Consider the following 115343-nt stretch of genomic DNA (forward strand, 5'->3'; position numbering starts at 1 on the left):
CCGACGCCGCTCAGGTCCTGATAACACTTCAACCATCTTATTATTCTGACTGGTGCTAAACATAGGTCTAAGACTACCTCTTATTTTAAGAGAGGCGAAGTGTCTGGTGATCTATGGGGCCAGTCTAGATTTGACCTATGCATGGCATTCATTAATACAGATGAGGTTGTTCTGTTAAAGATGAGGGTAAGAAAGGATAAAGGCTGCGATATCAGCTTTTATGAACGCATCAGGACAGGACTGGCTCTACGGAACCAACATGGCATATGAACCTAATTAATGGTTCCGGACATAGCCCCTTCAGGTCGACACTATAAATTCTGAGTAATGTTGTAGTCTGCATAACAGACTACAACATTCAGATGAGATCAAACTAATGATACCACCTTAATGGTGGCACCTGATCTGTAATACGTAACCAACAGCCATCGTCTGTATCCGTTTAAAGGATCCAGATGATGGTTTACTGATTAAATCTTTCTTTAATGTGATTATCGCTTTTAACAAAAAAGTAGCACATCCCCATTACAACAAATATGAAACCGGAGCCGACGACCCAGTAACCGGGACCAAAGGCCTGGGGGTTCAGTATCATGTATATCAGGGATCCAATAGAGCAAAGCAAGACGCCTGTGCGTAAAACCCATTGGATAAGTTTTGTCTGTTCATCCTTCAGTAAATGCTGGGCAAACAACATAACAACCATAATAGCCGGAAATAATATCAAACTGACATCAAGATGCAGCATGCGGAATGCAAAACCATACTCCCCTAGTGGCACAGGGTTAGCTGAGTTATAAAGATCGGCTCGATACTCTTCCAGGAACCCCATACCTGCTACGGTAATCACTATGCTACACCATGTAAGGAAGATCCCCATAAGAGTGTACTTGCTGGATTCGTTTAGTTTGACGCCATTTTTCCCTTTTCCGAAAAGTATTGAGCCAATCAGAAGTAAACCGCCACATAAAATAAAGGTACCGATTGTAAAATCACCTAAATCAATACCAGCCACACTATGGCCTCTGGGTTCAAAGAATCCTTTTTCTGTAAATATATGAGGGATCTGTAAATGAGAACCACCGAAACCTGATACCACTAAAATAATAACAACAGCAACCAGCCCAAAAATAACCAGCCATTCACCAGTTGCTTTTATCTTTGCAGCATATCCGGATAAATATCTCCCGTATCTCCAGGTCACTGCCGACAGTATAAGACCAATGACAGCCACTACCATCATGTCAGAGTGAGAGCGTAGTAAATTGTCCTGCCATTCCGGTAGGGTATAACCAATCTTACCAGCATACCAACCTAATATTCCCAGCCAATCGCCAAAATCAAGAATGAACCCGGCTAAATCGCCAATCAGTGCGGCAATGACAGCTGTGCAGGATGCGGCTATAACCAGATAATATGTTCGTGATGACTTTAATTCTTTATTTTTTGACAGAATAAGTCCTGATAACATTGTTATCAGTATCACATCAAGCGATAAAAAAGAAAGAATTTGGTACCACAATGCAAGCTTGCTGTATTCCATAGAACGATTGATCGCACCACCACTTACACCAATTAAAATTGTGGCGATTGTGCAATAGAAAATAATTTTTTTGAATTTTCCGTCAAGACCATAAATCTGACTAACCAGTAGAGCAGTCAGACCAGCAAGACCTACAGACAAGCCATGAAAATACATTATTCTTGAGTAATCTACGGGAGTTACTCTGTCCACAAAAATAGAAAAAGGATTTGAAATAAAAACACTGCATACTGCATAAATGACCAGAATGATGAGTAGCCATTTGATTACCTGTGGCCAGCTATGTTTCCCCAGACCTGGTTCAGGTTCATAGTCCGTTGGTTTTATCATGTATGTTATCTCTGTTATGGCTTTTGCTGAGATTTTTGAACACGTGCCAGTGAGTCAAACTGACAGAGCAGTAAGACCAGTGGCTGCGTTTTCTTCTTCAAATTGCCTTATTAGTCCAAATATCTTTGTATAAAGTACCTTGATCCTGGGGTTCAGCCAGTGTGATCGTCAGGATCTACCGGTCATGTTATTGGCATAATAAGGTCAACATATTGACCAAGATCTATAAATCTTTTGAAAGGTGAACCCAAAAAACGCAGATTATGTATGTATGACTCAGCAAGTCAGATACGTTAATGACAGAATAGGTATAACAATGAAAACCCATAAAATCATATGGTTATATTCATCATCACAGCTTTAAGGGAGGTACTGTTGTCTGAGGATAGTCAAAACAATGCAGGTCAGTGATTGAACAGCATCGCTATGCGATGCAAATGCCCGGGAGGCCGGTATCCTTCACCAGCCTTCAGTTTCCGGAGATGACAAAGCACGGGATCTGACAGACAGGTATATCGGGAACAAAGCCAGCCCGTAGTTATCTCTGAGAAATAGATCTTGAGCGTATGTCCGGACGATTTTTATCCCTACACATCTCATTCTTACGAGTTACTCAGGATGCTTTCTCATTCACTGTCATGATAAATATCAGTGGGCTCTCACCCCGGTTTTCATAGAAATGAGGGACATCCGTTCTGGCCGTTGCAGAACAACCGGAATTAACCAGATACAGATGCTCTTGTACGCCAAGCGTGAGCGTCCCCGTTTGTACATAAAACAATTCAAGTGTTCCCGTAGAGTGACCGGGAGAAGCAAACTTTTCTCCTGGCTGCATTTCCCACATCCAGAGCTCTGTCATATCCGGCCCCCCGGAACCAGCAAGAAGCCTTGCTCTTCCTCCTTTGTCGCCTTTCCAGAGTTCAGGGATCTCACATTCAGCAATAAGATGGACGGTTGGTTTTGTCCCTACATCGACAAAATCAGCCACCGATACCCCCATTGCTGCAGCCAGACGGCATAACAGCGCAATACTGGGATTGGCCTTACATCCTTCAATCTCGACCAGCGCTCCCTTACTGACATTTGCCTGCCTGGACAGCTCATCAAGCGACATTTTTTTTTGTTTACGGTACTGCTTAATTCGCTGCGAAACAGCTTCATTGACGGTGCTGACATCTGCACCCGCATCGGTCATTAAGTTGACTTTTTTGGTCATTGGTCGATATCATAAAATAAATTGGTCATTACAGGATTATCCCGTGTTAACACATTCTCCGTCAATTGCCCCGGAAGTTTATCGTACTGCTCCCGGTTTTCGAGCGCTTAGTATCTACGTAAAAGCCGCGCCGGTACAGAATCCTGACGTTGGCAGGGCCGCCTTGCTGGAAGCTTGTGAGGCGGTTCTGGCAGGCAGACCGGAATGGGCGGAGTCTCATCTGGCCGCATGGGCTGGCGTTTTTCAATCATTTGGCGCCAAACCAAAGCGCACGCCTTGTTCAGCTGATGCGCTACGTAAGCGCGTGCTTCGTGATGGGATGATGCCAGCACTGGATCCTGTTGTTGATCTTTATAACGCCATCAGCCTTCTCTATGCCGTTCCGGTTGGTGGCGAGAATATTTCCGCTTACCAGGGTATTCCGCGTCTGACCATTGCGGAAGGTACCGAGCCCTTTGACACGATGAAAGAAGGCGCACCTGTTATCGAGTATCCCTCCCCCGGAGAGGTTATCTGGCGTGACAATGCTGGCGTCACCTGCCGTCGCTGGAACTGGAGGCAAGGGATAAGGACACGTTTAAGTGTTGAAGCGCAGCAAATGTGGTTTATTCTGGAAAGTCTGCCACAGATGCCGCTGGAAAAGCTTCATGAAGCAGGAAGAATGCTGACTGACGGTCTGGAAAAAATGATGCCAGGTCTGTGGTTTGAAATTACTCTCATCGAAGATCAGCACCAGTAATCTTATTCAGGACAAACACCTATGTTTACTGGCTTGTCTGCGTTTCCCTTAACTCCAGTCACCACCAGCGGCGTGGATGAAAAGGGCTTCAGTCATATTCTTTCTCGCCTAACAGAAGCCCGGGTTGATTCTATGGGTATCCTGGGGTCAACCGGAAGCTACGCTTATCTGACCCGGGAGCAACGCAAGCGCATCGCGACTCTGGCAACACAGCACGCCGGAGAGATCCCTGTCATGGTGTGTGTGGGAGCTGTCAGCACGGAAGCCATCCTGCATCTGTCAGACGATGCGCAAGCCGCGGGCGCAAGTGCCCTGCTGCTCCCGGCTGTCAGCTACCAGCCGCTCCGTGACGAAGAAGTCTTCGCACTATTTGAGACCGTTACCCGACACGCGTCTGTGCCGGTGTGCATCTATGATAACCCGGGCACCACACATTTTACCTTTACGGATGAACTGCACGGGCGTCTATCCTCACTGGAGGGGGTTCGCTCGGTCAAGCTCCCTGGTGTCCCGGATAGCCCGACTGCAGCGAGAGAGCGGGTAGAGGGATTGCGTCAACACCTGCGCCCTGACGTAACCATCGGTATCAGTGGGGATGCTTATGCCGGGCTGGGATTAAACGCCGGCTGCGAAGTGTGGTACTCCGTTAGCGGTGGTTTGTTTCCGGTGATGGCGAAACAAATTACTGACGCAGCGGCGGCGAACGATCATGAACGCGTTACTGCCCTGACAACGCGCCTTGAGACATTGTGGGCGCTGTTCCGTAAACATGGCGGAAGCATCCGCGTTATTGCTGCTGCCGCAGGCGTGCTTGGACTTACCGATACGGACTGCCTCCCTCGCCCCCTGCAGCCTTTGTCAGCAGGTGATATCGCGGATATTGCCCGTGTGATAACCACACTGGAGCTGAAATAACCGCCCTTGAGGACCGGATGTCTGCCGGTCCTTCTGAAACCTGACCGGGCATTACTGCGACAGGCGGATTCTGACGATCTCGGCAAAATATTCCGCGCCGGTTAGTAAAATTTCATCGTTAAAGTCATAACAGGCATTGTGCAGCGGCGTATTGCCCTGCGGGTCTGACGCATCGCCGTTACCTAAAAAGACAAAGCAGCCTGGAATTTTCTGCAGGAAAGCGCCGAAGTCTTCCGAGATCATCATCTGCGCGACATTGCCATCGACGTTCTTCTCCCCCACAACGTTCTCTGCCGCGTTCACCGCCACGTCCACGCAATGTTGCCAATTCACCGTTGGCGCGAACTCGTGCGTATAAATAAACTCGCACTGCGCCCCATGCATCGCGCAAATGGCTTCGCTGATGGTTCGCATCCGTTCTTCCAGCAAGGTCTGCACCTCAGGGGAGTAGCTGCGGGTATCGCCCTTAATTTCAACATGGGTGGGAATGGCATTGCGGATGCCATCGGTGTGCAGTTCCGTACATGAAATAACCGCCGGCACGTTAGGATCGACGTTGCGCGAAACGATGGTTTGCAGCGCCAGAATAATCTCCGCCGCAATCACCAACGGATCTTTACTCATATGCGGACGTGCGGCATGTGCCCCCTGACCGGTAATGCGAATAATAAAGTTATCTTCACTGGCCATGATCCCCCCCACCCGCGTAGCGATGGTTCCAGCCTTCATGCCTGGCATATTGTGCAGACCATAAATCTCTTCAATGGCAAAACGCTCGATAACGCCGTCCGCCATCATCGCATTCGCACCGTAACCCGGCTCTTCAGCTGGCTGAAAAACAAAACAGACGGTGCCATTGAAGTTCTGACGCTGCAACAGCAACTGCGCAGCACCCAGCGCAATGCAGGTATGGCCGTCATGTCCACAACCGTGCATACGTTCAGCGGTGCCCGATCGATAAGACCGCTCGCCCTGTTCTGTCAACTGGATAGCGTCAATATCGGCGCGAATAGCGATAACGCCCTTTCCGTCACCGCATTTCAGCACACCCACCAGCCCGGTTTTACCAATGTTACGATGCACTTCGATCCCCATCGCCTCGAGTTTTTCGGCGATGAATTGCGCAGTTTTTACCTCTTCAAAGGCACTTTCCGGGTTGGCATGCAGATGACGACGCCATGCAATAAGCTGCTGCTTTAACTGTTCCTGATTCATATTATTCTCCTGTAAAACGCTATTCCGCGCGCTGGGCGCGTTGTAATACCACCTGCAGCAGCACGTTGGCACCGGCAATCAGGTCTTTGGCTTCGCTATGCTCTTTGACGTTGTGACTAATGCCATCAACGCAGGGGACGAAGATCATCCCGGCCGGGCAAACCGAGGCCATAAACTGCGCATCATGACCTGCACCGCTCGGCAGACGCCTACAACTCAGCGCCTGACGCTTTGCCTCGTCTTCTACGGCATTGACAATTTCATCGGCAAAAATAACCGGGTTAAAGCGCACCAGCGAACGACTGGTTATTTCAACGCCCTCTTCTTGTGCCGTTCTGGCGACAAACTCGGCAAGCCGTTGTTCCGCCAGTTTTAAGGTCTCATTATCGGTATTGCGCAAATCCACCGTCATCACGACATGGTTGGGAATCACGTTAATCAGGTTCGGTTTAAAGACCATATGTCCGACAGTAGACACCTGATCGCCACCAAGAGTAAGCGCCAGTTCACGGGCGTATACGGCGATCTTCGCCGCCGCCAGTCCGGCATCGTGGCGCATATTCATCGGCGTGGTGCCCGCATGGTTGGAGACACCGGTCAACGTAAATTCCTGCCACGAAATGCCCTGCACGCCGGTTACCACTCCGATATCAATTCTCTCTTTGTCGAGGATCGGTCCCTGTTCGATATGCAGTTCAACGTAGCTATCCACCGACAGGTCGCCCGGTCGACAAGCGCCTTTGTAACCAATCTCGCATAACGCCTCATCAAGAGTTACCCCATCAAGATCCTTCGCTGCCAACGCTGCATCAAGAGGATATTCACCAGCAAACACCACGCTGCCCATCATATCGGGCTGAAAACGTACGCCTTCTTCGTTGGTAAAGAAGGTGACCGCCAGCGGACGACGGGGACGAATGCCCGCCTCTAAAAGAGTGGCAATCACCTCCAGACCCGCCATCACGCCGTAATTGCCGTCGTACAAACCGCCAGTGCCGACGGTGTCAATATGCGAGCCCATCATGACCATCGGTAACGCCTCTTCACCGGCATAGACGCCAGTAACATTGCCAATAGCATCGATATAGATTGCCAGACCCAGCGCTTTCATTCTTGCAACGACAAAGTCCCTGCCCGCTTTATCCTCCGCGGTCGCCGCGAGGCGACAGACGCCCCCGCCCTCCAGCGCGCCACATTCGCCGAGCGCGAACAAAGAATCGATAAGCCGCTGGCCGTTAATCTGCAGATAATGACTCATAAAAACATCTCGCTATTCATCGTGGTTACTGGAACATGCCGTAAAAAATGGCAGATACGGTAATCAACCCAATCAGGGTGACAAAAATGTTGCTGGCTTTGCCGCGATACGGTGCCAGCACCGGTAATTTATGGATGGCATACATCGGTAACAGCAGTAGGATGGCCGCCCCAGTAGGGCCGCTGATGCACTCAATAATGCCGAGAATACTGGGGTTTTTATAGGCAGCGAACCAGCAGGTCAGAACCATAAAAACCAGGATAACAGCGTCAACCGCGCGAATACCTGGCTTTTTCCCCCGAGAGGCGGCAGCCTCAAGAATCAGGTCTCGCAGTGATTCATACGCGCCGATATAGTGGCCCAGAAATGATTTGGTAATGGCGACAAATGCGATAATCGGCGACAGCCAGGCAATAATTGGCGTGTCAAACTGGTTCGCAAGATACGAAAGTATTGAGAGGTTTTGCGCCTTCGCTTCCGCCAGTTGCTGTGGCGACAGACTTAACACGCAACTGAGGACGAAAAACAGCACGACCACTATCATCAACAGGATGCCATAGCGCTGAATCTGTGCGCATTTGCGCTCGGCAAGTTCCAGGCCGTAGCGCTGTTTCTGGCGCACGACCATCGGCGAAATAATCGGATAGTGGTTAAACGACATCACCAATACCGGAAACGTCATCCACAGCGTCAAGAAAATGCTGCGCCCATCCCCCATCGCGCTAATGCTTACGGTGTGAAAAATCGCGCCGTTCCAGTGCGGAATCAGAAACAGCGACATAAATATCAGCGAGATAATAAAGGGATAAACCAGGGTGCTCATCACTCGCATGATCAGCCGCTGCCCCAGGCGGACAATAAGCATCAGCCCGAGAATCAACACGATAGCCACCAGCGCCCGTGGCGGCTCCGCCAAGCCGAGCTGGTGGCGGATAAAACTCTGCGCAGTATTGGTGATCGCCACTGCATACATAATCAAAATGGTATAGACGGCGAAAAAATAGATAACGGTAAACACCTTCCCCGCCAGCGCGCCGAAATGTTCGCCGATAACATCGGTAATGGTGCTTTCCGGCGTATTCGAAGAGTAAATGAAGCGCGCCAGTCCGCGATGCGCCAGATAGGTAATCGGAAAAGCAAGAACGAAAACAATCAATAGCGGCCAAAAGCCGCCGATCCCGGCATTTATTGGTAGAAACAGCACCCCAGCGCCAATCGCCGTTCCGAACAGGCCAAGCACCCAAACGGTATCTTCGCCATGCCATTTTGTGGAATTACAATATCCTCTTTCTTCTGTAACAGCAGTTTCAGTATTCATCGGTCATGTTCTCTCAGCATTACGCGAAATCGCATATGTTTTATTTATTGTCAGAACGCATGTCATACCAAGGGCATGTAGGGTAGGTAAGATGGCCCTCTTATTATTGCCGTTGGCGGTTAGCCATTGCGGCCAAACCAGACGATGTCTTCATAGACATCCGGGGAAGTGTCCCCTTCGGTACTGATTAACAGGACGTGCGCATCGGCATTGAGCCGCAGCGATTCGGCGAGATGGCGAAACTCCGGCTGGGTCATCAGCGCATACAGCACCCCCGCGCCGATAGCGCCGGATTCGCCGGAAATAAAGGGTTCATCGGTGCCGGGGCGCGGCGCAGCCAGCAAACGCATACCGTTGGCGGCAAGATGATCGTCAGCGGAGATAAAGCAGCGGGCATGGTCGCGCAGCATCGGCCAACTGGTGATGTTCGGCTCGCCGCAGGCAAGTCCGGCCATCAGGGTCGCCATATCGCCGCCGACGCTGTGCGGCTGACCATCATTAATGGTCGCCGAGCGGTATAGACAATTTGCTTTATGCGGTTCGACAATGACGATTGTCGGCGCTTGCTGCTGCATTTTTTCGACGAAATAGCCCATGATGCTGCCCGCGAAGGAGCCAACCCCAGCCTGCAAAAAGAGATGTGTCGGCAGCGGCGCCCCGCTTTGCATCAGTTGATCCCAGGCTTCAACGGCGAGCGTCATATAACCTTGCATGATCCAGGTTGGAATCTGTTCGTAACCTTGCCAGGCAGTATCCTGCAACAGCACCCATCCCCGCTCTTTAGCGGTTTTATCAGCCAGCCTCACGGTATCGTCGTAGTTAAGATCGGTGATGGTGCATTCAGCGCCATGTCGACGAATATTTTGCGCCCGCACCAGCGATGAACCTTTCGGCATGTAGACCACCGCCCGTAACCCAAGCTGCTCCGCCGCCCACGCCACGCCGCGCCCGTGATTGCCGTCGGTGGCCGTCACAAACACAATATCTTTAATGCGGGCTTTAATTTCCGGCGAATTAAGATCGGCGAAGCTCAGGGTATTAATGTCACGCCCGAGTCGTTCGGCGAGATATTTCCCCATAGCATAAGATCCACCCAGCCCTTTAAACGCATTAAGACCAAATCGCTGCGCCTCATCTTTAATATGCAGCGACCCCAGCCCCAGACGCTGGCTTAAATAGCCCAGCTTGCGTAGCGGCGTTACCCGGTAGTCAGGAAATTTCTGGTGAAAAGCCAGCACGTCTGCGCCGACACGGTCATTGAGCAGGCTGAGATCGACGCCCTGACCATAAACTTTTTGGCGAGAATTGAATTGGTATTTCATTATGTCCGTCATAAATACACCTTTTTTATTCATACCGTCATGCCGCGATGAATTAATTCCCCCCACTAAACAACAGGCGTAGAGCTCCACGCGGCCAAATTAAGCGCAGGCCGAATAACGGAATGAACGGGTTGTGAAATAATGTGGGTTGTGTCGTTATCGGCTAAAAAACACGATTTATCGTCTTCCCACTGATTGAGATGGTACACTGCCCCCAACGGTAAAATGGCGCAAAATTGCCCTAAGAGGCGCAATTTTCAATCTGATTTACCTATCTGGCGCAACAAAGTTGCATTAGTGAGGCGTATCACACTTTTATAAGGCCGTTGAAACGATGAAACTGGACACTTGGGATAAAAAAATACTCACACTGTTGCAGCGCAATAATCGCCTGTCGCAGCGAGAGATCGCCGATCTCGTCAGCCTTTCCCCCTCGGCAGTCAATCGGCGGATCGCTGCACTGGAAGAAGCCGGTATTATTAGAGGCAGCGTCAGCCTGATCGACGCCACTAAAGTTGGTCGCCCTATCACTATCATGGCGCAGGTCACCATTGAAAATGAGCGTCTCGATCTGCTGGAAGAAGACAAGCAGCGGTTCGTGAGTTGTCCGCAGGTGCAACAGGTTTATTACGTTACCGGCGATTTTGATTTCCTGCTGGTAATGAACGTCCGCGATATGGCGGAGTACGAGGCCCTGACCCGCGATCTCTTTTTCGCATCAGGGAATATCAAATCCTTCCGCACCCTCGTTTCGATGCAAAATGCCAAGCAGGAAATGACAGTGGTTATCGAGTAAAACGCCCGGCGGATGATGGCGGCAGGTCAGAAATTGGCCCATGTCTAATTTATTTCCGAAATCCGCCCTTCCATATGCGAATTCTACTTGTCTGCCAGAAGATGACAGATAACATGACTATCCCCCCGAGTAACGGGGAAAACGATTTTTTATTGGGCTACAAACAGAGAGACTACAGAAAGGACACCGAATCCGCTGGCGTAACCAGAACATACAGGCCATCACGGTCTGCAATCTTGCAGTTTTTCTCTCTGGCTTTCAGATGCTAAAGAGAAACTAGCGCGGTAAACTGCGCCAGCTCTGGGTTTATCCGTGGTTACCTTGCGTTAACATGAGGCCAGTACTGATTAGTGCCTCACAATATACATTGTGCGGCTGTATGCGACATCTTCAGGGTTAGTAATCGGGTACCCTTTCAGCCACGGTTTAATTAACCGCCCGTTGGTATACTGATAAATTGGTGCAATAGGTGCCTGTTCCATCAGAATTTTCTCTGCCGTATTATAATCCGCATTCCGCGCCTTCTCGGTATTTTCCAACGTAGCCTGAGTTAATACTTTATCGTATGCCGGATTATTAAAGCGGGAGATATTGCCCGTATGGGTCGATGTTAATAACGACAGGAACGTAGAAGGCTCATTGTAGTCCCCCACCCAGGAAGCGCGGATCACATCAAAATTGCCGGTATTACGGCTGTCGATATAGGTTTTCCACTCCTGATTCTGCAGTTTTACGTCGACACCGAGGCTTTTCTTCCACATAGAAGCCACTGCGATAGCAATCTTTTGGTGGTTTTCAGAGGTATTGTACAGCAGCGTCAGTTTAAGCGGTTTCTGTGGACCATAGCCAGCTGCACGCAGCAGGGTTTTCGCCTGAGCATTCAACTCTTCCTGACTCATTTGCTCAAACGGCGAAGGTTCAGGTACAAATCCTGCCGTAACATCCGGCGTGAAATGCCAGGCGGGCTTCTCGCCGGTACCTAATACTTTCTCCGCCATCAAACGACGATCGATCGTCATACTCAGCGCCAGGCGCACGCGGGAATCGGCAGTCGGTCCCTTCTGGGTATTAAAGGCATAATAGTAAGTGCCAAGCTGAGGCGGGGTATAAACCTGGCCCGGAATATCCTTCAACAGTTTCTGATACATGTTTTTCGGGAAGGATTCCGTGATATCAATATCACCCGCAAGGTAGCGCTTAGTGGCTGCCGATTCCTGATTAATGGGCAGGAAGGTGACTTTTTGCAGAACCGTTTTGCCGTTGTCCCAGTAATGCGTATTCGGTACAACGACCAGTTTTTCATTTACGACGCGATCTTTGAGCACGTAGGCGCCGTTACCAATCAGATTACCCGGTTTGGTCCACTCTTTGCCGCTCTCAACATTGGCTTTTTGTACCGGATAAAATGCAAAACTTGCCGTCAGATTGGCAAACCAGGGGAGCGGTTTATCCAGTTGAACTTTTAATGTACGCGCATCGACCGCGCTAACGCCAAGCTTATCAGGCGCTGCTTTGCCATCGATGATCGCCTGAGCATTGCTAATACCCGCCAGCGCAGCAAACCACGCAAACGGTGATAGTGTTTTGGGATCAACCAGACGCTGCCAGCTGTAGACAAAATCCTGCGCCGTTACCGGTGTACCATCGGACCATTGCGCATTGTCGCGTAGCGTAAACGTCCAGATGCGGTTATCGTTACTTTTCCACTGGGTGGCGACGCCAGGAACAATTTCTCCCTTCTCATTCTGATTGACCAGCCCTTCAAATAAATCACGAATAACCTGAATTTCAGGAAGCCCGACGGCCTTTGCCGGATCAAGCGACGCCGGTTCATCTTTTATATGCCGCACCAGTTCTTGTTTCTCTGCCAGTACCGTTCCGCTGGGAACATCAGCAGCCCATGATAAGGAAATGCTACTAACCAACAGCGCACAACAGGTTACTGAAACAGAATGCTGCATAAAATACCCTCAATTCCGGCTACTAAGTGAATGTGTAATTATTTGTATCGCCAGCAGGAAATGCAATTAACTTCCGACAAGAAAGTGATATTACACCTGAAAAGATAAGTGTGTGAAAACGATTTGATTATCCATACATTTTGCACAACACTGCGAGTAACTATTCGAGCATTTAGAGATGACTATGACCGCTACCCGTCCCCGTGCCGAGCGCGGCGCATTTCCGCCAGGAACCGAACATTACGGACGTTCATCGTTAGGCGCACCGCTAATCTGGTTTCCTGCGCTGGCAGCCGATCATGAAAGCGGCCTGATACTGGCAGGTACGCACGGCGACGAAAACTCATCTGTCGTCACCCTTTCCTGCGCATTGCGTACGCTTAACCCTTCCCTGCGTCGTCACCATGTGGTGCTGGCGGTGAACCCCGACGGTTGCCAGCTTGGGCTGCGCGCAAATGCGAACGGCGTAGATCTTAACCGTAATTTTCCTGCCGCAAACTGGAAAGCGGGTGAAACGGTATATCGCTGGAACAGTAGTGCCGAAGAACGCGACGTGGTTTTGCTGACCGGCGAGCATCCGGGGTCAGAACCAGAAACCCAGGCGCTGTGTCATCTTATTCACCGGATTCATCCCGCCTGGGTGGTTTCTTTTCACGATCCGCTGGCCTGTATTGAAGATCCCAGACGCAGCGAGTTAGGCGCATGGCTGGCGCAGTCATTTGAATTGCCGCTTGTCACCAGCGTAGGTTACGAAACGCCTGGCTCTTTTGGTAGCTGGTGCGCCGACCTGAACTTGCACTGTATCACCGCCGAATTTCCGCCCATTTCATCCGATGAAGCGAGCGAGAAATACCTGCTGGCCATGTCCAATCTCCTGCGTTGGCACCCTAGAGATGAAGCTGTCCGGTCGTAAAATGCAGGGATGGCTCCGCGTCGCTGGCAAGCCAGGTAGGTCCATCGAGATCGGCAAAACTGACCTGCGGCGTGAGGGGTAACGCCGCGCTAATCGCCCGGGATGTACACAGCATGCAGCCCAGCATCAGCGCAAATCCCTGCTCGCGCGCATCGACGGCCAGCGCCAGCGCTTCGGTCAGGCCCCCTGTTTTATCCAGTTTGATATTGACCATTTCATAGCGCCCGTGCAGCGCTTTCAGGCTGCTGCGGGTGTGGCAACTTTCATCTGCGCAGATCGGTAGCGGATGCACAAAATTCTCCAGCGCGGCATCATCCTGCGCCGGGAGCGGTTGTTCCAGCATCGCAACCCCTAAATCAGCCAGAAGCTGACAGCGCGCGGCCAGGCCCTCTGCCCGCCAGGATTCGTTAGCGTCGACGATGATCGTGGCCTCAGGAACAGCCGCACGAATGGCAACCATCCGTTCGCTGATTAAACGGGCATCCAGTTTGACTTTCAGCAGTCTCGCCCCATTCTCCCACAGTGCCGCCGCGCTCGCCGCCATCTGTTCGGGCGTTCCAATCACCACCGTTTGCGCTGTCGTCACCACCTCAGCCAGTTCGCAACCCACCAGCTCAGCCAGAGACAACTGCTGTTGTCGCGCATTCAGATCCCACAACGCACAGTCCACCGCGTTACGCGCCGCTCCCGCTGGCAGCAGCTTTTGCAGTTCTTCACGCGTCAGTCCATTTTCCAGTTGTGGCGCAATGCTCATAATTTGCGCCAGCACTGAGGCATCGCTTTCACCGTAGCGCGGATAAGGCGTACACTCTCCGACGCCTGTGACACCATTTTCTTCCACTTCGACCACCACCACATGCGCTTCGGTTCTGCTCCCACGGGCAATAACAAAGGGAGTGTGCAGCGGCCAGGCTTCCTCATATACCTTTACTGTTCTCATTCGTTTTCCTTAGTGCAGTCCCTGAAGCGGATATCCGCAAATAGCGTTTGCCGTGTTAACTGCTGATGGCATAAACTAGCCTCGACGTTAACTATATGTAAACAGGAAGATAACCATGTCACAAACCGTTCATTTCCAGGGCAACCCGGTTGCAGTCGCTGGCTCCATTCCTCAGGCAGGAAGCAAAGCTCAGGCTTTTACCCTTGTGGCTAAAGATCTGTCTGACGTTACGCTGGGCCAGTTCGCCGGCAAGCGCAAAGTGCTGAATATTTTCCCAAGCATCGATACCGGCGTTTGCGCGGCATCGGTACGTAAGTTTAACCAACTGGCGACAGAAATCGACAATACCGTCGTACTGTGCGTTTCGGCCGACCTGCCCTTTGCACATTCTCGTTTTTGCGGTGCGGAAGGTCTGAGCAACGTTATCACGCTGTCCACCCTGCGCAATGCAGAATTCCTGAAAAACTACGGTGTTGAAATCACTGAAGGCCCATTAAAAGGGCTGGCCGCGCGCGCCGTGGTGGTTATCGACGAGAATGACAACGTTATTTTCAGCCAACTGGTCAATGAAATTACCAACGAGCCGGATTACACTGCCGCTCTGGACGTGCTGAAAGCGTAATAAACACTTAGCCTTCTATACAACACATTCTCAACCTCGCTACGGCGGGGTTTTTTATTGTGCACAGCCCCTCCAGCCAGGCTGGGGGTTTTCCATAGACAACAAGTAAGCCGTAACATTGCTGTTACGGCTTTGAAGGTGAGGACTTTTTTAACTTACCTGGACGCTTTTAACATCTCATCCGTTAAGGTAATCGAATCCAGCACGGTAAATATTTTTGCACTTTCACTACTGCCGTCGGCGGTAGCCGCATAAACTTTATCACCCGCTTTCAGTTTATTCACAGAGATAGTCTCAGAAGGCGACCAGTAACCCCGCTGCGAATTCAACACCGTGGAACAACCTTTACCGGACTTCTTGACCCCCCCATGGAACCATGAGCCACAAAAATTGGTGGTCGTTTTTCCTTTCGCGTCGGTTGAATCGTAATAAAAGTTAACGTACTGATACGTAATCATCATCGACGTACTTGCATTAATCGTATACGTCAACGAACCATTTTTAACCGACGTCTCTGACGATGCAATTTGCGAAGGGCTGCCCGTACTCACATCTTCAAGTGTGTACTGATAAGTTAACACAACGTTACCTTTCGCATCGGTAACTGTAACGTTATGCCCTTCGGTAATGAATCCAGACATTATGGATAACTTAACCGTGGAATAACCATTACCTGAATCGGTTATCGTTACCTGGTCGTTCCCTTTGTTGCCGTATTTACCGAAATAGTACGGCTCACCAACGGCATCAATATTCCAGCCATCGTGTTGCAATGTGACGGTATACTCCCCACTCTCAATACTGGCAGTATTTTGCGTCCATTTTAATTCCGGGTTAGATTTCGATTTGTCAACATTGATGTCTTTGATTTCCGTCTCTGCCGGTGTCTCATCGCTATGGGTAAACGGTGCAAACACTTCGCTGAAGGCGTATTGCGGTGCCTGAGATTCCGTTAACCCACTGTGTTCCGGCGAGACCTGACCGGCAACACCCGGCTGATCACGCATCATCGACCACATACCAATCATGCCCATATCGCGATCTTTGGCATCGTCCATCACCAGGTTAGCATCCGACAGATAGAACACTTCGCCCTGCACGTCGTTGTAGCCGTTCATCGGCGTAACGCCCATCATGGCGTTGATCTCGTCATCGCTCTTATCGGTGAATATCTGTTTTAACTGGCTTGACAGGTTTTCTATGGCTGAGGTTGCACATTTGCCATGAATATTCTGCCCTTCCGTACCGTCGGACTGACAGATACTGCTGCCGTAGTCCATCGCCATCACGTTTACGCCCGCCAGATATACACCTTTGGCCTTCGCATCGTTCAGTACATACAGACCGTCATCGGTCAGACCGGTAGGCAGAATAGGCAACGTGTACCAGATCCCTACGCTACGACCTTCAGCTTTCCATTGATCCTGCGCAGCCTTAACGGCTTCGTTACGGCGGTTAATGGAGTCATGGTCGGCAACCCAGGTCCCTTCGATATCGAAGTCCAGCACGTTCAGGTTGAGGTTTTCAACGATGTCATAATAGTGTTGCTGCAGTTGTGATACGTCGGTACAGGCTGCCGCCAACGGCGAGTTGTTGGCGCCACCGATGGAGACCATGATATCTCCGCCTGCTTCACGCAGCGCTTTAATTTTACTGTACTGCGTGTAGTCATTAATGTTGTAGGCCGTGCCCCAGGTTGGCAGACAGGTATCAGCATCCTTCGCCACCACAAAGGCCATGGTGAAGTGGGTCACATTCTGGTTTTTGGCAAGACTGGCAAGGTCTGGCAGCGAGTTCAGGGTATAGTCGACATACGGCGCGTAGACATGAGCAGGCCATGCAGATGAAGGTGTCCCGACCATTGCTTTAGTGCCGGACCAGTCAATATAAATTTTCCACGGATTGGTATCGGCTGGCGTGACTTTCTGGACTTTAGCCTGGGAAACATAGTTTTCGCCGTTATATCGAATGAGTGTCCCGCTTTCATACAGCGTTGAAGAATTAAATTCAGGCGCATTATTGAGTTGATCCGTCGTATAAGTTACGACAGCACCCAGCGGTTTCCACGGGCGACCATTGGTGCCAGACGGGTTCTGGTTTGCCTCCAGGGAAGGATCATCGCCAATGGTATAAAAGAGCGCCTCATATTCCTGGCCATCTTTCTGAACTTTATCGCCTTTATTGTACGTCGTGGTTGCCGACCACTGCGCGACTTCCGCATACACTTCCCATGGATTGGCTGCGCCCGGCGTGAAACCGTATGCGCTCTGTGCGGTAGAAGTCTGCCAGGTCGCACCGTTGTAGGTAACAATATCATTGGCACTGTAGGCATTTGCGCTACTGTAGTCCGGATAGGTTACCGTACCGCCGCCAGTGTCGCAGGTTGTCGGGTTACCGTATTCTGCGATTTCTGCAGCGGTTGCATCACGTTCAAAACGCCAGGGATTATTAGCTTCGTCATCTGAGGCATTTCCCGGACAATCTGAAGCGCCAACCCACCAGGCATTGGTATAGACGCCGCTGTCATAAATAACTTCGTAAGGGCCGGTTCCTTCTTGTCCACTCCAGGCTTCAAGAGCCAATACGGGTGCTGCGACGCATAATGCGCCCATTCCAATTATTGTTTTGGTAAATATATTAAGTTTCATAATCATCCCTTATTAATAATCGCATTATTCAAAATGCGGTTAATTGTAAGAGGAATGCGGAATGAGTGAAATGAATAGCAACTACAGGGATAATTAATTAAGAATGAGGGATACTGGTCACATGAGTATTAATATTCAATATAAATACATTAAAATAAATTAATAATATGAACAAATAAAAAATGCCAACCCCATAATCAGGATTGGCAATAATACTTTATTCTTCACTTTTCTTTTGATTCAAACCATACTCGCGTAACTTGTTAGCGATCGCAGTATGTGAAACACCAAGCCGTTTGGCCAGTTTACGCGTGCTGGGGTAATTCATATACAACTGCGTCAGCACAGAGCGTTCAAAGCGGCTGGTAATTTCATCCAGCGAGCCTTCCATCACCTCTTCTCCGACCGCAACCGTTGCCGCATCGTAATCTGGCAATAATATATCCTGTGGTCGCAACTCATATCCCTCTAACTGGGTCAACGCCCGATAGATGGCATTTTTAAGCTGGCGCACGTTACCTGGCCAACCGTAGCGGGTTAATACCGTACTGAGATCGGCAGACAGTTTCGGACGCGGTACGCCCTGTTCGTCGGCAAAACGCGCCACAAACAGTTCGGTGAGCGGCATGATATCTTGCGGACAATCGCGCAGCGGCGGCAGGTTGAGGGTCAGCACGTTCAGACGATAATACAGATCTTCGCGGAACAAACCTTTCTGCACCAGCTCCACCAGGTTCTTTTGCGTGGCGCAAATCACACGTACATCGACATGGACTTCATGATCTTCGCCAACCCGGCGGAAGGTCCCGTCATTGAGGAAACGCAACAATTTGGTCTGCATGCTCGGCGACATTTCGCCAATCTCATCCAGCAGCACCGAGCCGCCGTTAGCCTGCTCGAAGAACCCTTTTTTACCTTCCCCTGCGTGACCGAACAACTCGCTTTCGACCGCGTCTTCAGGGATCGACGCACAGTTCAGCGCCAGATACGGCTTCGCCGCACGCGGGCTCGCCAGATGACAGGCATGGGCAAAGAGATCCTTACCCGTACCGGTATTACCGGTGATCAGCAACGGTGCGCTCAGCGTCGCCAGCTTACGGGCCTGTTCTACGACATGCTTCATTTTGGCGCTGACGGCAATAATCTGGCTAAACGCACTCAGATCCTGCGTGGTCATATTTTGCAACTGACGCCCCATCCGGATGGTGGAACGCAGCATGACGACGGCTCCCGTCAGCATTTGCTCCTGATTTTCACCCTGCAAATGAACGGGCGTAATTTCCATCAGGAAATTCTGTCCGTTAATCACGACATGCTCGCTATGTGAATCCTGCGGATTGCTTTCGAGCCAGCGCTGGAAGTTAAAACCATTGATTAACTGGGCGGCAGTATGATTACGCATCCGCTCCTGAGAGTGAGCAAAAAGCTGACAGCTCGCAGGGTTCGCCATCTCAATTTTGCTTTTCATATCCAGAGAAAGAACGGGTTCAGGCAATGCCTCGAGCAGCGCACTCAGCGCCAGATGTTCCCGTTCGGAAGGCATCCAGGGGACGGTACGTACATCCGTAACTCCTGAAATACGGCGGATTTCAGCCATCAGACTACTGAAGTTGGTGAACTCCAGTTCCGCAAAATTAAGGTAAATTCGCCCGATGGGGTCAATCTCGATACCGCGTAAATCAATGCTTCTTAGCACCAGTAAATCGAGCAATTCGCGGGTCAGACCAAGTCGGTCTTCACAAAAGACTTCCAAACGCATAGGAACCTTCACCTGGACAAGAGATTATGTGTTAAATGATAAGACAGTATTTGGTTTGCAGGAAGAACTCTGTCAACAAATATTGACAGCACGCTGGAAAATTGGGCGCCGCGGCGTAAAGTTATACCATCGACACCCTGTTCCAGTTAACTTTCACGCGGAGATTTGTTCTTTTGTAAGGTCTCTTTGACCTGACCAATCAACTGGCGGCGAAAATCCCCAAGTCGTGGTTTATCGTCATCGATCCACGGGAGCGGACGGCAGAGTTCCATCGCTTTAATACCCAGACGCGCCGTTAACAGCCCGGCACCAATACCCTGCGCAGCACGTGTGGATAAGCGCGCGGCCAGATCTTGCGACATCCAGTCCATACCAACCTCGCGGACCAATTCGCTGGCGCCGGCAAAGGCGATATTCAGCAGCACCAGCCGGAACAGACGCAGACGACTGTAATACCCGAGCTCAATGCCATACAACGAGGCAATACGATTAATCAGCCGCAGATTGCGCCAGGCGATAAATGCCATATCCACCAGCGCCAGTGGGCTGACGGCAATCATCAGTGTGGACTCCGCCGCAGAACGACTGATCTCACGTCGCGCCTGCGCGTCCAGCACCGGTTGCACAAGATGGGCATACAGGCTGACGATTTCACGATCGTTTTGCGTTTCGTGGATAGAGGCATACCAGCGCTGTAACGCCGGATGGGACTGATCAATACCCGCCTGCTGCGCCAGCTTTTCACAAAATGCGCGACCTTTTCCTGTTCCGTGGCTATGAAGCAGGTCTCGCGCTTCATCACGTTCATGCGCTCGCTGGCGCAAACGCCACAACCTGCGCCACTCGGTCGCCACTGAACCCACGCCTGCGCCGACGATCAGCGCGCCCGCGGCGCACCCTCCCAGCGCGACCCAGTCCTGAGTCTGCCAGGCATTCATGGTCCACTGTACGCCCTGTGCGACAACACTCACACCAAACAGCGCCAGCCCGCCCATCACCATTTTGCGCCACAAACTGCGTTTAGGACGCAAGGCAGCATCAATCACCGCTTCTGCCTGACCTTCGTCTTCCAGAGGCTCATCCAGTGTCGCCGGAGCAAAGGTCTGCGCTTCCGTTTCATTGAACATTTGCTGCGCTTTAAACGCCGTGTTTTGTTCCACGTCCAGCGGACCTGAGAAATCGATACGCGGTTTTAACGGCTCGCTCATCGCAATTTATCTCCTATTAAAAACTCCAGCGCGGCATCAAGACGGATATGCGGTAAGGGGTTATCAACATCCATCACCTGCGGGCGAAATGCTTCAAACTGAAATCCCTGGCTGTCCCAGAATGCCTGTCCTGGCAGTCGTGCGGGCACTTCACCAGGATAGACGGTCAGCGGTTCGCCATCGCTCAGGCGATTGCCACGCAGCGCTGGGATCTTTTCGCCTTTCACATCAATCAGGCCGCTGGTGGTTGCCTGTACCGATGCCAGGCCCAGACAATCCATGCTAATACCTTCGAACGCGGCGTTTTGCCAGGCATCCTGAATCAGTTGCTGGAGCAACGACACCATATTGGCATGCTGATCGACCGTGACATGGTCAGCTTTGGTGGCGGCAAATAACAGTTTGTCGATCACCGGAGAGAACAGCCGACGAAACAGCGTACGCTGCCCGTAATGGAAGCTTTGCATCAATTGGGTCAGCGCCAGACGCATATCATTGAACGCCTGTGGCCCGCTGTTGAGCGGTTGCAGACAATCCACCAGTACAATCTGGCGATCAAAACGCAGGAAGTGATTCTTATAAAAGCCCTTCACAACCTTTTCGCAATAGTAATTAAACCGCTCGCGCAACATGCCTGCGTTGGTGTGTTTGTCCGCCTGCGCCAGCTTAGATTCGCCGTATTCTTCCACATCCGGCCACGGGAAGAATTGCAGCGCGGGCGCACCCGCCATATCTCCCGGCAGGACAAAGCGTCCTGGTTGAATAAAATGCAGTCCCTGCTGTTTGCACTGATGCAAATACTCCGTCCACGCCGCGGCAATTTCCGCCAGACGGTTTTCATCAGCAGGGGCCAGCGGATCCAGCCCCTGGCATAGCTGTCGCCATCTGGCCGACCATTCGCCCCGCTGACCTTGCAATAATCCGGTCATCTGCCGCGACCAGCTCAGGTAATCCTGCGCCAGCATCGGTAGATCGAGCAGCCACTCGCCCGGATAATCGACGATTTCCAGGTATAGCGTGGAGGTGTCTTTGAAGTGGCGCAGCAAAGAGTCATTGGACTTGTAGCGCAGCGCCAGGCGAATTTCGCTCACCCCGCGCGTCGGTGTCGGCCAGGCTGGCGGAGAACCATACAGTTGAGCCAGTCCCTCATCATAGGTAAAACGCGGAATGCCAAAATCACGTTGAGGAACCCGTTTAACGCCGAGCAGACGTTCTTCGCGCACGCAGTTGAGCAACGGCAGACGCGCACCGGCATGAATATTGAGTAACTGGTTTACCATCGCGGTGATGAACGCAGTCTTACCGCTACGGCTAAGCCCGGTGACAGCCAGGCGCAAATGCCGATCTACGCCGCGATTAACCAGCGAATTGAGTTCATTTTTAAGTCGCTTCATCGCCATCCCGTTATGCTGAAGGAACCGAAGAAATTATAACAAACAGGAAGTAAAGATAGGGGTCAATTCTTATTTATCAACTACCTGAGCGGTGTCAGACGGCATTATTCCTGCCGCCTGTTACAGAAGATATACGGATGGTTTAGTTATTCTCTACTTTTGGCAGCGCGATCTGGTTGATTCCACCTTCATTCGTCACCTGCGTGTAGCCCATTTCAACGAGCATATCCTTCGCCTGCCCCGACTGACGCCCGGAGTTGCAATACAACTTCACGGTGTCGGTCTTATCAGGCACTTCTGTTGCGATACGCGCCTTCATCTCTTTTAACGGAATATTGACGGCCCCCTGAATATGCTGCTGTTGGTATTGCTCAGGAACACGAACATCAATCCAGTGTTCGGCAGCATAAACCGGCATGCCAATGACCAGAGCCAACGCTAATACGCCTTTTTTAAACATAATATCTTCCTGATCGATAGTTGGATTTCACTACAACACTATACGCCAGTTCTTAAGAAAATATTGCGACTGCATTATCATCGTACACACCAGCAGATCGCATTGTTCTTCAGGTAACACATTGTGCGGTGTGTCTTTTGATTTTTCTGTCAGCATTCTGTGATTGTTGTCATTCGGCATTGAACTCCATAATATGTCCGCCATTGACTCTCGGACGGAGCTTGGGATCTATGTCTCCTACCATTTATGATATTGCACGAGCCGCTGGCGTATCAAAATCCACGGTATCGCGCGTGCTGAATAAGCAAACCAACATCTCGCCGGAAGCGCTGGAAAAAGTGCTGCGCGCTATTGATGAGTTACAGTATCAGCCCAATAAACTGGCTCGGGCGCTCACCTCTTCCGGCTTTGACGCAATAATGGTGATATCAACCCGTTCTGCCAAAACAACCGCCGGTAATCCCTTTTTCTCTGAAGTGCTGCATGCTATTACGGCCAAAGCCGAAGAAGTCGGTTTTGATGTCATATTACAGACGTCGCGAAGCACCGAAGATGATTTACAAAAATGTGAGAGTAAAATTAAGCAAAAATTGATCAAAGGCATCATTATGCTGAGTTCTCCCGCCGATGAATCTTTTTTTGCAAGACTGGATAAATATAACGTCCCGGTCGTGGTTATTGGTAAAGTGGAAGGAGAGTATGCCAATGTGTATTCTGTAGACACTGATAACTATCGTGACAGCATCACACTGACAAATGCGCTTATTGAGAGCGGCCACAGTAATATTGCCTGTTTACATGCCCCGCTTGACGTTCATGTTTCCATCGATCGCGTCAACGGGTATAAAGCCAGTCTTCAGGCACATAATATTCAAATACGCGATGAGTGGATTATTGATGGGGGTTATACTCATGAGACCGCCCTGCTCGCTTCGCGGAAATTACTGAGTCAACAACCGTTACCCGACGCAGTATTTGCCACCGACAGTTTAAAGTTAATGAGTTTATATCGCGTGGCGGCTGAGAAAAATATCGCCATTCCGCAACAGCTTGCCGTTGTAGGCTACAGTAATGAACTGCTGTCATTTATGCTGACACCCGTGCCGGGAGGCATTGATGTCCCAACCCAGCAACTCGGCGAACAAAGCTGTAATTTATTATTTAATCTGATTGCCGGTGAGAAAGGATTGCAGAACATCACCGTGGGTACGCAAATATCGTTGGCCGACTCACTGGTGTAAAAACAGGGGCATAACAATGCCCCTGCACATTTTAGAATGCGTAATTCACACCAATCCCCGCATAATGGAATCTGTCACTTTCACCTTCGTCGTGATCTTCCCATTCATAGGCATATTCCAGTGACATTGATAAACCATTTTGGAAATCATAAGCATACAGTAAACCAAGGCGATTGAAATCATGCCCTTCACGTTCCGGATCATCCTGCCAGTCCCAGTTTGACCAACGATCAAGGCCAATACGGGTGTACGGCGTCAGGGTGGTATTGCCTAAAGACAACGGTAAGTAAGCACGGATTTCCTGGGTCGAGAACTCGCCATTATTACGCGAATCCGCCAGATTAAAACCGCGTTCGAGATAATAGTTGACCGTTAAGCCCACCGTTTCGTTGAAGGTATAATTCAGACCGGTTTCGCTTTCAACGCGGCTATCGGAGTAACCTGTGGTACTCAAGTCATTGACGAATTGATACATTGCCAGCCAGCCGCTAAAACGCAAATCGTCGCTAAGTTTAATATCCCAGTCCGGCTGAACTTTCCAGCGCTGCATATTGGCAGTGTCTTTTCCTGGTTCATTAACATAGTGATAGCCGTAATTACGGAAACCACCGGTCAGGCCGAAATTAACATCCTCGCTTTCGAGGAATTGATAGCGAACTTCCAGTTCCGGGCGATCAAACCAGGTACCGCGTTTCCCCTCGCTGTAATCAACCGGACCTTCCTGATAATAGGCCACAGATATTTTCCATGGTCCATTGGACGCATTAAAATAGACTGACGGCTCAGCCAGTCCATCCATATCTTCGCCCTGACCTTCAACGTTTTCTATTTCGTACATGGCACCGATATTAAAGCGCCAGTCATTTTTTTCAGCGGCCTGCGCACAGGCCACTCCTGCGCTCATAATCAGCGCAGTAGCGGACAGTAGGGTTTTCATTATTATTCCTTGTTAAAATACTCTAAAAAAAACACCAAGATTCGGGGGGTTATCCCCCCGAAATTTTATTGAATAGCCACTTCAGTTTCAGCATCAAAGAAATGGCATTTCGCCATATCAAAATGAATAGTGATATTTTCTCCTGCGTGATAATCATTCACTGCCCCAGCACGGACCACTAACTCATGCCCCCCAACGATGGTATAAAGCATAAACTCAGCGCCTGTTAATTCTGCGACGCTAATTTTTGCTGATACATTATTTTCATTATTAGGCTGCGGATGTATGTCTTCAGGACGAATACCCAGCGTAACGGCCTGATGCTCATAACCCTGCGCTTTTAGCTGTGCTAATTTATTTTCGGGAATGGTTAACTTCAGCGTTTCGGTAACGAATTTATTACCATCAATCGCGCCACGAATAAAATTCATGGCTGGCGAGCCAATAAATCCAGCGACGAACATATTTGCCGGGTGGTTATACACCGTTTTCGGTGCGCCAACCTGTTGAACAATGCCATCCTTCATAATCACAATACGCGTCGCCATCGTCATGGCTTCGGTTTGATCATGGGTAACATATATCATGGTGGTATTCAGTTTCTGATGCAGTTTGCTAATTTCTGCCCGCATCTGCACGCGAAGTTTGGCATCGAGATTCGATAAAGGCTCATCCATCAGGAAGACCCCCGCCTCACGAACAATCGCACGTCCCAGCGCCACGCGCTGGCGCTGACCGCCGGATAACGCGCCAGGTTTACGCTGCAGATAATCGCGCAGGCCAAGGATTTGCGCCGCCCAGTTAACGCGCTCCTCGATCACCGCCGGAGCAATTTTCTGCATCTTCAGGCCAAACGCCATATTGTCATAGACGGTCATGTGCGGGTACAACGCATAGTTCTGAAAAACCATCGCAATATTGCGCGATTTCGCCGGCACATCATTCATCCGTTTACCGTCAATCAGCAGATCGCCGCCGCTGATCTCTTCCAGGCCGGCGATCATGCGCAACGTCGTAGACTTCCCGCAACCGGAAGGCCCAACAAAAACAATAAACTCTTTGTCTTCGATTTCCAGATTGAAGTCTTTAACGACGTGCACCTGGTTGTCGTAAATTTTTTGAATATGTTGCAACGAAAGCTGTGCCATGTTGAATCCTTTACTTGTCGTGTTGCCAGAAAGCCGATAAGCACGGCCACGTCAGAAATTCGGTTGAAGGGAGCTGCAAGTTTGCCCCGTTCAGCCCCGTACCGATGCCAACAGAGCGCATGCCGCAGGCGTTGATCGCATCCACGCCTGCTTGAGCATCTTCTATGCCAATGCACTGCTGCGGGTCAACGCCAAGACCCGCACAGGCAGCCAGAAAAATCTCCGGATCCGGTTTCGAACGGGTAATCAGCGCCGCATCCGCACAAAAGTCAAAACAAGCGCTAAGATCAAGCGCCTGTAAAATAGTGGGCGCATTGAGCGACACGGAGGCCAGCCCCACCGGAATCCGCTCTTCCCGTAACGTCATTAACAGCTCGCGAATCCCCGGCAATACCGAGTTAACCGTTAACTGGCGCAAAGAATGGACGTACAGACGATTTTTTCTCTCAGCCAATTGTGCGCAAGTCTCGGGAGTAAACTCCCCCGCCTTTCCGCCGTGGTGCAAAATACGCTGCAGTGACTCGCCACGACTAATCCCTTTCAGGCTGTCATTAAATGCTTCGTCAATCGCAATCCCTATTTCGTCGGCTACCTGCCGCCACGCCAGGAAATGCAGATGCGCGGTATCGGTAATCACGCCATCCAAATCAAAAATGATGGCCTGTGGTTTGAGTATCATTCATCGTCCCTTTTTTGTGGTAGCGGTCCCATAAATAGACGTAATAATACCGTCATAGGTAATCGCTGACGCCCCCTGGACGGCGATCTTTTCGCCATTAACCCACAAGGTAATACGCTCAGTACTGCTAATGCGGATCTCTGCTTTATTGATAGTCACGTGCATATCAACGCCCTGCCAACGCAGTGGGAAAGAGAGAGTTTGCCAATGGTCAGGCAATGCAGGGGCAAGATGTAACTCCCCGTGGCGAACATTCACGCCAGCAAATCCCTGAATTGCGCCCAGCCAGATGGCCCCCGTCGCCGCTGCGTGAATACCGTCATCACAGCTATGTGGATCGTCTCCGAGATCGATAAGCGATCCTTCACGCCAGAAGCGATACCCCTGCTCTGAATCACCACAACGCGCAGCCACAATCCCATGGATAGCCTTACTCAAAGACGAGTCATGAATGGTGCGCGGCTCGTAAAAGCGCAAGTTCGCCAGACAGGTTTGCGGGTTGAATTGCTCCGGCAGCATATAGGTCAGCATCACCACATCGGCCTGTTTGAGAATTTGCATCTCATTGACCTCTGCGCGGGAGTAATCGAGCAAAATCGTCTGCTTGCCCGCTTTCGCTTTGTAACTGGACAGATCGATAACCGGTTTGCTCAGGAAGGTGTCGTCCTGAGGTAACACGCCATCAGACAACGCTTCCGGTCGCCACAGATGGCGTAAAAAATGCTCAGCACGGTGAATAAAGGTCTCATCGCTACAGCCCAGGCGACGCGCAAAACCGAGCGCCTGCTCCACGTTGTACCAGGCCATGTAGTTGGTGAACGCATTGTTGTTCACATGCTCTGTGTATTCATCCGGGCCAATTACATTGTGGATCTCTAAACGGTCATTAACCATAACGGCTCTGCTGATCCAGAACTTCGCTGTTTCCAGAAGCAGCGTTATACCTTCACGGGACATAAAGTTCATATCCCCGGTGGCATGCCAGTAATTAATCACCGCCCAGGCTATATCCGCCACAAGATGATGCTCAGCCTGTGCGGAGGCCACTTTCTGCCGCAGCCCGGTACGGATGTTGATCGCCGCGAATTCAGGCGTCTCCTCCTCACCGCTGCGCGCGCTCTCCCAGGGAAACAGCGCCCCCTGCCAACCATTGTGGCGGGCTTTCTCACGTGCGCCCGACAAATTATGCCAGCGGTAACGTAATAAACTTCTTGCGGTTTTCGGCTCGGTGAAGAGATGGAACGGTAACAGAAAGACCTCGGTATCCCAGAAAACGTGGCCTTTATATCCTTCGCCTGTCAGACCTTTCGCCGCAATACTGCTGCGCTCATCGTGATCTGGCGTCATTACACGCAAATGATAGAGCGCATAATCCAGCGCTCGCTGATCGCTCATATCATTACTGGTGACCTGAACGCGACGGCTTTGCCACCAGGCATGCCAGTTAGCGGTCGACTCTGCCAGCAGCGCATCGTATCCCTGCTGGGCGCACGTTTCCAGATTACGTAGCGACTGGCGTGCCCAGGTTTCCAGCGACAGGCTGCGCTCGCTCGCCCAGTCTATCCAGCTAATTTTCGTCAGCGTAACGCGTTGTCCGGTTTTCGCCTGCACGCTATTGTGTTGTAACAACCGACGTTCTTTGGCGGTGAAGCAGCGCTGCGCCGCACCGTCTACGTCGCAAAACGTCGCGATCGCGATATCGTTGCGATTGTCCTGGGTGGTGTAAATGCCTTGCAGCAGATGCTGACCAAATACCCGGACCTGCGTTTCATCCAGATGCTGACGTCCATGATTGGTGATCGTGGCATCAATCCCGGTTGAGATGCCAATGCTCGCATCACCATCCAGCGGGGTAACGGCAACTTCCATAGCAAACAGCGGCAGTTTTTGCGCCGAGACAAACCGCCGGCTCTCAATAGCGAAACGTGCGCCGCCGGGCGCTCGCCAGACCAGGGTACGGCGTAATTCTCCGCTGGCAAAATTCAGTTCACGGTGCCAGCACTCAATCACACCGCTGGTTAGCGAGAAAATCTCACCATTAAGCGCGATCTCCACGCCCACCACATCAGGCAGATTAACCAGTTCATTAATCTCACCTTTCCCCGCCCGGTGATACAGTCCCGCCAGATACATGCCGCGAGTTTGTAAGGTGTAGGCTTCTTCGTGGCTGGCGCGAATCCCCATATAGCCGTTGCCAAGCGTCATCAGCGACGCATATTTGTTGAGGCTGTGTGGGCAAAAAGCCGGTTCGGTTAGCATTACTGGCTTCGTCATAAGTCTACATATGTTCCTGTTTCAGCCGATTCATACAGTGCGGCAACCAGTTGTTGAATAACGACGCCCTGCTCTGCGTCCGCAATAGCGACAGGCTCGCCCTGAACGTGATTCACGAAGGCCTCCATGCTGCGAAAATGACGATTGTCATCGGCTATTTCGCGCTGGAACAGCACGTCCAGCGTCCCGTCACGATCGGTATAGACCTGCGCCGGAAATAAGGTCGCCCCGGCAAGATCGCCGCAGAAATTGACGTTCATAATCGATTGTTCAGGAATATTCAGCGCGAAAGAGGTCTCAAGACGCAGGATCCCACCGTTATGAAATTCGATCGTGCCGAACAGAGAATCCTCAACGGTGTACGTCTCGGGATCCCATGCCCCGAACTGGCCGCTGCTCTTACGTGTGCCAATACGCTGATAGCTGTGCGCGTTAACACGCTTTACCGCCGGGAAGCCCAACACATACATCGCGGCATCAAGCATATGGATACCGATATCAATCAGCGGCCCACCGCCCTGCAGTTCCTTGTTGGTAAAAACACCCCAGCCGGGTACGCCGCAGCGACGCAAAGCGCGGACATTAGTGACATAGATTTCGCCCAGCGCGCCTGCCATCACCTGTTCGCGAAGCAACTGGGTATCCAGTGCGAAACGATGGTGAAAATCATATGCCAGTACTTTTCCCATCCGCCGCGCCGTTTTACACATCTCCAGCGCCTCGTCTGGCGTCATGGCGGGGGGCTTTTCGCACATCACATGGCAGCCAGCGTTCAGCGCCAACATGGTGTGTTCATAATGAAAACGATTGGGCGAACAGATGCTGACGATATCTGGCTTTGCTTCGCGTAACATCGTCTGCGGATCGTCCCAAACCTGCGGATTACCGTATTTCTCTGCCAGCACCTGCGCCTGTGACAGGCGGCTGTCACAGACAGCCACCAGTTCCAGATCGTTGCGGGTGCAGTAGTACGAAGCATGAACTTTATCCGCTACCTGCCCGGCGCCGATAATGGCGACACGTAGCGGAGCGCTTGTCAGTGCACTTTTCACGGATATCCTCTTAGCAGGTACGCAGCCAGGCCAGCGACTGACGGTATGCTTCCGGCAGGTTCTCCGCCCGTACCCGTCCTTCATACACTACGTAACCCTGATAATTATCTTCACGCAGTTGGTCAAACAGCGCAGAGAAATCCAGCGTACCGCTCCCCGGCTGATAACGATGGTTATCCGCAATATGCACGTGACCCAGCAGATCGCGATTATCGTGCAGCGCCTGCGCCATATCGTCTTCTTCGATATTCATGTGGTAAAAATCACCAATGATTTGCACATGCTTCAGGTTGTTTTCCACGATATAGCGGCGAGCATCCGCCAGGGTGTTGATCATATGATCCTGATAGCGATTGAGCGGCTCGAGATACACCACCGTGCCCGTACGTTCAGCGACTTTATCGAGATAAATCAATGAATCACTGACGGCTTTACGATCACCTTCCAGGCTACGCGGAGAGGTCATCGGCGGTAGGCGGAAGGTAAACATGCCCCAGGCGGCAGGGACAATAATCCCTTGCCCGCCGACTTCGGCCAGCGCTTCAAGAATGCGGGTGATCTGCTGTAAACCATTCAAACGACGTTCTTCGATAAAATCACCGATCCAACCGTCATAGCCCCCGCAGGCGGTGGTCACGGGCAGACCTGTTTCTTTGATCGCCGCTTTCACTTCCTCAAGATTGTTGACCAGCAATTTGCCGTCAATTTCAAAACCATCAAAACCCATCTCTTTGATATAACGGAATTTCTCGAGAATATTTTCCGGGAAAAAAGCCTGATTCTGTGTTCCGATTTTCATTTTCTGCATTCCTTAATTAAAACGTCACGCCCATTTTGATGCTTTGTTCCGGATGGCGATCGACATACTGCATATAGCTTTCCGGGCTGCTGGCGAAGGTAACTACCGGGTCGATAAGTTCTTCACAGTTCAGATAACCGTTCATCAACAGTTCCCAGCAGGTCTCCTCAATGCGCTTGCGATTCCAGCGCGGATAATCTGGATTTGGTTCACTGCAGGCGCGGGAGAAGACAATTTTGGCGTTGTTGAAATGCGCCTCACGGCCCAGGTTAAATCCTTCGGCAAAAGGCTTAGCGAAGGCGACATAGGAGATGGTGCCGCCATAGGCCAGCCCGCGTAACGCTGATTGCAGCGCATCCGCATAGCCGCTGGTTTCGATGATCACATCTGCGCCCTGTTTGCCGGTCAGCTTTTTAATTTCCATGCCCACGTCAGTGCCAATCGGGTCCAGACAGAAATCAGCCCCATGGCGACGCGCGATATCACAACGATGGGCAATCGGATCCACGCCAATCACCACTGACGCTCCCGCTTTCTTAGCCAGTTGCACGGCGATCTGGCCAATTGCCCCTAACCCGACGATGACCACAAAGTCGCCGACGCGCACATTGGCATCACGCACACCGCTCATAGCGAACTGTGCAGGGTCATAGCACACGGCATTTTTCCACGAACTCCCTTCTGGCATTTTGCGCAGTTTGTAGTTGTTCACGGCATTAAAGATGACCGTTTCTGCCAGTGGACCATATCCGCAGACAGAGTCGCCGACAGCGTAATCGGTCACATCGCTACCACACTCAATGACATCGCCCACCACCATGTTGCCAAGCTGGAACTTACCGAACTCGATTCCGCGCGGCGCCCCTTCCGGACGCGGCATAAACATTTGCCATTCGCCGTTAAAATCTTCATCAATAAACGGACTGGCAGCGCGGAAATCGACTACTTCAGTGCCATGTTTGGGTGCGCCAAAACGTACGCGGACTTTCACTTCATTGGCGGATACCGCTCTGTCTTCATATTCCACCAGCGCTGCAACACGCGGTTCGGTGGCAACTAACTTCTTCATTTACAACTCCTTAATTAAACTGGCCGCTTAGCCTTTCACGCCGCCTGCGGTCAAACCACTCTTAATAAAACGTTCGGAAAGCGCATACATAATGACCACCGGCAATGCGGTAACCAACGATGCGGCCATCATGCGTCCCCAGATATAGTCAGGCGTACTGAACAGCGCGTTCAGACCGACCGGTAAGGTAAAATTGCTGGCGCTGGAGAGGAAAATCGAGGCAAACAGATAGTCATTCCACGCGACCATAAAGCAGTACACAAAGACCGAAACCAGACCAGACATGGCCAACGGCACGGTGATGCGAAAGATAATTTGCAGACGATTTAATCCATCCATCATCGCAGCTTCTTCGATCTCATCCGGAATGGTGTCGAAATAGCTTTTCAACATGAACACGGCTGTCGGCAGCGTTTGGGTTACCATGGTGATAATCAACGCCATTTCGGTGTCATAAATGCCGAGGGCCGTAATGATTTTGAACAACGGCACCACCAGCAAAATCCCCGAGAACATGTACACCGTGTAAAAGCTGGCGTTGATGGTCATCCGTCCCTTAAAACGCAGGCGGGACAGCGCATACGCTCCGAGGACGCCGAGAAACACCGCCACCACCGATGACGAGACCGATACCACCAGGCTATTACGGAAGTAGTCAACAAACGGGAAGATCATCGGGTTGAAAATGTCGATGTAATGTTCCAGCGTCCATTGCTGAGGTAACAGCGTGGGATGCAGCGAAATCGCCTCTTTTGCGCTTTTAAATGAGGTCATCAGCATCACAAAAAACGGAAATAACGTGATACCGAGGAAGACAATTAATCCACAGTAAAAGCCGATGCGGCCAAGCGTGCGCTTATTTGTTGCCATTGAGGTTCACCCGTTTTCTGGTCAGCAGGATAACAGCGAAAATGATGACGAAGAGGACGACAGAAATAGCGGCCGCTTTACCCAGGTCATTGAATGCAAAAGCCGTTTTATAGAGATAGACCCCGAGAATATCGACTTTGGTGGTCAGCAGATAAACATCGGCGAACATATAGAACATCCAGATCGTACGCAGGGTGACTACGGTCGCCAGCACCGGCATGATCGCTGGCAGCGTGACGATACGAAACCGTTGCCAGGCGTTCGCGCCATCCATTTCCGCCGCCTCATACAACGATTTATCAATAGTCTGCAAAATCGCCAGAAATGAGATAAAGGCATACGGGAAGTAGCGCCAGATGGCGAAAAGTACAACCAATGCGAAGCTGCTGCCGGGATTGTCGAACCACAGCGGCGCCTGATCGTACAGATGCAGCAGATCCACGCCGAGGTAGTTCACAATGCCGTAGCCGTTGTTGAACATGTATTTCCAGGCAAACACCAGCGAAATTGATGGCGTTACGTAAGAGAGGATCACCAGCGAGCGCGCCGTTTTTCGCAAACGAAACTCACGGTTAAAAAACATCGCCACTCCCAGCCCCAGCACCGTGCTCCCGGCAACAACCAGCGCGGTATACCAGACCGTCATCCACAGCGAATGCCAGAATCCGGGATCGGTTAAGATACGGATATAGTTGCTCAAGCCGACAAATGTTGACTCAATTTGTGGATTAAGCGGCAGACGCATAAAGCTGATTTCGATGTTAGATATCATCGGCCATGCGACTAAACCACCCAGCAAGAGCAAGCTGGGCGCCAGCAGCAGCATGGCAAATGGCATATCCGATCGACCTGAGAAGAACTTATTCATCACGGCTTTCCATTTCCCCATTAGCGCTGTTCAACAAGGTCATCCAGTTTGGTCTGGCTTGCCTTCATCGTCGTTGAAAGATCGGCTTTTCCTACCGTGACGTTGTGCACCATGGTGCTTATGACACCGGAACCCGTAACGTCGCCCATGCGGGTAAAGTTCTTATCGCCGACTGCGCCAAACACCTGAATATTCGGCAGTTCGGCAATCAGTTGATCGGGTAATTCACCCAGTGCTTTAATAACGGGGTTATCTTTCCACGTTGCGGTATTCACCACTGCTTTATTGACCGGGAGCGCAGCGCCAGGGGACATCATCACCCAGTCAGCAATGTTGTCGGCCTGCTCCATAAAGGTGACAAATTTTTCTGCGGCTTCTGTCTCTTCGGTTTTTTGACCTGCGGTTATGGTCAGCGATGTCAACATGCCGTAGACGGCAGACGTTTTTTCCGTCGGAACCATAAAACCAACATTTTTAGGATCCCCCTCCTTAATCACCGCCGGGAGGATATAGGTGGAATAAATAGCCATCGGCGCAGTGCCGTTCATGAAAGCGTCTTTGACCTCCATGATGTCGTTAGATCCCGGCATGGTATTCATCGCAAGCTGGCGGTAATACTGCAACGCCTGGGCCATCTCCGGCGTGTCGAGCGTGATCTTTCCCTGCGCATCGAAAACGTTAGCCTGGTTAGAGAGCGCGAACTGAGAGAAGGACTGTTCGGTCAATACGCTTTCCGCCGTAGGTAGCGCAATACCATATTTTTTACTGCCCGGATCGTTTAACTTCTGCGCCACTTCGAGCAGTTGCTGCCAGTCTTTCGGCTCTTCCAGCCCTGCTTTTGCCAGTGCATCTTTGCGATACCAGACCCCGCCAATCCAGGCGCTAACCGGTACCCCGGTCCATGCAGAGCCATCTTCGGTACGCACAATACGCAGTACGCCATCATAAAACGCGTCTTCACCCACACCGTTGATGACCTGCGCCACCGCTTTGCGATCGATAAGCGATTCTTTGTCCATGACTTTCGCGTAGTCATGGCTGGTTTCAATGACTTCAGGAAGTGAACCGCTACGTGCGAGGGTAATCACTTTGGTGTTGTAAGCATCCTCTTCAACAGGAACCTGTTTGACGCTGATACCGGGGTTCTCTTTTTCAAAGCGCTCAATCAGTTTGGCAATAACCGCCTGCCGCTCCTGTTCTACAGAAGAGTGCATAAATTCAATCGCGACAGAGGATTTTTTATCATCCTTACACCCGGTAACCAGGGCGCAGGACACCAGTGCTGAAATCAGCACAATTTTAGCTTTAAGCATGGAATGTTCCTTTTTATTTCTTAATCCACATAACCTGCCAGGCGTGTAACGTTAATTCCTTACCCGAAATACTTTCTTCGCTAATCAAATCAAATCCATTTTCAATATCAATATTAATGGTTTGTGTCTGAGCGCTGATATTAAATAAACCAGTAATTTCTTCGCCTGTCTCTGCCCTACGTTTAATTTGCATAACGGCCGGTGTAACACTGTTAATCTTAAAATCACTATCAGGATGAAATGCTTTGTTATTACGCCGCAGAACAATTAATCGGGATAACTCATGGTAAATGGCGTGACGCAAACAAGTTTCATCGGCCAGTTCCGTTTCTATTTGTCTTATATGATATTTTTTACGGTTGATCGCCCGGTTATAACCCAGTTTTTCCACACCTTCATAGTCATTGCGCGATCCGAGGATACTTTGAATATAAATCGCTGGCACACCAGGAAAACTCAGCAAAATGGCATGGGCAAGTATAAAGCGGGAAAATCTTTCAGCATCACTGCTATTACCCGGCGTTAACGCATCCATATAGGTTACGTTAATTTCATACGGGCTTCGGCTACCATCAGGATTATTCTTCCAGTTAACCAGGGCGCCTTCCTGTTGTAATTCCGTCACCAGTCGCATGATTTCATCTTCAGGTAACAGGCCCCGTAACGGGTTGAGGCCAATTCCGTCATGCGATGCGAGGAAATTAAACCATGTGGTCTCAGTCGATGGCAGTTCCAGTGATTGCGCCCACTGACACAATGTCGTTGTATCCTGGCGTTGCACCGCATGCAGCACCAACGGCGGCAGCGAGAACTGGTACACCATGTGCGCCTCATCGCGGCCATTACCGTAATAGGAAATGTTATCCTTATGCGGAACGTTCGTTTCAGTAATAATCGCCGTACCAGGTGCCGCGCAGTCAGCAATAGCGCGGAACAGTTTGATAAGCTGATGCGTTTTTTCCAGGTGAATACAGGTTGTCCCTGGCTCTTTCCACATAAAACCAACCGCATCCAGGCGGACATAATCAGCGCCCTGCTCCAGGTAACTCAGCAGTACATCGACCATCGCCAGTAATACCAATGGATTGGCATAGTTGAGATCGATCTGGTCGTCGCTGAATGTCGTCCAGAGATGACGCACAGTATTATCTTTCAGCGTAAACGGGGTCAGTAACGGTAATGCACGTGGGCGCGTGACGTTGCTCAGGTCCGTATCAGGATCCATCGCAATAAAGAATTCTTCATAACCGTCAAGCTGTTGCAAATAGTTATTAAACCATTTGCTTTTAGCTGACATATGGTTACAAACAAAATCAAACATCAGTCGACTGGATTCAGCTAATTGCTTAATATCATTCCAGTCACCGGTTTCTTCGGCAACCTGATAGTAATTAATTACTGAAAAACCATCATCCGATGACCACGGATAAAATGGCAACAGATGCACATGAGAAAATGTCGACTTAAGCCATTCATTATAAAACTGATTAAACGTTGGCAGCGGTTTTTTATCTTCCGCGTAAAATTGATCGGCGTAGGTGATCAGAACGACATCACCTTCATCCCAATGCGCTTTACGGCTTTTTTTAATTAATTTTTGTGATTTTTCTAAACGCGCAACCAGCGCTTCATAGTGAAGTGAAGAAAATGTGTCGCCATAGACTTCACTCAGACATTTTTGGATTTTTTGGTTCACCTTCATTTCTCGTGGTAGCGGTCCCATGACGCAAGAGACTACTCTGCCGGAAATAAGCTGTCAATCAGCTGAGGTGGCCTGGAGGGGGGTTATAAAAGAATTTTGGCAGCCAAAAAATCGTATTTGTGAGCTGCCGCAAATTAACTGAGGGAATGTTGATTAATTGTTGCTTGCTTTTGCTGTTTCGGATATCAGGGTTGATTACCTGAATAGCGTTTCGACAATTTTGTCGCTGCCCGGCTCAACAAAGGTTCAAGTACTAACGCCAGCAACATTTTTAGCGGACGTCGGGCCACGGACTTCACGGCCCACCCTGCTACTCCAGCCGGGCCATAGCGCAGCGCAGTCAACAGCACCAGCTTACCTGCTATTTTAAAGCCTGGCTTTACCTTTTGCCCGGCACGTTGCCAGCGATTATTCATTTTTAACCTCACAATTGGCGGAAGCGACTGCGTAATGTGAAGGTATCAGATGTCACATAACGCTCCATCTCACGCAAACGCTTTTCACTTGCAGCCAACTCACGATCGACAGCATCCAACAACTCACCGCTTGATGGCTGCTGTTCTCCGGAAACCACGTTGTCCGGCATCGGATCCAACACAAACGTCAGTACGATGTAGGCGACAAAGGTGAAAAAGGCCAGACCAAAAAAGATGGACAGCACCACCAGGATCCGCACCAGTTTCACAGGAACATCGAGATAATGCGCAATACCCGCGCAAACCCCTTTCACCATGCCTTGCTGCGGTATACGCCACAGTTTTTTGTTCAGATTAACGCCCCCCATTAGCGGTCCCTCCAGTTTGGATGTTCAGCATCAAGGATGTCTTCCAGCGCTTGAATGCGCTCACGCATCCGCTGTGCGTCCTGGTTAAGTTCAGCCAGACGCTGTTGTTCACTTTGCGCCAGCTCGCCGCGACTGGAACGATTGCTGTAATGCAGCCAGAGCCAAATCGGTAAGACGAACAGCACAAAGATGGTTAACGGGATGGCCAGAAATAGCGCGCTCATGAGTACTCCTTACAGGTGATGAGCGGCGGCGCGTTCGGGCACCGCCAGATATTATTATTGCTTGTCTTGCTGCATTTTGGCTTTCAATTGCGCCAACTGCTCGCTGATTTCATCATCTGCTTTCAGGTCAGCAAATTGCTGATCCAAAGACTTCTGCTTACCGAAGTTATGGCTTTCAGCTTCAGCTTCCATTTGATCGATTCGGCGCTCAAAAGATTCAAAGCGCGCCATCGCTTCATCCAGTTTGCCGCTGTCCAGTTGACGACGAACATCACGGGAAGAGCTTGCCGCCTGATGGCGCAGCATCAACGCCTGCTGACGAGCACGGGTTTCACTAAGTTTGTTTTCCAGTTCACCAATCTCTTTTTTCATGCGCGCCAGCGTATCGTCAACCAGTGTTACCTCATGCTCCAGGGAGGCAATCAGGTCAGTCAGTTTCTGTTTTTCGATTAACGCAGAACGCGCCAAATCTTCTTTCTCTTTGCGCAGCGCCAGCTCTGCTTTTTCCTGCCACTCTGCCTGTTGGGCGCTGGCCTGTTCGATACGACGCGATAACTGTTTCTTTTCTGCCAGCGCGCGTGCGGAGTTTGAGCGCACTTCAACCAGCGTGTCTTCCATTTCCTGGATCATCAACCGCACCAGCTTCTGCGGATCTTCAGCCTTTTCCAGCAACGCATTAATGTTGGCGTTCACGATGTCGGCAAAACGAGAAAAAATACCCATAATGTAATCCTCACTTACTGTTCTGATATCGGGCAATGCCCTGCTGCTGTTCTAATGCACTTCGCATGCCAACTTTTTAATCTATTGAATTATTTGAAAATATCCAATTTTACCTGCCGGGATAAATAGGGTAAATTGGTGAATAACACTAACAAATGGTGAATTTCATCATGGCAGGATACAAAGATAATCTTTTGGGCGAAGCGAACAGCTTTATTGAAGTTCTGGAGCAGGTTTCTCATCTCGCGCCGCTGGATAAACCTGTGCTGGTCATTGGGGAACGCGGTACGGGGAAAGAGCTTATCGCCAACCGCCTGCACTATCTCTCCACCCGCTGGCAAGGCCCGTTTATTTCACTTAACTGCGCGGCGCTCAACGAAAATTTACTCGATTCCGAACTTTTTGGTCACGAAGCTGGCGCCTTTACTGGCGCGCAGAAACGTCATCCGGGTCGGTTCGAACGCGCCGATGGCGGCACGCTGTTTCTTGATGAACTGGCGACCGCCCCGATGCTGGTACAGGAAAAACTGCTGCGCGTTATTGAGTACGGAGAACTGGAACGCGTCGGCGGTAGCCAGCCGTTGCAGGTCAACGTACGACTGGTTTGCGCAACCAATGCCGACCTGCCGCGCATGGTAAGTGAAGGCACGTTCCGCGCGGACCTGCTGGATCGTCTGGCTTTTGATGTGGTGCAACTCCCACCGTTACGCGAACGTCAAAGCGACATCATGTTAATGGCTGAACATTTTGCCATTCAGATGTGCCGTGAGATCGGGTTACCGTTGTTTCCAGGGTTCACCGACGAGGCCAAAGAAACGCTCCTCCACTACCGTTGGCCGGGCAATATTCGTGAGCTGAAAAACGTCGTGGAGCGTTCGGTTTACCGGCACGGGACCAGCGAATACCCGCTGAATGAGATTGTGATTGACCCGTTCAGGCGTCACACCACACCGCCGCAGGCGCAGGAAACCAGACCTGCATCCGTAACCTTACCGCTGGATCTGCGTGAATTCCAACAGCAGCAGGAGAAGGAATTTTTGCAAAGCAGCTTACAGCAGGCGAAATTTAATCAGAAAAAAGCCGCTGAATTATTAGGTCTGACCTACCATCAGCTCCGTGCGTTACTCAAGAAACACCAAATTTAGCGTACAGGGGCAGACGTTGGACGCGAGGGTTAAAACAGTTTACCATGATGCAATTACTGTATAAAAAAACAGGTTAATCATGATGACTCTGGCGTTAGTTGGCGAAAAAATTGACAGAAACAGATTCACTGGTGCGAAAGTTGAAAATAGCACATTTTTCAACTGTGATTTTTCGGGCGCCGACCTCAGCGGCACTGAGTTTATTGGCTGCCAGTTCTATGATCGAGAAAGCCAGAAAGGGTGTAATTTTAGTCGCGCTATCCTGAAAGATGCCATTTTCAAAAGTTGTGATCTCTCCATGGCGGATTTCAGGAATGTGAGCGCGCTGGGAATCGAAATTCGCCACTGCCGCGCACAAGGTTCAGATTTTCGCGGCGCAAGCTTTATGAATATGATTACCACACGCACCTGGTTTTGTAGCGCCTATATCACCAATACCAACTTAAGCTACGCCAACTTTTCAAAAGTCGTACTGGAAAAGTGCGAGCTGTGGGAAAACCGTTGGATGGGTACTCAGGTACTGGGGGCGACGTTCAGTGGTTCGGATCTTTCCGGCGGTGAGTTTTCGTCGTTCGACTGGCGGGCCGCAAACTTTACGCACTGTGATTTGACCAATTCAGAACTGGGCGATCTCGATGTCCGGGGTGTTGATTTGCAAGGCGTCAAACTTGACAGCTACCAGGCATCGTTGATCCTGGAACGTCTTGGCATCGCTGTCATTGGTTAATATTCAGAGAGCGGTGCCTGCCGCCCCCTGCCCTTAAACAGTATTGTCCGCTCTGGCTTTCCCGCGCGGACGTTTCGACTCAGCGAACATAGACGTCAGAGAGTTCCGGTCCCCCCGTCAGAACACCATACCTGACCGGATGTATAGCTGTTTTCTTCAGCCGCTAAAGTGACATACAGAGGGGCAATTTCTACCGGTTGGCCTGGCCGACCGAGCGGCGCATTTGCGCCAAATTTCTCAATTTTTTCCTGTGGTTGGCCGCCGCAACACTGCAATACCGTCCAGTACGGTCCAGGCGCGACAGCATTCACACGGATCCCTTTGGGTGCCAGTTGCTTTGCCAGCGATTTAGTAAATGCCACTATCGCCGCCTTGGTCTGAGCATAATCAAGCAGGATCTCACTTGGCTCATAAGCCTGTACCGACGAGGTGTTAATAATCACGCTGTCTCGTGAGAAATGAGGAACAGCCGCTTTGGTGATCCAAAACATGGCGTAGACATTGGTCTTGAATGTCGCATCAAACTCTTCTGTGGTGAGGTTTTCGATCGATTCGCAAAATTGCTGACGACCGGCGTTATTCACCAGAATATCCAACCCTCCCAGCGCTTCTACCGCCTGTTTTACCAGATGGTTACAGAAAGTTTCGTCACGAATATCACCGGGAATCGCCGCGACTTTTCTCCCTGCTTTTTTTATCAATTCGACAACCTCACGCGCATCGTCCTCTTCTTCAGGTAAATAATTAATCGCGACATCGGCGCCTTCGCGGGCATAAGCAATGGCAACAGCACGCCCAATACCTGAGTCACCTCCGGTAATTAATACCTTGCGACCATTTAACCTGCCGCTTCCCTGGTAGCTTTCTTCGCCATGATCGGGACGCGGTTGCATTTTTCCAGCCAGACCCGGAAAAGGTTGTTTTTGATGTGGAAAAGGCGGCTGCGGAAAACGTTCTGAATTAGTTTTATTGGTGGTCTGTTTTCCTTTATTTAGGTCAGTCATTCAATCACCTCTCATGAGTCATCATTCATCGCAAAGACTAATAAGCGTAGAACAAAATGAATGACATGACCTTTATAATTTACCCACAACTTAATTTTTGCCAAATATTAACCTGGTCCTTACGATGATAACTTCACATTGCGTTGAGATATTTACTCGGATAAGTCCTGGTTTATTTATTTGTTCTTCCAGACTGAAACTTCTTCAACCAATACCGCCAGGCTAAAACGTACCGCCTTTTCTATAACGTCCTGGCAATCCCCGGAAAAATATTCCCGTTTTGTTTTTATCCGCCCGCGGAAATTCCACGCAAACCACACCGTTCCTGCGGGAGTACCATCCTCCCCACCCTCCGGCCCCGCATATCCGCTAATGGCTATACTGATGTCGGTTTCGGCTTGCTCACGTATCCCTACAGACATCTCACTGACCGTTTGCTCACTAACGGCGCTATATTTCTCCAGCGTACTGGCCCGTACGCCGAGCATTTTCTGCTTGGCGCGATCGCTAAAGGTTATAACGCCGATATCATAAAATTCTGCGGTATCCGCCTGTGCACAAAGCGCGGCGGCCAAGTTTCCTCCTGTACAAGATTCTGCGGTAGTCAACGTTAAACCGCGATCAATAAGCGTTTTTGCAACCCGTTTCGTCAGTTCATTGCATGTTTTTGCGTCATTGTACTCCGTGTTCATTACCGCCTCGCTAATTCTCTTCAGGAATGACAGAAATATGTCCGTTACGTTCCAGAATGGCATACTTGATTTTACTGGATTCGGTAATCCCCTGATTTTGTCGTGCTGCGACTAATATATCGTCAAGAGAAACATCCACTTTCTTCATTTTATCCAATAAAGGGATCCCATGATCAAGCAGGATAACCGGAGAGCCATCCAGTACAGATTCTGCCCCACCTACCTTTTTCTTAATAAAACCAAACAGAATATCAATAGTAACCAGTGTGACAATCGTGATCATGGCGCCGGTCAGCGAAAAATCATTACCCAATAAGGCTTGCTGAGTTGCTTCACTGATAATCAGTAATAAAATCAGATCGAAGCTGGTCATTTGTAACAATGCCCGGCGACCGGCTATTTTGAAAACCACCAGCAAAATAAGGTAAATGGCTAATGCCCGGAAGACCATCTCCATACCCACCTCCTAAGGATAAATAAATTGTCTGAAGCGGATTTCAGGTTCGCCATTTAGCTGGAGAAAACTCATTACACTTCCTGGCTTCACGGGCGTAACCTGCAGCCAGACAGTAAAATCCTGCGTTGCTTCAGAATCATTGTAGACAAGGTAAAGATCGTTACCCTTGCTGTACATGCTGTCTGGCTGCGGCCAAATATTTTCCATCTCATAAAATTTGTTGAAATCGCCGCCAATGCGCAACGTCATGTTCACAGAATCATGCTTCTGTCCGGAGATTTTAAATTGAAATTCCGTTTGCAAACGACCAAATTTTTCGAATTGTAACTCTGTTGTGTTTAAGGTGTTTTTTCTCGTTACCTCACTTAAATACCCGCCGGAAAACGCTCCCGCCGTAGCAAGTAAAACAATGCAGAGCAAACAGATAAAACCAATCTTGTGAAAGCCTGATTCAAAATTCAGAAAACGCTGACTCTCTTTCACTCCTTGCAAATGGGCTTTCTCTCTGTTCATTTCACCGCCTCGCTTATATCACACCAATCCTTTGTTTTATTGAAAAATTATCATTTGAGACTTATCCCACTCGCCAGATTAATAAATAGCAACCAAACTTAATAAGTCAAATCAATTTCTATGGAGGCTCTATGAAAATATCTTTCGCCCCCTTACTGTGTTCTTTTTTATTGCCATCAGCGTTTGCCGATGATAATGGTGGATTGAAAAAAGATACCGCCCCGCCACCTGCCCACGCACTGGATGAAGGATATCGCGGCACTGAAGATGCAAGAATCATGACCGTCCAACAAGCTAAAACTATGCATGACGGAGCGACTATCTCTTTACGGGGTAATCTCATTGAGGATCAAGGAGGAGATAAGTTTATCTTCCGTGACAAAACCGGCACGATCAATACGCTTATTCCGCTTGCCGTCTTTGATGGCCGAACGGTAAAACCCGATCAAATGATCAGGATTAACGGTAGCCTTGACGCTAAAATGCAACCGCCGGTGGTACGCGTTAATAAAATCCAGAAGTAATTCGACATACGGGAAGATATTCACTCTTCCCGCCTCATTCTTGTTTATTTTCCTCTGATTCTGCAGACATTCCTCCCACACAACAGACTCATTTTTCCCGTCAGACACCTCCCGCCATTGAATCCGGCGTTTAAGCGAGTCAGAGGTGCCATGAAAATGCTAAGATAACTAATAGAGGATATGCAAAGTGGATAGCAGGTATGAATTTTGACCAACTGGCGATGTTGAATTCGCGGTTATCAACCCTGCAGCCCCCAAACACAAACGGTAATGGCAAATGTCATTAAGTATTAGTAAGATAGCTTCTTTATATATAACCCTTTAAAATTATGCGCCTGGTTTTATCATCTCTGATCGTGATGGCTGGACTTCTGAGTGGTCAGGCTGCAGCTGCGCCTGAGCAGGCCTCGTACGCTGATATTCGTGACAGTGGCTTTGTCTATTGCGTCAGCGGGCAGGTCAATACGTTCAATCCGCAAAAAGCGAGCAGCGGTCTCATCGTAGACACATTAGCGGCCCAATTGTATGACCGACTGCTTGATGTCGATCCCTATACTTATCGTCTGGTGCCAGAACTGGCTGAAAGCTGGGAAGTATTGGATAACGGCGCAACCTACCGCTTCCATTTACGTCGCGATGTTCCGTTTCAAAAGACAGCCTGGTTCACGCCCACCCGCAAACTGAATGCGGACGATGTGGTATTTACCTTCGAGCGCATCTTTGATCGCCAACATCCGTGGCACAATATCAATGGCAGCAGTTTTCCCTATTTTGACAGCCTGCAGTTCGCCGATAACGTCCAAAGCGTGCGCAAGCTGGACAACAACACCGTTGAATTTCGCTTAAATCAACCCGACGCCTCCTTCTTGTGGCACCTTGCCACACATTATGCCTCGGTGATGTCGGCAGAATATGCCGCCAAATTAGCCAAACAGGATCGCCAGGAATTACTTGACCGTCAGCCCGTCGGCACAGGTCCGTACCAACTTTCAGAAAATCGTGCAGGCCAATATATTCGCCTGCAACGGCATGAAAAATTCTGGCGAGGTACCCCCTTGATGCCCCAAGTCGTGGTGGATCTCGGCTCTGGCGGAACCGGCCGTTTATCGAAATTACTGACCGGCGAGTGCGACGTGCTGGCCTGGCCGGCTGCCAGCCAGCTCAGCATATTGCGTGATGATCCTCGACTGCGTTTGACGTTGCGTCCTGGGATGAATATCGCCTATCTGGCGTTCAACACGGATAAACCGCCGTTGAACAACCCTGCCGTACGACATGCGCTAGCGCTTGCCATTAACAACCAACGGTTAATGCAATCTATTTACTACGGTACGGCGGAAACCGCGGCATCTATTTTGCCTCGCGCCTCGTGGGCTTATGACAACGAAGCTAAAATTACTGAGTACAACCCGGCAAAATCGCGCGAGCAATTAAAAGCGCTGGGGTTGGAAAATCTGACGTTACAACTTTGGGTCCCCACCAGTTCTCAGGCCTGGAACCCAAGCCCGCTGAAAACCGCAGAGCTGATTCAGGCTGATATGGCTCAGGTGGGTGTGAAAGTGAAGATCATCCCGGTAGAAGGTCGTTTTCAGGAGGCGCGATTAATGGATATGAACCATGATCTGACGTTGTCCGGCTGGGCAACTGACAGTAACGATCCTGACAGCTTTTTCCGACCGATGCTCAGTTGTGCCGCCATTAACTCACAGACCAACTTTGCCCACTGGTGCAATCCGGAGTTTGACAGCATTTTGCGCAAAGCCCTCTCTTCGCAACAACTCTCCTCGCGAATTGATGCCTACGACGAAGCGCAAAATATTCTTGCGCGCGAGTTGCCGATCCTGCCGCTGGCCTCTTCGCTTCGTTTGCAGGCTTATCGCTATGACATCAAAGGGTTGGTGCTCAGTCCGTTCGGCAACGCTTCTTTTGCCGGGGTTTCCAGGGAAAAGGCTGACGAGGTGAAAAAACCATGATTATCTTCACCCTGCGCCGTTTTTTATTACTGCTGGTCACCCTGTTCTTCCTGACTTTTATTGGGTTCAGCCTGAGCTACTTCACACCTCATGCGCCGTTACAGGGCGCATCGCTGTGGAACGCCTGGGTATTCTGGTTCAATGGCCTGATTCACTGGGATTTTGGTGTGTCCAGTATTAACGGCCAGTTGATCTCAGAACAACTCAAAGAGGTCTTTCCGGCGACAATGGAACTGTGCATTCTGGCCTTTGGTTTTGCACTGATGGTCGGGATCCCGATAGGCATGTTGGCGGGCATAACACGTAATAAATGGCAGGATCGTTGCATCAGCGCATTGGCTCTGATGGGCTTTTCTATTCCGGTTTTTTGGCTGGCGCTGCTGCTGACGTTGCTCTTCTCACTGACCCTCGGCTGGCTGCCCGTTTCCGGGCGTTTTGATCTGCTCTACGAAGTTAAGCCCGTTACCGGATTTGCCATTATCGACGCCTGGATCACCGACTCGCCCTGGCGCGATGAAATGCTGGTCAGTGCGATCCGCCATATGGTGCTTCCGGTGTTAACGCTCTCCGTTGCACCGACGACGGAAGTTATTCGTCTGATGCGTATCAGCACCATTGAGGTCTTTGATCAAAACTATGTTAAAGCGGCGGCTACTCGTGGTTTGTCACGGTTAACGATTTTACGCCGTCACGTACTGCACAACGCTCTCCCACCGGTTATCCCGCGCCTGGGGTTACAGTTTTCCACCATGCTGACGCTGGCGATGATCACCGAGATGGTCTTTAGCTGGCCAGGTCTTGGCCGTTGGCTGATAAACGCGATTCGCCAGCAGGATTACGCGGCGATTTCGGCGGGTGTGATGGTGATAGGCTCACTGGTTATCATCGTTAACGTCATCTCTGATATTCTGGGTGCTATGGCTAACCCTCTGAAACATAAGGAATGGTATGCCTTACGATAGCGTCTACAGCGAAAAGCGCCCACCTGGTACGCTGCGCACCGCATGGCGCAATTTTTACGGCGATGCAACCGCAATGATCGGCCTGTATGGCTGTGCGGGACTGGCGATTCTGTGTATTTTTGGTGGTTGGTTCGCGCCTTACGGCATCGACCAGCAGTTTCTCGGCTATCAACTTTTACCGCCGTCATGGTCGCGCTATGGCGAAGTCTCTTTCTTCCTCGGGACTGATGACCTGGGGCGTGATGTTTTAAGTCGCCTGCTCAGCGGTGCGGCCCCAACCGTGGGCGGTGCGTTTGTCGTAACTCTCGCCGCCACGCTGTGTGGCTTGTTACTGGGGGTGGTTGCCGGAGCAACGCACGGTTTGCGTTCCGCGGTGCTCAATCACATTCTGGACACCCTGCTGTCGATCCCTTCACTGTTGCTGGCGATTATTGTGGTGGCTTTTGCCGGTCCGCATCTGACTCACGCGATGTTTGCCGTCTGGCTGGCGCTGCTGCCGCGGATGGTTCGCTCCGTCTACAGCATGGTGCATGACGAGCTGGAAAAAGAGTATGTTATTGCCGCTCGCCTTGATGGCGCAACCACGCTCAATATTCTGTGGTTCGCCGTTCTGCCCAATATTACCGCCGGGCTTATCACTGAAATCACCCGTGCGCTGTCGATGGCGATTCTGGATATCGCCGCGCTGGGTTTTCTTGACCTTGGCGCGCAGTTGCCATCACCGGAATGGGGAGCCATGCTCGGCGACGCGCTGGAGCTGATTTATGTCGCACCGTGGACAGTGATGCTGCCAGGCGCGGCGATCATGATAAGCGTGCTGCTGGTTAACCTGCTGGGTGATGGCGTGCGCCGCGCAATTATTGCGGGGGTGGAATAATGCCATTACTCGATATCCGCAACCTGACCATTGAATTCAGAACCGGCGACGACTGGGTAAAAGCGGTTGACCGTGTCAGCATGACTCTCAATGAGGGGGAAATCCGCGGACTGGTCGGCGAGTCCGGCTCCGGCAAGAGCCTGATCGCCAAGGCTATTTGCGGCGTCGCCAAAGATAACTGGCGCGTAACCGCAGACCGTATGCGCTTTGATGACATCGATCTCCTGCGCCTTTCCGCGCGTGAACGACGCAAGCTGGTCGGTCATAACGTTTCCATGATCTTTCAGGAACCGCAATCGTGCCTTGACCCGTCCGAGCGTATTGGACGACAGCTGATGCAAAATATTCCAGCCTGGACCTATAAGGGGCGCTGGTGGCAGCGCATCGGCTGGCGCAAACGCCGGGCGATTGAGCTTTTGCACCGCGTCGGGATAAAAGATCACAAAGATGCCATGCGCAGCTTCCCGTATGAACTGACCGACGGCGAGTGTCAGAAGGTAATGATCGCTATTGCACTGGCGAATCAGCCGCGCTTGCTGATTGCCGATGAACCGACGAACGCGATGGAGCCAACGACCCAGGCGCAAATATTTCGCCTGCTGACCCGGCTGAACCAAAACAGTAATACTACCATTTTGTTGATCAGCCATGACCTGCAAATGCTCAGCCAGTGGGCGGACAAAATCAACGTAATGTATTGCGGACAAACGGTGGAAACGGCGCCCAGTAAAGATCTGGTGACGATTCCACATCATCCTTATACGCAAGCGTTGATCCGCGCCATTCCTGATTTTGGTAGCGCGATGCCGCATAAAAGTCGTCTGAATACCATGCCAGGAGCGATTCCATTGCTGGAACAATTACCCATCGGCTGCCGTCTGGGGCCGCGCTGCCCTTATGCTCAGCGTGAATGTATTGAAACCCCACGACTGACCGGAGCAAAGAATCATCTCTACGCCTGTCATTTCCCGCTGAACATGGAGAGAGAGTGAGATGGTAGAAACCCTGCTCGAAGTTCGCAATCTGAGCAAAACCTTTCGCTACCGGACGGGTTTATTTCGCCGCCAGACCGTTGAGGCCGTTAAGCCACTCAGCTTTACCCTGCGCGAACGTCAGACACTCGCGGTCATTGGTGAGAATGGTTCCGGTAAGTCCACGCTGGCAAAGATGTTAGCTGGCATGATTGAACCCACCAGCGGTGAACTGCTGATTGACGATCATCCGCTCCAGTATGGTGATTATTCATTCCGTAGTCAGCGTATCCGTATGATTTTTCAGGATCCGTCAACATCGCTTAACCCTCGCCAGCGTATTTCACAAATCCTTGATTTCCCGCTGCGTCTGAACACCGACCTGGAACCTGAACAGCGTCGCAAACAGATTATAGAAACGATGCGCATGGTTGGACTGTTACCTGACCATGTGAGCTATTACCCGCATATGTTGGCGCCGGGACAAAAACAGCGTCTGGGGCTTGCCCGCGCGCTTATTTTACGACCTAAAGTGATTATCGCCGACGAGGCCCTTGCCTCTCTGGACATGTCGATGCGTTCGCAGCTCATCAATTTGATGCTGGAATTACAGGAAAAACAGGGGATTTCGTATATCTATGTGACTCAACATATCGGCATGATGAAGCACATTAGCGATCAAGTATTAGTCATGCATCAGGGTGAAGTTGTTGAGCGTGGCAGTACCGCGGATGTTCTGGCCTCCCCGCTGCATGAGCTGACTCGTCGTCTGATTGCAGGGCATTTTGGCGAGGCGCTCACCGCCGACGCCTGGCGGAAAGATCGCTAACAAAGCCGCTGCCCTCCGAAACCGGAGGGCAATTGCGCCATCAGTGACCAACACCGGGTAAGAGCAGTGTCTCGACCTCGTGAAAAACGACTGACGGAAAAACGCTCCCCTGTATCGCCCAGACACCTGCCGCGCTGACGTCATCGATAAGTCGTGATGTTTCGACCCCCTCCACCGCAACGTGATCGCAATATTCCCGGATGTTTTTGATAAGCACCGGGAACATCGGCTTTTCTACCTGTTCAAGGAAGAAACCGCGATCCAATTTAACCACGTCAAAATGACCGCAAACCAGCGGACTTGCCCCGACGTTACCGGAGCCGAGATCGCCCAGCCATAGCGCGTTTGGGCCGTCACAGAGTGAATTAATCAGCAGATTATTCAGGCAAATCGTACTCGACAGAAAACGCTCTGACAGTTCCAGTGCAATAAAGGGCATTGCGTGTAGGGCCGACTTGATGACCGGATCACCAATCGCCAGAAGTGCCATTTCATCGATGAGATGAAGGGTACAGAGCAGATTGTTGCTCTCAAACCAATCACGCTTTTCGGCAATTAACTGAATTTGCTTGAGCATGAAATTACGCTTTTGTTCGCTATTCCACGCTGAAACGACGAAATCTGCATGCAATGGGCGAACCGTATCTGCAGCAAACCGGGCGATCATCTCCACGCCCAGCAACTTATTTGTTGTGTCTCTCATCGGTTCCGCGATGAAATGATAGTGCATAAGACCACTCCAATTGATCATAACTTCCTGATAATGCACTTTTAATCACAATCAATCAATAATATCGATCAATGTATCGATATTGATCGATAAAAACAATATATCATAACAATCTGAATATATGCATGTTTTTTGTTTTAAGAAAGTTCCTACCTTGCTATGTTTATTAACATCAGCTAGCGCCTTAATAATACCATTTTAGCGCCTTTAAAGCCTTGTATTTTCTCATTGTCTTCAATGCAATACGGGTCGGGCAAAGCACAACCAGGGGAAGTAATATCCTCGCCATTTGCAATGAATGGTAAGGGGCATTTAGGGGTGATAACCATTCTAAAAGGAACAATGAGTAGGATATAATTTCAGCCCAATTTCGCGCGTTTTTGAGATGGCAATCATCACGCATTGATTGCTACGAAGAAGCAATGACCATAAGGATTAAAGCTATGGGTTTTCTTTCCGGTAAGCGTCTTCTGGTGACGGGTCTTGCCAGTAAATTGTCCATTGCCTGGGGAATCGCTCAGGCAATGCATCGTGAAGGCGCTGAACTGGCGTTCACCTACCAGAACGACAAACTAAAAGGCCGAGTGGAGGAATTTGCCGCTCAACTGGGGTCCAGCATCGTACTACAATGTGATGTTGCCGAAGATGCCAGCATCGATGCGATGTTCGCTGAACTGAGCCACTCCTGGCCGAAATTCGACGGATTCGTGCATTCCATCGGTTTCGCGCCTGCTGACCAGTTGGATGGCGACTATGTGAATGCGGTCACCCGCGAAGGTTTTAAAATTGCTCATGACATCAGCGCTTACAGCTTTGTTGCGATGGCAAAAGCTTGCCGCTCTATGCTTAACCCTGGCTCTGCGCTACTGACGCTATCCTACCTGGGTGCAGAGCGCGCAATCCCTAACTACAACGTGATGGGGCTGGCGAAAGCGTCTCTGGAAGCCAACGTCCGTTACATGGCTAACGCAATGGGTCCTGAAGGTGTACGAGTGAACGCCATCTCCGCAGGTCCAATCCGCACTCTTGCCGCTTCCGGCATCAAAGATTTCCGTAAAATGCTGGCGCATTGTGAAGCGGTGACGCCGATTCGCCGCACCGTGACGATTGAAGATGTAGGCAATTCTGCAGCATTCCTGTGCTCCGATCTTTCTGCCGGCATCTCTGGTGAAGTCGTTCACGTTGATGGTGGCTTCAGCATTGCAGCGATGAACGAGCTGGATCTGAAATAATCGTTTAGTCCTCTGTGGGCGGCCTGCCGTCGCCCATGATTTTCACCTCCTCCTCCACTGCCCTGTGCCATATATACTTTTCCGATATTTATTATCACGTAACAATCTTTCATCCCCCCATCGGCTTACGTCAGGATATTGCAGCGCAAACGATCCGGCGTAGGTGTATGACGACGTGTCCGGGTCGCCACTTTTTAGACCAAGGAACGCCCATGGAACAACGCCGCATTGTAGGCAAAAGCCACTGGTATCATGAGACGCAATCCAGCACGTATCCGCAAGATGTTCTGCCGCTGGTGCCGGAGGCCGCTCATGTTGACGACAGCTTTTTACTGGACCTGGCGATACCTCATGACGTGCTTTTACCCTTTCAATCCTGGTTAACCCCTGCCCGTAAACTTGCCCAACTTCTTTTCCCTGCTCACGTCGTACTGGATCGGATGCATACGTTCAGCGCCTATGAACGGATGAGTACAGCCCTGACCGTCGCTCAGGTGTATGGCGTGCAGCGATTGTGTAATCACTATGCCGCGCGCTTAACGCCGCTGCCGGGTCCTGATTCGTCTCGCGAAAGTAATCATCGACTGGCGCAAATCACCCAATATGCGCGCCAGCTCGCCAGTTCACCGGCTGTGATCGGCGAGCGGGACCGTCAGCACCTGGATGCGGTCGGGCTGACCAGCTGCGATAGCATATTGATGAATCAAATCATCGGCTTCGTCGGTTTTCAGGCCCGGGTAGTCGCATTACTTCAGGCCTGCAGCGCTCACCCGGTACGTCGAATACCGGGCCTCGATATACAGCAATTCGCTCACGCTTCGCCATTTAGCGCCACCAACGCCAGCTGGCACGCTGCGCCATTAGAACCCGAGCAGCTGCATACCCGCGCGAAACCGCGCGCGGATTATCCCAACGAACTGCACGCGCTGCTCCCCCTGCTAGCACATTCACCTGCCGTTTTAGATTTACTTGGGTCACTGATTTCCAGCACGCTACGCAGCGATATGCCGACGCGGGCATTTTCTCTGACGACCCTGATGACATCACGCATCAACGGCAGCGTGTCCTGCTTTAATGAACATGCGCATACGGCATATGAATTAACTGACATCATCACTGTCCTTCGTCAGGATGAACGTGAATTGCAGCGCTGGGAACAACGACATCCGGTTGAGCGCGTCACCCTGCAGGCGGTACAATGGCTCACCCGAGCGCCCGACCGCTTTAGCGCCGCACTGTTAACACCGTTGTTCGATCAGGGTATCTCTTCAGAACAGGCGATTAACCTGCTGGCCTGGAGTGGATTATGCGGATGGTTAAATCGCTTGAAAATCGCGCTGGGCGAGACGTATTAACCGATCCACTTACTTAAAGAGCGCTTGCTGCAACTGACAGAATCGCGTAAAACTGTCAGCCGCTCTTTTAGCCACGAAAATAGACAATTATGCTTCAGGACAACCCGCTGCTAGCGCAGCTTAAACAGCAACTACATTCCCAGACGCCGCGTGCTGAAGGGGTGGTAAAAGCCACGGAAAAAGGCTTTGGCTTCCTGGAAGTCGATGCACAAAAAAGCTATTTCATTCCACCGCCGCAGATGAAAAAAGTGATGCATGGCGACCGTATTGTTGCGGTGATCCATACGGAAAAAGATCGTGAGTCTGCTGAACCGGAAGAGCTAATCGAACCCTTCCTGACGCGCTTCGTGGGTAAAGTTCAGGGCAAAAATGACCGTCTGTCTATTGTGCCGGATCATCCGTTACTGAAAGAGGCGATCCCTTGTCGCGCCACCCGTGGCGTTGAGCATGAATTTAAAGAAGGTGACTGGGCCGTGGCAGAAATGCGCCGCCATCCGCTGAAAGGCGATCGCACCTTCTACGCTGAACTAACCCAATTTATCACTTTTGCGGACGATCACTTTGTCCCGTGGTGGGTCACGCTGGCGCGCCATAATCTCGAAAAAGAAGCACCGGACGGCGTTGCGACCGAAATGCTGGACGAAGGTCTGGTGCGTCAGGACCTGACCGCCCTCAATTTCGTCACCATCGACAGCGCCAGCACCGAAGATATGGACGATGCGCTGTATGCTGAAGAACTGGCCGATGGCAAGCTACAGTTAACCGTTGCTATTGCCGATCCTACCGCCTGGATTGCAGAAGGCAGCAAACTGGATAAAACGGCTAAGATTCGTGCGTTCACTAACTATCTGCCGGGATTCAATATCCCGATGCTGCCACGTGAACTGTCTGACGATCTCTGTTCTCTGCGCGCGAACGAAGTACGCCCGGTTCTGGCTTGCCGCATGATCATTACCGCCGACGGTACGATTGAAGACAACATCACCTTCTTCGCTGCGACTATCGAGTCTAAAGCGAAGTTGGTCTATGACAACGTCTCCGACTGGCTGGAAGGCATCGGTGACTGGCAGCCTGAAAACGACGCGATTGCTGAACAAATCCGTCTGCTGCATCGTATTTGTCTGAGCCGTGTTGAATGGCGTCACAACCACGCGTTAGTATTTAAAGATCGTCCGGATTACCGTTTTGTCCTCGGTGAAAAAGGCGAAGTGCTGGATATTGTGGCGGAACCGCGTCGCATCGCTAACCGTATCGTGGAAGAGTCAATGATTGCGGCAAATATTTGTGCTGCACGCGTTCTTCGCGACACGCTGGGCTTTGGAATTTATAACGTCCATATGGGATTTGATCCGGCAAACGCTGACGCACTGGCCGCGCTACTGAAAACCCATGGTATGCATGTAGATGCCGAAGAGGTCCTGACGCTGGAAGGCTTCTGCAAACTGCGCCGCGAACTGGATGCGCAGCCTTCCGGTTTCCTCGATAGCCGTATCCGCCGGTTCCAGTCGTATGCTGAAATCAGCACCGAACCAGGTCCGCACTTTGGGCTGGGTCTGGAAGCATATGCCACCTGGACCTCTCCTATTCGTAAGTATGGCGACATGATCAACCACCGTCTGCTTAAGGCCGTCATCAAAGGCGAAACGATTGCCCGTCCGCAGGATGATACGACCCTGCAAATGGCCGAACGTCGTCGTCTGAACCGCATGGCTGAACGCGATGTGGGTGACTGGTTATACGCCCGCTTCTTGAGCGACAAAGCCGGCACCGACGTCCGTTTCGCAGCCGAAATCATTGACGTCAGCCGCGGCGGTATGCGAGTACGTTTAGTGGATAATGGCGCAGTCGCATTTATTCCGGCCCCGTTCCTGCATGCTGTTCGTGACGAACTGGTATGCAGCCAGGAAAGCGGCACCGTACAAATCAAAGGTGAAGTGGTTTACAAAGTCACGGATGTGATTGATGTAACCATTGCCGAAGTGCGGATGGAAACCCGCAGCGTTATCGCACGTCCAGCCGTGTAATACTGATAAAGCTAACGGCCTTTCTCTTTCTGTGAAAGGTCGTTTTCTTTTCCCTCCCAAATCTCCACCACGCACTACACTTCTTTCATCCGGTCTAATTTATTTTTTACTATTTTCAGTTCCGCTAGCTTTGCTTTTTTTAGATTCTGCATTACATATAAATACATAAATAAAACAATACGTTCAGCCATAGTCACCCTGTATGAATCATGGCTAACTATACTTTTGAGGCTCTATGCGCTTTAAACGGGATAGTACACATCATGAAAGACGTCCGGGAGCGGGTTACGTTGTATAGCTATGTGGGCACTCATAACCCCTACTGGCGTTTGTCAGAGGATTGCAACATCCTGCATTTCTCTATCGACGAAGCGTCAGCAGTCGATCAGACCATCGAATTGTCAGCTGAGCAAGCCAACCGCATTCGCGAAATGACGGTGATTACATCGAGCCTGTTGATGACGCTTCCCATTGAAGATGACGACATTCCCGTGCATCTGGTCGGCAGGAAAATCAATAAGCGCGAATGGGCGGGAAGCGCATCCGCCTGGGATGACACCCCTTCCGTCGCGCGCGACCTGGCTCACGGCCTCTCTTTCGCTGAGCAGGTCGTTTCTGAAGCTAACTCCGTCATTGTCATTCTTGACCGTATGGGCAACATTCAACGTTTTAATCGCCTGTGCGAAGAGTACACCGGTCTCAAAGAGCGCGAAGTGATTGGCCAAAGCGTTTTCACGCTGTTTATGAGCCGGCGCGAGGCCGCAGCCTCACGGCGCAACATTGAGGTGTTTTTTCGCGAAGGTAACTCTTATGAGGTCGAACGTTGGGTTAAAACCTGCAAAGGCCAGCGTCTGTTTCTGTTCCGCAATAAGTTTGTGCATAACGGTAGCGGCAAGAACGAAATTTTTCTGATCTGTTCCGGTACCGATATTACTGAAGAGCGCCGCGCGCAGGAACGTCTACGGGTATTGGCCAATACCGACTCCATCACTGGTTTACCGAACCGCAACGCAATTCACGAGCTGATCAGCAATGCTATTGAAAACGCGGGCGATACGCAGGTTGGGATTGTCTATCTCGATTTGGATAACTTTAAAAAGGTGAACGACGCCTACGGTCATATGTTTGGCGATCAGTTGTTACAAAGCGTGTCGCTGGCTATCCTCAGTTGCCTCGACGACAACCAGCTACTGGCCAGGTTTGGCGGTGATGAATTCATTGTCCTTGCCACCGAAACGTCCCAGGGCGCGCTGGAGGCTACGGCATCGCGTATCCTGACGCGCCTGCGCCAACCTTTTCGCATTGGACTGATAGAAGTCTATACCGGATGTTCAATCGGTATTTCTCTCGCGCCACAGCATGGACAGGACGGCGAGAGCGTCATCCGTAACGCGGATACGGCCATGTACACAGCAAAAGAAGGCGGTCGTGGTCAGTTTTGCGTCTTCTCACCGGAAATGAATCAACGGGTTTTTGAATATTTGTGGTTGGATACCAATCTGCGTAAGGCGCTGGAAAACGATCAACTGGTTATCCACTATCAGCCAAAAATAACCTGGCGCGGAGAAGTTCGTAGTCTGGAGGCTCTGGTTCGTTGGCAGTCCCCGGAACGTGGTCTCATACCGCCATTGGAGTTTATCTCCTACGCCGAAGAATCAGGGCTCATCGTTCCGCTCGGTCGATGGGTTATTCTGGACGTCGTGCGCCAGGTGGCAAAATGGCGTGCCAAGGGGATAAATCTACGCGTGGCGGTAAACGTGTCTGCGCGCCAGCTCGCCGACCAGACGCTATTTACCGCTCTCAAGCAGGTGCTTCACGATCTCAACTTTGAATACTGCCCGATCGATGTTGAATTAACGGAAAGCAGTTTGATTGAAAATGAGCAGTTGGCGCTATCCGTTATTCAGCAATTTAGTCAGTTGGGGGCACAAATCCATTTGGATGATTTTGGCACCGGTTATTCGTCGCTATCTCAACTGGCCCGCTTCCCGCTTGATGCGATAAAACTGGATCAAACCTTTGTCAGAGATGTGCACAAGCAACCTATTTCACAGTCGCTGGTGCGGGCCATTGTCGCGGTCGCGCAAGCGCTCAACCTGCAGGTCATCGCCGAAGGCGTTGAAAGTGCAAAAGAGGATGCGTTTTTGACCAAGAACGGCGTCAATGAGCGTCAGGGATTTTTATTCGCCAAGCCGATGCCTGCAGCTGCGTTTGAACGATGGTATCGACGACACCTGAATAAAAAAACGCGATAATGCAGAAAGATTCCTCGGAGAAAATAGCCATAAATGGACAATACGTGATGATTCTATCTGTATGTAATCACAGAATATATAATATTCTTCAATCATTCAGGTTAATACTATTTTTCCCTTCTCTTTTGCCATGAAATTCTGCATCATGAAATTCAAACTCTATTGCCCTTTGGATGATGACCATGTCTGATATCGACGCTCAGCGTCTGGCCGAACGCATTGATACCGTGCTGGATATCCTCGTTGCAGGTGATTACCACTCAGCCATCCACAATCTCGAAATTCTGAAGGCTGAACTGTTAAACACAGTCAAAGAAGATACTCAATCTTTGTCAACTAAACAGAAAGCTCCGTGGGAGATCTGATGACATCGCTCTCTTGATGTTACTGCTATCAGCAGACTTCCGTTTATTTTCCGATACGATATTGCTATAAAAATTAATACTATGAATTCCCGACAACAATCCATTTTGCAGATGGTGACCGATAAAGGTCAGATGAGCGTCGCCGATCTGGCAAAAATCACCGGCGTTTCAGAAGTGACGATTCGACAGGATCTGAATACGCTGGAAAAACAGAGTTATTTACGCCGTGCGCACGGATTTGCTGTTTCATTGAACAGCGATGATGTGGAAACACGCATGATGACCAATTTCACGCTAAAACGTGAGCTGGCCGAATTCGCTGCATCACTGGTCAGCCCCGGCGAGTCAGTATTCATTGAGAATGGCAGCAGCAATGCGCTCCTGGCAAGAACCCTGGCGGAGCAAAAAGATGTCACTATCATTACGGTGAGCAGCTACATCGCTCACCTGCTCAAAGAAACACCCTGTGAAGTGATTCTCCTCGGCGGGATTTATCAGAAGAAAAGTGAGAGCATGGTCGGCCCCCTGACTCGCCAGTTTATCCAGCAGGTACACTTCAGTAAGGCCTTCATCGGCATTGATGGCTGGCAGGCAGAAACCGGCTTCACCGGACGCGATATGATGCGTTCTGATGTGGTTAATGCGGTACTGGAGAAAGGCGCAGAGGTTATTGTGCTTACCGACAGCTCAAAATTTGACGCCATTCATCCTTATACCCTGGGGCCTTTAGCGCGATTCAGTCGCGTCGTGACGGACTCTAAGCTCAGCGCCAGCGTACAAATGCAGCTTGAGCATTCAGGATTAACCGTCAATATCATTGATACCAACGCATAATGGCTGCGCAAGATGATTTGTCGGCAGGCAAATCATCTCCTCTCTGAGAGTTATCTGACAACCCAATTAAGACTTTTTACCTGTTGTTAACAGGATAAACTCGTAGAATTAATATTAGCGATATAACAGGAGCGAACATCCAACTGCAGGATATTGGTTGTCATGCCTTCGCTAAACGGTTTCACGGAAATATCTTTGATAGTCGCGATTTAACGCTATCCTTAAAGAACACTGGATTCCGTGAATCAATAATTCAGGAGAAAGTATTATGTTAGTAACGAGCAAAAAAATGACCGCAGCCATTCTGGCGCTTACTCTGGCAATGTCTCTGAGCGCCTGCTCTAACTGGTCCAAACGCGATCGCAATACCGCTATCGGTGCCGGTGCGGGTGCAGTAGGTGGTGCAGTCCTGACCGATGGCAGCGCGCTGGGTACGCTGGGTGGTGCTGCTGTTGGTGGTATTATTGGCCATCAGGTAGGTAAATAATTTACGGTTGACCGGCTCGATATAATTAAACGTTTACTTTTTCAGCTCTGTATTTTAAAAAGCCACGGATTATCTCCGTGGCTTTTTTATTAACCGCCAGCCAGTTTGACTTTCATGCCTTTGGCCTCCAGCAATGATTTTATCAGGTCACGTTTATCGCCCTGAATTTCAATCACGCCATCTTTTACCGCCCCACCGCAACCACATTTTTTCTTCAGTTCCGCGGCTAATTTAGCCAGTTCCGCATCATCCTGATCAATACCGGTGATCAGGCACACGCCCTTGCCTTTACGACCGCTGGTCTGGCGTTGAATGCGGACAATACCATCACCCTTTGGACGTTCAGGGGCGACCTTCGGTTCATTAATGCGTCCGGAGTCGGTTGAATAGACCAGGCGAGAGTTTGAATCGCTCATTTACACACCTCGTTTCAGAGAGGCATTGATCATCTTCAGCGTCTGCGCCGGGTCGGCAGACTGCGTGACCGGACGACCAATCACCATGTAATCCACACCGGCTAACTGCGCCTGCTCTGGCGTCATAATACGACGCTGATCGCCCGCCTCGCTGCCTTCAGGACGAATACCCGGGGTCACTAACTTAAATGCCTGTCCAAACGCCTGTTTGAAACGTACCGCTTCCTGGGCAGAGCATACGACTCCGTCCAGCCCGCAATGTTGAGTTAAACGCGCCAGTCTTTCAGCATGCTCCGCAGGTGACAACGTCACACCGAGATCGGCCAGATCGCTGGCTTCCATGCTGGTCAGCACCGTCACAGCAATCAGCAATGGCGCATCATTACCAAAAGGCACCAGGGCCTCACGGGCTGCCGTCATCATGCGCGCCCCGCCAGAGGCGTGTACGTTAACCATCCACACGCCAAGGTCGGCAGCCGCAGCTACGGCATGTGCAGTTGTATTGGGAATATCATGAAATTTCAAATCCAGAAAGACGTCAAAACCGCGCTGTTGTAGTTCGCGAACCAACTGAGGTCCAAAAAGCGTGAACATCTCTTTGCCCACTTTCAAACGGCAATCACGAGGATCAATTCTGTCGACAAAAGCTAATGCTTTATCACGATTTGCGTAATCAAGAGCGACAACGACAGGAGAATCAGTAACAGCACGAGAAGAAGATGAAGCAGTAAACGTCATGACCAGACCTTCCTGAGGATGGGCGCCACCGGTGGCGCAAAATGGGTAAACGGCGTGCATTCTACCTGCGGCAATAGAAAATTAACAGGCGCGATTACATTTCTGCCAGGCGAACCGGCTGTGGAGGTTGATGATGGGACGATTACACCCTATAAGGATGTTGTAACTAAGTTGAAGCTTTTTTAAAAATTACAGCCCATCAAGCCCACGAATAGGTTTAATGGTTGACCATGAACGGCAGGATGGACAATGCCAGTACAGCGTATAAGCGGTAAACCCGCATTTTTGACAGCGATAGCGCGGCTTACTACGTACCTGCTCCCCGACCATATCGCGCAGCACCATCAGGCTCTCTTTGGCGCGCCCTTCTTCTGCTTCGTTAAGATGATAATCCATCAGCTTGTGGAATACACGCATCGTAGGATGACGCTGCAGCTGACGAGTAATATAAACCTGAGCGGTATCAGTTCCCTCACGCGCCTCAAGGATATCTGCAAGCATCAGTTCAGCGGCGGCACCGGTATTTTCCTCAACCGCACGGCGTAAAAACTCTGCCCACTCATCGTTTTTGCCCAGATGCTGGTAGCAGCTTTGCAGCATTTCCAGCGTTTCACTGACCAGCTCTTTATCCTGAGAAATCACCCGTTGCAGACTTTCAACCGCCCTGGAGTAATCGCCGTTCAGCATATATACGCGCCCCATCATAATGGAAACGCGGGCGCTGTTTTTGTCTGCTGCCGCCCCTTTTTTCAACAGCGTCATGGCACGATCCATATCGTCGTTGCCCATTTGCTGTAACGCCAGTTCGCAATAGAAATGCGCTATCTCAATGCGTTGTTTGTCTTTGCCAAGCTTTACCAGACGCTCTGCAACGTCAATGGCTTTTTGCCATTCGCTGGTTGCCTGATAAATTTGCAGCAACTGTTGTAATGCCCCAACGCGAAAATCTGTTTCATCAGTAAGCTGATTGAACATGTCTTCCGCACGGTCATACAGGCCTGCGGCCATGTAGTCGCGGCCCAGTTGTTGCACTGCCAGCAAGCGCTGTTCGTATGTCAGCGAGGCACTTTCCATAAGCGTTTGGTGGATGCGGATTGCACGATCGACTTCACCACGCGAACGGAACAGGTTTCCGAGGGTGAGATGAGCCTCAACGGTGCCCGTGTCCTCTTTCAGCATATCGAGGAACAGATCCACCGCTTTATCTTGTTGGTTGCTCAGGAGGAAGTTAACCCCGGCGACATAGTCACGGGAAAGTCGGTTGGCTTCATCCTGCTTTGTTTGTTGCGCACTTCTGCGACCCATATACCACCCATAGGCAGCGGCTACAGGTAAAAGCAGAAACAACAACTCCAACATAAATAATTATTCCTTTACAACCGACGAATCGGCGGGTACCGCAACGTCGGTCGCAGGCGCAAGCTGGTTTTCCAGTCGTTTGATTTTACGTTCGGCGCGCGCAAGAGACACTCGAACCTTCAGCCAGAAAAGACCGCAAATTAGCCAACCAATCGCAAAACCTGCGGCAAACAATACAGCAAGCAGCGTAGAGATACGATACTCACCCTGAGCCAGCAGGTAATTAAACGTAACCTGTTGATCGTTTTGCGCACCTAATGTCACCGAAATAACAAAAATCGCCAACACCAGTAAGAAAATGAGTAAATATTTCACATTACTTCCCGTTATGTGGTTTAAGCGAATAAATCGTGTCCAACTTACCGCGTTGAGCCCTTTAAATTACCATTTTCACACCGAGTGCGAAATGGAAAAGCGCTTTATGCCTTCTGATTTAAGGGCAAAATTCGAAAAATCAATCATAGCTAACTTTCTTGCTCACGCTGCGCGATTTCTTTTGTCTCCTGCACTGGCGGTGTTAAGGGCCCGCATATCCGCTGCGCAAGCCAGGTTGCCAGGGTCACCAACAGCCAGGAAATCAGCGTTGCGACCACCAAATCACGGGGCCAGTGCATTCCCAGCAGCAAGCGGCTCCCCATCACACCCGTCGCCCAGATGAGTAAGAATGCTATAGTCAGCGTACGTCTGCGCGGCCACAGCAATCCTACCGCCAGCAAAGCCCAACTGGCAGCAAACATTGTATGCCCGGAGGGAAAAGCAAATCCTGTTTCTTTTTGCCAGTGCTTACGTAGAAACGTTGGCACGTCCCGCTGTTCGGCTAATTGTTCTTTGACTAAGTTCCCGCGATCTTTACGTTTTAAAGTGTAGAACTCATCCACCGGAATATGGTGCGTTTTTTCCAGCCATACGACAAATGGCCGCGGTTCCTGCACCTTGTCTTTAACCCATGACTTCACGCCCTGCCCAACTAAAATCGCTGCCGCCAGGATCGTAAACAGCATTATCGCCGCTTTCAGACGAAAACGCAGACACCATAAAAACCATGCACAGAGCGCTACGTGAGTGATAATCCCCCATGGCTGTGTCACCGTTTCCGTTACCCAGAACAGGGATTTTAACCACCAGACATTATGCCCAGGTTGCCAGTTCCAGCCTGATACCCATACAGCAACCGGCATGATAAGCAGCAGTCCGGCGCCGACTGCGGTGCGCTTTGCAATTGAAAGCATTGCCTCTCCTTTCGTTGATAAGTCTCACAATCATAACTGAAAAATGCGCACGCCGGGAAAATTGACAATTTTGTGCCATTCCAAAAGCGAATCCGTTGTCGCAATTAGGTGAACATCGCTGGCTTATGGCAAAATAGTGCAATACAGAACAGAAGCCAACAGGCGACGGCACGACAGTGCCAGCATAATCTGGAGAATTACATGCAGCTTAAACGTGTGGCAGAAGCCAAACTGCCAACCCCCTGGGGTGATTTCCTGATGGTGGGATTTGAAGAACTGGCAACCGGACACGATCATGTCGCACTGATTTTTGGCGATATTACAGGCCAAACGCCTGTCCTGGCGCGTGTCCACTCTGAGTGTCTGACTGGCGATGCGCTGTTTAGCCTGCGTTGCGATTGCGGTTTCCAGCTCGAAGCAGCCCTGTCGCATATTGCCGAAGAAGGGCGTGGCATTCTGCTCTATCATCGTCAGGAAGGGCGCAACATTGGACTGTTAAATAAAATCCGCGCCTATGCGCTGCAGGACCAGGGTTATGATACCGTTGAAGCCAATCATCAGTTAGGCTTTGCAGCAGATGAGCGTGATTTCACACTGTGTGCGGACATGTTCAAGCTGCTGGGCGTTGACGAGGTACGTTTGTTGACCAATAACCCGAAGAAAGTGGAAATTCTGACCGAGGCGGGTATCAATATCGTTGAACGCGTGCCGTTGATTGTGGGTCGTAACCCGAATAATGAACATTATCTGGATACCAAAGCCGCGAAAATGGGCCATTTGTTAAATAAATAATTTCCATTTACCCGGTACAGAAAAAAGCCTGCTCACGCAGGCTTTTTACATGTCAGTTCAACATATTACGAATGACGTAGTGCAGAATGCCGTCGTTCTGGTAATACGTTAACTCCGTCGCGGTATCGATGCGGCAACGGCATAAAATCACCTCTTTATGCCCATCCGCACGGGTCAAACTTACCGGAACTGTCGCCCCCGGTTTAATGTTTTGCAGATCCGTAATATCAATCGCTTCCTCACCGGTTAATCCCAGCGTTTTACGCGTAACCCCCTGTGGGAATTCAAGCGGTAAAATCCCCATGCCGATCAGGTTAGAACGGTGAATTCGCTCAAAGGACTCAGCAATCACCACGCGCACACCCAGCAAGCGTGGGCCTTTCGCAGCCCAGTCACGACTGGAGCCAGAACCATATTCCTTACCGGCAATAACCGCCAGCGGAACATTCTCCTGTTGGTATTGCATGGCCGCATCATAGATAGCTACCACTTCCGTCCCCGGTAAATGCCGCGTCATTCCGCCTTCCACGCCAGGCACCATCTCATTGCGGATACGTATATTGGCAAAAGTACCGCGCATCATCACTTCATGGTTTCCGCGGCGGGAACCGTAGGAGTTAAAGTCTTTGCGCTCAACGCCGTGGCTTTGTAGATACCGACCGGCCGGACTATCCGCTTTAATGCTACCGGCAGGAGAAATGTGATCGGTGGTCACCGAGTCGCCTAACATCGCCAAAATGCGTGCGCCATGAATGTCCTGTACCGGATCCGGCGTAGCCTGCATACCATCAAAGAACGGCGATAAACGGATATAGGTCGAGTCAGACTGCCAGCCATAGGTGTCAGCCCGATCAACTTGAATCGCTTTCCATTCCGGCGTGCCTTCAAATACTTCGGCATACTCTTTATGGAACATCGCGGTAGAGACCTGCTCAACGGCTCGAGCGATTTCCTGGGCAGTTGGCCAGATATCTTTCAGGTAAACGGGATCGCCTTTTCTGTCATGACCTAACGGATCTTTCGTCAGGTTAATATTCATATTCCCCGCCAGCGCGTAGGCGACTACCAGCGGCGGAGACGCCAACCAGTTCGTCTTGACGAGCGGATGGATGCGTCCTTCAAAATTACGGTTGCCGGAAAGCACTGCGCCGACCGTGAGATCGCCTTTTTTGATAGCTGTCTCAATAGGATCGGGCAACGGTCCGGAATTACCTATACAGGTGGTACAGCCATAACCCACGAGGTTAAAGCCCAACTCGTCAAGATACGGTGTGAACCCGGCCTGCGCCAGATAGTCAGAAACGACTTTAGAGCCAGGCGCCAGCGAGGCTTTAACCCAGGGTTGACGTTTCAGACCGAGCGTAACCGCTTTCTTCGCCAGCAGCCCCGCCGCCATCAATACGCTTGGGTTAGAGGTGTTGGTACAGGAGGTGATCGCCGCAATCACCACCGCGCCATCCGGCAACAGGTATTGATGCCCGTTCATTGTATAATCCACTGGCTGACGATCTTTTAGCGAGCTATTCACCTCAAGCTCGTTACTCGCCGAGAACGCTTTCGGGACATCTGCGAGTGCCACTCGATCCTGCGGACGCTTCGGTCCGGCAAGGCTCGCTTCCACACTGCCCATATCCAGCTCCAGCGAACTGGTAAATACAGGTTCATCGCCTGGGTTACGCCACATCCCCTGCGCTTTAGCATAAGCGCCGACCAGGTCGACCTGCTCCTCACTGCGTCCGCTCAGGCGCATATATTCAAGCGTGATGTCATCAATCGGGAAGAAACCACAGGTTGCGCCATATTCCGGCGACATGTTCGCAATGGTTGCCCGATCGGCCAGCGGTAAGGTATCCAGGCCATCACCATAGAATTCAACAAATTTCCCAACCACACCATGCTTACGCAGCATTTGGGTGACGGTCAGCACCAGATCGGTCGCGGTGATACCTTCCCGCAGTTTACCTACCAGCTTGAAGCCCACCACGTCAGGGATAAGCATAGAGACCGGCTGGCCCAGCATCGCGGCTTCGGCTTCAATGCCGCCGACGCCCCAGCCCAGCACACCGAGACCATTTATCATCGTAGTATGGGAGTCGGTACCGACCAGCGTATCCGGATAAGCCACCCATTCACCGTTTTGTAATTCGCTCCAGACGGCTTTACCCAAATACTCAAGGTTAACCTGGTGGCAAATCCCCGTTCCCGGCGGCACAACGCTGAAGCGACTGAATGCTTGCTGTCCCCATTTCAGGAACACATAGCGCTCATGGTTACGTTCCATTTCCAGACGGACGTTCTCTTCGAAAGCGTCATCATCACCGAAACGATCCACCGTTACGGAGTGGTCAATGACAAGATCCACTGGCGAAAGCGGATTCACTTTTGCCGTATCCCCGCCCAAACGTTTTACCGCTTCGCGCATAGCGGCCAGATCGACCACTGCGGGTACGCCAGTAAAGTCCTGCATCAAAACGCGAGCGGGTCGATAGGCAATCTCACGGTCGGCATGCGCGGTTTTCAGCCAACGCGCCAGCGCATGAATATCGTCTTCGGTAACGGTATTTCCGTCCTGCCAGCGAAGCAGGTTCTCCAGCAAAACTTTTAGCGATTTGGGCAGGCGGGTGATATCACCCAGAGTTTGTGCGGCCAGAGGCAAGCTGTAGTAACGGTAGGTTTTATCATTAACCTGCAATGTGTCCATACTGGCTTCGCGTAGGGTCGACGACATAGCTCCTCCTTAAATGACAGGGTTAGATCCCCTGATTTTCTTCAGGGTTAGTATTAAAGATAACACAAACAAAATGTAACGCTTTGATAACAACTCAAATTGATAAAAGTGTAAACATCGGAAGAGCGGAGTGCGGTGTGAAATACGCGGGGAAGATTCGAGAGCGGAAGTTGATAGCGTTAATGTGTAACAGGCATGTTGGTAGTCGATAATATGCTGATTAGAGTGGACATCGCGATTGTACGCAATAAGTCATACGAGATATCAGACAGAGGACGAATAATAATGACGATAAAATTCGTATTAATTACTGTTTCTGTTCATCATCAGTAAACAGATCAATAAACGCGCGTTGTTCAGGGGAAAGCGTCCAGGAGGTGGGGATTTCCGGCCCATTCTCTGCGCCGGTATTGCTATCTGGTTCATTTTCATGGGGAGCTGGCGTCACGGTGATATGTTGTTCCGGTGCGGACATGACCTACCCCCACACTTGCCAGGCCACGAGCGCGACGACAATCCAGAACACTGCGGAGCCGAGAAAAACAGCAAACCAGGCTTTACGTTTCATCACGGGATCCCTGCGTGCTGGCTGGTTTCCTGAAGGCATCGCTAACCTCATACTATCGAAATCACTTATCATTTAGGCACCAAACAATCGGTACAATTAATCATCAGATAGGAGGAATCCTAATAAAAAAGGCAAAAAAAAGCCAGTTAATTTTCAGACTCGTCCTGATAAATAAATCGATTGTTTGATCGGTTATCAATATTTGAAAGGAATTTTTGGCAAGCTGACTAATTTGAAACTACTTTAGAGAAACTTTTCCATAAACTATATATGGTTAATTTATTCACTGTAAATTATCGATTAATTCAGCGTCTCCCGTCGGTATCGCTTTATGCAGAAGGATACCGACGAGGTAACAGCCGGTATTATTTCTCAGGCAATTTAATATCTTTAAACATGGCTTCTATATCATCGTTAGAACGCAACGCTACCGCAGTATCCACCACATCTCGCGTCAGATGCGGCGCGAAACGTTGAATAAAATCATACATGTAACTGCGTAAAAACGTGCTGCGACGAAAACCAATTTTGGTGGTGCTATGACTGAAGATATCGTGCGCGTCAACACGTACAAGATCAGGGTCGGAGACGGGATCAACCGCCATGCTGGCAATCACCCCCACCCCAAGCCCCAGACGCACATAGGTTTTAATGACATCGGCATCGGTCGCGGTAAATACTATACGCGGTTCCAGACCCGCACGGTTAAACGCGGTATCCAGTTCCGAACGCCCGGTAAAACCGAAGGTGTAGGTGACCAGCGGATACTGCGCTAACTCTTCAATAGAAACGGACGCTTTTCCCGCCAGCGGATGATCCGGCGTCACGACGATCGAGCGGTTCCAGTGATAGCAAGGCAGCATCACCAAATCGTCATACAGATGCAGGGCTTCTGTCGCAATGGCAAAGTCTGCATTCCCTTTCGATACCGCTTCGGCGATTTGCGTCGGCGATCCCTGGTGCATGTGCAAAGAGACGCGAGGGTAACGCTCAATAAAACCTTTAATCACGTTTGGCAGTGCGTAACGTGCTTGCGTGTGGGTCGTCGCGATGTATAACGAGCCTTTGTCCGGCCAGGTATGTTCGCCGGCCACCGACTTAATGGCATCCACCTTCGACAGAACCTCACGCGCAATACGGATGACTTCCTGCCCCGCTGGCGTAACCTGCGTCAGGTGCTTGCCGCTACGGGCAAAAATCTGGATGCCAAGTTCATCTTCAAGCATACGAACTTGCTTACTGATGCCTGGCTGGGAGGTATAAAGCCCTTCCGCCGTTGAGGAGACATTAAGGTTGTGGTTCACCACCTCAACAATGTAGCGAAGCTGCTGTAATTTCATGTCAAGCCATCCCGATTTATGCCATCAGATCATCGTTTCAGAGCAGGCTCGTTAGCACTGCTAATACGATTTAATAATAAAAAACGTGTTAACTATAACCACTATATCATTTCTATGTAAGCTGTATAGGCATGACAAAAAATAATACGTCAGAAACAAAAAGGGCCGCTTACGCGACCCTTTAAGGAGAAATTCAGGCGGAATACCGTTATTTCTTCCCTTCGACCCATTTACCGTCAACAAAGAACGCTGACCAACCGGTCGCCTTACCGTCTTTCTCAGCGGCAACGTATTGCTGCTTGGTTTTACGGCTGAAACGAACCATGGACTTGTTGCCATCCGGGTCAGTCTGCGGCGCGTCTGCCAGATAACGCAGTTTTTCCGGCAGACGATCGCGGAAGCGGTACAGCTCTTCCACTAACGGCGCGCGGGTCTCACGTGATTTCGGGAACGTATTTGCCGCCAGGAAGATACCTGCCGCGCCATCACGTAACACAAAATACGCGTCAGATTTTTCACACGGCAGTTCCGGCAGCGGAACCGGATCTTCTTTCGGCGGAGCGACTTCACCGTTACGCAGGATCTTACGAGTGTTTTTGCACTCGTCGTTGGTACACGCCATGTACTTACCGAAACGCCCCATTTTCAGGTGCATTTCAGAACCACATTTTTCGCACTCAACGATAGGACCGTCATAACCCTTGATGCGGAATTCACCCTCTTCGATCTCGTAGCCGTCACAGGTCGGGTTATTACCACATACATGCAGCTTACGCTTAGGATCGATAAGGTAGCTGTCCATCGCCGTACCGCACTTCTGGCAGCGACGTTTGGCGCGCAGAGCGTTCGTTTCCGCGTCGTCGCCTTCCAGCACGTTCAGCACTTCGTTTTCCGGCACCAGGTTAATGGTGGTTTTGCAACGCTCTTTCGGCGACAGCGCATAGCCGGAACAGCCGAGGAAAACGCCGGTGCTGGCGGTACGAATACCCATCTTGCGTCCGCAGGTCGGGCAATCAATACTGGTCAGCACCATCTGGTTCGGACGCATACCGCCCTCTTCAGGATCTTTTTCGGCTTTATCCAGTTGCTGAGTAAAATCGGTGAAGAAGTTGTCGAGTACGCCTTTCCATTCGGCTTCGTGATTCGCCACCTGGTCGAGGCTGTCTTCCATCTGCGCGGTAAAATCGTAGTTCATCAATTCGCGGAAGTTTTCTTCCAGACGATCGGTGACGATTTCACCCATTTTTTCAGCATAGAAGCGACGGTTCTCAACACGAACATAGCCGCGATCCTGAATCGTGGAAATAATCGACGCATACGTTGATGGACGACCAATACCCCGCTTTTCAAGCTCTTTAACCAGCGAGGCTTCACTGAAACGTGCAGGCGGTTTGGTAAAGTGTTGCGCTGGCGTCAGTTCGACAAGCGTCAACGTATCGCCTTTATCCACGGCCGGTAAGATGCGATCTTCATCGCCCTTACGCAATGCAGGCATCACTTTGGTCCAGCCATCGAAACGCAGAATACGACCACGCGCTTTCAGGCGGAAATCACCCGCGCCCACGGTTAAGGTGGTGGAGTCGTATTTCGCCGGCGTCATCTGACAGGCAACAAATTGACGCCAGATCAGCTGGTACAGTTTTTGCGCATCAGCTTCCATGTCTTTCAGCGATTCCGCCTGTACGGCGACATCGGAAGGACGGATAGCTTCGTGCGCTTCCTGAGAGTTCTCTTTGCTGGCGTACTGGTTCGCGCTCTCCGGCAGATATTTTTTGCCAAAATTATCGCTGATGTACTCGCGAACCATGTTCACCGCATCCTGGCTCAGGTTGGTTGAGTCAGTACGCATATAGGTGATGTAGCCCGCTTCATACAAGCGCTGCGCCATCATCATGGTTTTCTTCACGCCAAAGCCCAGTCGCGTGCTCGCAGCCTGCTGTAGCGTGGAGGTAATAAACGGCGCGCCCGGCTTGCTGCTGGTCGGTTTATCTTCACGTTCCAGGACGCTATAGCGCGCTTTTTCCAACAGGCTGACAGCGGCAAGCGTTTGTTCCCGATTGACCGGGCGGAACGGTTTATCATTCTGGTGCGTCACCTCAAGCGGCAACGCATCGCCTCGAGGCGTGGTCGTGTCAGCACCAATTTCCCAGAACTCTTCTGGAACAAATGCTTTGATTTCGCGTTCACGCTCAACCACCAGACGCACGGCAACCGACTGTACGCGGCCTGCTGACAGACCACGCGCAATTTTTTTCCACAGCAGCGGCGACACCATATAGCCCACCACGCGGTCCATAAAGCGGCGCGCCTGTTGCGCGTTAACCCGGTCGATGTTCAGTTCGCCCGGTTTTTCAAACGCCTGACGAATAGCGTTTTTAGTAATTTCGTTAAACACCACACGGCTGTAGCGTGCGTCATCGCCGCCGATCACTTCCCGCAGGTGCCATGCAATGGCTTCCCCTTCGCGGTCAAGGTCGGTTGCGAGATAGATGTGGTCGGCTTTTTCAGCCAGTTGCTTCAGTTCAGAAACAACTTTCTCTTTACCAGGCAGCACTTCATAGCGCGCATCCCAGTTGTGCCACGGGTCAACACCCATGCGGTTGACGAGAGCGCCACGTTCATCCTTTTTGGGCTTTTTAGCCGTTTTGGTGGAGGTTGAGTCGGCGCTCTTTTTAGTTGCTGAGCCACTGGTCGGCAAATCACGGATATGACCAACGCTGGATTTCACCACGTAGTCATTACCCAGATACTTGTTGATCGTTTTGGCTTTTGCCGGGGACTCAACGATGACAAGAGCTTTACCCATATTCACCTTTACCTAATTTGATTCTTCCAGAATGCGTCGCACGTTGATTCACCTTCCACTGGCGACGAGACATTGATATGGTCTCTGCGTCGGCGGATATCAACCCCTTAAACTTTTTCGCGCTTGTAATGTAACTCTCATGTAACTGAGTTAACAGGCTTTTTTGCTCACAAACGCTATAGCACGACGAAGTATTGGTCGAATGTCAAGCAAATCTGTTGCCAGATTGACGAAAGCGTCACACTGTACCTGATAAAATGCGTTACGCAACTTTATTAGCATGCAAAAACAAATCCCGCCAGTTGCAACCCCGACGTAAGACCTTCATTTATGTCAGGGAATATTTGCCCATAAGCCGGGCTCGGCGTAGACTAATGTCCTTGTTTAAGGAGTAAATAATGCATAAAGACACGCAACCTATCGATCGCGAAACGCTGCTGATTGAAGCCAACAAAATCATTCGTGAGCATGAGGACACGCTGGCGGGAATTGTCGCCACCGGCGTTACGCAGCGAAATGGCGTGCTGGTTTTCAGCGGAGATTACTTTTTAGACGAACAAGGGCTTCCGACGCCCAAGAGTACGGCGGTGTTTAATATGTTTAAGCACCTGGCGCACGTACTTTCTGAAAAGTATCACTTGATCGATTAATACAAGAAATGATTTGCCGGATGGCGGCTCCGCCTTATCCGGCCCGGGATGTTACGATCCTCAAGGCCGGATAAGATGCTTTAGCATCACCATCCGGCAATGACAATTTTACATCAGCGGTTTCTGTCCTCGCTGCCACCAGCGCAGTAGCAAACGATCGGCGCTCTCGGCCGCACTCCCGGTAAAGCGATCCATCAGTTTTTTGCGCTGCATATAGCGAACGCTTAACACTTCGCGACCTTCCATTAGCCCGAGAATCACTTCGTCGCTGGTATTGATTTCATCCACCAGCCCGTTTGCCAGCGCCTGTTGCCCAAACCAGTGTTCGCCGGTGGCCACCTGTTCAATGTCCAGAGTCGGACGCATGCGCTGCACAAAATCTTTAAACAGGTGATGGGTTTCATTCAGATCTTCGCGGAATTTTTGCCGCCCTTCTTCCGTGTTTTCACCCAGCAGCGTCAGCGTACGCTTATACTGCCCGGCGGTGTGCAGTTCGATATCAATATCCTTCCCCTTCAGAAAGCGGTTAAAGTTCGGGATCTGCGCCACGACGCCAATAGAGCCGACAATAGCAAACGGCGCTGAGACAATTTTATCGGCTACGCAGGCCATCATATATCCACCGCTCGCGGCGACTTTATCCACCGTTACGGTCAACGGAATCTGCTTATCGCGCAAACGCTGTAACTGCGACGCAGCCAGACCATAACCATGGACCACACCGCCCGGGCTTTCCAGGCGAACCACCACTTGATCCTGCGGTTTAACGACCGCCAACACCGCCGTCACTTCCTCACGTAACGCGCTGACCTCATGGGCGTCCATGCTGCCTTTAAAATCCAGCACCCATACACGTGGTTTATCAGATGATGTACTGTCTCCCAGCTTCGCTTTTGCCTTGGCTGCCTTTGCTTCCAGTTTCTGTTTCTTTTTCTGCGCCTTATGCCAGAATTTTTGCTGATGCCCGTCCAGTAACGCCAGCGACAGATCATCCTTCATCTCTTTATATTGCTCGCTGAGGTTAATAACCCGCAGTTCCCCGCGCTGACGCTTGCGTTGTGTCGCGTTCACAATCAGCATCACAACTACCGCAATAGCCACCACGACAGTGACAATTTTTGCCAAAAACAGCCCATATTCAGACAACAATTCCACGAGACCCACCTTGGTTAAACAACGCTATTTCCGCTCAGTGTACAACAGGCTGCTTAACTCGTCTTGCTTCATCCATCCTGGCGCAGAATCAGCAAAAAGCATGACAAAGCGTTCATTTTGCGGTGTTATTGCCTTTGGCTGATTGAAAAAGAACAGGGTTTAAGGCATAAAGCCGAAACGTTATCGCGAACGAGAAGGCCAGAGCGTTGCCGAGGAGTAGCCGTGCATTACCAACCTAAACAAGACCTTTTACAGGACCGCATTATTCTGATTACCGGTGCCAGTGATGGTATCGGACGTGAAGCCGCACAGACCTATGCGCGATACGGCGCGACCGTGATTCTGCTTGGGCGTAACGAAGAAAAACTGCGCCAGGTTGCCCGCACTATTGCCGATGAAAACGGTACGCAGCCACACTGGTTCACGTTGGATCTGCTCACTTGTACGTCTGAAGAATGCCACCAGCTTGCACAGCGCATTGCCGCACATTTTCCACGTCTGGATGGTGTTCTCCATAATGCCGGATTACTGGGTGATATTTGTCCGATGAGCGAACAAAATCCGCAGGTCTGGCAAGATGTCATGCAGGTAAATGTGAATGCCACCTTTATGCTGACCCAGGCATTGCTGCCGCTATTGCTGAAATCCGATGCCGGATCGCTGGTCTTTACCTCTTCCAGCGTCGGTCGCCAGGGACGCGCCAATTGGGGAGCGTATGCCACGTCCAAATTCGCTACCGAAGGCATGATGCAGGTTCTGGCAGATGAATATCAGAACCGTCACCTGCGCGTAAACTGTATCAATCCAGGCGGTACGCGTACCGGCATGCGAGCCAGCGCATTTCCAACTGAAGATCCGCAAAAATTGAAAACTCCCGCCGATATTATGCCGCTCTATCTGTGGCTGATGGGCGATGACAGCCGCCGTAAAACCGGTATGACTTTCGATGCCCAACCGGGCCGTAAACCAGGAATAGCTCAATGAGTGAAGAACGCTACCAGCAACGCCAGCAGCGCGTTAAAGAGCGGGTTGATGCCCGCGTTGCCGCTGCAAAGGATGAGCGCGGGATCATTATCGTGTTCACCGGAAACGGTAAGGGTAAAACCACCGCAGCGTTCGGGACCGCCACGCGCGCGGTGGGCCATGGTAAAAAAGTCGGCGTGGTGCAATTTATTAAAGGTACCTGGCCAAACGGTGAACGAAACTTACTCGAACCCCATGGCGTAGAGTTTCAGGTTATGGCGACAGGATTTACCTGGGACACGCAAAACCGCGAGTCGGATACCGCAGCCTGTATGGCCGTATGGGAACATGGAAAGCGAATGCTGGCTGACGCTCAACTGGATATGGTTATCCTGGACGAACTGACCTATATGGTGGCGTACGACTATCTGCCGCTTGAAGAGGTTATCAATGCCTTAAATGCGCGCCCAGCCCATCAAACGGTGATCATCACCGGTCGGGGATGTCATCGCGATATTCTTGAGTTAGCAGATACGGTCAGCGAGCTGCGCCCGGTTAAGCACGCGTTTGAAGCGGGCGTGAAAGCTCAGATGGGAATTGATTACTGACAGCAGGCCGGATAAGGCGCTTGCGCCGCATCCGGCTCCACGCTAACGCCTGATGGCGCTTTGCTTATCAGGCCTGGTCATGATTAACCGTTGTTGCTGCGACCGCCCGGACGACGGCTGCTGCCGACCTGTGAGTGGCGCTTCACCGCACGACGGATCTGATTTGCTTTCATCCGACGACGATCTTTCTCGACGGCAACTTTAGAGGTCGTTTCCGGCTTCAGCTCCACCAGTTCACGTAAATAGTTGGTCTGCGCAAGATCAAGCTCCGTCCAGCCGCCACGCGGCAGGCCTTTCGGCAGCGGGATATCGCCGTAACGGACACGGATAAGACGGCTTACCTGCACGCCTACAGCTTCCCACAGGCGACGTACTTCACGGTTACGTCCTTCGGTCAGCGTGACGTTGTACCACTGGTTGATCCCTTCACCACCGCTGAACTTGATTGTTTTAAACGCCGCCGGACCATCTTCCAGCTGTACGCCACGACTCAGATCGCGCAGTTTCGCGTCATCAACCTGACCAAACACACGCACCGCATATTCACGCTCAACTTCACGGCTTGGATGCATCAGACGGTTTGCCAGTTCACCGTCGGTAGTGAACAACAGTAAACCGCAGGTATTCACATCCAGACGCCCCACGGCAATCCAGCGCGCATCGCGCAGTTTTGGCAGACGATCAAACACGGTCGGACGACCTTCCGGATCGTTACGGGTACACAGCTCACCTTCTGGTTTGTAATAGGCCAGGACGCGACAGATTTGTTCCGCAGACTCTTTAACCGAAATCAGATGGCCGTCGATACGGATTTTCAGACCCGGCGTCACTTCAACGCGATCGCCGAGCGTGGCAATTTTGCCATCAACGCTCACACGGCCCGCGGCAATAATGGTTTCAATTTCACGGCGAGAACCGTGGCCGGCGCGCGCCAGCACTTTTTGTAACTTTTCGCTCATAGAGCTTCCTTTAGATGTCGCCTTCACAGGCGTCGAACAGGAGAATCAACGGCGCCAGTCAGCGCCATTTTAAGGCCGCGTAGTATAGCGGTTCGCGCCCTTATAAGAAAGGTTTAACGTCGCCGACGCCTTCACGCAAGACCACCGGAGAATCGTCAGTTAAATCGATGACCGTGGTCGGCTGCTGGCCGAGATAGCCGCCGTGGATAATTAACTCCACCTGCTTCTCCAGACGATCCTTAATCTCTTCCGGGTCAGATTCGGTAAATTCACTGCCCGGCAGCATCAGCGACGTAGAAAGCATCGGTTCGCCCAGCGCTTCCAGCAGCGCCAGCGCAATCGGATTCGACGGCACACGCAGGCCGATGGTTTTACGTTTTTCCTGCAACAATCGACGCGGCACTTCTTTCGTCCCTTTCAGGATAAAGGTGTAGTTGCCCGGCGTGTTATTTTTAATCAAACGAAAAGCCACGTTATCGACAAACGAATAGGTCGACAGTTCGGACAGGTCACGGCACATCAGCGTAAAGTTGTGTCCGTCCGGCAGGTGGCGAATGCGACAAATGCGCTCCATTGCGCCTTTATCTTCAATTTTGCAGCCCAACGCATAGCCGGAATCGGTTGGATAGACAATCACCCCGCCCTTACGCACGATTTCAACGGCCTGATTGATCAGCCGCTGCTGCGGGTTTTCGGGATGAATATAAAAAAACTGGCTCATACTTTCCTCTCTGTAATCTCAGGCTGTTCCCAAAGTTGCCAGACGCCTTCTACGCCTGCGGGCAACCAGAGTTTACGACCCAGTTCAATCCACGGGCAGGGCTGATGAAAATCAGATCCTTGCGATGCCCACAATTGATGCTGGCGCGCAAGCGTCGCCAGATGGGTGCGTTCATTGGGAGACTGTTGGCACTGCGCCACTTCCATCGCGTCACCGCGGTGTTCAGCGAAGTATGCAACCAGTCTTTTCAGCCACTTAGCGCTAAGATCGTACCGCCCCGGATGAGCCAGAACTGCCTTACCGCCAGAATGATGAATGACATCAATAGCTTGTTCTATTGTACACCACTGCGGCGGAACGTAACCGGTTTTCCCACGGGCAAGGTATTTTTTAAAAACATCTGCAATAGTCGTGGCTTTTCCGCATTCCACCAGAAAACGCGCAAAATGTCCCCGCGTGACCGCCCCGCCATCTGCCAGACGCAACGCGCCTTCCCATGCGCCGGGAATATGCGCTTTGTCGAGTCGTTCAGCAATCAGGCGCGCGCGCTGCTGACGGCGCTCCGTTTGTTGCGCCAAAAACTCGCACATCAATGGATGAGAAATATCTATATTCAGACCCACAATATGGATCTCATGATTTTCCCACACCGTTGAAATCTCGACGCCCGAGATCAGATTTAACGCTAAACCCGAACGTGAAATTTCTTCTCTTGCCGCCGCAATACCGCCCGTGGTGTCATGATCGGTGATCGCCAGTGTGCCGACTCGCATCTCTACCGCACGGTGTACTAAGGCTTCAGGGGTTAATCGCCCATCGGAGGCTGTAGTATGACTGTGCAGGTCATAAATCACTGCGTAATTCGTGTCGCTCAAGGCGGCTCCCATTTCAATAAATGTCGTAACACGCCCATCATAGCGGTTTCGACAAATTTACTGAAATCAGGTGTTGACTTTACCCTACCGAACTAGTTAACTAGTACGCAAGTTCACATGAAGAAGGTATCTGAGATGAAAGCAACATTTGTTCTGCACGGTTGGTGGCGCACTTCCTGATTTCGGGCAGTGTCTTACGTCTGCAATATGCAACCAGATACCCGGCCCGCCAACTGAGCGGGCTTTTTTTTGAACAAAATTAATGAGAACAACGATGCAAACACCAAAACCGACACTCGAACTGCTTACCTGCGATGCCGCCTACCGTGAGAATCCGACGGCGCTGTTTCATCAGGTATGTGGCGCTCGTCCAGCGACACTGCTGCTTGAATCTGCAGATATCAACAGCAAAGATGATCTGAAGAGCCTGTTGCTGGTCGACAGCGCGTTACGCATCACCGCCCTGGGTGACACTGTCACTATTAAGGCGCTCTCCGCGAACGGCGCATCGCTGCTGCCCCTGCTGGATGCAGCGCTGCCTGCTGGCGTTGAAAACGAACAACAGCCGAACATACGCCATTTGAAATTTCCCAATGTAAGCCCGTTGCTGGATGAAGACGCCCGCTTATGTTCCCTTTCCGTATTTGATGCTTTCCGTTTATTGCAGGAACTGGTCAACGTCCCTGCGCAAGAACGTGAAGCGATGTTCTTCGGCGGTCTGTTTTCCTATGACCTGGTCGCCGGTTTTGAAGATTTACCTCAGCTTGAAGCAGGTAACCGTTGCCCGGACTACTGCTTCTATCTGGCTGAAACGCTGATGGTCATCGACCACCAAAAGAAAAGTACCCGCATTCAGGCCAGCGTATTTACCCCCAGCGATGGCGAAAAACAGCGTCTGAACGCTCGTCTGGCGCAACTGAGCCAGCAGCTTACCGAGCCCGCTCCGCCACTGCCCGTGACAGAAATTCCGCAGATGCGCTGCGAATGTAACCAGAGCGATGAAGAATTTGGCGCTGTGGTGCGCGGGATGCAAAAAGCTATTCGCGCAGGCGAGATTTTCCAGGTGGTTCCGTCCCGCCGATTCTCACTGCCCTGCCCGTCACCGCTGGCGGCCTACTATGTGCTGAAGAAAAGTAATCCCAGCCCGTATATGTTTTTCATGCAGGACAACGATTTCACGCTGTTCGGCGCCTCCCCGGAAAGCTCGCTGAAATATGATGCCACCAGCCGGCAGATTGAAATCTACCCGATTGCCGGGACGCGTCCGCGTGGTCGCCGTGCGGATGGCTCGCTGGACCGCGATCTCGACAGCCGTATCGAGCTGGAGATGCGTACCGATCATAAAGAGCTTTCCGAGCACCTGATGCTGGTTGACCTTGCGCGTAACGACCTGGCGCGCATCTGCACGCCGGGCAGCCGCTACGTTGCTGACCTGACCAAAGTGGATCGCTACTCCTTCGTGATGCACCTGGTTTCCCGCGTGGTCGGCGAACTGCGTAGCGATCTGGATGTGCTGCATGCGTACCGCGCCTGTATGAATATGGGCACGCTAAGCGGCGCGCCGAAAGTTCGCGCCATGCAGCTTATCGCCGAGGCAGAAGGTCGTCGCCGTGGCAGCTATGGTGGCGCGGTAGGCTACTTTACCGCCCATGGCGATCTGGATACCTGTATTGTGATTCGTTCCGCACTCGTGGAAGACGGTATTGCCACCGTACAGGCTGGTGCCGGGATTGTTCTGGATTCTGTACCGCAGTCTGAAGCCGATGAAACCCGTAATAAAGCGCGTGCGGTTTTACGTGCTATCGCCACCGCGCACCACGCACAGGAGACCTTCTAATGGCTGACATTCTGCTGCTCGATAACATCGACTCATTTACCTATAACCTGGCGGATCAGCTGCGTACTAATGGTCACAACGTGGTGATTTACCGCAACCATATTCCGGCCCAGACGTTAATTGACCGCTTAGCAACCATGAAAAACCCGGTGCTGATGCTCTCTCCGGGACCCGGTGCGCCAAGCGAAGCGGGCTGCATGCCGGAGCTGTTAACCCGCCTGCGCGGTAAGCTGCCGATTATCGGTATTTGTCTGGGGCATCAGGCGATTGTTGAAGCCTACGGCGGCTACGTCGGTCAGGCCGGAGAGATCCTGCACGGTAAAGCATCCAGTATTGAACATGACGGTCAGGCAATGTTCAGCGGTCTGGCAAATCCATTGCCGGTAGCGCGTTACCACTCGCTTGTTGGCAGCAACGTTCCAGCCGGTTTGACCATCAACGCCCACTTTAACGGCATGGTGATGGCGGTCCGTCACGATACCGACCGCGTGTGTGGCTTCCAGTTCCATCCGGAATCGATCCTCACCACCCAGGGCGCGCTTCTGCTGGAGCAAACGCTGGCATGGGCGCAACAGAAACTCGAACAGACCAATACGCTGCAACCTATTCTGGAGAAACTGTATCAGGCTCAGACGCTGTCCCAACAGGAAAGCCACCAACTGTTCTCGGCCGTAGTACGCGGTGAACTGAAGCCGGAACAGCTCGCTGCGGCCCTGGTGAGCATGAAAATTCGTGGCGAACACCCGCATGAAATTGCCGGCGCGGCAACCGCGCTGCTGGAAAACGCCGCCCCGTTCCCGCGTCCTGATTATCTGTTTGCCGATATTGTCGGTACCGGCGGCGACGGCAGCAACAGTATCAATATCTCCACGGCCAGCGCCTTTGTTGCGGCGGCCTGTGGACTGAAAGTGGCCAAACACGGCAACCGCAGCGTCTCCAGTAAATCGGGTTCTTCGGATCTGTTGGCGGCATTTGGCATTAATCTGGACATGAACGCCGATAAATCCCGTCAGGCGCTTGACGATCTCGGCGTGTGCTTCCTGTTTGCACCGAAATACCACACCGGTTTTCGCCACGCCATGCCGGTACGCCAACAGTTAAAAACCCGCACGCTGTTTAACGTGCTCGGTCCGTTAATTAACCCGGCGCATCCGCCGCTGGCGCTGATCGGCGTTTACAGCCCGGAACTGGTGCTGCCGATTGCCGAAACGCTGCGCGTATTGGGGTATCAGCGTGCCGCGGTCGTACACAGCGGCGGCATGGATGAAGTTTCGCTGCATGCGCCGACTATTGTGGCAGAGCTGCATGATGGCGAAATCAAGAGTTATCAACTGACGGCGGAAGACTTTGGCCTGACGCCGTACCATCAGGAACAGCTGGCGGGCGGTACGCCGGAAGAAAACCGTGACATTCTTAGTCGCTTGTTACAAGGTAAAGGTGAAGCCGCTCACGAAGCAGCCGTTGCCGCGAATGTCGCCATGTTAATGCGCCTGCACGGTGAAGAAGATTTAAAAACTAATGCGCAAACCGTGATTAATGTGCTGCGTAGCGGCGCGGCCTACGACCGTGTTACTGCGCTGGCAGCAAGAGGGTAAATGATGCAAACCGTTTTAGCGAAAATTGTCGCTGACAAGGCGATTTGGGTAGAAGCCCGTAAACAACAACAACCGTTGGCCAGCTTTCAGAATGACGTACAACCCAGCACTCGTGATTTCTACGATGCGCTGCAAGGCGCACGTACCGCCTTTATTCTGGAGTGCAAAAAAGCCTCGCCATCGAAAGGTGTGATCCGTGATGACTTCGACCCGGCACAGATTGCGGACGTGTATAAACATTATGCTTCAGCGATTTCCGTACTGACCGATGAAAAATATTTCCAGGGCAGCTTTGATTTCCTGCCCATCGTCAGCCGTATCGCGTCGCAACCCATCCTGTGTAAGGACTTTATTATCGATCCTTACCAGATATACCTGGCGCGTTTCTACCAGGCGGACGCCTGCCTGCTGATGCTGTCAGTACTGGAGGATGAGCAATATCGACAACTCGCCGCCGTGGCCCATAGCCTGAAAATGGGTGTTCTGACCGAGGTCAGCAACGAAGAAGAACTGGAACGCGCGATTGCGCTTGGCGCGAAAGTCGTCGGTATTAACAACCGCGATTTACGTGACCTGTCGATTGATCTGAATCGCACCCGCCAACTGGCGCCACGTCTGGGCCATGGCGTAACCGTCATCAGCGAGTCCGGTATTAATACCTACGGCCAGGTACGCGAACTCAGCCACTTCGCCAACGGTTTTCTGATTGGCTCTGCGCTGATGTCGCATGATGACCTGCACGCCGCTGTGCGTCGGGTTCTGCTTGGCGAGAACAAAGTCTGCGGTTTGACCCGGGCTCAGGATGCAAACGCGGCATATGAAGCGGGCGCCATATATGGCGGGTTGATTTTCGTGCCCTCATCTCCGCGCGTAGTTAGCGTTGAGCAGGCGCGGGAAGTGATGAGCGGCGCGCCATTACAGTATGTCGGCGTGTTCCGCAACACCGAGATTACCGAGGTGCGCGATAAAGCGTTGGCCCTGGGACTGACTGCGGTGCAACTGCATGGGAGCGAAGATCAGACCTATGTTGACGCGCTGCGCGATGCGCTGCCCAAACAGGTGCAAATCTGGAAAGCGCTGAGTGTTGGCGAAACGTTGCCAGACCGGAATTATCAGCATGTCGATAAATACGTGTTCGACAACGGCCAGGGTGGTAGCGGTCAACGCTTCGACTGGTCGCTTTTAGGCGGGCAATCGCTGGAAAACGTTTTACTGGCTGGCGGACTTGGCGCTGATAACTGTGTCAATGCGGCAAAAACCGGCTGTGCCGGGCTCGATTTTAATTCTGGCGTAGAGTCACAGCCGGGCATCAAAGATGCACGACTTCTGGCTTCGGTCTTTCAGACGCTGCGCGCATATTAAGGAAAAGGACATGACAACATTACTCAATCCGTACTTTGGTGAATTTGGCGGTATGTATGTGCCACAAATTCTGATGCCTGCTCTGCGTCAACTGGAAGAAGCTTTCGTCAGCGCGCAAAAAGATCCTGAGTTTCAGGCGCAGTTTACCGATCTGCTGAAAAACTATGCTGGTCGTCCAACCGCGCTGACAAAATGCCAGAACATTACTCACGGGACCAACACCACGCTGTATCTTAAGCGTGAAGATTTACTGCACGGCGGCGCGCACAAAACTAACCAGGTGTTGGGTCAGGCGTTACTGGCGAAGCGTATGGGGAAAACGGAAATCATCGCCGAAACCGGCGCAGGTCAGCACGGCGTCGCATCGGCGCTAGCCAGTGCGCTGCTGGGTCTGAAGTGCCGTATTTATATGGGCGCGAAAGACGTTGAGCGTCAGTCGCCTAACGTTTTCCGTATGCGTCTGATGGGGGCAGAAGTCATTCCTGTTCATAGCGGTTCTGCAACGCTGAAGGATGCCTGTAACGAAGCCCTGCGCGACTGGTCTGGCAGCTACGATACCGCGCACTATATGCTCGGGACGGCGGCAGGACCGCATCCCTTCCCGACCATTGTACGTGAATTCCAGCGCATGATCGGCGAAGAAACAAAAGCGCAGATCCTGGAAAAAGAAGGTCGTTTACCGGACGCTGTTATCGCCTGCGTGGGCGGTGGTTCTAACGCCATTGGTATGTTTGCCGATTTTATTAATGAAACCAGCGTCGGTCTGATTGGCGTAGAGCCAGGCGGTCACGGGATCGAATCCGGTGAACACGGCGCACCGTTAAAACACGGTCGTGTCGGAATTTACTTTGGCATGAAATCCCCGATGATGCAGACCGAAGAAGGACAGATTGAAGAGTCTTACTCTATTTCCGCAGGTCTGGATTTCCCGTCTGTCGGGCCGCAGCATGCATACCTGAACAGCATCGGTCGCGCCGATTATGTTTCAATCACCGACGATGAAGCGCTGGAAGCCTTCAAAACGCTGTGTTTACATGAGGGGATTATCCCGGCGCTGGAGTCCTCCCATGCCCTGGCACACGCCCTGAAAATGATGCGTGAAAATCCGGAAAAAGAGCAGTTACTGGTGGTAAATCTCTCCGGTCGCGGCGACAAAGACATTTTCACCGTACACGATATTCTGAAAGCGCGAGGGGAAATCTGATGGAACGTTACGAAAATCTTTTTGCACAGTTGAAGGACCGCAAAGAAGGTGCTTTTGTCCCCTTCGTAACCCTGGGCGATCCGTCGGTTGAGCAGTCACTGAAAATCATTGATACGCTGATTGAAGCCGGTGCCGATGCGCTTGAGCTAGGCATTCCATTCTCCGATCCGCTGGCGGACGGTCCGACCATACAGGAAGCCACACTGCGGGCATTCGCCGCGGGCGTGACACCGTCACAATGCTTTGAGATGCTGGCATTGATTCGTCAGAAACACCCTACCATTCCAATTGGTCTGCTGATGTATGCCAACCTGGTATTCAGCAAGGGTATTGACGAATTCTACGCTCAGTGCGAGAAAGTCGGTGTGGATTCTGTTTTGGTGGCAGATGTGCCTGTTGAGGAGTCTGGACCATTTAGAACTGCGGCACTCCGCCACAACATTGCACCTATTTTCATCTGCCCCCCTAACGCTGATGAAGAACTGCTCCGCCAGATTGCTTCTTACGGTCGCGGCTATACCTATCTGCTTTCACGTGCTGGCGTGACCGGTGCTGAAAATCGTGCGGCGTTACCGCTCCATCATCTGGTTGAAAAACTGAAAGAATACGGTGCTCCTCCGTCATTACAGGGATTTGGTATCTCTGCGCCTGACCAGGTCACCGGCGCGATTGAAGCCGGTGCTGCCGGGGCAATTTCCGGCTCAGCGATTGTGAAAATCATTGAGAAGAATGTTGCCGCACCTGAGCAGATGCTGGCTGAGCTGAAAGCCTTTGTCAGCGCGATGAAAGCGGCCACGCCTTACTAAGCTAAATCAACCGCCAGAGACTTCTGGCGGTTTTACCCTTCTTTGGTGTTCTTCATTTTGTACATGGCGTTATCCGCATTCTGAATTGCCACATCCAGCTCGCCGTTCACTTCCGCAATCCCCCACGACACTGACAATGGCACGGTATGACCGTCCACCACAAACACATGGCTGGTCACCTGCCCGCTAATACGCTGAGCAATGGCGATAGCGTCACTTGCCTGCGAGCGAAACAGCAGGATCATAAACTCATCCCCGCCGGTACGAATCACAATATCGTGGCTGGTTCGGGTGTTAGACAGCATTCTGTTAGCGATAATTTGCAGCGCCCGGTCACCTGCCGCATGGCCCCAGGTATCATTGACAGCCTTGAACTTATTGCAATCCAGTAACACCACCGAGCAGTGCGATAAATCACGACGCTTGATGATGTCGAGAATTCGGCGATTAAAACAACCGGTCAGCGTGTCGATATAAACCTTGAGGTCGCTTTCATTCAGCCAGGATTTTAGTGAGAAACTGATGATGACGAAGAAGAACGGCGCCAGCAGGATCACAATTCCGGCATGCGAATCACGCACCATAAAACGGCCTAATGACAGCGAATAGTGCAGCGCATATTTCTCCGAAAAGTTGCGCACCATATAGCGGGACTGGCCTGTACATCTACCGGATAAACAAAGGCTCTCATTGTTGGTCAAATTCACCAACTCCACATTCAGCTCAGGTGGAAGGTGGTAGTCAAAGGCTTGAGCCAACGCTTCCTGCAATTCCGGCTTTGAATGGTCATAGACCAGATAGGCCACGATTTGGTCTGATATCTCTTTACCCGACAGATCGTAGATATAGCTCACCACGCTGTAAGCTTTTTCACCGGTAATTTTATCGGTATAGAAGTTCGTTGAACTAAGGGCTTTGTTTTTGACGTTTTTTTGCAACAGTCGGGTATAGAAATCGACAGGTGGATAGAAAAAGTTGGTGATATCCCGCGCCATTTCAGAATTGGAGAAGCTGAAATTGCGCGAATCGGAAGCCATAAACCAGTAAAAATAATCTGAGTTTTTGGCGATAATGTAACGATGCGCATCGAAGCTCCCCGGGTTTAGCTCATTGACCATCCCGCGAATAAACTCCGCCGCCGTATACATACACAACGCATTATGACTGGTTCGCTGGGCAATAATTGTCCCCGTCGCCGAATGCAGCCGCTTTGGGTCGGCGTTAATGCCCCATTCATCTTCATTGCGGCGAACAAATTGTGAAATTTCGCCACATTGCTCGCCCGTTTTGATATGGTGATAGCGCTCGCCAATCGCGTCGGCGATCAGCTCGTTATCGTTAAAAATGTCCATCATGCGCGCTTGCAGGCGATTAACACCTTCACTGGCTGCCGCTATCCGCTGCTCATAGATAATAAACAGAAATAACGAAGTAAATATCAACGTAATGAGCCCTGATACCAGCAATGCCTGCCTGTTTCTGAGCTTATCCTGCACAATCTTCACGAGTCCACCCTGCTAGTTAACATATTGCCAAACCGGTTACCCGTTTATGTTGTTGCATAACTGCGCTGTACGTTGATTGAGAATATTTACCGCCCCTTCGCTGATGAGTCAAAAGCTCGCCGTTGCGCGCGCTGAAGTTACCGATTTATACAACAAAAGCACATATTTGTTAACATAAATGCAAACTAAGCATCGCCTTCAATGGGATACCCTGCCCGACGGATAGCCTCACGGCAGTCGTTCACACCAGCGGCGTACCCCGCTTCAATCTCACAAACCGGGCTGGCGCTGCAATAAGGCAGTTTAACCGGAGTGGCCATAAGTTTCTCCAGAATCTCCATTTTATCCATGTAATTCAGCAGCTCACGAGCCACGCTTACGGCAAACTCGGCCGTATCATCGCCGGTGAACGGTTCCAGAAGCGTGATTTTTTGTTGGAGTTGATGGCGGGTTAGCATCGTCAATACCTTCAAAGCCAGTTTGCTTAAAGAGTAGCATTACATCGAAGAAGAGAAATACGCCACTGACGATTCAGGGGGCAACTCTTAATCACAGCCTTCACAGTTATGGCTGAAACCGGGCACGGTATCCTCGTATTTTTACAGAACATATTCATAGGTAGCGAATAGCTCTGCCCATCCCACATTCGATCTGAGATGTTGCCGTTGTTTGCAATGTTTAAGAGATGAGCAGCGAAACGCTGAACGCATCAATACCATAAAGTTTTAGTAATGATTTACATAGATATCATATTAAATGTGAATATTACATTGGCTCATCAAGACTAAAATCATTATAGTATCAGAGTAATAGCGTTATTTTTGCAAGACCATAATAATTTCACTTAGGTCATGTTATTAACGTGTGAATTAGTTGTTTATAAATGCAGGATGCTCCGGGATTATTTGCACTTAACTCAAATTCATCTTTTAAAAATATTCAGAAAGCCAAAGGGATCAAACCACAGGATAACGACTAAATAGCATTGAATAAAACGACATAACGGCGATCACACCTGAGACAGGTCTGTGAGGTTGCTACATGTAACTTATTCACCCTCAATAATTGCATAAGTAAACAATAATAGCACATAAGAAGAAAATTCTTATGTTTAAAACATATTTTGTTTGTCAGGATATCTGGGTCCATAAATTAAAAATCATGTCTATCCAATTTAACCTTCAAATGGTCAGAAGTGGTTTACGCCCACTTAAAATTATTCCGCTAATTATTTCTGTGTTAATTATTGCTAGTGTTAATATACTAACTGCAAAATATAACACTGTGATTAATCGGACGCTTGTGTTTTTCATGATCATGCTTTCATTACGATGCCTACAGTATGTCTTTTTCAGAAATATTCTGGCTGCTTTAATTTTAATACCCGTCGCAGCTGATATCACTCTTCAATTGCATGCCTGGAATAATTACAACTCAGAATTCAGTTATGGATTTGCGTTAAGTGTTTTGAACACAACTCCCAGTGAAGCAATAGCGATGCTGAGATTATATTGGCGCGACTGTGTTACGTTCTTTACACTTGTAATGTTTTTTATTTACTCTATAAACACTGGCGCGAGACCTGTACCCTATCGATTTCGTCACTACCCAATAGTTATTTTGGGCTTAATAATTTTCTTTTTGTTTTCGCAAGCTTACCTCCACCAGATAAGGAAAAGCAATGTTGAAAGTCTGGTGCAACGAGTCATCCGCTCTACTCCAGTAAGTACCGGAAAAGAGTTCATGCAGGCTATGCAAGATAACGCCATAATTTCTGATATCGGTACAAACATTCCCAATTATAAGATAACAGTAACTGATACAGGGATCGAAAACTATATACTGATCGTCGGGGAATCTGCGCGTGCATTAAATATGGGGATATATGGATACACAAGGGATACCACCCCTGAACTTATCAAACAAAAGCAGCAACTTTTACTGTTTCATAACGCGATTGCGCCTGCACCGGTAACAATCATGGCCGTCCCCCTGGCACTTACTGCTGACTCAGTGCAAGCCCGTCACCCGCGTAATTACAGCGATAATATTATTAATATCACCAACCAGGCTGGCTATGATACATACTGGTACAGTCGCCAGGGAAATGGAGGGGCGCATAACAATATAATTACCGGGATTGCCATGAATGCACATCAGCATGAATGGATAGAATATGGCTATGATGAGGCGTTGTTGCCGTTATTACATAAGGCATTGCAGAAGCCAGGTAAGAAACTTATTGTCCTGCATTTATATGGCAGTCATGAACCTTCCTGTCAACGTTTTCCAGAAAATCATACTGTCTTATTTGGCCAGAGTAAAGCTGACGATTGTTATGATAACTCAATTCGCTATACTGATGAACTGATGGGTAATATATTCAATGCACTGGAAAACACTCGCTCATCAGTAATGTATTTTTCCGATCATGCGCTGATCCGTGATCCTGCTCGCTCGGTGGTTTATTCTCATGGTGGTGTTAGACCGCCGAAAGAGGCATTACAAATCCCGATGTATATTTGGTACAGCCATTTAGTCGATGAGAAAACAAAGTTCACTGGAGATTATAATACGCCGTGGTCTGCCGATGATCTTAACTCTCTTGCAGAATTGTGGCTTGGCATCCATCGTCAGGGCAACGCGAAAAAGTCTATGAAATCCTGGTTAATAAACTACCAAAAGGAGATTTTCATCATGGACACAACGGGTAAAAAATACCATTGGAATGATGTTCGTTAATGCTGAAGAGTTGGCAAAACTGGTCATCAAATGACCAGTTTTGCCGAAAGGTTTTGCAAAAAAATTTAAAAACGATAACCCGCAGAGAACATAAACACCCACGGATCGAGACGAACACTGTCGCTATAACGGGCTTGAGGAAGAACTGCGCCATTAGATTTGTACTTCGCTGTCGTATCGATATCCATGTACCAGACCGACATGTTAATCAGCCAGTCGCGGTTAATCAGATAGTCCATACCGACTTGCCCTGCCGCACCCCAGGAATCTTTCAGGCTCAGGTCCGATAATCCGGCTTCCTTACCGTTGTTGTTAAAGCCTTCGTCGAAGAAGGTGGTGTAGTTCACACCAACACCAACATAAGGACGCAGTTTGCTGCTGGAATCACCGAAGTACCACTGCGCCATTAACGTCGGTGGCAAGTGGTGAACAGTGGCAATATCGCCCGTCGCGGCAGTCCCAATTTTGTGACGGAACGGCGTGGCTGCCAGTAATTCAACACCGATATTGTCGGTTGCCATGTAGGTGAATGTCAGACCCAGTTGGGTGTTATTACTGACATCAAAGCCACCTAAGCTTCCCAGCGTCCCCCCCGCGCCTTCCGTCGGCCTGACGGTGGCAGAACCCGCACGAATGAAGAATTCTCCAGCCTCATGCGCAAATGCGTTACCAGAGAGAAGAGTTGTTAAAGCCACTGCTGCAACTGTTAATTTTTTCATGTCCGCTCCATCGTTATGGTTATAAAAGCGGAACAAATATACCCACATTGGAGTAATAAGTGATCTTACCTGGATCACATTGACTTTAATAATTTAACATTTATTGATCCAGATTAAGTTAGAACTTGCATTCAAAATCCTGGTTAAATTAATTCAGATCAATTTTGATATATTTTCGCCATGCAAGTATCCGATACCTGCTGAGGGCAAACGTTGCTTATTTACCCATGATGCGCAGAGAACAACCAGCGCTCCTGCATAACGCTGAAGTGATAGCCAAAAATTACCGGAGCTTTACAAAGATATGCCTTTCCATACATCGCGCGATGCTGCCACTGTAGAGTTATCCAGGGTACAATTGCCCGCAAATGAACACCTGCAAAACTCAAGGAGAGTGCATGTCTATCACGGCGAAATCCGTTTACCGTGACACGGGAAACTTTTTCCGTAATCAATTCATTACCATCTTGCTGGTATCGTTGTTGTGCGCGTTTATCACAGTGGTGTTAGGGCATGCCTTTTCTCCCAGTGACGCACAAATTGCGCAGCTCAGTGAAGGGGATCAGTTAACCAGTAGCGTGGGTCTGTTCGATCTGGTACAAAATATGACCCCGGAGCAACAGCAAATTCTGCTACGCGCTTCCGCGGCGTCGACATTTTCAGGCCTGATTGGTAATGCCATCCTCGCGGGAGGTATCATCCTGATGATTCAGCTGATTTCAGCAGGTCATCGGGTCAGCGCATTACGCGCCATCGGCGCCAGTGCGCCAGTATTGCCCAAGCTGTTTATTCTGATTTTTCTGACTACTCTGCTGGTGCAAATCGGTATTATGCTGGTGGTCGTACCCGGTATTCTGCTGGCCATCCTGTTAGCTCTCGCACCGGTGATGTTGGTACAGGATAAAATGGGTGTCTTTGCCGCAATGCGCAACAGTATGCGTCTGGCATGGTCTAATATGCGACTGGTCGCGCCGGCAGTGATCGGTTGGCTGCTGGCTAAAACGCTGCTGTTGCTTTTTGCGCCAAGTTTTGCGGTACTTACGCCGAACGTAGGCGCGGTATTGGCGAATACGCTGAGCAATATGATCTCCGCCGTGTTGCTGATCTATTTGTTCCGCCTGTACATGCTGATTCGCCAATAAACCCTGAACGCATACCGGGCGCAGGCCTGGTGCTTTTGATGACGGAATGAAGAATGAAGCAGTTTCTTGATTTTTTACCGCTGGTTGTCTTTTTTGCCTTTTATAAGCTTTACGACATCTACGCGGCGACCTCGGCACTGATTGTCGCGACGGCTGTGGTTTTGATTTACAGCTGGGTTCGCTACCGCAAGGTCGAGAAGATGGCGTTAATCACCTTTGTTCTGGTTGCCGTGTTCGGTGGCCTGACTATCTTCTTCCACAACGATGAATTCATTAAGTGGAAAGTTACGGTGATTTACGGACTGTTTGCCGGTGCGCTGCTGGTTAGCCAGTGGGTGATGAAAAAACCACTAATTCAGCGCATGTTAGGCAAAGAGCTGACCCTGCCGCAGCAGGTCTGGTCGAAGCTTAATTTAGCCTGGGCCGTCTTTTTCATTCTCTGTGGCCTGGCGAATATCTATATCGCTTTTTGGCTGCCGCAGAATATTTGGGTCAACTTTAAAGTATTCGGCCTGACAGCCCTGACCTTATTCTTTACGCTGCTGAGCGGTGTCTATATTTACCGCCATCTGCCGCAGGAAGATAAATCGTAATACATGTCCGCCAGATCAGCCGATCTGGCGAATTTTTATCCCCTCACGTTCCTCATTACCGCTAACCCGGCTTACTTCCACTTCCCACGCCGCATCCCTCTGTTCTCAACGCGCAAATTCTAGTAGCATCGCGCCTGTAATCTTTCTCTATAGTCGGTTCAACAATGACAACAACGAATAATACTCCCCAGGGTGAACTGGTTTTACGCACTCTGGCTATGCCTGCCGATACCAATGCGAACGGTGATATTTTTGGCGGCTGGCTGATGTCACAAATGGATATAGGTGGCGCTATTCAGGCCAAAGAGATCGCACATGGTCGTGTGGTAACGGTGCGCGTTGAAGGAATGAGCTTTTTACGCCCGGTTGCCGTAGGCGATGTGGTTTGTTGCTATGCGCGCTGCGTAAAACGCGGGACGACCTCGATCAGCATTAATATTGAAGTCTGGGTGAAGAAAGTTGCTTCAGAACCTATCGGCCAGCGCTATAAAGCCACCGAAGCCCTGTTTATCTATGTTGCCGTTGATAAAGACGGTAAGCCACGCCCGATCCCTACCCTGGGCTGATAAGTCACGATAGCATCGCCCTCCGGCAATCACTCAATTCATTGCTTATTGCCGGAGGGCGGCGAACCGCCAAATCCGGCCTGCGCCTTATTCAATCTGCGTTGCGCCGTTCAGACGGAACACGATATTCACTACCAGTCCGGAACCCGGTTTCCCGGCCTCATAGCGCCATCTGCGCATCGCATTTTTCACTTCACGCTCAAACATATTCGCCGGCTGCGCGGACAGAATTTCCACGTTTTCAACACGGCCATCCGGCGTCACATCAAATTTAACTTTAACACGACCTTCTATGCGTAGCGCTTGCGCTCGCGCAGGATACTGCGGCTGATTACGGCTTAAAGCGCGAGGACCTGCTGGCGCACTTACCGCTGCTTTACTGGTTGCCGGCGCAGTACTGGTCGTTGGACGCGCAGGCGCCGTATTTTCAAATGGGGATGCCGGGCGCGGCTCTGCGGGTTTAGCATCACGTTTGGGCTGCTCTACCACTTTTTTCACCGGTTTTGGCTTCGGTTTAGGCTTGGGCTTCGGTTTCTCAATCACTACCGGCGCCTCTTTTGGCGGCTCCGGGATTGGCTCTGGTTCCGGTTCTGGCTCAACGACGGGTTCCGGCGGCGGCTGAACGGCCTGAGGCGGTTCGAGATCGGCAGGCGCGACCATGGTAACGGAGATCGGCTGCGCTGGCGCAGGCAGTTCAATAACCTGATGTACCGAGGTATACAATAGACCCGCCACTACAGCACCATGGATGCCGACGGAAAGTAACGTTGGCCAGGGAAAGCGACGAGGTAAATCAAGGGTCATTGAAGTCATAATCGTTTCAGTTAAAAAACCAGGCCCTGATTTTAAATGCAAATAGCAATCATATTCAATAAGACCTGGGCAGTAAGCCGCATTTAAAACACGATTTTATGTAAAAAAACCTTCATCACAATGTGGTCTTAACAAATCCGTTATCTTTACGTTGCAGTTGGCATGCCTTTCCAATAACGTAATTAACGACTTTTACCGATTAAGGAGCTCTACCCGTGCTGTACGTTATTTATGCTCAAGATATCGCAGACTCTCTCGACAAACGCCTTTCCGTGCGCCCTGCTCATCTGGCCCGTCTGCAACTCCTGCATGACGAAGGACGACTGCTCACGGCAGGACCGATGCCAGCAGTTGACAGTAACGATCCGGGTGTCGCGGGGTTTACCGGCTCGACGGTGATTGCAGAATTTGAATCTTTAGAAGCAGCGCAGGCGTGGGCAGAAGCCGACCCCTATGTCGCAGCAGGCGTTTACGCGCAGGTTTCAGTAAAACCGTACAAGAAAGTATTTTAAAAACAGAACGAAAGCAGACATTGGGCACCACCAGCGGTGCCCTTTTGAGATCAGATACTGTGGATTGCAAACAGCAACGAGTTACGTTGATGATTCAGAATACACTTTCTGATGCTATGGATACGCATATTACGACGCGATTGTCCTTCAAGCCAACGTGCTTTACGGCGGCTAGCCTGACGCTGCATCCGCCAGCGTCCCACTTCCGTTCTACTACGCTTCATGTTAACTACTCTTCCAGTCACTGAGCGGCCATTATAACGCCACACCGAATGCAGGCCAGTGGTTTTCCCGTGTTTTTATTTGCCAGATTTATCCTGATGCGTAAACTCTTAACAATACGCTTTCAAAAGGATTTTTAAATTTATGACAACCTTCTACACCGTGGTGAGTTGGCTGGTCATTCTGGGTTACTGGGTACTCATTGCTGGCGTCACATTACGCATTCTAATGAAGCGACGCGCAGTGCCCTCCGCAATGGCATGGCTGTTGATCATCTATATACTGCCATTGGTAGGGATCATAGCTTATCTGTCCTTCGGTGAACTCCACCTGGGTAAACGCCGCGCCGAACGCGCCCGGGCAATGTGGCCTTCCACGGCCAAATGGCTGAACGACCTCAAAGCCTGTGAACATATTTTCGCACAGGAAAACAGCAGCGTTGCTTCTTCATTATTTAAGCTGTGCGAGCGTCGTCAGGGAATCGCCGGCGTTAAGGGGAATCAACTGCAGCTGCTCACCAGTTCCGATGACGTGATGCAGGCGCTGATCCGTGATATTCAACTGGCGCGTCATAATATCGAGATGGTGTTCTACATCTGGCAACCGGGAGGTATGGCCGATCAGGTTGCCGAGTCGTTAATGGCGGCCGCCAGAAGAGGCGTTCACTGCCGCCTGATGCTGGACTCTGCGGGCAGCGTGGCATTCTTCCGCAGCCCGTGGGCGGCGATGATGCGTAACGCGGGTATTGAAGTCGTCGAAGCCCTCAAGGTTAACCTGATGCGTGTGTTTTTGCGCCGGATGGACCTGCGCCAACACCGTAAGATGGTGATGATCGACAACTATATTGCTTATACCGGCAGCATGAACATGGTCGACCCGCGCTTCTTTAAGCAGGATGCGGGCGTGGGTCAATGGGTCGATTTAATGGCGAGAATGGAAGGACCTGTTGCCACCGCGATGGGCATCGTCTATTCCTGCGACTGGGAAATTGAAACCGGGAAACGCATTTTACCCCCGCCGCCGGACGTCAATATCATGCCGTTTGAGCAGGCCAGCGGTCACACCATTCACACTATCGCCTCGGGACCAGGTTTCCCTGAAGATTTGATCCATCAGGCGCTATTAACTGCTGCTTATTCGGCGCGTGAATATTTAATTATGACCACGCCCTATTTCGTCCCCAGCGATGATTTACTGCATGCGATCTGTACGGCCGCACAGCGTGGGGTAGACGTCAGTATCATTCTTCCGCGTAAGAATGATTCCCTGCTGGTTGGCTGGGCAAGCCGGGCCTTTTTCACCGAGCTGCTGGCTGCGGGCGTCAAAATATATCAGTTCGAAGGCGGCTTGCTGCACACCAAGAGCGTACTGGTTGATGGCGAACTGAGTCTGGTCGGTACCGTTAACCTGGATATGCGCAGTTTGTGGCTGAATTTTGAAATCACGCTGGTTATTGATGACGCAGGATTCGGAGGCGACCTCGCCGCAGTGCAGGATGATTATATTTCTCGTTCACGCCTTCTTGACGCTCGTTTGTGGGTAAAACGACCACTCTGGCAGCGGATTGCCGAGCGACTGTTTTACTTCTTTAGCCCGTTGCTGTAAAACGTGCCAATCAGACAGTAAACAGGTAGTCATTATGGATATGGATTTGAACAACCGCCTGACCGAAGACGAAACGCTTGAGCAGGCTTACGATATTTTTCTCGAACTGGCTGCGGACAACCTCGATCCGGCAGATATCATTCTGTTCAATTTGCAGTTTGAAGAGCGCGGCGGTGCAGAATTATTTGACCCGGCGGAAGACTGGCAGGAACACGTCGATTTTGACCTGAATCCTGACTTCTTTGCCGAAGTGGTGATTGGTCTGGCAGATACAGAAGACGGCGAGATTAACGATATTTTTGCCCGCGTTCTGTTGTGTCGCGAAAAAGATCACAAGCTCTGCCACATTCTCTGGCGCGAATAATTAAAAAAAGCTGCTCTCGCAGCTTTTTTACTTTTAGCCCGGTAATTTGCTTCCGCACCGGTTACAAAACTGCGCGCTGTGCTCATGCTGACTTTGCTGACACTGCGGACATTTACGCTGATTCTGCCGATGCTGGAACGCACTGCTCATATGCGTCGTTATCAAACCTGTCGGGATCGCAATCACGGAATAACCGATCAAAATCAGCACTGACGCTACCATGCGCCCGAGCGGCGTGTGGGGCGTGATATCGCCATAGCCGACGGTGGTTACCGTGACGATGGCCCAATACACTGATGCATTCAGCGTACTAAAACCATATTTGGGTCCTTCAATCAGATACATTAGCGCGCCGAATACAATCATCAGAATGGCAATAAATGAATAGAACAAGATTAGCTGATGACGCGCGCTTTTTATTGCGCTCCAGAATATACGCAGAGAAGGCATAAAGCGCAGCAGTTTGAGAATTCGCAGTACACGCAGGACACGCATCGCCCGCCAGGCGAAAACATAACTCAGACTGATTTCCGGCCATAACCACATCACATACAGTGGCAGAATGGTGGCAAGATCAATAATCCCCCAGAAGCTAAATACATATTTAGCGGGATTAGCCCAGCAGCATAATCGCAACAGATATTCGAGAGTAAAGACCAGAGTGATAAAGACTTCCAGCCAGACAAATACGCGCCACTCCTCAAAGGTCAAATGGTATTGCGTCCCGACCCCGGACTCAACGAAGATAACAATCACGCTGAGCAGCGCGAACAGTGCGCACATACCTTCAAAACGGCGCCCCGAGCGTGTGTCTAAATCAAATAATGTACGATAAAGCGTACGGCGAACAGAAGAAACTAAGCCAGACACAAATACCTCACCAAAAAGAAGGGCTGACCTTTGTCAGCCCTCACGATTATAGCGGGTCTACTTTCAGGCAGGAAACGGCGTGTCGAAAACTGCCTTCTAGAACCGGGCGTGTTTTTGCACACTCTGGTCCGGCAATCGGGCAGCGCGTACGGAACACACAGCCCGAAGGAGGATTAATCGGCGACGGCAACTCGCCTTCCAGCAACTGGATAACTTTGTTCCTTTCCATATCCGGATCGGGGATCGGCACAGCAGACATTAGCGCTTTGGTATAGGGGTGCAGCGGATTATGGTACACCTCGTCATAGGTGCCTAATTCCACTGCGTGTCCGAGATACATCACCAGTACGCGATCGGAGATATGCTTAACCACCGCCAGGTCGTGGGCAATGAAAATTAATGACAGCCCCATTTCACGCTGTAGCTGCTGCAGGAGGTTGACGACCTGGGCCTGAATGGATACGTCCAGCGCAGAAACCGGTTCATCACAGATAATCAGTTTCGGTTCGAGAATCAGCGCGCGGGCAATACCGATACGCTGACATTGGCCGCCGGAAAACTCATGCGGGTAACGGTTAATCAGGTTTGGCAGCAACCCAACCTTCATCATCATTGCCTTCACGCGGTCACGGACTTCCTGCCCCGGCAGTTTCGGATGATAAGTCCGCAGCGGCTCGGCAATAATTTCACCAATGGTCATACGCGGGTTTAATGACGCCAGCGGATCCTGGAAAATCATCTGGATATCACTGCGCACCTCCCGCCATTCATCAGGTTTCATACCCAACAAATCTTTCCCCAGCCAGGCGACCTTTCCATCAGTGGCTTTCACCAGACCGATAATCGCCCGGGCAAAGGTCGATTTTCCGCAGCCGGATTCCCCCACCACGCCAAGGGTTTCACCTTCATACAATCGCAGGGTGACGCCATCAACCGCTTTCAGGGATTTCGACGGTTGCCAGAACCACTGCTTACCATCCTTAATGTCGAAATGGACTTTGAGATCGGCAATTTCAAGGAGTACTTTTCGTTGTTCGGTGACCGTATTCATACCAGTTCCTCCACCGGTTTAAAGCAGGCGCGCAGACGGCCCGGACTAAATTCCTCCAGTGGTGGGGCACTGCTACAGATTTCCATCGCATGCGGGCAGCGCGGCTGGAACGGACAGCCTTTTGGCAGACGCAGCAGGTTCGGCGGGTTGCCCGGGATAGTCAACATCTCTTCCCCTTCGGCGTCCAGACGCGGTACGGCATTCAGCAAACCAATTGAATACGGATGAACGGGCTTATAAAAGACATCCCGTGCACTGCCATATTCCATGGTTCGTCCGGCGTACATCACCAGCACTTTGTCACAAATACCGGCGACAACCCCCAGATCGTGGGTGATCATGATAATTGCGGTGTTAAATTCACTTTTCAGTTCATTCAGCAGCGTCATAATTTGCGCCTGTACCGTAACATCGAGCGCGGTAGTCGGCTCATCGGCGATCAATAATTTTGGTCTGCACAGCAGCGCCATGGCGATCATTACGCGCTGACGCATTCCGCCAGAGAATTCATGCGGATACATTTTCATGCGCTTGCGCGCTTCCGGCATTTTCACCGCATCCAGCATTTTTACTGACTCTTCAAACGCTTCTGCTTTACTCATGCCTTTGTGCAGCATGAGAACTTCCATCAGTTGCTCTCCGACCCGCATGTACGGATTCAGAGAGGTCATCGGATCCTGAAAAATCATTGAGATTTGCTCGGCGCGCAGTTTGTTCAGCTCGTGCTCCGGTAAATTCAATATTTCACGCCCGTTAAACGTAGCGGAACCTCCGATACGGCCATTCGCCGCCAGCAGCCCCATCAGGGCAAACGCCGTTTGCGATTTGCCCGAACCGGACTCACCCACAATACCCAACGTTTCTCCGGCTCGCAGGGAAAAGTTTAAATCGTTTACTGCAGTAACATCGCCATCGGGGGTGGCAAACGTCACGCGCAGATCCTTAACGTTCAGCAGTGCGTTAGCCTGTTGTTGCGCGAGCGGCGCGGTTGCGGTCTCAATTACGCTCATGGCGGCGCTCCTTAACGGTCTTTCGGGTCGAGGGCATCACGCAGGCCATCGCCAATAAAGTTAAAACAGAACAAAGTAACCACCAGGAAACCGGCCGGGAACAGCAACAGCCATGGCGATACTTCCATTGAGTTGGCGCCATCACTCAGCAATGCGCCCCAGCTACTTAACGGCTCCTGCGTCCCTAATCCCAGAAAACTCAGGAAAGACTCAAACAGGATCATGCTGGGCACCAGCAACGAGGCGTAGACCACCACAACCCCCAATACGTTTGGCACAATATGACGGATAACGATGCGCACGGTAGACACCCCACCGACTTGCGCCGCCTCAATAAACTCTTTGCGCTTCAGACTCAGCGTTTGTCCACGCACGATACGCGCCATATCCAGCCAGGAAACCATTCCGATAGCGACAAAAATCAGCAGGATGTTTTGTCCAAAGAAGGTCACCAGCAGGATCACGAAGAACATGAACGGGAAGGAGTTGAGGATTTCCAGCAGGCGCATCATTACCGAGTCGATTTTACCGCCGAGATAACCCGACAAAGAACCATACAGCGTGCCAACCACGACCGCCACCAACGCGGCGGCAATGCCAACCATCAGCGAGATGCGCCCGCCAATCGCCACACGCACCAGCAGGTCGCGACCTGATGAGTCGGTGCCAAAGTAGTGCCCGGACTCCATATCCGGCGCGCTGGACATCATTCCCCAGTCGGTATCAAAGTAGGTAAACTGCGACAGCATTGGTGCCAGCGTCACAAACAGCGCAATAATCACCAGCACCACCAGGCTTGCCACCGCCGCGCGGTTATGCATAAATCGGCGACGCGCGTCCTGCCACAGGCTGCGACCTTCGACCTCCAGCTTTTCACTGAAATTCTCCAGCGCCTCGCTGTTTTTCTTACTTAACATCATAGCGAGCTCCAGTATCAGTAACGAATCTTCGGATCGATAACGGCATACAGCACATCGACAATCGCGTTAAACACGATAGTCAGCGTACCGACCAGAATGGTCAGACTCAGGACCAGCGAATAATCGCGATTTAAGGCGCCATTGACGAACAGTTGCCCAATGCCCGGCAAACCATAAATGGTTTCAATGACCATTGAACCAGTGATTATGCCGACAAATGCCGGTCCCATATAAGACAGCACGGGTAGCAGCGCAGGTTTTAACGCATGGCGGAAAATAATCCGCCGCATCGGCAGCCCTTTGGCGCGCGCGGTACGAATAAAGTTTGAGTGCAGCACTTCAATCATTGAGCCGCGGGTAATACGGGCGATACTGGCGATATAGGCGAGCGATAACGCCACCATCGGCAGGATCATAAATTTCAACGCCCCGCCGTTCCAGCCACCGCCGGGCAGCCATTTCAACGTTATGGCGAATATCATGACCAATAAGGGAGCAACGACGAAACTGGGGATAACCACCCCGGTCATCGCGACCCCCATTACCGTGTAGTCCCAGCGCGTATTTTGCTTCAGCGCGGCGATCACCCCAGCACTAACGCCGACGAGCACCGCCAGAATAAAGGCCGCTGCGCCAAGCTTCGCTGACACCGGAAAACTTGAAGCGACAAGGTCGTTAACCGTGTAATCTTTATATTTAAAGGATGGCCCAAAATCGCCATGTGCCAGTTGTTTCAGGTAGCTGAAATACTGTGTGGAGATGGGATCATTGAGATGATATTTCGCTTCAATATTAGCCAGCACTTCTGGCGGCAATGCGCGTTCCCCGGTGAATGGGCTTCCCGGCGCAAGGCGCATCATAAAGAATGAAATCGTAATAAGAATAAACAGCGTCGGAATCGCTTCCAGACAGCGACGTAATATAAATTTCAACATAACCCGTACCTTCCGGCGTGTGCCTTTATACCCGTCATACTTCCAGTCGCAGGTGCGTTGGCTTTCTCACTCCCCCCGGTCACTTACTACTCGTAAGCTCCCGGGGATTCGTTGCGTCGCCGCCTTCCTGCAGCTCGAATTATTTAGGGTATCCCCCTTTTCATTCGAAGAGGTGTGAATAGTGCGATGAAAAAAGACACTGTGGGGCAAAATTGATTGCCCCACGTCTTGCCATTAATGCTTGATAATATACAAGTCTTTTACATGGATATTATCCATCGGGTCTTTACCGGAGTATCCGCCAACCCATGGTTTCACCAGGCGGGCGTTAACATAGTAATAAACCGGTACAATCGCAGAATCTTTATCCAGTTGCTGCTCCGCTTTCGAATACAGCTCACTGCGCTGCGCTTCATCTGTCACTTTCAGGGTATCTGCAATCAGCTTGTCAAATGCAGGGCTCTTATAGTGAACAGTGTTGTTGGAGCTGTCGGACAGCACCATATTCAGGAAGGAAGTTGGTTCGTTGTAATCCGCGCACCAGCCCGCACGTGAAACATCATAGTTGCCCTGATGACGCGTATCGAGGAATGTTTTCCACTCCTGGTTTTCCAGCTTGACGTTAGCGCCCAGATTTTTCTTCCAGATAGAAGCTGCGGCGATAGCCAGCTTCTTGTGCAGGTCTGAGGTGTTATACAGCAGGTCAAAGGTCAACGGTTTTTCAGCGGTATAACCGGCTTCAGCCAGCAGTTTCTTCGCTTCTTCATTACGTTTTTCCTGTGACCATTTGAACCACTCTGGCTCAACCAGTTTCGCGCCATCGGTGTAAGGAGGCGTAAAGCTATAGGCAGGCAGGTCGCCCTGGTTTTTCACTTTGTTGACGATGATGTCACGATCCATCGCCAGCTTCAGAGCGGTACGAACACGAACATCGTTGAACGGTGCTTTCTGGTTGTTGATTTCGTAATAATAGGTGCACAGATACGGGTCAACGTGAACTTCGTTCGGGATCTCTTTTTTCAGTTTCTGGAATAACTCGATCGGCATGTTGTTATAGGTCATGTCGATTTCACCGCTGCGATAGCGGTTAACGTCAGTCACTTCAGAAGAAATTGGCAGGTAGGTCACCTGGTTAATTACGGTTTTGGCGTTGTCCCAGTAGTTGGTATTACGCTCAAGCACAATGCGCTCGTTAACCACCCAGTCCTTCAGTTTATACGCGCCGTTAGTGACAATGTTGGCGGGCTGAGTCCACTTATCGCCGTATTTTTCAACGGCGGCTTTAGGAACCGGTGAAACGGAAGAGTGCACGAGCAGTTTGTAGAAATAAGGAACAGGTTCGCTCAGGGTTACTTCAAAAGTATGATCATCAATCGCTTTCACACCGAGATCGGTGACCGGCTTTTTACCGGCGATGATGTCATCAATATTGACGATATGACCGTACTGCAAATAACTGGCGTACGGTGAGGCAGTATTTGGGTTAGCCAAACGTTGCCAGCTGTACACAAAATCTTGCGCGGTAACAGGTGTACCGTCAGACCATTTAGCATCTTTACGCAGATGGAACGTCCAGACTTTAAAATCTTTATTGTCCCATTTCTCAGCCACGCCCGGCGATGGTTTGCCATCGACATCGCTGATTAATAAACCTTCAAACAGGTCCCGGTTAATGTTGGATTCCGGCACCCCTTCAATTTTATGTGGGTCGAGAGACTGAACTTCCGAACCGTTATTACGCACCAGAGTCTGCTTTTCAGCAAGCTGCACACCCGCTGGCACAACTGCCGCCGTGGCCACATTTCCAGCGATTAGCGCAGTGAGGATCCCCGCAGCTACTAAACTTTTTTTAGTGATGTTCGTCATTGTGTTTGTACTCCCTCATTATTATGGCTGGTTTTTTAACCAGACTGTTAATCCTGTCAGGATCCCTGTACGGCACCGGAGATTTTCTGCCGTCAGGTGGTTTATTGTTTTACTGCTTGCTATCACCGACTTTATTTATTCTGGCGATTCGTACGACCGCCTTGCGTCGATTATCTACGTGTCTCCCCTGCCGGAAACACGCTATTAGCCTGTTGAGAGAAAACAAGTGAAAATCATTCTCATCAACGTCAATTCTTCTGCAAAATACCTGGCCGGAAAGTACCAAATGCGTTTCTTCACCGCCAATACATTTTACAAATTTGTTAACCAATTCTCTTTTATTAGAAATAAATCTCGCTGACAAAGGCTTACGAATGAAAATTCATGGCAATAAAACATTAATAATCAATGGATTGGCTGATGGGCATAGTTGACGTCCCTGTCCGGTATCAACACGATGCCAAAATGCACATAAATTTAACAATTGATTATTAATTAGCACATTCATCTAAAAAAAACGCTGAAATAACTAATAACATTTCGATAATCCCACAGCAAGCCCCAGAGTATGATGTTAATAAAATAACAGCAATATCGTGCTCCCTCTGACGCAGTGCTGAGTGTTATATCCATAAAATCAATGAATAACTAAATCGTTAACCATCAGCATTTTTCATTACTGTTATGCTGATTATCAACTTTAGTGAGAAGTTTTACTGATAATGAAAGGAAACGGAGCCAACAGCGGCTCCGTTTATAGTGAAGAAGGAATATCAGGCAAGCAAACCGGGGAAAATGGATTTGATACCAGTAACAATGAATTCAATCCCTAAGGCCATGAGTAACAGCCCCATAATACGCGTAATAACGTTGATCCCCGTTTGCCCCAGCAAGCGCACTAACCACGGCGCCATGCGAAACAGCCCCCAACAACACAAGGCAAACAACGCAATCGCGATAAAAAAGCCAAACAGATTAATCGCACTGTGGTAACGCGTCCCCCAAACGATGGTCGAGCTAATTGCCCCCGGTCCCGCCATCAGGGGCAATGCCAACGGCACCACGCCAATGCTTTCACGAATGGCGGTTTCTGATTTTTCCTGTTTGTTCTGCTTATCTTCGCCAAGTTTGCCACTAATCATCGACATCGCGATAGTCACAACCAGAATACCGCCGGCAATCCTGAACGAATCTATAGAGATACCGAAAAGTTGCAGGATACCGTCGCCCAGGAACAGCGAAGTCCACAGGATGATAGCGACCGACAGGTTTGCCGTGAGATTGGTTTTGTTTCGCGCAGCCGCAGTTTGGTAGCTGGTCATACTGATAAAGACCGGGATGATCCCTACCGGGTTAACCAGGGCAAATAACCCAATAAAAAATTTAAAATAAACAGGAAAATCAAATAGCGTTTGGATCACGGTTAGCTCCGAAGCGTTAGCCGGATAAAATGAGTCATAAAAATTGGAAAAATCCGCGCTGAAGATACGCCTTTTGTCAGCATACTTCACCTTCTATCTGCGTATATCTACGTAAATACGCTACTAATACTTAGTGTTATTAATATGTATTAAATATGCTAATGTGATTAGCATTCATCACCTCAATTTTTTAACACTTACCGAGAAACGCTAAAAGGGCCTGCTGAAAGGTGTCAGCTTTGCGAAATCTTGATCCAGATCACGCAATTACTACTCAGAAGTGAGTAACCTTGCTTACGTCCCCTGGAGGTAAAGCGTAAAAGTTATCTGGCGCTTGCGTATAAGCTCTTTTAGTAAATCAAGGTAAAGTGGACGTTAATTAACCGTTTGATTTTCAAACCGTTACACAAATTTTCGTCGGTCTGTCTATACTCTCGTATCGAGCAGATGATTTACTAAAAAAGTTTAACATTATCAGGAGAGCATTATGGCTGTTACTAATGTCGCTGAACTTAACGCACTTGTAGAGCGCGTAAAAAAAGCCCAGCGTGAATATGCCAGTTTCACTCAAGAACAGGTTGACAAAATCTTCCGCGCCGCCGCTCTGGCTGCCGCAGACGCTCGAATCCCTCTCGCGAAAATGGCCGTTGCCGAATCTGGCATGGGCATTGTCGAAGATAAAGTGATTAAAAACCACTTTGCTTCTGAATACATTTACAACGCTTACAAAGATGAAAAAACCTGTGGAGTGCTGTCTGAAGACGACACTTTCGGTACCATTACTATTGCTGAACCGATTGGTATCATCTGCGGTATCGTTCCAACCACTAACCCGACTTCTACTGCTATCTTCAAATCTCTGATCAGCCTGAAGACCCGTAACGCCATCATCTTCTCTCCGCATCCGCGTGCTAAAGATGCCACTAACAAAGCTGCTGACATCGTTCTGCAGGCGGCAATCGCTGCTGGCGCGCCGAAAGACTTGATCGGCTGGATCGATCAACCTTCCGTAGAACTGTCTAACGCGCTGATGCACCACCCGGACATCAACCTGATCCTTGCGACCGGTGGTCCAGGCATGGTTAAAGCGGCATACAGCTCCGGTAAACCGGCAATCGGCGTAGGCGCAGGTAACACCCCTGTTGTTATCGACGAAACCGCTGATATCAAACGTGCTGTTGCATCTGTTCTGATGTCTAAAACCTTCGATAACGGCGTAATCTGTGCTTCTGAACAGTCTGTTGTCGTGGTTGACTCTGTATACGACGCAGTACGTGAGCGTTTCGCCACTCACGGCGGCTACCTGCTGCAGGGCAAAGAGCTGAAAGCTGTTCAGGACGTTATCCTGAAAAATGGCGCGCTGAACGCCGCTATCGTTGGTCAGCCAGCCTACAAAATTGCTGAACTGGCAGGCTTCTCCGTACCAGAAACCACTAAGATTCTGATTGGTGAAGTTAAGGTTGTTGACGAAAGCGAACCGTTTGCTCACGAAAAACTGTCTCCGACGCTGGCTATGTATCGTGCGAAAGACTTCGAAGACGCAGTGGACAAAGCTGAAAAACTGGTTGCGATGGGCGGTATCGGTCATACCTCTTGCCTGTACACCGACCAGGATAACCAGCCAGAACGCGTTGCTTACTTCGGTCAGATGATGAAAACCGCGCGTATCCTGATTAACACCCCTGCTTCTCAGGGTGGTATCGGTGACCTGTACAACTTCAAACTCGCACCTTCCCTGACTCTGGGTTGTGGTTCCTGGGGTGGTAACTCCATCTCTGAAAACGTTGGTCCTAAGCACCTGATCAACAAGAAAACCGTTGCTAAGCGAGCTGAAAACATGTTGTGGCACAAACTTCCGAAATCTATCTACTTCCGTCGTGGCTCTCTGCCAATCGCGCTGGATGAAGTGATTACTGATGGTCACAAACGTGCGCTGATCGTGACCGACCGCTTCCTGTTTAACAATGGCTATGCTGACCAGATCACCTCTGTTCTGAAAGCGGCTGGCGTTGAAACCGAAGTGTTCTTTGAAGTTGAAGCTGACCCGACTCTGACCGTTGTTCGTAAAGGCGCTGAGCTGGCTAACTCCTTCAAACCAGACGTGATTATCGCGCTGGGTGGTGGTTCCCCGATGGACGCCGCGAAAATTATGTGGGTTATGTACGAACACCCGGAAACCCACTTCGAAGAACTGGCGCTGCGCTTTATGGATATCCGTAAACGTATCTACAAGTTCCCGAAAATGGGCGTGAAAGCGAAAATGATCGCCGTCACCACCACTTCCGGTACCGGTTCTGAAGTAACACCGTTTGCGGTTGTGACCGACGATGCAACCGGTCAGAAATATCCGCTGGCTGACTACGCCCTGACCCCGGATATGGCGATTGTCGATGCCAACCTGGTGATGGATATGCCGAAGTCCCTGTGTGCGTTCGGTGGTCTGGATGCCGTTACTCACGCTCTGGAAGCTTACGTTTCCGTACTGGCTTCTGAGTTCTCTGACGGTCAGGCTCTGCAGGCGCTGAAACTGCTGAAAGAAAACCTGCCAGCGTCCTACCACGAAGGTTCCAAGAACCCGGTAGCCCGTGAGCGTGTACACAGTGCAGCGACCATCGCCGGTATCGCATTTGCGAACGCCTTCCTGGGTGTATGTCACTCCATGGCGCACAAGCTGGGTTCTCAGTTCCACATTCCTCACGGTTTGGCGAACGCCTTGCTGATCAGCAACGTTATTCGTTACAACGCGAACGACAACCCGACCAAACAGACAGCATTCAGCCAGTACGACCGTCCGCAGGCGCGTCGTCGCTATGCTGAAATCGCCGACCACCTGGGTCTGAGCGCACCGGGCGACCGTACTGCCGCGAAAATCCAGAAACTGCTGGGCTGGCTGGACGAAATCAAAGCTGAACTGGGTATTCCTAAGTCTATCCGTGAAGCTGGCGTGCAGGAAGCTGACTTCCTGGCACACGTTGACAAACTGTCTGAAGATGCGTTTGACGACCAGTGTACTGGTGCTAACCCGCGTTATCCGCTGATTGCTGAGCTGAAGCAGATTCTGCTGGATACCTACTACGGCCGTGAGTACAGCGAAGGTGAAACCACCGCTAAGGCTGAAGCAGTAGCTGCACCGAAAGCTGAGAAAAAAGCGAAGAAATCCGCTTAATTCCTTCAGAAAAGTTTTAGTCTGACTATAAACGGTCCCTTTTCGGGACCGTTTTTTTTGTACCTTACACGACCAAAATCAGGTAATACCTGACTCAACCACTTGTGAGATATGGCCTGGTGAAGATTACTTGCAGGGAGGAAGCCAGGATGGCGTCAGAAGAGCGTGTGACAGGGTAGAGACACGCATGAATGGTTGTGGCCTACCCTGTGTTTATAAGCGCCCAGAAGCGCATAGGGTTAATCGTGGCTGTGTCGTTCTTGTATTGCCGTCAGAGAGCCTTCAGACTGCGCTTGCTTATAATGCTTACGGCATACCGACACATAGCGCTCGTTTCCGCCTATAACCACCTGCTCGCCTTCGTTAAAAGGTCTTCCGGCCTGATCAAGACGTAGCACCATGCTGGCCTTACGGCCACAGAAGCAAATAGTTTTTAATTCAACCAGCTTATCTGACCACGCAAGCAGGTATTCACTGCCGCAGAATAGCTCACCACGAAAATCGGTGCGTAAACCGTAACACAACACGGGAATATCCAGCCGATCGACAACTTCAGATAATTCATAAACCTGTTGTCGCGTCAGAAACTGAGACTCATCAACCAGTACACAGTGAATTCTTTGCTGCGCATTGTCGGCGCGAATCTCTTCGAACAATGATGAATTTTGGTTAAACAATTTTGCAGGTGACGACAGACCTATACGTGAACTTACTTTTCCAGTGCCAAAACGGTCATCAATTTCCGCTGTATATACTACAGCGCGCATTCCACGTTCCTGATAATTGTACGAAGATTGCAGCAATGCAGTCGACTTACCGGCATTCATTGCAGAATAGTAAAAATATAGCTGTGCCATTGACCGTAGGCCCTCATCTGGGGAAATAAATATGGGCGGGATTGTAGCATATTTCACGAACATGTCGGTGCAGCGTTGCCCCGAAAGACGTATAAAGAAGCGTACCGATTCGCTCAGTGCCGCCTTAATAACCAGAGAATGCTGGTGCTCTTTATGGCTGGGAGTATGATAGCGCGACGTCTTAACCCAAACAGGCTGGGGCTGAACCGTATATACACATTCTTTCACAAATAGTGCTCATGAAATTGATCGGCCTCGCTTATCAAGGGTCGACAATTAAGAAACCGTTCCCTTATTGTTATTGAATCGCCCCACCGCCGCATGTAATAGCGAATTCACGTAAGCAAAACTAATACAAAAGGTTGAAATCACTGCAAAGTGATACTATTTGAACACGATAAAATGTGACCTGAATCTTGAATTTTTACTCTCAACCGTTGAGAAGCCCCCCCGCCAATAAGCCTTTTTTATGCCCAACATCACGGAGAATTTAAGACAGAGGAATTAATTCTGATACTAAATAAAGCGCAATTTTGAATTCCTTACATTCCTGGCTATTGCACAACTGAAATTATCGCTCTATTATTAGCTCAACAAACCACCCCCAATATAAGTTTGAGATTACTACAATGAGCGAAGCACTTAAAATTCTGAACAACATCCGTACTCTTCGTGCGCAGGCAAGAGAATGTACTCTGGAAACGCTTGAAGAAATGCTGGAAAAATTAGAAGTTGTAGTTAGCGAGCGTCGTGAAGAAGAAAGCGCTGCCGCTGCTGAAGTTGAAGAACGTACTCGTAAACTGCAACAATATCGTGAAATGCTGATTGCTGACGGTATTGATCCGAACGAGCTGCTGAATAGCATGGCTGCTGTTAAATCTGGCACCAAAGCTAAACGCGCTGCGCGTCCGGCTAAATATAGCTATGTTGACGAAAACGGTGAAACTAAAACCTGGACTGGCCAGGGTCGTACACCGGCTGTGATCAAAAAAGCGATGGAAGAACAAGGTAAACAACTGGACGATTTCCTGATCAAGGAATAATTCAGAAATGGTTTGCTTAAAATCCCGCCACTGGCGGGATTTTTTTTACCTGTACTTCGCATGGCCCCTACCCGGATTAGGTATAAAAAAAACGGCGCTGGATTAACAGCGCCGCTCTGACCTGATAATTACTGGTGGTTACTTCTTAATACCCATCTCTTCTTCCAGCCAGGCTTTAAATTCAGCTCCGAGGGTATTATGGCGAATACCATATTCAACGAACGCCTGCATATAGCCCAGCTTATTACCACAGTCATGGCTTTTGCCCTTCATGTGATAGGCTTCAACCGTTTCTTTTTCAATCAGCATATCGATAGCGTCAGTGAGCTGAATTTCGTCACCCGCTCCCGGAGGCGTTTTTGCCAGCAGAGGCCAGATATCCGCACTGAGAACATAGCGGCCCACGACTGCCAAATTAGATGGCGCAACATTCGCTTTCGGCTTTTCAACAACACCAACCATCGGCACGCTTTCGCCCGGCGCTAATTCAACGCCTTTACAATCCACTACGCCATAAGCGGTAACATCTTCTACGGGCTCGACCATAATCTGGCTGCTGCCGGTTTCATCAAAACGATGAATCATTTCGGCGAGGTTTTCACGGGATAAATCTGATTCATATTCATCCAGAATTACGTCTGGCAGAATAACCGCAACCGGTTCATCGCCAACAACCGGGTGCGCGCACAATACTGCGTGACCCAGACCTTTAGCCAGCCCCTGACGTACCTGCATAATAGTGACATGCGGCGGACAAATAGATTGCACTTCTTCCAGCAACTGACGTTTTACACGTTTTTCCAGCATAGCTTCTAACTCAAAGCTGGTATCGAAGTGGTTTTCAATGGAATTTTTAGACGAGTGAGTTACAAGTACAATTTCAGTGATACCCGCAGCAATACATTCGTTTACCACGTACTGAATTAATGGCTTATCAACCAACGGTAGCATCTCTTTCGGGATTGCCTTCGTAGCCGGTAACATCCTGGTTCCTAATCCCGCAACCGGGATAACGGCCTTTTTGACTTTTGAATTAATAGCAGCCATTTAAAACTCTCCTGGACTGTTCATGTATTGAACGTGTTCATCAATCTGTATCGCATCCAAGTATATCAGTACAGCGGTAAGCCTCTGGTCTGAAAAGGACGCACGTCGGTATAATTAAGACAAATACGAATAAATCTGGCGCTGATAGTAGCACTCGCAGCATGAGGGAGGTGAAGCAATTTCATTCCTCCCTCGCTCAATTGTTCATTCCGCAGACAACATCAGGCGCAGGCGACCACCCGCCCCCCAAATTTGGCACTGCCATGACTCACAGCGCTGGCTCAACTGATTAAGATAGGTATTGCCAAGCGTTCCCAGCGGTACGCCATTGCTGATTTGTACCTGATGGGAACCGGTATTTAATGTCGCATTCAGTCCTGCTGATACCAGAATCAGGTTTTTTAACCCGCTGTGGTAATACCCTACCAGCAAGGGAAACTGGCCGGGTAAATTAGCCTGACGCAGCAAATGGTTCACCTGTTTCAATAATGCCCCTAACTCTGGCAGCCGCTGATTTTGTTGCGTCAGTTGCTCCTGCAGCAAACCGTTAAATAGGGCTCGCAGTAATAATGCGGCCAGCACGCCATTATCCCCTGCCCGCGTGACATCCAGACAATAAAAAGCAAGGTCGTGATCCGACAGCGGCGCAATATCCAGCACCAGTCCCGGTTGATCGGCGGCAACCAATTGCCGATAGTTTATGCGACATTGTGAAATCACTTGCGATACAGGAGGCTGTAGCTCCTGCAACAGCTTTGCTGCAGCGGCAGGATCGTCCACCATGGCATCCCAGTCGCGAAACAGCCGCTCTTCTTCTTCAACCCGCGAATTGAACATATTGGGATACAGGCACGCAAAAACCGTTTCTCGCAGACGATTAAGATCCTTCACCGGTTTCAGAAGAACGTCGTCCACACCGAGTCGCAGCGCTTTGGCTATATCAGACATGTTTTCCGTCGCTGAAATCACCAGTATTGGCGTTTGATCGCCCCGATTTCGTAAATACTCAACCAGTTTAAGACCGTTCATTCGTGGCATTGCCAGGTCGCAGATCATCAAGTCAGGCGTAAAATGGCCAAGTAAATCCAGTGCTTCAAGCCCATCGCCGGCCACCGCCGTTGTCGCTCCCAAAGAGGAAAACCATGAGTCCATGAGTGAGCGGAATACCGGCTCATCCTCAACGATAAGAATCTGTTTTCCGACCAATGGCTGCGTCATATTCTCCCCCCTGACTGGCTTTAATAAATAGTGGCATGCTATTGCTACTCACGCCTGTCAGATTTAACTTAAGTATTGATAAAAAATGCCTAGACGTTGGTCTTCACCAGAGGTAGAAGCTCATCCATTTTCTTCTCAACCGCCAACTGCCCGGCAGCAATTGCTGCACTGGCGCGGTGGAAATCCAGCGTGGATATTTGCGGACAAAACGGCTGAATCAGGATATCAGGCGGGTCACCAGCCATACGGTTACGTTTCAGACGATTTTCCAGAACCTGAATAGAGGTTGTCATGATCTCCATCGCCGTCGGCGCGGTCACTGTCCGCCTCGCCGTAATGTTGCTCAGACGCTCTTTCAGACGGCCATGCCATGAGAGTTCGTCAGCGCCATCGCCTGATTCAGCATCGCTACTGACGTTGAAGGAGAGTAAATCTTGCTGCATGAGGTGCGCATCGTGTTGCAGGTCGACCGCAATAACGATATCGGCGCCCAGCGCACGCGTCAGGGAAACGGGGACGGGATTCACCACCGCGCCATCGACCAACCAGTAGCCATTATGCGCTACAGGGGACATCAGACCAGGAATACTGCAGGATGCCCGGACAGCCAGGTGCAAATCACCTTCGGTGAACCAGAGTTCCCGACCCGTACTTAAATTGGTTGCAACAGTTGCGAAACGGCGTGTGCATTGTTCAATCGCTTCTACCGGCATGACATTACGGTACTGGTTGAACACACGTTCTCCGCGCAGTAGTCCTCCTCTGCGCCAGGAGAGATCCATCAGGCGTAAGACGTCCCAATAACTGAATGAACAAACCCACTGTTCGAGTGCAGGCAACTTATTGCAGGCGTAGGCAGCGCCAACCAGCGAACCAATGGAGCACCCTGCCACAATATCAACATCAATCCCCATATGCTTAAGGGCTTTAATCACGCCGATATGCGACCAGCCGCGCGCCGCGCCGGAACCTAGCGCCAGCCCAATTTTAATTTTTCTCATTGTACGTACAAACTTCCCCTGGCTTGCAGACGTAGCAACATCGCTACCGCTCAGTTAACATAGTGCCACCCTGGCGTTTTTACGCCGTTTTTTTATTCCAGGGAGTACTTTGTGTCTCAGCTTTGTCCCTGTGGTAGCGCTGTCGAGTATAGCCTATGTTGCTACCGTTATGTGTCCGGCGCGCAAGTAGCACCTACGCCGTCACACCTCATGCGTTCTCGTTACTGCGCTTTTGTGATGAAAGACGCAGATTACCTTATCAAGACCTGGCATCCGGACTGCCATGCCGCTGCGTTTCGTGACGACATTATCGCAGGATTTACGCATACCGAATGGCTGGGGCTGACCGTTTTTGAGCAACACACGGCAGATTCAGAAAATATTGGCTACGTCAGTTTTGTCGCGCGGTTTTCTGAACAGGGAAAAACTGGCGCAATTATCGAACGCTCTCGTTTTTTAAAAGAAAACGGTCAGTGGTACTATATAGACGGTACACGCCCTCAAATTGGACGAAACGACACCTGCCCTTGTGGCTCGGGTAAAAAATTTAAGAAGTGCTGCGGCTAATCAACGCCCGACAGTATCAATTTTGCAAACATTCTCAATAGGATCACCGCTGCAAATGCATTCATTACAACGAAAAGTGCTGCGTACTATTTGCCCGGACCAAAAAGGTCTGATCGCGCGCATTACAAATATCTGTTACAAGCATGAACTGAATATCGTGCAGAATAATGAGTTCGTGGACCACCGTACCGGGCGCTTTTTTATGCGTACCGAGCTGGAGGGCATTTTTAATGATGTCACGCTGCTTGCCGATCTTGATAGCGCCTTACCAGATGGTTCCATCCGTGAATTAACGCCGGCAGGACGCCGCCGTATCGTTATTTTAGTGACCAAGGAAGCGCATTGTCTGGGCGATCTGTTAATGAAGGCCAATTATGGCGGGCTGGATGTTGAAATCGCTGCGGTGATCGGTAACCACGAGACGCTGCGTCCTTTGGTTGAGCGCTTTGATATTCCGTTTGAACTGGTCAGTCACGAAGGTTTAACCCGTGACGAACACGACCAGAAAATGGCCGATGCTATCGACGCGCACCAACCTGATTATGTCGTGCTGGCAAAATACATGCGCGTACTGACGCCGACCTTTGTTTCACGCTTCCCGAATAAGATTATCAATATTCACCATTCATTCCTGCCGGCATTTATTGGCGCTCGCCCATACCACCAGGCTTACGAGCGCGGGGTGAAGATCATTGGCGCAACGGCCCACTATGTGAATGATAACCTCGATGAAGGCCCTATCATTATGCAGGACGTAATTCATGTTGATCACACCTACACCGCAGAAGACATGATGCGTGCCGGCCGTGACGTTGAAAAAAATGTATTAAGTCGCGCGCTGTATCAGGTTCTGGCTCAACGCGTATTTGTTTATGGTAACCGAACGATCATTCTGTAATCGATTGATAATTTAATTGGTTACCTTTACATCTTTACGCGTAAAAATCAGGCAACCAGTTCTTTTTTATCAACGGAATACTTTACAGGGGCGCATCATCTGTTATGATGCGCCCCGCTTCCAACAGAAGCAGGCCAGTAATAAGCATTACCCCGTGGTGGGGTTCCCGAGCGATCATAAGGGAGCTGACTGCAAATCTGCCGTCATCGACTTCAAGGTTCGACTCGAGCGATAGTGAGAGAACGTTGCCGCAGGCAACGGCCCGAAGGGTGAGGAGCTTTAGCTCCGAATAATCCTTCCCGCTATAGAATGCAAGCAGCATAATGAATTTACCCTGTGGTGGGGTTCCCGAGCGGCCAAAGGGAGCAGACTGTAAATCTGCCGTCATCGACTTCGAAGGTTCGAATCCTTCCCCCACCACCATTCATTCTTGTAAGTTCTCAAAAATAAGTATACCCCTGGTGGGGTTCCCGAGCGGCCAAAGGGAGCAGACTGTAAATCTGCCGTCATCGACTTCGAAGGTTCGAATCCTTCCCCCACCACCATCATTTCCCTGTCGCACTTCAGCAAAATCAAACCTTATTGCACTATATTCTGCCCATGCGGGAAGGATGAGAAGCTTCGATTAAGGTTCGGTTCGAGCGTCAGCGAGAAAGCGTTGCCGCAGGCAACGACCCGAAGGGCGAAACGCACAGCGCGGAGTCATCCTTCCCCCACCACCATCTTTTCATAAAGCATCGACACCCAATCCAACTGCAATGCCCTATCGTGCCCGCAATAGGCCTGATGCGCTGCGCTTATCAGGCCTACAGAGAGCTGACGTCTGCGTAGGCCGGATAAGGCGGTTACGCCGTCATCCGGCAAACAGGCATAAAAAAACCCCGCCGGAGCAGGGTTTTGTCTTACACTGATAACCGATTAGTGACGCGCGCGTACAATCTGGTATTTGCGGGTCAGATACTCGACCGGAACGCTCCAGATGTGCACCAGACGCGAGAACGGGAACAGCAGGAACAGCGTCATACCCAACACCAAGTGCATGCGGAAGATAAACGCCACGCCATCCAGATATTCAGACGCGCCGCCGTGGAAGGTCACCACCGTTTGCGCCCAGTTCACCAGTTTCATCATCTCGCTACCGTCCATATGCTGAGCGGAGAACGGAATAGTCAGCAGGCCAAGAGCACACTGGATAACCAGAATGGACAGCACCAGAATATCCGCACCAGTGGTGGTGGCCCGCACGCGTGGGCTGAACAGACGACGTTTCAGCAGCAGCACGCCGCCGACCAGACACATCACGCCTGAGGCGCCGCCCGCAAACATAGCCATCTTTTGTTTCACTTCCAGCGGTAGCCACGCTTCGTACATCCAGTGCGGCGTCAACATGCCCAGAAAGTGCCCGGCAAAAATGCCCAGGATCCCGATATGAAACAGGTTTGACGCCAGGTTCATCCCTTTGCGATCCAGCATCTGACTGGACGCCGCGCGCCAGGTATATTGTCCATAGTCATAACGCAGCCAACTGCCGATCAGAAAGACAGAACCCGCGATGTACGGATAGATGTCAAAGAAGAACGTATTCAGGAAGTGCATTATTGCTGTCCTCCGGTGGTGATATTCAGATACTGCGGCGCAACGGCCCCGGCAAAACGACGCTGGTGAGCGGAGATTTCCGACTCGCCACACCCCTGATCGGCGAAGAATTTCACCTGCTCTTCTTCCCAGACCGCATCAAGCGCTTGCGGTGTATCATCACGCGCTTCATCCGCAATTTTTTCAGCCACTTTGTCGCTGTCGATAACGGTATTTGCCAGTTTTAGCAGCAGATCAAACAGCACCGCATAACGGCTTTCACGCTGTTGCAAGCGAGCGCTGAGCAAAGCCAGAATCGGCGCGATATCCTGTAAACCACCTAACGCTTCGCTTTTCGGCAACTGCGCAAGGTATTCCAGATACAGCGGCAGATGATCGGGAAGTTCACGGCTGTCGAGCTGCAAACCGTGCTGTTCATACTGTGCCATCAGGTCAACCATCGCCTGACCGCGATCGCGGGACTCCCCGTGGACATGTTCAAACAGCAGCAGCGATGTGGCGCGGCCCCGGTCAAACAGTTCGCTGTAAGCGGCCTGTACATCCAGCATGTCCTGCGCGGTTAAATCGCGCAGGAAAACGCCCAGGGTCTGGGCATCCTCTTTATCCAGGTTCTCAGATGACGCGAGTGCATCGAAAAGCTCCTGCTGATGCTGCCATAAGGCAGCATCCGGGTACTCGAGCAGACGCGAAACAATGACGAGTTCAATCATTGGTGCGGCTCCGTTTTGCTGGTCACATCAACAGCGTCGATGCGGCGGCTGTTGAACAGATTGAATTTGGTATCAGAACCGTGGCAACCATCGCCGAAGGTAAAGCCACAACCGCTTTTCTCCGGGAATGCCTCACGCGCCAGTTCACGATGGCTGCTTGGCACCACGAAACGATCTTCGTAATTAGCAATCGCCAGGTAACGATACATTTCCTGTGCCTGCGCTTCGCTTAATCCCACCTCTTCCAGCGCACGGGTATCAACTTTTCCGTCAACAGTTTCCGCACGTTTGTAGTGACGCATTGCCAGCATACGTTTCAGCGCCAACAGTACCGGCTGAGTGTCGCCAGCGGTCAACAGGTTCGCCAGGTACTGAACCGGGATACGCAGACTGTCTACATCCGGCAGAATGCCGTTGCTGCCAAGCTCGCCCGCATCGGCGGCAGATTGAATCGGTGACAAAGGCGGCACGTACCAGACCATCGGCAGCGTGCGGTATTCCGGATGCAGCGGCAGCGCCAGCTTCCAGTCCATCGCCATTTTGTAAACCGGAGACTGTTGTGCAGCATCGATGACGCTCAGTGGAATACCATCTTTTAGCGCCTGTTCAATGACAGCCGGATCGTTCGGATCGAGGAACACGTCCAGTTGACGCTGGTACAGATCTTTTTCGTGCTCAGTGCTGGCCGCGCTTTCGATCGCATCTGCGTCATACAGCAGTACGCCGAGATAACGGATACGGCCAACACAGGTTTCGGAGCAAACGGTCGGTTGACCCGCTTCGATACGCGGGTAGCAGAAAATGCACTTCTCGGACTTCCCGCTCTTCCAGTTGAAGTAAATCTTCTTGTACGGGCAGCCGGTGATGCACATACGCCAGCCGCGGCACTTGTCCTGGTCGATCAGCACGATGCCATCTTCTTCACGCTTGTAGATAGCACCACTCGGGCAGGTCGCCACACACGCCGGGTTAAGGCAGTGCTCGCACAGGCGCGGCAGGTACATCATGAAGGTGTTTTCGAACTGGCCGTACATCGCCTTCTGCATGTTTTCGAAGTTCTGGTCCTTGGCGCGTTTTTCGAATTCGCCGCCCAGAATTTCTTCCCAGTTCGGACCGCTGGTGATTTTGTCCATCCGCTGACCAGTAATTAGCGAGCGCGGGCGGGCAATCGGCTGCGCTTTGCTGCCTTCCGGCGCGGTGTGCAGATTCTGATAGTCGAAATCAAACGGCTCGTAGTAGTCATCCATACCCGGTAGATGCGGGTTAGCAAAGATTTTACCCAGCAGCAGCGCACGGTTACCCATGCGCGGTTGCAGTTTACCGTTGATTTTACGGATCCAGCCGCCCTTCCATTTCTCCTGATTTTCCCAGTCATTGGGGAAACCGACGCCAGGCTTACTTTCCACGTTATTGAACCAGGCGTACTCCATACCTTCACGGCTGGTCCAGACGTTTTTACAGGTCACTGAACAGGTGT

The 115343-nt window shown here is 50.6% G+C and carries 108 protein-coding genes, 2 tRNA genes, 2 other RNA genes, 1 pseudogene and 1 other annotated feature (1 of these 114 running past the window's edge); of the genes and pseudogenes, 47 read left to right on the forward strand and 66 right to left on the reverse strand.

The window, feature by feature from the left end; all coding sequences use genetic code 11:
- Nucleotides 1-463: 463 nt before the first annotated feature.
- Together OOJ59_RS17595 and OOJ59_RS17600 are read right to left on the reverse strand one after the other, a co-directional pair.
- Complete coding sequence (locus OOJ59_RS17595; protein WP_160955947.1) at nucleotides 464-1873, reverse strand: hypothetical protein; 1410 nt, start codon at nucleotides 1871-1873, stop codon at nucleotides 464-466.
- Nucleotides 1874-2486: 613 nt separating this feature from the next.
- Nucleotides 2487-3089 carry a helix-turn-helix domain-containing protein gene (locus OOJ59_RS17600; RefSeq protein ID WP_160955946.1) on the reverse strand — a complete coding sequence of 201 codons (603 nt, stop codon included), beginning with the start codon at nucleotides 3087-3089 and terminating at the stop codon, nucleotides 2487-2489.
- 43 nt (nucleotides 3090-3132) lie between these two features.
- On the opposite strand from OOJ59_RS17600, the gene OOJ59_RS17605 reads away from it, so the two are divergent.
- Both OOJ59_RS17605 and OOJ59_RS17610 read left to right on the forward strand, forming a co-directional pair.
- Nucleotides 3133-3828 carry a B3/B4 domain-containing protein gene (locus OOJ59_RS17605; protein WP_087856147.1) on the forward strand — a complete coding sequence of 232 codons (696 nt, stop codon included), beginning with the start codon at nucleotides 3133-3135 and terminating at the stop codon, nucleotides 3826-3828.
- Between the two features lie 21 nt (nucleotides 3829-3849).
- Nucleotides 3850-4743 carry a dihydrodipicolinate synthase family protein gene (locus OOJ59_RS17610; RefSeq protein WP_087856146.1) on the forward strand — a complete coding sequence of 298 codons (894 nt, stop codon included), beginning with the start codon at nucleotides 3850-3852 and terminating at the stop codon, nucleotides 4741-4743.
- Between the two features lie 51 nt (nucleotides 4744-4794).
- Here the strand turns inward: OOJ59_RS17610 and OOJ59_RS17615 are convergent, their stop codons facing one another.
- The 4 genes from OOJ59_RS17615 to dpaL all read right to left on the reverse strand — a co-directional run bounded on the left by OOJ59_RS17615 (nucleotide 4795) and on the right by dpaL (nucleotide 9856).
- Nucleotides 4795-5958 (reverse strand): M20 aminoacylase family protein, encoded by a 1164-nt coding sequence (locus OOJ59_RS17615; protein WP_160955945.1) that lies wholly within the window; start codon nucleotides 5956-5958, stop codon nucleotides 4795-4797.
- Nucleotides 5959-5977: 19 nt separating this feature from the next.
- On the reverse strand, nucleotides 5978-7216 hold the full coding sequence (locus OOJ59_RS17620; protein WP_087856144.1) for a Zn-dependent hydrolase: 1239 nt from the start codon (nucleotides 7214-7216) through the stop codon (nucleotides 5978-5980).
- 25 nt (nucleotides 7217-7241) lie between these two features.
- A complete protein-coding gene (locus OOJ59_RS17625; RefSeq protein WP_137347863.1) occupies nucleotides 7242-8534 on the reverse strand; it encodes an aromatic amino acid transport family protein in 1293 nt (430 codons plus the stop codon).
- A gap of 119 nt (nucleotides 8535-8653) precedes the next feature.
- Complete coding sequence (dpaL, locus tag OOJ59_RS17630; protein WP_087856185.1) at nucleotides 8654-9856, reverse strand: diaminopropionate ammonia-lyase; 1203 nt, start codon at nucleotides 9854-9856, stop codon at nucleotides 8654-8656.
- Nucleotides 9857-10190: 334 nt separating this feature from the next.
- Between dpaL and OOJ59_RS17635 the strand changes: the two genes are divergently transcribed.
- The gene (locus tag OOJ59_RS17635; RefSeq protein WP_038640872.1) at nucleotides 10191-10652 is read left to right on the forward strand and encodes an Lrp/AsnC family transcriptional regulator; all 462 of its coding nucleotides are present in this window, start codon (nucleotides 10191-10193) and stop codon (nucleotides 10650-10652) included.
- A gap of 347 nt (nucleotides 10653-10999) precedes the next feature.
- On the opposite strand, the gene mppA is transcribed toward OOJ59_RS17635, so the two are convergent.
- On the reverse strand, nucleotides 11000-12613 hold the full coding sequence (gene mppA / locus OOJ59_RS17640; RefSeq protein ID WP_160956494.1) for a murein tripeptide ABC transporter substrate-binding protein MppA: 1614 nt from the start codon (nucleotides 12611-12613) through the stop codon (nucleotides 11000-11002).
- 184 nt (nucleotides 12614-12797) lie between these two features.
- Between mppA and mpaA the strand changes: the two genes are divergently transcribed.
- A complete protein-coding gene (gene mpaA, locus OOJ59_RS17645) occupies nucleotides 12798-13526 on the forward strand; it encodes a murein tripeptide amidase MpaA (protein WP_087856184.1) in 729 nt (242 codons plus the stop codon).
- Here mpaA and ycjG read toward each other — a convergent pair.
- A complete protein-coding gene (gene ycjG / locus OOJ59_RS17650) occupies nucleotides 13501-14466 on the reverse strand; it encodes an L-Ala-D/L-Glu epimerase (protein WP_087856141.1) in 966 nt (321 codons plus the stop codon). The genes mpaA and ycjG overlap by 26 nt on opposite strands.
- Nucleotides 14467-14581: 115 nt before the next feature.
- Here ycjG and tpx point away from each other — a divergent pair, with 115 nt between their 5' ends.
- Complete coding sequence (gene tpx, locus OOJ59_RS17655) at nucleotides 14582-15088, forward strand: thiol peroxidase (RefSeq protein ID WP_085048121.1); 507 nt, start codon at nucleotides 14582-14584, stop codon at nucleotides 15086-15088.
- A 155-nt stretch (nucleotides 15089-15243) separates the two neighbouring features.
- Here tpx and OOJ59_RS17660 read toward each other — a convergent pair whose 3' ends face one another.
- The 5 genes from OOJ59_RS17660 to pspE all read right to left on the reverse strand — a co-directional run bounded on the left by OOJ59_RS17660 (nucleotide 15244) and on the right by pspE (nucleotide 22557).
- Nucleotides 15244-17736 carry a lysozyme gene (locus tag OOJ59_RS17660; RefSeq protein ID WP_319022732.1) on the reverse strand — a complete coding sequence of 831 codons (2493 nt, stop codon included), beginning with the start codon at nucleotides 17734-17736 and terminating at the stop codon, nucleotides 15244-15246.
- A gap of 217 nt (nucleotides 17737-17953) precedes the next feature.
- Entirely contained in the window at nucleotides 17954-19495 is a 1542-nt protein-coding gene (gene tyrR, locus OOJ59_RS17665) for a transcriptional regulator TyrR (protein ID WP_038640886.1), read from the reverse strand.
- 146 nt (nucleotides 19496-19641) lie between these two features.
- Nucleotides 19642-20703: a YcjF family protein gene (locus OOJ59_RS17670; protein WP_087856139.1), complete on the reverse strand. Its 1062-nt coding sequence runs from the start codon at nucleotides 20701-20703 to the stop codon at nucleotides 19642-19644.
- Complete coding sequence (locus OOJ59_RS17675; RefSeq protein WP_160956291.1) at nucleotides 20700-22097, reverse strand: YcjX family protein; 1398 nt, start codon at nucleotides 22095-22097, stop codon at nucleotides 20700-20702. The genes OOJ59_RS17670 and OOJ59_RS17675 overlap by 4 nt, the downstream gene beginning before the upstream one ends.
- A 142-nt stretch (nucleotides 22098-22239) precedes the next feature.
- Nucleotides 22240-22557, reverse strand: a complete 318-nt coding sequence (gene pspE / locus OOJ59_RS17680; protein ID WP_038640891.1) for a thiosulfate sulfurtransferase PspE — start codon at nucleotides 22555-22557, stop codon at nucleotides 22240-22242.
- 230 nt (nucleotides 22558-22787) lie between these two features.
- Here pspE and OOJ59_RS17685 point away from each other — a divergent pair, with 230 nt between their 5' ends.
- On the forward strand, nucleotides 22788-23798 hold the full coding sequence (locus OOJ59_RS17685; protein ID WP_038640893.1) for a LacI family DNA-binding transcriptional regulator: 1011 nt from the start codon (nucleotides 22788-22790) through the stop codon (nucleotides 23796-23798).
- A 31-nt stretch (nucleotides 23799-23829) separates the two neighbouring features.
- Here the strand turns inward: OOJ59_RS17685 and OOJ59_RS17690 are convergent, their stop codons facing one another.
- The 15 genes from OOJ59_RS17690 to pspA all read right to left on the reverse strand — a co-directional run bounded on the left by OOJ59_RS17690 (nucleotide 23830) and on the right by pspA (nucleotide 38240).
- Complete coding sequence (locus tag OOJ59_RS17690; protein WP_085048118.1) at nucleotides 23830-24735, reverse strand: OmpG family monomeric porin; 906 nt, start codon at nucleotides 24733-24735, stop codon at nucleotides 23830-23832.
- Between the two features lie 65 nt (nucleotides 24736-24800).
- A complete protein-coding gene (locus OOJ59_RS17695; RefSeq protein ID WP_038640897.1) occupies nucleotides 24801-25883 on the reverse strand; it encodes an ABC transporter ATP-binding protein in 1083 nt (360 codons plus the stop codon).
- A 10-nt stretch (nucleotides 25884-25893) separates the two neighbouring features.
- Nucleotides 25894-26562, reverse strand: coding sequence for a beta-phosphoglucomutase (gene pgmB / locus OOJ59_RS17700; protein ID WP_038640899.1), 669 nt, complete (start codon nucleotides 26560-26562; stop codon nucleotides 25894-25896).
- A complete protein-coding gene (locus tag OOJ59_RS17705) occupies nucleotides 26563-28836 on the reverse strand; it encodes a glycoside hydrolase family 65 protein (protein WP_268063445.1) in 2274 nt (757 codons plus the stop codon). It abuts the gene before it with no gap.
- Nucleotides 28833-29888 carry a Gfo/Idh/MocA family protein gene (locus OOJ59_RS17710; RefSeq protein ID WP_137351428.1) on the reverse strand — a complete coding sequence of 352 codons (1056 nt, stop codon included), beginning with the start codon at nucleotides 29886-29888 and terminating at the stop codon, nucleotides 28833-28835. The genes OOJ59_RS17705 and OOJ59_RS17710 overlap by 4 nt, the downstream gene beginning before the upstream one ends.
- Nucleotides 29889-29898: 10 nt before the next feature.
- Nucleotides 29899-30687 (reverse strand): sugar phosphate isomerase/epimerase family protein, encoded by a 789-nt coding sequence (locus OOJ59_RS17715; RefSeq protein WP_038640905.1) that lies wholly within the window; start codon nucleotides 30685-30687, stop codon nucleotides 29899-29901.
- Nucleotides 30688-30703: 16 nt separating this feature from the next.
- Nucleotides 30704-31756 carry a zinc-dependent alcohol dehydrogenase gene (locus OOJ59_RS17720; protein WP_069324992.1) on the reverse strand — a complete coding sequence of 351 codons (1053 nt, stop codon included), beginning with the start codon at nucleotides 31754-31756 and terminating at the stop codon, nucleotides 30704-30706.
- Nucleotides 31757-31783: 27 nt separating this feature from the next.
- The gene (locus OOJ59_RS17725; RefSeq protein WP_038640909.1) at nucleotides 31784-32626 is read right to left on the reverse strand and encodes a carbohydrate ABC transporter permease; all 843 of its coding nucleotides are present in this window, start codon (nucleotides 32624-32626) and stop codon (nucleotides 31784-31786) included.
- Nucleotides 32613-33494 (reverse strand): carbohydrate ABC transporter permease, encoded by an 882-nt coding sequence (locus OOJ59_RS17730; protein ID WP_038643191.1) that lies wholly within the window; start codon nucleotides 33492-33494, stop codon nucleotides 32613-32615. Before OOJ59_RS17730 ends, OOJ59_RS17725 begins: the two co-directional genes overlap by 14 nt.
- Before the next feature lie 20 nt (nucleotides 33495-33514).
- On the reverse strand, nucleotides 33515-34807 hold the full coding sequence (locus OOJ59_RS17735; RefSeq protein WP_085048114.1) for an ABC transporter substrate-binding protein: 1293 nt from the start codon (nucleotides 34805-34807) through the stop codon (nucleotides 33515-33517).
- Between the two features lie 13 nt (nucleotides 34808-34820).
- Nucleotides 34821-36503, reverse strand: coding sequence for a sugar phosphorylase (locus OOJ59_RS17740; protein WP_268063446.1), 1683 nt, complete (start codon nucleotides 36501-36503; stop codon nucleotides 34821-34823).
- Between the two features lie 191 nt (nucleotides 36504-36694).
- Nucleotides 36695-36925 (reverse strand): phage shock protein PspD, encoded by a 231-nt coding sequence (gene pspD, locus OOJ59_RS17745; RefSeq protein WP_038640914.1) that lies wholly within the window; start codon nucleotides 36923-36925, stop codon nucleotides 36695-36697.
- 8 nt (nucleotides 36926-36933) lie between these two features.
- A complete protein-coding gene (pspC, locus tag OOJ59_RS17750; RefSeq protein WP_004193243.1) occupies nucleotides 36934-37293 on the reverse strand; it encodes an envelope stress response membrane protein PspC in 360 nt (119 codons plus the stop codon).
- A complete protein-coding gene (gene pspB / locus OOJ59_RS17755) occupies nucleotides 37293-37517 on the reverse strand; it encodes an envelope stress response membrane protein PspB (RefSeq protein ID WP_038640917.1) in 225 nt (74 codons plus the stop codon). The genes pspC and pspB overlap by 1 nt, the downstream gene beginning before the upstream one ends.
- Before the next feature lie 54 nt (nucleotides 37518-37571).
- Complete coding sequence (pspA, locus tag OOJ59_RS17760) at nucleotides 37572-38240, reverse strand: phage shock protein PspA (RefSeq protein ID WP_003020532.1); 669 nt, start codon at nucleotides 38238-38240, stop codon at nucleotides 37572-37574.
- A gap of 155 nt (nucleotides 38241-38395) precedes the next feature.
- On the opposite strand from pspA, the gene pspF reads away from it, so the two are divergent.
- Nucleotides 38396-39385 (forward strand): phage shock protein operon transcriptional activator, encoded by a 990-nt coding sequence (gene pspF / locus OOJ59_RS17765; protein WP_160956288.1) that lies wholly within the window; start codon nucleotides 38396-38398, stop codon nucleotides 39383-39385.
- Between the two features lie 82 nt (nucleotides 39386-39467).
- Nucleotides 39468-40112: a quinolone resistance pentapeptide repeat protein QnrB12 gene (locus OOJ59_RS17770; RefSeq protein ID WP_038640920.1), complete on the forward strand. Its 645-nt coding sequence runs from the start codon at nucleotides 39468-39470 to the stop codon at nucleotides 40110-40112.
- Nucleotides 40113-40207: 95 nt separating this feature from the next.
- On the opposite strand, the gene OOJ59_RS17775 is transcribed toward OOJ59_RS17770, so the two are convergent.
- From OOJ59_RS17775 to OOJ59_RS17790, 4 genes are all read right to left on the reverse strand, one after another.
- The gene (locus OOJ59_RS17775) at nucleotides 40208-41116 is read right to left on the reverse strand and encodes an SDR family oxidoreductase (RefSeq protein ID WP_160956287.1); all 909 of its coding nucleotides are present in this window, start codon (nucleotides 41114-41116) and stop codon (nucleotides 40208-40210) included.
- 176 nt (nucleotides 41117-41292) lie between these two features.
- Nucleotides 41293-41808, reverse strand: coding sequence for a 2-oxo-tetronate isomerase (locus OOJ59_RS17780; RefSeq protein ID WP_233600349.1), 516 nt, complete (start codon nucleotides 41806-41808; stop codon nucleotides 41293-41295).
- A gap of 10 nt (nucleotides 41809-41818) precedes the next feature.
- Nucleotides 41819-42265: a DUF421 domain-containing protein gene (locus OOJ59_RS17785; protein ID WP_038640925.1), complete on the reverse strand. Its 447-nt coding sequence runs from the start codon at nucleotides 42263-42265 to the stop codon at nucleotides 41819-41821.
- 9 nt (nucleotides 42266-42274) lie between these two features.
- Entirely contained in the window at nucleotides 42275-42778 is a 504-nt protein-coding gene (locus tag OOJ59_RS17790) for a hypothetical protein (RefSeq protein ID WP_160956285.1), read from the reverse strand.
- A gap of 131 nt (nucleotides 42779-42909) precedes the next feature.
- Here OOJ59_RS17790 and OOJ59_RS17795 point away from each other — a divergent pair, with 131 nt between their 5' ends.
- The 6 genes from OOJ59_RS17795 (at nucleotide 42910) to sapF (ending at nucleotide 48914) form a co-directional block, all read left to right on the forward strand.
- The gene (locus OOJ59_RS17795) at nucleotides 42910-43302 is read left to right on the forward strand and encodes a YdeI family stress tolerance OB fold protein (RefSeq protein WP_160956284.1); all 393 of its coding nucleotides are present in this window, start codon (nucleotides 42910-42912) and stop codon (nucleotides 43300-43302) included.
- Between the two features lie 329 nt (nucleotides 43303-43631).
- Nucleotides 43632-45275 carry an ABC transporter substrate-binding protein SapA gene (gene sapA, locus OOJ59_RS17800; RefSeq protein ID WP_038640931.1) on the forward strand — a complete coding sequence of 548 codons (1644 nt, stop codon included), beginning with the start codon at nucleotides 43632-43634 and terminating at the stop codon, nucleotides 45273-45275.
- On the forward strand, nucleotides 45272-46237 hold the full coding sequence (gene sapB, locus OOJ59_RS17805; protein WP_061381249.1) for a peptide ABC transporter permease SapB: 966 nt from the start codon (nucleotides 45272-45274) through the stop codon (nucleotides 46235-46237). The genes sapA and sapB overlap by 4 nt, the downstream gene beginning before the upstream one ends.
- Complete coding sequence (sapC, locus tag OOJ59_RS17810) at nucleotides 46224-47114, forward strand: peptide ABC transporter permease SapC (RefSeq protein ID WP_016156640.1); 891 nt, start codon at nucleotides 46224-46226, stop codon at nucleotides 47112-47114. Before sapB ends, sapC begins: the two co-directional genes overlap by 14 nt.
- A complete protein-coding gene (gene sapD / locus OOJ59_RS17815; protein WP_003020556.1) occupies nucleotides 47114-48106 on the forward strand; it encodes a peptide ABC transporter ATP-binding protein SapD in 993 nt (330 codons plus the stop codon). Before sapC ends, sapD begins: the two co-directional genes overlap by 1 nt.
- Before the next feature lies 1 nt (nucleotide 48107).
- Complete coding sequence (gene sapF / locus OOJ59_RS17820) at nucleotides 48108-48914, forward strand: peptide ABC transporter ATP-binding protein SapF (protein WP_038640937.1); 807 nt, start codon at nucleotides 48108-48110, stop codon at nucleotides 48912-48914.
- Between the two features lie 40 nt (nucleotides 48915-48954).
- On the opposite strand, the gene OOJ59_RS17825 is transcribed toward sapF, so the two are convergent.
- Nucleotides 48955-49644: an EAL domain-containing protein gene (locus OOJ59_RS17825; protein ID WP_087856129.1), complete on the reverse strand. Its 690-nt coding sequence runs from the start codon at nucleotides 49642-49644 to the stop codon at nucleotides 48955-48957.
- A 443-nt stretch (nucleotides 49645-50087) separates the two neighbouring features.
- Here OOJ59_RS17825 and fabI point away from each other — a divergent pair, with 443 nt between their 5' ends.
- The 7 genes from fabI (at nucleotide 50088) to osmB (ending at nucleotide 58196) form a co-directional block, all read left to right on the forward strand.
- Nucleotides 50088-50876 (forward strand): enoyl-ACP reductase FabI, encoded by a 789-nt coding sequence (gene fabI, locus OOJ59_RS17830; protein ID WP_038640941.1) that lies wholly within the window; start codon nucleotides 50088-50090, stop codon nucleotides 50874-50876.
- A 212-nt stretch (nucleotides 50877-51088) separates the two neighbouring features.
- Entirely contained in the window at nucleotides 51089-52231 is a 1143-nt protein-coding gene (locus tag OOJ59_RS17835; protein WP_137351423.1) for a carboxymuconolactone decarboxylase family protein, read from the forward strand.
- Nucleotides 52232-52320: 89 nt separating this feature from the next.
- Nucleotides 52321-54255 carry an exoribonuclease II gene (locus OOJ59_RS17840; protein ID WP_160956509.1) on the forward strand — a complete coding sequence of 645 codons (1935 nt, stop codon included), beginning with the start codon at nucleotides 52321-52323 and terminating at the stop codon, nucleotides 54253-54255.
- A gap of 263 nt (nucleotides 54256-54518) precedes the next feature.
- Nucleotides 54519-56510 (forward strand): cyclic di-GMP phosphodiesterase, encoded by a 1992-nt coding sequence (gene pdeR / locus OOJ59_RS17845; protein WP_159121803.1) that lies wholly within the window; start codon nucleotides 54519-54521, stop codon nucleotides 56508-56510.
- 182 nt (nucleotides 56511-56692) lie between these two features.
- Nucleotides 56693-56875 (forward strand): YciZ family protein, encoded by a 183-nt coding sequence (locus OOJ59_RS17850; RefSeq protein WP_042308514.1) that lies wholly within the window; start codon nucleotides 56693-56695, stop codon nucleotides 56873-56875.
- Nucleotides 56876-56956: 81 nt separating this feature from the next.
- Nucleotides 56957-57709 carry a DNA-binding transcriptional regulator YciT gene (yciT, locus tag OOJ59_RS17855; RefSeq protein ID WP_085048103.1) on the forward strand — a complete coding sequence of 251 codons (753 nt, stop codon included), beginning with the start codon at nucleotides 56957-56959 and terminating at the stop codon, nucleotides 57707-57709.
- Nucleotides 57710-57977: 268 nt separating this feature from the next.
- Nucleotides 57978-58196, forward strand: a complete 219-nt coding sequence (gene osmB, locus OOJ59_RS17860) for an osmotically-inducible lipoprotein OsmB (protein ID WP_038640946.1) — start codon at nucleotides 57978-57980, stop codon at nucleotides 58194-58196.
- An 89-nt stretch (nucleotides 58197-58285) separates the two neighbouring features.
- Here osmB and yciH read toward each other — a convergent pair whose 3' ends face one another.
- The 5 genes from yciH to pgpB all read right to left on the reverse strand — a co-directional run bounded on the left by yciH (nucleotide 58286) and on the right by pgpB (nucleotide 61938).
- A complete protein-coding gene (gene yciH, locus OOJ59_RS17865) occupies nucleotides 58286-58612 on the reverse strand; it encodes a stress response translation initiation inhibitor YciH (protein WP_159121804.1) in 327 nt (108 codons plus the stop codon).
- Nucleotides 58613-59350, reverse strand: coding sequence for an orotidine-5'-phosphate decarboxylase (gene pyrF / locus OOJ59_RS17870; protein WP_110497944.1), 738 nt, complete (start codon nucleotides 59348-59350; stop codon nucleotides 58613-58615).
- Nucleotides 59351-59539: 189 nt separating this feature from the next.
- Complete coding sequence (gene lapB / locus OOJ59_RS17875) at nucleotides 59540-60709, reverse strand: lipopolysaccharide assembly protein LapB (RefSeq protein ID WP_038640951.1); 1170 nt, start codon at nucleotides 60707-60709, stop codon at nucleotides 59540-59542.
- A gap of 6 nt (nucleotides 60710-60715) precedes the next feature.
- Nucleotides 60716-61024, reverse strand: a complete 309-nt coding sequence (locus OOJ59_RS17880) for a LapA family protein (RefSeq protein ID WP_038640953.1) — start codon at nucleotides 61022-61024, stop codon at nucleotides 60716-60718.
- Nucleotides 61025-61173: 149 nt separating this feature from the next.
- On the reverse strand, nucleotides 61174-61938 hold the full coding sequence (gene pgpB / locus OOJ59_RS17885; protein WP_160956266.1) for a phosphatidylglycerophosphatase B: 765 nt from the start codon (nucleotides 61936-61938) through the stop codon (nucleotides 61174-61176).
- 201 nt (nucleotides 61939-62139) lie between these two features.
- On the opposite strand from pgpB, the gene ribA reads away from it, so the two are divergent.
- On the forward strand, nucleotides 62140-62730 hold the full coding sequence (gene ribA, locus OOJ59_RS17890) for a GTP cyclohydrolase II (RefSeq protein ID WP_038640958.1): 591 nt from the start codon (nucleotides 62140-62142) through the stop codon (nucleotides 62728-62730).
- A 52-nt stretch (nucleotides 62731-62782) separates the two neighbouring features.
- Here the strand turns inward: ribA and acnA are convergent, their stop codons facing one another.
- The 5 genes from acnA to topA form a co-directional block, all read right to left on the reverse strand.
- Entirely contained in the window at nucleotides 62783-65458 is a 2676-nt protein-coding gene (gene acnA / locus OOJ59_RS17895; RefSeq protein ID WP_038640960.1) for an aconitate hydratase AcnA, read from the reverse strand.
- Nucleotides 65459-65765: 307 nt separating this feature from the next.
- Entirely contained in the window at nucleotides 65766-65933 is a 168-nt protein-coding gene (locus OOJ59_RS17900) for a hypothetical protein (RefSeq protein ID WP_170973263.1), read from the reverse strand.
- Between the two features lie 3 nt (nucleotides 65934-65936).
- Nucleotides 65937-66077, reverse strand: coding sequence for a YmiA family putative membrane protein (locus tag OOJ59_RS17905; RefSeq protein WP_216422382.1), 141 nt, complete (start codon nucleotides 66075-66077; stop codon nucleotides 65937-65939).
- A gap of 314 nt (nucleotides 66078-66391) precedes the next feature.
- Nucleotides 66392-67366 (reverse strand): HTH-type transcriptional regulator CysB, encoded by a 975-nt coding sequence (gene cysB, locus OOJ59_RS17910; protein WP_042308079.1) that lies wholly within the window; start codon nucleotides 67364-67366, stop codon nucleotides 66392-66394.
- A 208-nt stretch (nucleotides 67367-67574) separates the two neighbouring features.
- The gene (gene topA, locus OOJ59_RS17915; RefSeq protein ID WP_160956267.1) at nucleotides 67575-70172 is read right to left on the reverse strand and encodes a type I DNA topoisomerase; all 2598 of its coding nucleotides are present in this window, start codon (nucleotides 70170-70172) and stop codon (nucleotides 67575-67577) included.
- 398 nt (nucleotides 70173-70570) lie between these two features.
- Here topA and OOJ59_RS17920 point away from each other — a divergent pair, with 398 nt between their 5' ends.
- Nucleotides 70571-70822 carry a YciN family protein gene (locus OOJ59_RS17920; RefSeq protein ID WP_003020616.1) on the forward strand — a complete coding sequence of 84 codons (252 nt, stop codon included), beginning with the start codon at nucleotides 70571-70573 and terminating at the stop codon, nucleotides 70820-70822.
- A 108-nt stretch (nucleotides 70823-70930) separates the two neighbouring features.
- Here OOJ59_RS17920 and sohB read toward each other — a convergent pair whose 3' ends face one another.
- Nucleotides 70931-71977 (reverse strand): protease SohB, encoded by a 1047-nt coding sequence (gene sohB, locus OOJ59_RS17925; protein ID WP_069324978.1) that lies wholly within the window; start codon nucleotides 71975-71977, stop codon nucleotides 70931-70933.
- Between the two features lie 222 nt (nucleotides 71978-72199).
- Here sohB and OOJ59_RS17930 point away from each other — a divergent pair, with 222 nt between their 5' ends.
- Both OOJ59_RS17930 and cobO read left to right on the forward strand, forming a co-directional pair.
- A complete protein-coding gene (locus OOJ59_RS17930) occupies nucleotides 72200-72961 on the forward strand; it encodes a YciK family oxidoreductase (RefSeq protein WP_038640968.1) in 762 nt (253 codons plus the stop codon).
- Nucleotides 72958-73548, forward strand: a complete 591-nt coding sequence (gene cobO, locus OOJ59_RS17935) for a cob(I)yrinic acid a,c-diamide adenosyltransferase (RefSeq protein WP_069324977.1) — start codon at nucleotides 72958-72960, stop codon at nucleotides 73546-73548. The genes OOJ59_RS17930 and cobO overlap by 4 nt, the downstream gene beginning before the upstream one ends.
- A gap of 83 nt (nucleotides 73549-73631) precedes the next feature.
- Here cobO and rluB read toward each other — a convergent pair whose 3' ends face one another.
- The 3 genes from rluB to rnm all read right to left on the reverse strand — a co-directional run bounded on the left by rluB (nucleotide 73632) and on the right by rnm (nucleotide 76103).
- Nucleotides 73632-74507, reverse strand: a complete 876-nt coding sequence (rluB, locus tag OOJ59_RS17940) for a 23S rRNA pseudouridine(2605) synthase RluB (RefSeq protein ID WP_038640972.1) — start codon at nucleotides 74505-74507, stop codon at nucleotides 73632-73634.
- Between the two features lie 100 nt (nucleotides 74508-74607).
- On the reverse strand, nucleotides 74608-75228 hold the full coding sequence (locus OOJ59_RS17945; RefSeq protein WP_042308069.1) for an L-threonylcarbamoyladenylate synthase: 621 nt from the start codon (nucleotides 75226-75228) through the stop codon (nucleotides 74608-74610).
- Nucleotides 75225-76103, reverse strand: a complete 879-nt coding sequence (gene rnm, locus OOJ59_RS17950; RefSeq protein ID WP_069324976.1) for an RNase RNM — start codon at nucleotides 76101-76103, stop codon at nucleotides 75225-75227. The genes OOJ59_RS17945 and rnm overlap by 4 nt, the downstream gene beginning before the upstream one ends.
- 135 nt (nucleotides 76104-76238) lie before the next feature.
- Here rnm and trpL point away from each other — a divergent pair, with 135 nt between their 5' ends.
- The 6 genes from trpL to trpA all read left to right on the forward strand — a co-directional run bounded on the left by trpL (nucleotide 76239) and on the right by trpA (nucleotide 82907).
- Nucleotides 76239-76283: a trp operon leader peptide gene (gene trpL, locus OOJ59_RS17955; protein WP_012905981.1), complete on the forward strand. Its 45-nt coding sequence runs from the start codon at nucleotides 76239-76241 to the stop codon at nucleotides 76281-76283.
- Nucleotides 76260-76354, forward strand: a sequence feature (Trp leader region). Its footprint overlaps the gene before it by 24 nt.
- 23 nt (nucleotides 76355-76377) lie before the next feature.
- On the forward strand, nucleotides 76378-77940 hold the full coding sequence (locus tag OOJ59_RS17960) for an anthranilate synthase component 1 (protein WP_085048097.1): 1563 nt from the start codon (nucleotides 76378-76380) through the stop codon (nucleotides 77938-77940).
- A complete protein-coding gene (gene trpD / locus OOJ59_RS17965) occupies nucleotides 77940-79535 on the forward strand; it encodes a bifunctional anthranilate synthase glutamate amidotransferase component TrpG/anthranilate phosphoribosyltransferase TrpD (RefSeq protein WP_038640980.1) in 1596 nt (531 codons plus the stop codon). Before OOJ59_RS17960 ends, trpD begins: the two co-directional genes overlap by 1 nt.
- A 3-nt stretch (nucleotides 79536-79538) precedes the next feature.
- Entirely contained in the window at nucleotides 79539-80897 is a 1359-nt protein-coding gene (gene trpCF / locus OOJ59_RS17970; protein WP_160956269.1) for a bifunctional indole-3-glycerol-phosphate synthase TrpC/phosphoribosylanthranilate isomerase TrpF, read from the forward strand.
- A 10-nt stretch (nucleotides 80898-80907) separates the two neighbouring features.
- On the forward strand, nucleotides 80908-82101 hold the full coding sequence (gene trpB / locus OOJ59_RS17975) for a tryptophan synthase subunit beta (RefSeq protein WP_038640982.1): 1194 nt from the start codon (nucleotides 80908-80910) through the stop codon (nucleotides 82099-82101).
- The gene (trpA, locus tag OOJ59_RS17980) at nucleotides 82101-82907 is read left to right on the forward strand and encodes a tryptophan synthase subunit alpha (RefSeq protein ID WP_085048095.1); all 807 of its coding nucleotides are present in this window, start codon (nucleotides 82101-82103) and stop codon (nucleotides 82905-82907) included. The genes trpB and trpA overlap by 1 nt, the downstream gene beginning before the upstream one ends.
- Nucleotides 82908-82939: 32 nt before the next feature.
- Here trpA and OOJ59_RS17985 read toward each other — a convergent pair whose 3' ends face one another.
- Both OOJ59_RS17985 and OOJ59_RS17990 read right to left on the reverse strand, forming a co-directional pair.
- Nucleotides 82940-84412 carry a GGDEF domain-containing protein gene (locus OOJ59_RS17985; protein ID WP_160956025.1) on the reverse strand — a complete coding sequence of 491 codons (1473 nt, stop codon included), beginning with the start codon at nucleotides 84410-84412 and terminating at the stop codon, nucleotides 82940-82942.
- Between the two features lie 185 nt (nucleotides 84413-84597).
- Complete coding sequence (locus OOJ59_RS17990) at nucleotides 84598-84870, reverse strand: hypothetical protein (RefSeq protein WP_085048093.1); 273 nt, start codon at nucleotides 84868-84870, stop codon at nucleotides 84598-84600.
- Between the two features lie 649 nt (nucleotides 84871-85519).
- On the opposite strand from OOJ59_RS17990, the gene OOJ59_RS17995 reads away from it, so the two are divergent.
- Complete coding sequence (locus OOJ59_RS17995) at nucleotides 85520-87154, forward strand: phosphoethanolamine transferase (protein ID WP_319022733.1); 1635 nt, start codon at nucleotides 85520-85522, stop codon at nucleotides 87152-87154.
- Between the two features lie 65 nt (nucleotides 87155-87219).
- On the opposite strand, the gene ompW is transcribed toward OOJ59_RS17995, so the two are convergent.
- Nucleotides 87220-87873: an outer membrane protein OmpW gene (gene ompW, locus OOJ59_RS18000; RefSeq protein WP_087856121.1), complete on the reverse strand. Its 654-nt coding sequence runs from the start codon at nucleotides 87871-87873 to the stop codon at nucleotides 87220-87222.
- A gap of 283 nt (nucleotides 87874-88156) precedes the next feature.
- Between ompW and OOJ59_RS18005 the strand changes: the two are divergent.
- The 4 genes and pseudogenes from OOJ59_RS18005 to yciA form a co-directional block, all read left to right on the forward strand.
- Nucleotides 88157-88243: pseudogene (locus OOJ59_RS18005) on the forward strand (YkgJ family cysteine cluster protein); the annotation flags it as partial.
- Between the two features lie 28 nt (nucleotides 88244-88271).
- Nucleotides 88272-89015: a YciC family protein gene (locus tag OOJ59_RS18010; RefSeq protein ID WP_038640992.1), complete on the forward strand. Its 744-nt coding sequence runs from the start codon at nucleotides 88272-88274 to the stop codon at nucleotides 89013-89015.
- Between the two features lie 53 nt (nucleotides 89016-89068).
- A complete protein-coding gene (locus OOJ59_RS18015; protein WP_069324644.1) occupies nucleotides 89069-89608 on the forward strand; it encodes a septation protein A in 540 nt (179 codons plus the stop codon).
- A 164-nt stretch (nucleotides 89609-89772) separates the two neighbouring features.
- Nucleotides 89773-90174 carry an acyl-CoA thioester hydrolase YciA gene (yciA, locus tag OOJ59_RS18020; protein WP_038640996.1) on the forward strand — a complete coding sequence of 134 codons (402 nt, stop codon included), beginning with the start codon at nucleotides 89773-89775 and terminating at the stop codon, nucleotides 90172-90174.
- An 87-nt stretch (nucleotides 90175-90261) separates the two neighbouring features.
- Here the strand turns inward: yciA and tonB are convergent, their stop codons facing one another.
- Nucleotides 90262-90978, reverse strand: a complete 717-nt coding sequence (gene tonB, locus OOJ59_RS18025; protein ID WP_038643203.1) for a TonB system transport protein TonB — start codon at nucleotides 90976-90978, stop codon at nucleotides 90262-90264.
- Between the two features lie 224 nt (nucleotides 90979-91202).
- Here tonB and OOJ59_RS18030 point away from each other — a divergent pair, with 224 nt between their 5' ends.
- Nucleotides 91203-91499, forward strand: a complete 297-nt coding sequence (locus tag OOJ59_RS18030) for a YciI family protein (protein WP_006684292.1) — start codon at nucleotides 91203-91205, stop codon at nucleotides 91497-91499.
- Between the two features lie 50 nt (nucleotides 91500-91549).
- On the opposite strand, the gene OOJ59_RS18035 is transcribed toward OOJ59_RS18030, so the two are convergent.
- Entirely contained in the window at nucleotides 91550-91723 is a 174-nt protein-coding gene (locus OOJ59_RS18035) for a YciY family protein (RefSeq protein ID WP_087856120.1), read from the reverse strand.
- Nucleotides 91724-91865: 142 nt separating this feature from the next.
- Between OOJ59_RS18035 and cls the strand changes: the two genes are divergently transcribed.
- Both cls and OOJ59_RS18045 read left to right on the forward strand, forming a co-directional pair.
- A complete protein-coding gene (cls, locus tag OOJ59_RS18040; protein ID WP_038641094.1) occupies nucleotides 91866-93326 on the forward strand; it encodes a cardiolipin synthase in 1461 nt (486 codons plus the stop codon).
- A gap of 34 nt (nucleotides 93327-93360) precedes the next feature.
- On the forward strand, nucleotides 93361-93690 hold the full coding sequence (locus OOJ59_RS18045; RefSeq protein ID WP_003020691.1) for an HI1450 family dsDNA-mimic protein: 330 nt from the start codon (nucleotides 93361-93363) through the stop codon (nucleotides 93688-93690).
- A 33-nt stretch (nucleotides 93691-93723) separates the two neighbouring features.
- On the opposite strand, the gene OOJ59_RS18050 is transcribed toward OOJ59_RS18045, so the two are convergent.
- The 7 genes from OOJ59_RS18050 to ychE form a co-directional block, all read right to left on the reverse strand.
- A complete protein-coding gene (locus OOJ59_RS18050) occupies nucleotides 93724-94560 on the reverse strand; it encodes an ion transporter (protein WP_038641095.1) in 837 nt (278 codons plus the stop codon).
- A 46-nt stretch (nucleotides 94561-94606) separates the two neighbouring features.
- A complete protein-coding gene (gene oppF / locus OOJ59_RS18055) occupies nucleotides 94607-95611 on the reverse strand; it encodes a murein tripeptide/oligopeptide ABC transporter ATP-binding protein OppF (protein ID WP_006684288.1) in 1005 nt (334 codons plus the stop codon).
- Complete coding sequence (oppD, locus tag OOJ59_RS18060) at nucleotides 95608-96621, reverse strand: murein tripeptide/oligopeptide ABC transporter ATP-binding protein OppD (protein ID WP_038641097.1); 1014 nt, start codon at nucleotides 96619-96621, stop codon at nucleotides 95608-95610. The genes oppF and oppD overlap by 4 nt, the downstream gene beginning before the upstream one ends.
- An 11-nt stretch (nucleotides 96622-96632) precedes the next feature.
- Nucleotides 96633-97541 (reverse strand): oligopeptide ABC transporter permease OppC, encoded by a 909-nt coding sequence (gene oppC, locus OOJ59_RS18065; RefSeq protein WP_008784950.1) that lies wholly within the window; start codon nucleotides 97539-97541, stop codon nucleotides 96633-96635.
- A 14-nt stretch (nucleotides 97542-97555) separates the two neighbouring features.
- Nucleotides 97556-98476 carry an oligopeptide ABC transporter permease OppB gene (gene oppB / locus OOJ59_RS18070; RefSeq protein WP_003020708.1) on the reverse strand — a complete coding sequence of 307 codons (921 nt, stop codon included), beginning with the start codon at nucleotides 98474-98476 and terminating at the stop codon, nucleotides 97556-97558.
- A 234-nt stretch (nucleotides 98477-98710) separates the two neighbouring features.
- Nucleotides 98711-100342: an oligopeptide ABC transporter substrate-binding protein OppA gene (oppA, locus tag OOJ59_RS18075; RefSeq protein WP_069324647.1), complete on the reverse strand. Its 1632-nt coding sequence runs from the start codon at nucleotides 100340-100342 to the stop codon at nucleotides 98711-98713.
- Nucleotides 100343-101115: 773 nt separating this feature from the next.
- Complete coding sequence (gene ychE, locus OOJ59_RS18080; RefSeq protein ID WP_038643209.1) at nucleotides 101116-101763, reverse strand: NAAT family transporter YchE; 648 nt, start codon at nucleotides 101761-101763, stop codon at nucleotides 101116-101118.
- Nucleotides 101764-102250: 487 nt separating this feature from the next.
- Here ychE and adhE point away from each other — a divergent pair, with 487 nt between their 5' ends.
- Complete coding sequence (gene adhE / locus OOJ59_RS18085) at nucleotides 102251-104929, forward strand: bifunctional acetaldehyde-CoA/alcohol dehydrogenase (RefSeq protein ID WP_038641104.1); 2679 nt, start codon at nucleotides 102251-102253, stop codon at nucleotides 104927-104929.
- 239 nt (nucleotides 104930-105168) lie between these two features.
- Here adhE and tdk read toward each other — a convergent pair whose 3' ends face one another.
- Nucleotides 105169-105786, reverse strand: coding sequence for a thymidine kinase (tdk, locus tag OOJ59_RS18090; protein WP_038641106.1), 618 nt, complete (start codon nucleotides 105784-105786; stop codon nucleotides 105169-105171).
- 629 nt (nucleotides 105787-106415) lie between these two features.
- Between tdk and hns the strand changes: the two genes are divergently transcribed.
- Nucleotides 106416-106829, forward strand: coding sequence for a histone-like nucleoid-structuring protein H-NS (hns, locus tag OOJ59_RS18095; RefSeq protein WP_003020723.1), 414 nt, complete (start codon nucleotides 106416-106418; stop codon nucleotides 106827-106829).
- A 138-nt stretch (nucleotides 106830-106967) separates the two neighbouring features.
- Here the strand turns inward: hns and galU are convergent, their stop codons facing one another.
- From galU to rssA, 3 genes are all read right to left on the reverse strand, one after another.
- Nucleotides 106968-107876: a UTP--glucose-1-phosphate uridylyltransferase GalU gene (gene galU, locus OOJ59_RS18100; RefSeq protein ID WP_038641107.1), complete on the reverse strand. Its 909-nt coding sequence runs from the start codon at nucleotides 107874-107876 to the stop codon at nucleotides 106968-106970.
- Between the two features lie 204 nt (nucleotides 107877-108080).
- Nucleotides 108081-109094, reverse strand: a complete 1014-nt coding sequence (rssB, locus tag OOJ59_RS18105) for a two-component system response regulator RssB (protein ID WP_038641109.1) — start codon at nucleotides 109092-109094, stop codon at nucleotides 108081-108083.
- Between the two features lie 89 nt (nucleotides 109095-109183).
- The gene (gene rssA / locus OOJ59_RS18110; RefSeq protein ID WP_069324649.1) at nucleotides 109184-110095 is read right to left on the reverse strand and encodes a patatin-like phospholipase RssA; all 912 of its coding nucleotides are present in this window, start codon (nucleotides 110093-110095) and stop codon (nucleotides 109184-109186) included.
- A 111-nt stretch (nucleotides 110096-110206) separates the two neighbouring features.
- Between rssA and OOJ59_RS18115 the strand changes: the two genes are divergently transcribed.
- The 6 genes from OOJ59_RS18115 (at nucleotide 110207) to OOJ59_RS18140 (ending at nucleotide 112282) form a co-directional block, all read left to right on the forward strand.
- The gene (locus OOJ59_RS18115; RefSeq protein WP_038641113.1) at nucleotides 110207-110662 is read left to right on the forward strand and encodes a YchJ family protein; all 456 of its coding nucleotides are present in this window, start codon (nucleotides 110207-110209) and stop codon (nucleotides 110660-110662) included.
- A 55-nt stretch (nucleotides 110663-110717) separates the two neighbouring features.
- Complete coding sequence (gene purU / locus OOJ59_RS18120; protein WP_006684274.1) at nucleotides 110718-111560, forward strand: formyltetrahydrofolate deformylase; 843 nt, start codon at nucleotides 110718-110720, stop codon at nucleotides 111558-111560.
- A 168-nt stretch (nucleotides 111561-111728) separates the two neighbouring features.
- Nucleotides 111729-111870, forward strand: a non-coding RNA gene (locus tag OOJ59_RS18125) — RtT sRNA.
- A 28-nt stretch (nucleotides 111871-111898) separates the two neighbouring features.
- Nucleotides 111899-111983 (forward strand) — tRNA-Tyr (locus OOJ59_RS18130).
- 37 nt (nucleotides 111984-112020) lie between these two features.
- Nucleotides 112021-112105: transfer RNA gene (locus OOJ59_RS18135), tRNA-Tyr, on the forward strand.
- Nucleotides 112106-112150: 45 nt separating this feature from the next.
- A non-coding RNA gene (locus OOJ59_RS18140) (RtT sRNA) lies at nucleotides 112151-112282 on the forward strand.
- A gap of 196 nt (nucleotides 112283-112478) precedes the next feature.
- Here OOJ59_RS18140 and narI read toward each other — a convergent pair.
- The 3 genes in view from narI to narH are tightly spaced (each overlapping or abutting the next) and all read right to left on the reverse strand, a layout consistent with a single transcriptional unit that may run on beyond the window.
- Nucleotides 112479-113156: a respiratory nitrate reductase subunit gamma gene (gene narI / locus OOJ59_RS18145; protein WP_038641116.1), complete on the reverse strand. Its 678-nt coding sequence runs from the start codon at nucleotides 113154-113156 to the stop codon at nucleotides 112479-112481.
- Nucleotides 113156-113866: a nitrate reductase molybdenum cofactor assembly chaperone gene (narJ, locus tag OOJ59_RS18150; protein ID WP_008784959.1), complete on the reverse strand. Its 711-nt coding sequence runs from the start codon at nucleotides 113864-113866 to the stop codon at nucleotides 113156-113158. The genes narI and narJ overlap by 1 nt, the downstream gene beginning before the upstream one ends.
- A protein-coding gene (narH, locus tag OOJ59_RS18155; protein ID WP_038641118.1) for a nitrate reductase subunit beta crosses the window boundary here: on the reverse strand, nucleotides 113863-115343 show its 3' portion. Its footprint extends 58 nt past the window's final position; the window shows 1481 of its 1539 coding nt (coding positions 59-1539); the start codon falls outside the window, past its right edge; the stop codon is at nucleotides 113863-113865. Before narH ends, narJ begins: the two co-directional genes overlap by 4 nt.

Source organism: Citrobacter sp. W9 (assembly GCF_026719375.1).
Taxonomy (GTDB): Bacteria; Pseudomonadota; Gammaproteobacteria; order Enterobacterales; family Enterobacteriaceae; genus Citrobacter; species Citrobacter werkmanii.

Excerpts from the sequence above, each read along its gene's own strand:
- pdeR (WP_159121803.1), top strand. The coding sequence starts at position 54,519 with ATGAAAGACGTCCGGGAGCGGGTTACGTTGTATAGCTATGTGGGCACT.
- OOJ59_RS17675 (WP_160956291.1), bottom strand. The coding sequence starts at position 22,097 with ATGAAGCGACTTAAAAATGAACTCAATTCGCTGGTTAATCGCGGCGTA.
- OOJ59_RS17735 (WP_085048114.1), bottom strand. The coding sequence starts at position 34,807 with ATGCTTAAAGCTAAAATTGTGCTGATTTCAGCACTGGTGTCCTGCGCC.
- OOJ59_RS18045 (WP_003020691.1), top strand. The coding sequence starts at position 93,361 with ATGGATATGGATTTGAACAACCGCCTGACCGAAGACGAAACGCTTGAG.
- mpaA (WP_087856184.1), top strand. The coding sequence starts at position 12,798 with ATGACCGCTACCCGTCCCCGTGCCGAGCGCGGCGCATTTCCGCCAGGA.
- OOJ59_RS17775 (WP_160956287.1), bottom strand. The coding sequence starts at position 41,116 with ATGACTGACCTAAATAAAGGAAAACAGACCACCAATAAAACTAATTCA.
- OOJ59_RS17960 (WP_085048097.1), top strand. The coding sequence starts at position 76,378 with ATGCAAACACCAAAACCGACACTCGAACTGCTTACCTGCGATGCCGCC.
- acnA (WP_038640960.1), bottom strand. The coding sequence starts at position 65,458 with ATGTCGTCGACCCTACGCGAAGCCAGTATGGACACATTGCAGGTTAAT.
- OOJ59_RS17730 (WP_038643191.1), bottom strand. The coding sequence starts at position 33,494 with ATGAATAAGTTCTTCTCAGGTCGATCGGATATGCCATTTGCCATGCTG.
- pyrF (WP_110497944.1), bottom strand. The coding sequence starts at position 59,350 with ATGACGTTTACTGCTTCATCTTCTTCTCGTGCTGTTACTGATTCTCCT.
- pspB (WP_038640917.1), bottom strand. The coding sequence starts at position 37,517 with ATGAGCGCGCTATTTCTGGCCATCCCGTTAACCATCTTTGTGCTGTTC.
- trpA (WP_085048095.1), top strand. The coding sequence starts at position 82,101 with ATGGAACGTTACGAAAATCTTTTTGCACAGTTGAAGGACCGCAAAGAA.
- OOJ59_RS17685 (WP_038640893.1), top strand. The coding sequence starts at position 22,788 with ATGTCTCCTACCATTTATGATATTGCACGAGCCGCTGGCGTATCAAAA.
- dpaL (WP_087856185.1), bottom strand. The coding sequence starts at position 9,856 with ATGAAATACCAATTCAATTCTCGCCAAAAAGTTTATGGTCAGGGCGTC.
- OOJ59_RS17900 (WP_170973263.1), bottom strand. The coding sequence starts at position 65,933 with ATGTCCGCACCGGAACAACATATCACCGTGACGCCAGCTCCCCATGAA.
- tonB (WP_038643203.1), bottom strand. The coding sequence starts at position 90,978 with ATGACCCTTGATTTACCTCGTCGCTTTCCCTGGCCAACGTTACTTTCC.
- yciT (WP_085048103.1), top strand. The coding sequence starts at position 56,957 with ATGAATTCCCGACAACAATCCATTTTGCAGATGGTGACCGATAAAGGT.
- pgmB (WP_038640899.1), bottom strand. The coding sequence starts at position 26,562 with ATGATACTCAAACCACAGGCCATCATTTTTGATTTGGATGGCGTGATT.
- OOJ59_RS17780 (WP_233600349.1), bottom strand. The coding sequence starts at position 41,808 with ATGAACACGGAGTACAATGACGCAAAAACATGCAATGAACTGACGAAA.
- yciA (WP_038640996.1), top strand. The coding sequence starts at position 89,773 with ATGACAACAACGAATAATACTCCCCAGGGTGAACTGGTTTTACGCACT.
- cobO (WP_069324977.1), top strand. The coding sequence starts at position 72,958 with ATGAGTGAAGAACGCTACCAGCAACGCCAGCAGCGCGTTAAAGAGCGG.
- OOJ59_RS17995 (WP_319022733.1), top strand. The coding sequence starts at position 85,520 with ATGTTTAAAACATATTTTGTTTGTCAGGATATCTGGGTCCATAAATTA.
- adhE (WP_038641104.1), top strand. The coding sequence starts at position 102,251 with ATGGCTGTTACTAATGTCGCTGAACTTAACGCACTTGTAGAGCGCGTA.
- tyrR (WP_038640886.1), bottom strand. The coding sequence starts at position 19,495 with ATGCGTTTGGAAGTCTTTTGTGAAGACCGACTTGGTCTGACCCGCGAA.
- sapA (WP_038640931.1), top strand. The coding sequence starts at position 43,632 with ATGCGCCTGGTTTTATCATCTCTGATCGTGATGGCTGGACTTCTGAGT.
- oppA (WP_069324647.1), bottom strand. The coding sequence starts at position 100,342 with ATGACGAACATCACTAAAAAAAGTTTAGTAGCTGCGGGGATCCTCACT.
- ycjG (WP_087856141.1), bottom strand. The coding sequence starts at position 14,466 with ATGAGAACAGTAAAGGTATATGAGGAAGCCTGGCCGCTGCACACTCCC.
- cysB (WP_042308079.1), bottom strand. The coding sequence starts at position 67,366 with ATGAAATTACAGCAGCTTCGCTACATTGTTGAGGTGGTGAACCACAAC.
- trpCF (WP_160956269.1), top strand. The coding sequence starts at position 79,539 with ATGCAAACCGTTTTAGCGAAAATTGTCGCTGACAAGGCGATTTGGGTA.
- osmB (WP_038640946.1), top strand. The coding sequence starts at position 57,978 with ATGTTAGTAACGAGCAAAAAAATGACCGCAGCCATTCTGGCGCTTACT.
- sapB (WP_061381249.1), top strand. The coding sequence starts at position 45,272 with ATGATTATCTTCACCCTGCGCCGTTTTTTATTACTGCTGGTCACCCTG.
- fabI (WP_038640941.1), top strand. The coding sequence starts at position 50,088 with ATGGGTTTTCTTTCCGGTAAGCGTCTTCTGGTGACGGGTCTTGCCAGT.
- OOJ59_RS17600 (WP_160955946.1), bottom strand. The coding sequence starts at position 3,089 with ATGACCAAAAAAGTCAACTTAATGACCGATGCGGGTGCAGATGTCAGC.
- trpD (WP_038640980.1), top strand. The coding sequence starts at position 77,940 with ATGGCTGACATTCTGCTGCTCGATAACATCGACTCATTTACCTATAAC.
- OOJ59_RS18010 (WP_038640992.1), top strand. The coding sequence starts at position 88,272 with ATGTCTATCACGGCGAAATCCGTTTACCGTGACACGGGAAACTTTTTC.
- OOJ59_RS17595 (WP_160955947.1), bottom strand. The coding sequence starts at position 1,873 with ATGATAAAACCAACGGACTATGAACCTGAACCAGGTCTGGGGAAACAT.
- OOJ59_RS17725 (WP_038640909.1), bottom strand. The coding sequence starts at position 32,626 with ATGGCAACAAATAAGCGCACGCTTGGCCGCATCGGCTTTTACTGTGGA.
- OOJ59_RS17695 (WP_038640897.1), bottom strand. The coding sequence starts at position 25,883 with ATGGCACAGCTTTCGTTGCAACATATTCAAAAAATTTACGACAACCAG.
- OOJ59_RS17625 (WP_137347863.1), bottom strand. The coding sequence starts at position 8,534 with ATGAATACTGAAACTGCTGTTACAGAAGAAAGAGGATATTGTAATTCC.
- pspE (WP_038640891.1), bottom strand. The coding sequence starts at position 22,557 with ATGTTTAAAAAAGGCGTATTAGCGTTGGCTCTGGTCATTGGCATGCCG.
- pspA (WP_003020532.1), bottom strand. The coding sequence starts at position 38,240 with ATGGGTATTTTTTCTCGTTTTGCCGACATCGTGAACGCCAACATTAAT.
- OOJ59_RS17905 (WP_216422382.1), bottom strand. The coding sequence starts at position 66,077 with ATGAGGTTAGCGATGCCTTCAGGAAACCAGCCAGCACGCAGGGATCCC.
- lapB (WP_038640951.1), bottom strand. The coding sequence starts at position 60,709 with ATGTTGGAGTTGTTGTTTCTGCTTTTACCTGTAGCCGCTGCCTATGGG.
- cls (WP_038641094.1), top strand. The coding sequence starts at position 91,866 with ATGACAACCTTCTACACCGTGGTGAGTTGGCTGGTCATTCTGGGTTAC.
- OOJ59_RS17840 (WP_160956509.1), top strand. The coding sequence starts at position 52,321 with ATGCTTCAGGACAACCCGCTGCTAGCGCAGCTTAAACAGCAACTACAT.
- OOJ59_RS17770 (WP_038640920.1), top strand. The coding sequence starts at position 39,468 with ATGACTCTGGCGTTAGTTGGCGAAAAAATTGACAGAAACAGATTCACT.
- OOJ59_RS17720 (WP_069324992.1), bottom strand. The coding sequence starts at position 31,756 with ATGAAGAAGTTAGTTGCCACCGAACCGCGTGTTGCAGCGCTGGTGGAA.
- OOJ59_RS17795 (WP_160956284.1), top strand. The coding sequence starts at position 42,910 with ATGAAAATATCTTTCGCCCCCTTACTGTGTTCTTTTTTATTGCCATCA.
- mppA (WP_160956494.1), bottom strand. The coding sequence starts at position 12,613 with ATGCAGCATTCTGTTTCAGTAACCTGTTGTGCGCTGTTGGTTAGTAGC.
- narJ (WP_008784959.1), bottom strand. The coding sequence starts at position 113,866 with ATGATTGAACTCGTCATTGTTTCGCGTCTGCTCGAGTACCCGGATGCT.
- purU (WP_006684274.1), top strand. The coding sequence starts at position 110,718 with ATGCATTCATTACAACGAAAAGTGCTGCGTACTATTTGCCCGGACCAA.
- OOJ59_RS17790 (WP_160956285.1), bottom strand. The coding sequence starts at position 42,778 with ATGAACAGAGAGAAAGCCCATTTGCAAGGAGTGAAAGAGAGTCAGCGT.
- oppC (WP_008784950.1), bottom strand. The coding sequence starts at position 97,541 with ATGATGTTAAGTAAGAAAAACAGCGAGGCGCTGGAGAATTTCAGTGAA.
- OOJ59_RS17920 (WP_003020616.1), top strand. The coding sequence starts at position 70,571 with ATGCATAAAGACACGCAACCTATCGATCGCGAAACGCTGCTGATTGAA.
- sapC (WP_016156640.1), top strand. The coding sequence starts at position 46,224 with ATGCCTTACGATAGCGTCTACAGCGAAAAGCGCCCACCTGGTACGCTG.
- rssB (WP_038641109.1), bottom strand. The coding sequence starts at position 109,094 with ATGACGCAGCCATTGGTCGGAAAACAGATTCTTATCGTTGAGGATGAG.
- OOJ59_RS17850 (WP_042308514.1), top strand. The coding sequence starts at position 56,693 with ATGTCTGATATCGACGCTCAGCGTCTGGCCGAACGCATTGATACCGTG.
- topA (WP_160956267.1), bottom strand. The coding sequence starts at position 70,172 with ATGGGTAAAGCTCTTGTCATCGTTGAGTCCCCGGCAAAAGCCAAAACG.
- OOJ59_RS17705 (WP_268063445.1), bottom strand. The coding sequence starts at position 28,836 with ATGACGAAGCCAGTAATGCTAACCGAACCGGCTTTTTGCCCACACAGC.
- oppF (WP_006684288.1), bottom strand. The coding sequence starts at position 95,611 with ATGAATACGGTCACCGAACAACGAAAAGTACTCCTTGAAATTGCCGAT.
- pspC (WP_004193243.1), bottom strand. The coding sequence starts at position 37,293 with ATGGGGGGCGTTAATCTGAACAAAAAACTGTGGCGTATACCGCAGCAA.
- OOJ59_RS17990 (WP_085048093.1), bottom strand. The coding sequence starts at position 84,870 with ATGCTAACCCGCCATCAACTCCAACAAAAAATCACGCTTCTGGAACCG.
- OOJ59_RS17660 (WP_319022732.1), bottom strand. The coding sequence starts at position 17,736 with ATGAAACTTAATATATTTACCAAAACAATAATTGGAATGGGCGCATTA.
- tdk (WP_038641106.1), bottom strand. The coding sequence starts at position 105,786 with ATGGCACAGCTATATTTTTACTATTCTGCAATGAATGCCGGTAAGTCG.
- OOJ59_RS17945 (WP_042308069.1), bottom strand. The coding sequence starts at position 75,228 with ATGAGCCAGTTTTTTTATATTCATCCCGAAAACCCGCAGCAGCGGCTG.
- ribA (WP_038640958.1), top strand. The coding sequence starts at position 62,140 with ATGCAGCTTAAACGTGTGGCAGAAGCCAAACTGCCAACCCCCTGGGGT.
- OOJ59_RS17670 (WP_087856139.1), bottom strand. The coding sequence starts at position 20,703 with ATGAGCGAGCCGTTAAAACCGCGTATCGATTTCTCAGGTCCGCTGGAC.
- OOJ59_RS17715 (WP_038640905.1), bottom strand. The coding sequence starts at position 30,687 with ATGAAAATCGGAACACAGAATCAGGCTTTTTTCCCGGAAAATATTCTC.
- OOJ59_RS17635 (WP_038640872.1), top strand. The coding sequence starts at position 10,191 with ATGAAACTGGACACTTGGGATAAAAAAATACTCACACTGTTGCAGCGC.
- OOJ59_RS18035 (WP_087856120.1), bottom strand. The coding sequence starts at position 91,723 with ATGAAGCGTAGTAGAACGGAAGTGGGACGCTGGCGGATGCAGCGTCAG.
- OOJ59_RS17615 (WP_160955945.1), bottom strand. The coding sequence starts at position 5,958 with ATGAATCAGGAACAGTTAAAGCAGCAGCTTATTGCATGGCGTCGTCAT.
- pspF (WP_160956288.1), top strand. The coding sequence starts at position 38,396 with ATGGTGAATTTCATCATGGCAGGATACAAAGATAATCTTTTGGGCGAA.
- narI (WP_038641116.1), bottom strand. The coding sequence starts at position 113,156 with ATGCACTTCCTGAATACGTTCTTCTTTGACATCTATCCGTACATCGCG.
- sapD (WP_003020556.1), top strand. The coding sequence starts at position 47,114 with ATGCCATTACTCGATATCCGCAACCTGACCATTGAATTCAGAACCGGC.
- sapF (WP_038640937.1), top strand. The coding sequence starts at position 48,108 with ATGGTAGAAACCCTGCTCGAAGTTCGCAATCTGAGCAAAACCTTTCGC.
- galU (WP_038641107.1), bottom strand. The coding sequence starts at position 107,876 with ATGGCTGCTATTAATTCAAAAGTCAAAAAGGCCGTTATCCCGGTTGCG.
- OOJ59_RS17785 (WP_038640925.1), bottom strand. The coding sequence starts at position 42,265 with ATGGAGATGGTCTTCCGGGCATTAGCCATTTACCTTATTTTGCTGGTG.
- yciH (WP_159121804.1), bottom strand. The coding sequence starts at position 58,612 with ATGAGCGATTCAAACTCTCGCCTGGTCTATTCAACCGACTCCGGACGC.
- hns (WP_003020723.1), top strand. The coding sequence starts at position 106,416 with ATGAGCGAAGCACTTAAAATTCTGAACAACATCCGTACTCTTCGTGCG.
- oppB (WP_003020708.1), bottom strand. The coding sequence starts at position 98,476 with ATGTTGAAATTTATATTACGTCGCTGTCTGGAAGCGATTCCGACGCTG.
- OOJ59_RS18015 (WP_069324644.1), top strand. The coding sequence starts at position 89,069 with ATGAAGCAGTTTCTTGATTTTTTACCGCTGGTTGTCTTTTTTGCCTTT.
- pgpB (WP_160956266.1), bottom strand. The coding sequence starts at position 61,938 with ATGCTTTCAATTGCAAAGCGCACCGCAGTCGGCGCCGGACTGCTGCTT.
- oppD (WP_038641097.1), bottom strand. The coding sequence starts at position 96,621 with ATGAGCGTAATTGAGACCGCAACCGCGCCGCTCGCGCAACAACAGGCT.
- tpx (WP_085048121.1), top strand. The coding sequence starts at position 14,582 with ATGTCACAAACCGTTCATTTCCAGGGCAACCCGGTTGCAGTCGCTGGC.
- OOJ59_RS17610 (WP_087856146.1), top strand. The coding sequence starts at position 3,850 with ATGTTTACTGGCTTGTCTGCGTTTCCCTTAACTCCAGTCACCACCAGC.
- pspD (WP_038640914.1), bottom strand. The coding sequence starts at position 36,925 with ATGAATAATCGCTGGCAACGTGCCGGGCAAAAGGTAAAGCCAGGCTTT.
- rssA (WP_069324649.1), bottom strand. The coding sequence starts at position 110,095 with ATGAGAAAAATTAAAATTGGGCTGGCGCTAGGTTCCGGCGCGGCGCGC.
- trpB (WP_038640982.1), top strand. The coding sequence starts at position 80,908 with ATGACAACATTACTCAATCCGTACTTTGGTGAATTTGGCGGTATGTAT.
- OOJ59_RS17825 (WP_087856129.1), bottom strand. The coding sequence starts at position 49,644 with ATGCACTATCATTTCATCGCGGAACCGATGAGAGACACAACAAATAAG.
- ompW (WP_087856121.1), bottom strand. The coding sequence starts at position 87,873 with ATGAAAAAATTAACAGTTGCAGCAGTGGCTTTAACAACTCTTCTCTCT.
- OOJ59_RS17620 (WP_087856144.1), bottom strand. The coding sequence starts at position 7,216 with ATGAGTCATTATCTGCAGATTAACGGCCAGCGGCTTATCGATTCTTTG.
- OOJ59_RS17835 (WP_137351423.1), top strand. The coding sequence starts at position 51,089 with ATGGAACAACGCCGCATTGTAGGCAAAAGCCACTGGTATCATGAGACG.
- OOJ59_RS17690 (WP_085048118.1), bottom strand. The coding sequence starts at position 24,735 with ATGAAAACCCTACTGTCCGCTACTGCGCTGATTATGAGCGCAGGAGTG.
- rluB (WP_038640972.1), bottom strand. The coding sequence starts at position 74,507 with ATGAGCGAAAAGTTACAAAAAGTGCTGGCGCGCGCCGGCCACGGTTCT.